This window comes from Streptomyces sp. NPDC002602 (assembly GCF_042889445.1).
Lineage (GTDB): Bacteria > Actinomycetota > Actinomycetes > Streptomycetales > Streptomycetaceae > Streptomyces.
Genome location: NZ_JBIAQX010000001.1, coordinates 1 through 115343, shown reverse-complemented (window position 1 = coordinate 115343; position 115343 = coordinate 1). Strand labels below are relative to the sequence as shown.

The 115343-nt window shown below is 71.5% G+C and carries 88 protein-coding genes, 1 tRNA gene and 1 rRNA gene (1 of these 90 running past the window's edge); 32 read left to right on the top strand and 58 right to left on the bottom strand.

Features of this window, described 5'->3' with window-relative positions:
- A protein-coding gene (locus tag ACFYW3_RS00450) for a restriction endonuclease (protein ID WP_389385106.1) crosses the window boundary here: on the top strand, positions 1–1052 show its 3' portion. Its footprint begins 1168 nt before the window's first position; only the last 1052 of its 2220 coding nucleotides appear in the window; the start codon falls outside the window, past its left edge; its stop codon occupies positions 1050–1052.
- Here the strand turns inward: ACFYW3_RS00450 and ACFYW3_RS00445 are convergent.
- Complete coding sequence (locus ACFYW3_RS00445; RefSeq protein ID WP_389385105.1) at positions 1049–2185, bottom strand: CobW family GTP-binding protein; 1137 nt, start codon at positions 2183–2185, stop codon at positions 1049–1051. The two genes, ACFYW3_RS00450 and ACFYW3_RS00445, sit on opposite strands and share 4 nt — an antisense overlap.
- A 35-nt stretch (positions 2186–2220) precedes the next feature.
- Positions 2221–3372, bottom strand: a complete 1152-nt coding sequence (locus ACFYW3_RS00440) for a citrate synthase (RefSeq protein WP_389385104.1) — start codon at positions 3370–3372, stop codon at positions 2221–2223.
- 70 nt (positions 3373–3442) lie between these two features.
- Here ACFYW3_RS00440 and ACFYW3_RS00435 point away from each other — a divergent pair, with 70 nt between their 5' ends.
- From ACFYW3_RS00435 to ACFYW3_RS00425, 3 genes are all read left to right on the top strand, one after another.
- Complete coding sequence (locus tag ACFYW3_RS00435; protein ID WP_389385103.1) at positions 3443–4720, top strand: citrate synthase family protein; 1278 nt, start codon at positions 3443–3445, stop codon at positions 4718–4720.
- Positions 4721–4803: 83 nt separating this feature from the next.
- A complete protein-coding gene (locus tag ACFYW3_RS00430) occupies positions 4804–6405 on the top strand; it encodes an ATP-binding protein (protein ID WP_389385102.1) in 1602 nt (533 codons plus the stop codon).
- A complete protein-coding gene (locus ACFYW3_RS00425) occupies positions 6402–7109 on the top strand; it encodes a response regulator (protein WP_351750728.1) in 708 nt (235 codons plus the stop codon). The genes ACFYW3_RS00430 and ACFYW3_RS00425 overlap by 4 nt, the downstream gene beginning before the upstream one ends.
- Positions 7110–7140: 31 nt before the next feature.
- On the opposite strand, the gene ACFYW3_RS00420 is transcribed toward ACFYW3_RS00425, so the two are convergent.
- From ACFYW3_RS00420 to ACFYW3_RS00410, 3 genes are all read right to left on the bottom strand, one after another.
- Complete coding sequence (locus ACFYW3_RS00420) at positions 7141–8733, bottom strand: cation acetate symporter (RefSeq protein WP_351750726.1); 1593 nt, start codon at positions 8731–8733, stop codon at positions 7141–7143.
- Positions 8730–9221 (bottom strand): DUF485 domain-containing protein, encoded by a 492-nt coding sequence (locus ACFYW3_RS00415; RefSeq protein ID WP_351750724.1) that lies wholly within the window; start codon positions 9219–9221, stop codon positions 8730–8732. The genes ACFYW3_RS00420 and ACFYW3_RS00415 overlap by 4 nt, the downstream gene beginning before the upstream one ends.
- Before the next feature lie 158 nt (positions 9222–9379).
- On the bottom strand, positions 9380–11500 hold the full coding sequence (locus ACFYW3_RS00410) for a DNA topoisomerase IV subunit B (protein ID WP_351750723.1): 2121 nt from the start codon (positions 11498–11500) through the stop codon (positions 9380–9382).
- 445 nt (positions 11501–11945) lie between these two features.
- Here ACFYW3_RS00410 and ACFYW3_RS00405 point away from each other — a divergent pair, with 445 nt between their 5' ends.
- A complete protein-coding gene (locus tag ACFYW3_RS00405; protein WP_030239625.1) occupies positions 11946–12182 on the top strand; it encodes a hypothetical protein in 237 nt (78 codons plus the stop codon).
- Positions 12183–12381: 199 nt separating this feature from the next.
- Here ACFYW3_RS00405 and ACFYW3_RS00400 read toward each other — a convergent pair whose 3' ends face one another.
- From ACFYW3_RS00400 to ACFYW3_RS00370, 7 genes are all read right to left on the bottom strand, one after another.
- Positions 12382–13248, bottom strand: a complete 867-nt coding sequence (locus tag ACFYW3_RS00400; protein WP_389385101.1) for a serine protease — start codon at positions 13246–13248, stop codon at positions 12382–12384.
- Between the two features lie 106 nt (positions 13249–13354).
- Positions 13355–14929, bottom strand: coding sequence for an RNA polymerase sigma factor (locus ACFYW3_RS00395; RefSeq protein ID WP_389385100.1), 1575 nt, complete (start codon positions 14927–14929; stop codon positions 13355–13357).
- A 364-nt stretch (positions 14930–15293) separates the two neighbouring features.
- A complete protein-coding gene (locus ACFYW3_RS00390; protein ID WP_323178907.1) occupies positions 15294–16235 on the bottom strand; it encodes an FCD domain-containing protein in 942 nt (313 codons plus the stop codon).
- A gap of 150 nt (positions 16236–16385) precedes the next feature.
- Entirely contained in the window at positions 16386–18335 is a 1950-nt protein-coding gene (locus tag ACFYW3_RS00385; RefSeq protein WP_389385099.1) for an ATP-binding cassette domain-containing protein, read from the bottom strand.
- A 185-nt stretch (positions 18336–18520) separates the two neighbouring features.
- Positions 18521–19267, bottom strand: a complete 747-nt coding sequence (locus ACFYW3_RS00380) for an NUDIX domain-containing protein (RefSeq protein WP_351750716.1) — start codon at positions 19265–19267, stop codon at positions 18521–18523.
- Positions 19268–19336: 69 nt separating this feature from the next.
- The gene (locus ACFYW3_RS00375; protein ID WP_389385098.1) at positions 19337–21304 is read right to left on the bottom strand and encodes a glycogen debranching N-terminal domain-containing protein; all 1968 of its coding nucleotides are present in this window, start codon (positions 21302–21304) and stop codon (positions 19337–19339) included.
- 188 nt (positions 21305–21492) lie between these two features.
- A complete protein-coding gene (locus tag ACFYW3_RS00370) occupies positions 21493–22758 on the bottom strand; it encodes a DUF4192 domain-containing protein (protein ID WP_351750713.1) in 1266 nt (421 codons plus the stop codon).
- 142 nt (positions 22759–22900) lie between these two features.
- Here ACFYW3_RS00370 and ACFYW3_RS00365 point away from each other — a divergent pair, with 142 nt between their 5' ends.
- Together ACFYW3_RS00365 and ACFYW3_RS00360 are read left to right on the top strand one after the other, a co-directional pair.
- Positions 22901–25060 (top strand): RecQ family ATP-dependent DNA helicase, encoded by a 2160-nt coding sequence (locus ACFYW3_RS00365; protein WP_351750711.1) that lies wholly within the window; start codon positions 22901–22903, stop codon positions 25058–25060.
- A gap of 214 nt (positions 25061–25274) precedes the next feature.
- Complete coding sequence (locus ACFYW3_RS00360) at positions 25275–25904, top strand: hypothetical protein (RefSeq protein ID WP_351750709.1); 630 nt, start codon at positions 25275–25277, stop codon at positions 25902–25904.
- A 355-nt stretch (positions 25905–26259) separates the two neighbouring features.
- Here ACFYW3_RS00360 and ACFYW3_RS00355 read toward each other — a convergent pair whose 3' ends face one another.
- From ACFYW3_RS00355 to ACFYW3_RS00345, 3 genes are all read right to left on the bottom strand, one after another.
- Positions 26260–26889 carry a hypothetical protein gene (locus ACFYW3_RS00355; RefSeq protein ID WP_389385097.1) on the bottom strand — a complete coding sequence of 210 codons (630 nt, stop codon included), beginning with the start codon at positions 26887–26889 and terminating at the stop codon, positions 26260–26262.
- A 42-nt stretch (positions 26890–26931) separates the two neighbouring features.
- Positions 26932–27642, bottom strand: a complete 711-nt coding sequence (locus ACFYW3_RS00350) for a ribonuclease HII (protein WP_267802482.1) — start codon at positions 27640–27642, stop codon at positions 26932–26934.
- A gap of 82 nt (positions 27643–27724) precedes the next feature.
- The gene (locus tag ACFYW3_RS00345; protein ID WP_389385096.1) at positions 27725–28327 is read right to left on the bottom strand and encodes a TetR/AcrR family transcriptional regulator; all 603 of its coding nucleotides are present in this window, start codon (positions 28325–28327) and stop codon (positions 27725–27727) included.
- A 142-nt stretch (positions 28328–28469) separates the two neighbouring features.
- Between ACFYW3_RS00345 and ACFYW3_RS00340 the strand changes: the two genes are divergently transcribed.
- Positions 28470–30023 (top strand): MFS transporter, encoded by a 1554-nt coding sequence (locus tag ACFYW3_RS00340; protein WP_351750705.1) that lies wholly within the window; start codon positions 28470–28472, stop codon positions 30021–30023.
- A 73-nt stretch (positions 30024–30096) separates the two neighbouring features.
- Here the strand turns inward: ACFYW3_RS00340 and ACFYW3_RS00335 are convergent, their stop codons facing one another.
- The 5 genes from ACFYW3_RS00335 to ACFYW3_RS00315 form a co-directional block, all read right to left on the bottom strand.
- Positions 30097–31956 (bottom strand): DUF4153 domain-containing protein, encoded by a 1860-nt coding sequence (locus tag ACFYW3_RS00335; protein WP_389385095.1) that lies wholly within the window; start codon positions 31954–31956, stop codon positions 30097–30099.
- A gap of 247 nt (positions 31957–32203) precedes the next feature.
- Complete coding sequence (locus tag ACFYW3_RS00330) at positions 32204–33118, bottom strand: ADP-ribosylglycohydrolase family protein (protein ID WP_351750701.1); 915 nt, start codon at positions 33116–33118, stop codon at positions 32204–32206.
- 11 nt (positions 33119–33129) lie between these two features.
- The gene (locus ACFYW3_RS00325) at positions 33130–33789 is read right to left on the bottom strand and encodes a histidine phosphatase family protein (protein ID WP_053676307.1); all 660 of its coding nucleotides are present in this window, start codon (positions 33787–33789) and stop codon (positions 33130–33132) included.
- A gap of 72 nt (positions 33790–33861) precedes the next feature.
- Positions 33862–34467: a YdbC family protein gene (locus ACFYW3_RS00320; RefSeq protein ID WP_053676308.1), complete on the bottom strand. Its 606-nt coding sequence runs from the start codon at positions 34465–34467 to the stop codon at positions 33862–33864.
- A gap of 32 nt (positions 34468–34499) precedes the next feature.
- Positions 34500–35336, bottom strand: a complete 837-nt coding sequence (locus ACFYW3_RS00315; RefSeq protein WP_389385094.1) for an arylamine N-acetyltransferase — start codon at positions 35334–35336, stop codon at positions 34500–34502.
- Positions 35337–35398: 62 nt separating this feature from the next.
- Here ACFYW3_RS00315 and ACFYW3_RS00310 point away from each other — a divergent pair, with 62 nt between their 5' ends.
- Positions 35399–36358, top strand: coding sequence for a DUF1152 domain-containing protein (locus tag ACFYW3_RS00310; RefSeq protein ID WP_389385093.1), 960 nt, complete (start codon positions 35399–35401; stop codon positions 36356–36358).
- A gap of 175 nt (positions 36359–36533) precedes the next feature.
- Here the strand turns inward: ACFYW3_RS00310 and ACFYW3_RS00305 are convergent, their stop codons facing one another.
- Positions 36534–39422, bottom strand: coding sequence for a vitamin B12-dependent ribonucleotide reductase (locus ACFYW3_RS00305; RefSeq protein ID WP_389385092.1), 2889 nt, complete (start codon positions 39420–39422; stop codon positions 36534–36536).
- 155 nt (positions 39423–39577) lie between these two features.
- Positions 39578–40093, bottom strand: a complete 516-nt coding sequence (nrdR, locus tag ACFYW3_RS00300) for a transcriptional regulator NrdR (RefSeq protein ID WP_267803481.1) — start codon at positions 40091–40093, stop codon at positions 39578–39580.
- 470 nt (positions 40094–40563) lie between these two features.
- Between nrdR and lexA the strand changes: the two genes are divergently transcribed.
- A complete protein-coding gene (gene lexA, locus ACFYW3_RS00295) occupies positions 40564–41355 on the top strand; it encodes a transcriptional repressor LexA (RefSeq protein WP_267827719.1) in 792 nt (263 codons plus the stop codon).
- A gap of 108 nt (positions 41356–41463) precedes the next feature.
- Here the strand turns inward: lexA and ACFYW3_RS00290 are convergent, their stop codons facing one another.
- The 5 genes from ACFYW3_RS00290 to ACFYW3_RS00270 all read right to left on the bottom strand — a co-directional run bounded on the left by ACFYW3_RS00290 (position 41464) and on the right by ACFYW3_RS00270 (position 51195).
- Positions 41464–43434, bottom strand: coding sequence for an ATP-dependent DNA helicase (locus ACFYW3_RS00290; RefSeq protein ID WP_351750693.1), 1971 nt, complete (start codon positions 43432–43434; stop codon positions 41464–41466).
- 52 nt (positions 43435–43486) lie between these two features.
- Positions 43487–45343, bottom strand: coding sequence for an IucA/IucC family protein (locus ACFYW3_RS00285; RefSeq protein ID WP_389385091.1), 1857 nt, complete (start codon positions 45341–45343; stop codon positions 43487–43489).
- A 93-nt stretch (positions 45344–45436) separates the two neighbouring features.
- Complete coding sequence (locus ACFYW3_RS00280) at positions 45437–46120, bottom strand: GNAT family N-acetyltransferase (RefSeq protein ID WP_351750690.1); 684 nt, start codon at positions 46118–46120, stop codon at positions 45437–45439.
- A gap of 30 nt (positions 46121–46150) precedes the next feature.
- Entirely contained in the window at positions 46151–47887 is a 1737-nt protein-coding gene (locus ACFYW3_RS00275; RefSeq protein WP_389385090.1) for an IucA/IucC family protein, read from the bottom strand.
- A 1988-nt stretch (positions 47888–49875) separates the two neighbouring features.
- On the bottom strand, positions 49876–51195 hold the full coding sequence (locus tag ACFYW3_RS00270; protein ID WP_389385603.1) for a diaminobutyrate--2-oxoglutarate transaminase family protein: 1320 nt from the start codon (positions 51193–51195) through the stop codon (positions 49876–49878).
- A gap of 460 nt (positions 51196–51655) precedes the next feature.
- Between ACFYW3_RS00270 and ACFYW3_RS00265 the strand changes: the two genes are divergently transcribed.
- Positions 51656–52834, top strand: a complete 1179-nt coding sequence (locus ACFYW3_RS00265; RefSeq protein ID WP_351750687.1) for a hypothetical protein — start codon at positions 51656–51658, stop codon at positions 52832–52834.
- A 312-nt stretch (positions 52835–53146) separates the two neighbouring features.
- Here ACFYW3_RS00265 and hflX read toward each other — a convergent pair whose 3' ends face one another.
- The 6 genes from hflX to miaA form a co-directional block, all read right to left on the bottom strand.
- The gene (gene hflX, locus ACFYW3_RS00260; protein WP_351374064.1) at positions 53147–54652 is read right to left on the bottom strand and encodes a GTPase HflX; all 1506 of its coding nucleotides are present in this window, start codon (positions 54650–54652) and stop codon (positions 53147–53149) included.
- 230 nt (positions 54653–54882) lie between these two features.
- The gene (locus ACFYW3_RS00255) at positions 54883–56331 is read right to left on the bottom strand and encodes a M1 family metallopeptidase (RefSeq protein ID WP_389385089.1); all 1449 of its coding nucleotides are present in this window, start codon (positions 56329–56331) and stop codon (positions 54883–54885) included.
- A 177-nt stretch (positions 56332–56508) separates the two neighbouring features.
- Positions 56509–58587, bottom strand: coding sequence for a RelA/SpoT family protein (locus ACFYW3_RS00250; protein ID WP_389385088.1), 2079 nt, complete (start codon positions 58585–58587; stop codon positions 56509–56511).
- A 140-nt stretch (positions 58588–58727) separates the two neighbouring features.
- Positions 58728–59603, bottom strand: a complete 876-nt coding sequence (gene dapF, locus ACFYW3_RS00245; protein WP_351750683.1) for a diaminopimelate epimerase — start codon at positions 59601–59603, stop codon at positions 58728–58730.
- A 93-nt stretch (positions 59604–59696) separates the two neighbouring features.
- Complete coding sequence (locus tag ACFYW3_RS00240) at positions 59697–60224, bottom strand: hypothetical protein (RefSeq protein ID WP_351750787.1); 528 nt, start codon at positions 60222–60224, stop codon at positions 59697–59699.
- A 111-nt stretch (positions 60225–60335) separates the two neighbouring features.
- A complete protein-coding gene (gene miaA / locus ACFYW3_RS00235) occupies positions 60336–61274 on the bottom strand; it encodes a tRNA (adenosine(37)-N6)-dimethylallyltransferase MiaA (RefSeq protein ID WP_351750681.1) in 939 nt (312 codons plus the stop codon).
- Between the two features lie 164 nt (positions 61275–61438).
- Between miaA and ACFYW3_RS00230 the strand changes: the two genes are divergently transcribed.
- Positions 61439–61645 carry a hypothetical protein gene (locus tag ACFYW3_RS00230; RefSeq protein ID WP_351750680.1) on the top strand — a complete coding sequence of 69 codons (207 nt, stop codon included), beginning with the start codon at positions 61439–61441 and terminating at the stop codon, positions 61643–61645.
- A 23-nt stretch (positions 61646–61668) separates the two neighbouring features.
- Positions 61669–61914, top strand: coding sequence for an antitoxin (locus ACFYW3_RS00225; RefSeq protein WP_351750679.1), 246 nt, complete (start codon positions 61669–61671; stop codon positions 61912–61914).
- A gap of 93 nt (positions 61915–62007) precedes the next feature.
- Here ACFYW3_RS00225 and ACFYW3_RS00220 read toward each other — a convergent pair whose 3' ends face one another.
- Both ACFYW3_RS00220 and miaB read right to left on the bottom strand, forming a co-directional pair.
- Positions 62008–62718, bottom strand: coding sequence for a class III extradiol dioxygenase subunit B-like domain-containing protein (locus ACFYW3_RS00220; RefSeq protein ID WP_389385087.1), 711 nt, complete (start codon positions 62716–62718; stop codon positions 62008–62010).
- Positions 62719–62868: 150 nt separating this feature from the next.
- Positions 62869–64395, bottom strand: a complete 1527-nt coding sequence (gene miaB, locus ACFYW3_RS00215) for a tRNA (N6-isopentenyl adenosine(37)-C2)-methylthiotransferase MiaB (protein ID WP_266950297.1) — start codon at positions 64393–64395, stop codon at positions 62869–62871.
- A 154-nt stretch (positions 64396–64549) separates the two neighbouring features.
- On the opposite strand from miaB, the gene ACFYW3_RS00210 reads away from it, so the two are divergent.
- Positions 64550–65557, top strand: a complete 1008-nt coding sequence (locus ACFYW3_RS00210) for a TAXI family TRAP transporter solute-binding subunit (RefSeq protein WP_351750673.1) — start codon at positions 64550–64552, stop codon at positions 65555–65557.
- Between the two features lie 178 nt (positions 65558–65735).
- On the opposite strand, the gene ACFYW3_RS00205 is transcribed toward ACFYW3_RS00210, so the two are convergent.
- Together ACFYW3_RS00205 and ACFYW3_RS00200 are read right to left on the bottom strand one after the other, a co-directional pair.
- On the bottom strand, positions 65736–66737 hold the full coding sequence (locus ACFYW3_RS00205) for an ROK family protein (protein WP_389385086.1): 1002 nt from the start codon (positions 66735–66737) through the stop codon (positions 65736–65738).
- A gap of 27 nt (positions 66738–66764) precedes the next feature.
- Entirely contained in the window at positions 66765–67979 is a 1215-nt protein-coding gene (locus tag ACFYW3_RS00200; protein ID WP_389385085.1) for a substrate-binding domain-containing protein, read from the bottom strand.
- 439 nt (positions 67980–68418) lie between these two features.
- On the opposite strand from ACFYW3_RS00200, the gene ACFYW3_RS00195 reads away from it, so the two are divergent.
- Together ACFYW3_RS00195 and ACFYW3_RS00190 are read left to right on the top strand one after the other, a co-directional pair.
- Entirely contained in the window at positions 68419–69708 is a 1290-nt protein-coding gene (locus ACFYW3_RS00195; protein ID WP_351750669.1) for a glycosyl hydrolase, read from the top strand.
- Positions 69709–69738: 30 nt separating this feature from the next.
- Positions 69739–71928 (top strand): endo-beta-N-acetylglucosaminidase, encoded by a 2190-nt coding sequence (locus tag ACFYW3_RS00190; protein WP_389385084.1) that lies wholly within the window; start codon positions 69739–69741, stop codon positions 71926–71928.
- A 10-nt stretch (positions 71929–71938) separates the two neighbouring features.
- On the opposite strand, the gene ACFYW3_RS00185 is transcribed toward ACFYW3_RS00190, so the two are convergent.
- Positions 71939–73351, bottom strand: a complete 1413-nt coding sequence (locus tag ACFYW3_RS00185; protein ID WP_389385083.1) for an ATP-binding protein — start codon at positions 73349–73351, stop codon at positions 71939–71941.
- Positions 73352–73363: 12 nt separating this feature from the next.
- A complete protein-coding gene (locus ACFYW3_RS00180) occupies positions 73364–74068 on the bottom strand; it encodes a response regulator transcription factor (RefSeq protein ID WP_389385082.1) in 705 nt (234 codons plus the stop codon).
- 317 nt (positions 74069–74385) lie between these two features.
- Here ACFYW3_RS00180 and ACFYW3_RS00175 point away from each other — a divergent pair, with 317 nt between their 5' ends.
- From ACFYW3_RS00175 to ACFYW3_RS00140, 8 genes are all read left to right on the top strand, one after another.
- A complete protein-coding gene (locus ACFYW3_RS00175) occupies positions 74386–75171 on the top strand; it encodes an amino acid ABC transporter ATP-binding protein (RefSeq protein WP_053682266.1) in 786 nt (261 codons plus the stop codon).
- A 109-nt stretch (positions 75172–75280) separates the two neighbouring features.
- On the top strand, positions 75281–76135 hold the full coding sequence (locus tag ACFYW3_RS00170) for a glutamate ABC transporter substrate-binding protein (protein ID WP_389385081.1): 855 nt from the start codon (positions 75281–75283) through the stop codon (positions 76133–76135).
- 83 nt (positions 76136–76218) lie between these two features.
- Positions 76219–76893, top strand: a complete 675-nt coding sequence (locus ACFYW3_RS00165; protein WP_053682264.1) for an amino acid ABC transporter permease — start codon at positions 76219–76221, stop codon at positions 76891–76893.
- Positions 76890–77774: an amino acid ABC transporter permease gene (locus ACFYW3_RS00160; protein ID WP_389385080.1), complete on the top strand. Its 885-nt coding sequence runs from the start codon at positions 76890–76892 to the stop codon at positions 77772–77774. Before ACFYW3_RS00165 ends, ACFYW3_RS00160 begins: the two co-directional genes overlap by 4 nt.
- A 169-nt stretch (positions 77775–77943) precedes the next feature.
- Positions 77944–79530 (top strand): FAD-dependent monooxygenase, encoded by a 1587-nt coding sequence (locus tag ACFYW3_RS00155; protein WP_351750663.1) that lies wholly within the window; start codon positions 77944–77946, stop codon positions 79528–79530.
- 33 nt (positions 79531–79563) lie between these two features.
- On the top strand, positions 79564–79650 hold the full coding sequence (locus ACFYW3_RS00150; RefSeq protein ID WP_311318651.1) for a putative leader peptide: 87 nt from the start codon (positions 79564–79566) through the stop codon (positions 79648–79650).
- 76 nt (positions 79651–79726) lie between these two features.
- Entirely contained in the window at positions 79727–80245 is a 519-nt protein-coding gene (locus ACFYW3_RS00145; RefSeq protein WP_389385079.1) for a cysteine dioxygenase, read from the top strand.
- Positions 80242–80634 (top strand): rhodanese-like domain-containing protein, encoded by a 393-nt coding sequence (locus ACFYW3_RS00140; RefSeq protein WP_389385078.1) that lies wholly within the window; start codon positions 80242–80244, stop codon positions 80632–80634. Before ACFYW3_RS00145 ends, ACFYW3_RS00140 begins: the two co-directional genes overlap by 4 nt.
- A gap of 142 nt (positions 80635–80776) precedes the next feature.
- On the opposite strand, the gene recX is transcribed toward ACFYW3_RS00140, so the two are convergent.
- Positions 80777–81364: a recombination regulator RecX gene (gene recX, locus ACFYW3_RS00135; protein WP_389385077.1), complete on the bottom strand. Its 588-nt coding sequence runs from the start codon at positions 81362–81364 to the stop codon at positions 80777–80779.
- Between the two features lie 3 nt (positions 81365–81367).
- Complete coding sequence (gene recA / locus ACFYW3_RS00130; protein ID WP_351750659.1) at positions 81368–82480, bottom strand: recombinase RecA; 1113 nt, start codon at positions 82478–82480, stop codon at positions 81368–81370.
- 396 nt (positions 82481–82876) lie between these two features.
- Here recA and ACFYW3_RS00125 point away from each other — a divergent pair, with 396 nt between their 5' ends.
- On the top strand, positions 82877–83386 hold the full coding sequence (locus tag ACFYW3_RS00125) for a DUF2199 domain-containing protein (RefSeq protein WP_389385076.1): 510 nt from the start codon (positions 82877–82879) through the stop codon (positions 83384–83386).
- Between the two features lie 104 nt (positions 83387–83490).
- Here the strand turns inward: ACFYW3_RS00125 and ACFYW3_RS00120 are convergent, their stop codons facing one another.
- Both ACFYW3_RS00120 and ACFYW3_RS00115 read right to left on the bottom strand, forming a co-directional pair.
- Entirely contained in the window at positions 83491–84330 is an 840-nt protein-coding gene (locus tag ACFYW3_RS00120; protein ID WP_351750655.1) for a serine protease, read from the bottom strand.
- 299 nt (positions 84331–84629) lie between these two features.
- Complete coding sequence (locus ACFYW3_RS00115; protein WP_053682257.1) at positions 84630–85082, bottom strand: DUF3052 domain-containing protein; 453 nt, start codon at positions 85080–85082, stop codon at positions 84630–84632.
- Positions 85083–85311: 229 nt separating this feature from the next.
- Here ACFYW3_RS00115 and ACFYW3_RS00110 point away from each other — a divergent pair, with 229 nt between their 5' ends.
- Complete coding sequence (locus tag ACFYW3_RS00110) at positions 85312–86076, top strand: Clp protease N-terminal domain-containing protein (protein ID WP_351750654.1); 765 nt, start codon at positions 85312–85314, stop codon at positions 86074–86076.
- Here ACFYW3_RS00110 and ACFYW3_RS00105 read toward each other — a convergent pair.
- Together ACFYW3_RS00105 and ACFYW3_RS00100 are read right to left on the bottom strand one after the other, a co-directional pair.
- The gene (locus ACFYW3_RS00105; protein ID WP_053682255.1) at positions 86027–87118 is read right to left on the bottom strand and encodes an AI-2E family transporter; all 1092 of its coding nucleotides are present in this window, start codon (positions 87116–87118) and stop codon (positions 86027–86029) included. The two genes, ACFYW3_RS00110 and ACFYW3_RS00105, sit on opposite strands and share 50 nt — an antisense overlap.
- 174 nt (positions 87119–87292) lie before the next feature.
- Positions 87293–87487: a DUF3046 domain-containing protein gene (locus ACFYW3_RS00100; RefSeq protein ID WP_351750652.1), complete on the bottom strand. Its 195-nt coding sequence runs from the start codon at positions 87485–87487 to the stop codon at positions 87293–87295.
- 81 nt (positions 87488–87568) lie between these two features.
- Here ACFYW3_RS00100 and ACFYW3_RS00095 point away from each other — a divergent pair, with 81 nt between their 5' ends.
- Positions 87569–88552, top strand: a complete 984-nt coding sequence (locus ACFYW3_RS00095) for a hypothetical protein (RefSeq protein WP_389385075.1) — start codon at positions 87569–87571, stop codon at positions 88550–88552.
- Here ACFYW3_RS00095 and ACFYW3_RS00090 read toward each other — a convergent pair.
- The 3 genes from ACFYW3_RS00090 to ACFYW3_RS00080 form a co-directional block, all read right to left on the bottom strand.
- A complete protein-coding gene (locus ACFYW3_RS00090; RefSeq protein ID WP_351750648.1) occupies positions 88521–88829 on the bottom strand; it encodes an AzlD domain-containing protein in 309 nt (102 codons plus the stop codon). The genes ACFYW3_RS00095 and ACFYW3_RS00090 overlap by 32 nt on opposite strands.
- Positions 88826–89527, bottom strand: coding sequence for an AzlC family ABC transporter permease (locus ACFYW3_RS00085; protein WP_389385074.1), 702 nt, complete (start codon positions 89525–89527; stop codon positions 88826–88828). Before ACFYW3_RS00085 ends, ACFYW3_RS00090 begins: the two co-directional genes overlap by 4 nt.
- A 108-nt stretch (positions 89528–89635) precedes the next feature.
- Positions 89636–90484, bottom strand: a complete 849-nt coding sequence (locus ACFYW3_RS00080; protein ID WP_351750644.1) for an AraC family transcriptional regulator — start codon at positions 90482–90484, stop codon at positions 89636–89638.
- An 80-nt stretch (positions 90485–90564) separates the two neighbouring features.
- Here ACFYW3_RS00080 and ACFYW3_RS00075 point away from each other — a divergent pair, with 80 nt between their 5' ends.
- The 4 genes from ACFYW3_RS00075 to ACFYW3_RS00060 all read left to right on the top strand — a co-directional run bounded on the left by ACFYW3_RS00075 (position 90565) and on the right by ACFYW3_RS00060 (position 97745).
- Positions 90565–95157, top strand: coding sequence for an ATP-dependent helicase (locus tag ACFYW3_RS00075; RefSeq protein ID WP_389385073.1), 4593 nt, complete (start codon positions 90565–90567; stop codon positions 95155–95157).
- Positions 95158–95331: 174 nt separating this feature from the next.
- Complete coding sequence (locus tag ACFYW3_RS00070) at positions 95332–96012, top strand: hypothetical protein (protein WP_389385072.1); 681 nt, start codon at positions 95332–95334, stop codon at positions 96010–96012.
- A 98-nt stretch (positions 96013–96110) separates the two neighbouring features.
- Positions 96111–96944 (top strand): DNA-formamidopyrimidine glycosylase family protein, encoded by an 834-nt coding sequence (locus ACFYW3_RS00065; protein WP_351750641.1) that lies wholly within the window; start codon positions 96111–96113, stop codon positions 96942–96944.
- Positions 96945–96980: 36 nt separating this feature from the next.
- Positions 96981–97745: an SDR family NAD(P)-dependent oxidoreductase gene (locus tag ACFYW3_RS00060; protein WP_389385071.1), complete on the top strand. Its 765-nt coding sequence runs from the start codon at positions 96981–96983 to the stop codon at positions 97743–97745.
- Positions 97746–98189: 444 nt separating this feature from the next.
- Here the strand turns inward: ACFYW3_RS00060 and ACFYW3_RS00055 are convergent, their stop codons facing one another.
- The 8 genes from ACFYW3_RS00055 to ACFYW3_RS00020 all read right to left on the bottom strand — a co-directional run bounded on the left by ACFYW3_RS00055 (position 98190) and on the right by ACFYW3_RS00020 (position 112123).
- The gene (locus ACFYW3_RS00055) at positions 98190–98570 is read right to left on the bottom strand and encodes a helix-turn-helix domain-containing protein (protein ID WP_053682245.1); all 381 of its coding nucleotides are present in this window, start codon (positions 98568–98570) and stop codon (positions 98190–98192) included.
- A gap of 109 nt (positions 98571–98679) precedes the next feature.
- Positions 98680–99189 (bottom strand): CinA family protein, encoded by a 510-nt coding sequence (locus ACFYW3_RS00050; RefSeq protein WP_351750779.1) that lies wholly within the window; start codon positions 99187–99189, stop codon positions 98680–98682.
- Between the two features lie 56 nt (positions 99190–99245).
- Positions 99246–99914, bottom strand: coding sequence for a CDP-diacylglycerol--glycerol-3-phosphate 3-phosphatidyltransferase (gene pgsA / locus ACFYW3_RS00045; RefSeq protein ID WP_351750637.1), 669 nt, complete (start codon positions 99912–99914; stop codon positions 99246–99248).
- On the bottom strand, positions 99911–101401 hold the full coding sequence (gene rimO, locus ACFYW3_RS00040) for a 30S ribosomal protein S12 methylthiotransferase RimO (RefSeq protein ID WP_389385070.1): 1491 nt from the start codon (positions 101399–101401) through the stop codon (positions 99911–99913). Before rimO ends, pgsA begins: the two co-directional genes overlap by 4 nt.
- Before the next feature lie 114 nt (positions 101402–101515).
- Positions 101516–102409, bottom strand: a complete 894-nt coding sequence (locus ACFYW3_RS00035) for a RodZ domain-containing protein (RefSeq protein WP_351750635.1) — start codon at positions 102407–102409, stop codon at positions 101516–101518.
- Between the two features lie 249 nt (positions 102410–102658).
- On the bottom strand, positions 102659–105487 hold the full coding sequence (locus ACFYW3_RS00030; protein ID WP_389385069.1) for a DNA translocase FtsK: 2829 nt from the start codon (positions 105485–105487) through the stop codon (positions 102659–102661).
- Between the two features lie 149 nt (positions 105488–105636).
- Complete coding sequence (locus ACFYW3_RS00025) at positions 105637–106317, bottom strand: two-component system response regulator (RefSeq protein ID WP_053682241.1); 681 nt, start codon at positions 106315–106317, stop codon at positions 105637–105639.
- A 274-nt stretch (positions 106318–106591) separates the two neighbouring features.
- On the bottom strand, positions 106592–112123 hold the full coding sequence (locus tag ACFYW3_RS00020; protein WP_389385068.1) for a HAMP domain-containing protein: 5532 nt from the start codon (positions 112121–112123) through the stop codon (positions 106592–106594).
- A gap of 188 nt (positions 112124–112311) precedes the next feature.
- Here ACFYW3_RS00020 and ACFYW3_RS00015 point away from each other — a divergent pair, with 188 nt between their 5' ends.
- The gene (locus ACFYW3_RS00015) at positions 112312–114894 is read left to right on the top strand and encodes a SpoIIE family protein phosphatase (RefSeq protein ID WP_351750630.1); all 2583 of its coding nucleotides are present in this window, start codon (positions 112312–112314) and stop codon (positions 114892–114894) included.
- A 124-nt stretch (positions 114895–115018) separates the two neighbouring features.
- On the opposite strand, the gene ACFYW3_RS00010 is transcribed toward ACFYW3_RS00015, so the two are convergent.
- Both ACFYW3_RS00010 and rrf read right to left on the bottom strand, forming a co-directional pair.
- Positions 115019–115091 (bottom strand) — tRNA-Thr (locus ACFYW3_RS00010).
- Between the two features lie 5 nt (positions 115092–115096).
- A 5S ribosomal RNA gene (rrf, locus tag ACFYW3_RS00005) occupies positions 115097–115214 on the bottom strand.
- Between the last annotated feature and the right edge of the window lie 129 nt (positions 115215–115343).

The following is a 115343-nucleotide window of genomic DNA, read 5'->3' as shown; positions in this document are numbered from 1 at the left end:
AGCCCGACCTCTTCGCGATGGATCCCATCGCTTTCGAGAACCTGGTCGCCGAACTGTTCCGGGCGATGGGCATGGAGGCGGTGACCACGCAGCGGTCCGGTGACGGCGGAGTGGACGTGGAGGCGCTGGACCCGGCCCCGATCCGGGGCGGTCGGATCGTGGTGCAGGTCAAGCGCTACCGGAACACGGTCCCGCCGACGGCGGTGCGGGACCTGTACGGCACGGTTCAGGACGCGGGGGCGAACAAGGGGGTGCTGGTCACCACCTCGTCCTTCGGACCCGGGTCGTACACCTTTGCCAACGGCAAGCCGCTGGAGTTGGTTCCCGGGGTGGAGTTGGTGGACCTGCTGCACCGGTACGGGCTCCGGGGGCGCCTCGGCGGAGCGGCGGCCGGCGGGGCGGGGCGTGCGTCGGCGTCCGTCTCTGCTGCTTCTGCTGCTTCTGCTTCTGCTGCCTCGGAGGCGGTCACGGTCGCCGTCGCGATGCCCGCGTCGGCGTCCGCCTCGGTGCCCGCGCAGCGTACGGGCACGGCCTCGGCGGCCTCGGCAGCCTCGGCAGCCTCGGCGGACGAGCACAACATCCTCGGCATGGACTGGTCGGGCGGCGTCGCGTTGGACGTGTGCGCGCTCGTCTGCGAGGGCAACCGGGTGCTGAGCGAGGACCACTTCGTGTTCTTCAACAACCCCCGCACGCCGGACGGTTCGGTCCGCTCCCGCGAGCGGGCCGCCCCCGACAAGGCCGCGATCGAGGTCGACTTCGACGGCCTGCCGCGGCACGCCGACCGCCTGGTACTCGCCGCCGCCATCGACCCGGAGATCAACCCGGACGCCGACCTGGCGGGCTTCACCGATGCCCGGATCCGTCTCCTCACCCCGGATGGCCGGGAGATCGACCAGTTGGAGGTCTCCGACGGCCGGGCGGGCGAGACCGCCCTGGTGCTCGGATCGTTCCGGCGCCGGCCGAACGGCGACTGGAAGTTCGTGATCGGCGGCAAGGGCTACCGGGGCGGCCTGGAGGACCTCCTGCGCGAGTACGGCATCGAGGTCGCCTAACCGGGCTGTACCCCGGGCACGGTGTCCGGGTCCGGCTCCGGGTCGGCCGCGGGGTCCGGCCGTTCCTCCTGCGGGGGCCGGGCCACGTACCGCAGGACGCCCCACATGGTCTCCGGGCCCGCGAGGTGCGGTCGGGGCTCGCGGCAGGCCTCCAGTTCGCGGAGCAGGGCGGGGCCGTCCATGCCCGAGCCGATCAGGACGAGTCGGGTCACCCGTGGTTCGCCCCTCCCCCAGGGGCCGGGGGCGAAGCGGAGGAAACGGCCGACCGCGTGGACCTCGTAGCGCTCGTCGTGGCCGGGGACGCCGAAGTGGACGAAGCCCTTGATCCGGTAGAGCCCGGCCGGACGACGGTCGAGGAAGTCGATGAACCGGCGCGGGCTCAGGGCCTGCTCGGAGACGAACTCCACGCTCTCGTAGGCGGCGTGCGCATGCCCCGTGTGGTCGTCGTGTTCCCGTTCGCCGTCGGCCGCCTCCGCCAGCAGGTCCTCGAAGGAGAGCTGGCCGCGCGTCCGCGTCCAGGGGCGCGCGTCGAAGAGCAGCTCCGGGTCGATCCGCCCGTGGTCCGCCCCGATCACGGGGGTACCGGGTGCGCAGAGGCCGGCCAGTTCGGCTTCGATGCGGGCGCGCTCGGCCGGGTCCACCCGGTCGGTCTTGTTGAGCACCACCAGGTCGGCGACGCCGAGGTGGCGGTCGGTTTCCGGGTGCCGGGCCCGGGTGGCGTCGAACTCCGCCGCGTCGACGACCTCCACCATCCCGCCGTAGCGGATGGCCGGGTTCTCGCTCGCCATCAGCATGCGGATCAGTTCCTGCGGCTCGGCCAGCCCGCTCGCCTCGATGACGATGACGTCGATCCGGTGGACGGGGGCCGAGAGCTTCTCCAGGTACGCGTCCAACTCGCTGCCGTCGACCGCGCAGCACAGGCAGCCACCGCCGAGCGAGACCATGGAGTCGCCGAGTTGCCCGGCCACCGACATGGCGTCGATCTCGATCGAGCCGAAGTCGTTGACCACCACCCCGATCCGGGTGCCGCCCCGGTTGGCCAGGAGGTGGTTGAGCAGGGTGGTCTTGCCGGATCCGAGGAATCCGGCGAGGACCACGACGGGGATGGTGGGGTGGGACTGCCTGCTGTTCACCCGGTCGATGGTAGCCGGCGTGGCACCGTGACGGCTCAGCCGAGCGCCGGTACCGGTTGCGGCGGTGTCGGCCCGGTGTAGCGGGCGGCCGGGCGGATGATCTTCGAGTCGGCTGCCTGTTCGAGGATGTTGGCGCTCCAGCCGACCACACGTGCGGCGCAGAAGGTGGGGGTGAACATCTCGCGCGGCAGCCCGCACAGTTCCATGACCACGCCCGCGTAGAACTCCACGTTGGTGTGCAGTTCCCGACCCGGCTTGAGCTCGGCCAGGATCGCCTCCACCTGCTGTTCGACCTCGACGGCGAAGTCGACGAGGGGGCCGCCGAACCGGCGGGCGATGCCGCGCAGCATCCGCGAGCGCGGGTCCTCGGTGCGGTAGACCGGGTGCCCGAAGCCCATGATCCGTTCGCCGGCGAGGACCCGTTCGCGGATCCACGGCTGGATCCGGTCAGCCGTGCCGATGGCGTCGAGGGTGTCCAGGGCCCGACTGGGGGCGCCGCCGTGCAGCGGCCCGGACAGGGCCCCGACGGCCCCGGTCAGGCAGGCCGCGACGTCGGCGCCGGTGGAGGTGATCACGCGGGCGGTGAAGGTCGAGGCGTTGAATCCGTGGTCGATGGTGGAGATCAGGTACTGCTCCACCGCTCGGGCCTCGACCGGGTCGGGTTCGCGCCTGGTCAGCATGTGGAGGTAGTTGGCCGCGTACGGGAGGTCGTCGCGCGGTTCCACCGGCTCCAGCCCCTGCCCCAGCCGGTGCAGGGCGGTCAGCAGGGTGGGCACCGCGGCGCAGGCGGCGAGTGCGTCGGCGGCCCGGCGGGCGGGGTCGAGATCGTAGACCGGGCGGAAGCCGGCGGACGCGCCCAGCAGTGAGAGCGCGGTACGGAGCCCGGCGAGCGGCCCGGACAGGGCGGTGGCGCGGGCGAGGGCGGGCAGGGCCTCGCGCACCTCGACGGGGAGTCGGCGCAGGGGGGCGATCTCGGCGGCGAAGGCGTCCCGCTCGGCGAGGTCGACGGGCAGTGCCCCGCGGAACATCAGGTGCCACACGTCCTCGAAGGTCCGGCTCTCCGCGAGTTCGACGGCCGAGTACTGGCGGTAGTGGTAGAAGCCTTCTCGGCCTCGGACGTCACCGAGTGCGGTTTCGGTGACCACGACTCCCGCGAGACCGCGGGGTACTTCGACGGTGGTGTTCATGGATCGACCATCGATGATGGATTGAATCCTTGTCAATATTGATTGAATCAATCTATGTAGGGTGTGCGTCATGAAGGCCGAGACCGACGAGACCAATGAGACCGGCGAGACGGACGGCCCGCGCCGGATCAACACGCGGGAAGCGGCGCGACTGCTCGGCGTGAAGCCCGCGACCGTGTACGCGTACGTCAGCCGCGGCCAGCTCGGGAGCCGCCGCGATCCCGTCGGGCGCGGCAGCAGCTTCGACGCGGCCGAGGTGGAGGCGCTGGCCCGGCGGAGCCGTCGCGAGGCGGCCGGCCCCACCGGGAGCCATGCCGGCGAGCTGTCCGTTCGCACCTCGCTCACGCTCATCGAGCCCGACCGCTACTACTTCCGGGGCGTGGACGCCGTCGAGCTGGCCTCGCGGTACCGCTACGAGGAGGTGGCGGAGTGGCTGTGGACGGGGTCGCTGAAACACGGCGCCCGGTTCGTCGCTCCCCCGGAGCCACTGGCCGCCGCCCGACGGGCGGTGGCCGCCCTGCCCGAGCACGGCGGACCGCTGGACCGGCTGCGGGTGGCCGTCGCCGCCGCCGCGGTGGCGGATCCCCTGCGGTTCGACCTGTCCGAGGGGGCCGTACTGGACTCCGCGCGCTGCCTGATCCCGACGCTGGTCGGCGCCCTGCCCGAGCAGGGCCCCGCCCGGTGGGCCGGCGACACCCGGCTGGTCCGCGTGCTGTGGTCGCGGCTGACGGCGCTGGACCCCGACCCGGACGCGCTGGCCGTGCTGGACCTGGCCCTCGGCCTGCTGGTGGACCACGACCTGGCGGCCTCGACGCTGGCCGTACGGGTCGCCGCGTCGGCGCGGGCCCATCCGTACGCGGCGGTCTCGGCCGGACTCGGCGCGCTCGAAGGCCCGCTGCACGGCGCCGCCGGCCGGCTCGCGCACCGGATGCTGGTCGAGGTCCTGGAGCGGGGCGGGGCGGCTCCGGTGGTGTCGGAGTACCTGCGCGCGGGGCGTCGGGTGCCGGGTCTGGGGCACCGGCTGTACCGCGGCGAGGATCCTCGTGCCACGGCCCTGTTCTCCCGGCTGGAGGCCCTGGAACAGGCCGGCCCGGCGCTGGGCGCGGCCCGCGACGTGGCCTCGGTGATGGCCCGGCACGGCGGCGGACTGCACGCCAACGTGGACCTGGCCCTGGCGGTGCTGACGGTGTCCTGCGGGATGCGGGCCGAGGCCGGGGAGACGGTGTTCGCGGTGGCCCGGACGGCGGGGTGGATCGCGCACGCGCTGGAGGAGTACCAGGAACGGCCGCTGAGGATGCGACCGAGCGGGCACTACGACGGCCCGCGCCCGCCGCGGTCGATGCCGTGACGGGCGAGGGGGATTTACGTGCCCAGGAGAATTCCGCTTACGCCGAAGCCGACCTACGGTTGCTGGTCATGCGGTTCCCCCACATGAGCGCTCGGCGCCTCGGGCTGCCCAGAAGGGCCGTCTCCCAGATCCTGCTGACCCAGCTCGCCATCGCGGCGGGCGTGGCGGTCCTGGCCACCGGTCTCTTCCTGGCGCCGCTCGGTGCGCAACTGGACGACCAGGCCATGCGGCGCGCCCTCGCCATCGCCCAGAGCGCCGCCGCCGACCCCACGCTGGCCGCCGACCTCCTCGACTCGGGGCCGGATGACGACAGCCCCGTGCAGTCCGCCGCCGAACGGATCCGCAGCGCCACCGGCGCCGAGTACGTGGTCGTCGTCGACCTCCGGGGCATCCGACGCTCCCACCCCGACCCGAGGCGGATCGGCCTGCCCGTCTCCACGGACCCCGGCGACGCCCTGGCGGGCCGCGAGGTCATGGAGATCGACGACGGCACCCTGGGCCGCTCCGCCCGCGGCAAGGTCCCGCTCCTGGCCGCCGACGGGGAGATCGTCGGCGCGGTCTCCGTGGGCATCGCCTACGACAGCGTCCGCGACCGGCTGCTGGGAGCCATCCCCGGCCTCCTCGCCTACGCCGGCGGCGCCCTGGCGGCAGGCGCCCTCGCCGCCTACCTGCTCTCCCGCCGGATCCATCGGCAGACCCGTGACCTGGCCTTCTCCGACATCGCCGGCCTCCTCGCGGAGCGCGAGGCGATGCTGCACTCCATCCGCGAAGGCGTGATCGCCCTCGACCGGCACGGGCGGATCCGGCTGGTCAACGACGAGGCGGCCCGGCTGCTGGGCCTCGACCCCGCCGCTCCGGCCACCGTCGCGGGACGCGCGCTGGACGAGGTGCTCGGCGCGGGTCGTACCACCGACGTCCTCACGGGCCGGGTCGACGGCCGGGACCTGCTCACCGTCCAGGGGCCGCGCGTCCTGGTCGCCAACCGGATGCCCACCGAGGACGGCGGAGCCGTCGCCACGCTGCGCGACCGCACCGAACTGGAACACCTCGGACGCGAGCTGGACTCCACCCGCGGCCTGATCGACGCCCTTCGCGCCCAGGACCACGAACACGCCAACCGGCTCCACACCCTGCTCGGTCTCCTGGAGCTCGACCTGTACGAGGAGGCCGTGGAATTCGTGACCGAGGTCGTCGGGGTCCACCGCAGCACCGCGGAGCAGGTCACCGAGAAGGTCCGGGATCCCCTGCTGGCGGCCCTCCTGGTCGGCAAGGCGACCGTGGCCGCAGAGCGTGGCGTCCCGCTCCGCCTGGCCCCCTCCACGCTGCTGCCCGACCGGGTGGTGGACCCCGGCGGCCTCGTCACCATCACGGGCAACCTGGTGGACAACGCCCTCGACGCGGCCGCGGGCTCGACCGCCCCGCTGGTCGAGGTCGAACTGCGCGCCGAGGAGCGTACGGCGATCCTCGTCGTCCGGGACAGTGGACCCGGCGTACCCGCCGAGCGCCGCGAGCAGATCTTCACCGAGGGCTGGTCGACGAAACAGCCCACGGCCCACCGCGAACGCGGACTGGGCCTCGCACTCGTCCGTCGCCTCGCGGAGCGGCAGGGCGGTACCGTCCGGGCCGGCGAGAGCGCGGACGGAGGGGCGGAGTTCTCCGTCGTGCTCCCGGAGGCCCTGCGATGAACGAGTCCCCGATTCACGTATTGGTCGTCGACGACGACATGCGTGTTGCCCGGATCAACGCGGCGTACGTGGCGAAGGTTCCCGGATTCCGGGTGATCGCCCAAGCCCATTCGGCGGCGGAGGCGTTGGCGTTCCTGGACACCCACGACGTGGACCTGATCCTCCTGGACCACTACCTCCCCGACGAGAACGGCCTGGACCTGGTCCGGCGGCTACGCCAGCGGGGCCACCACACCGACGTCATCATGGTGACGGCCGCCCGCGATCTGGCCACCGTGCAGGCCGCCATGCGGCTCGGCGCCCTTCAGTACATGGTGAAGCCGTTCGCCTTCGCCGGGTTGCGGGCCCGCCTGGAGGCCTACGGCGCCCTGCGGCGCACCCTGGAGACCGGAGGGGAGGCGGAACAGGCCGAAGTGGACCGCATCTTCGGCGCCCTGGCCTCGGCCGGCACCCCGAACGACCTGCCCAAGGGCCACTCACCGCCGACCGCCGACCTGGTCCGCCAGGTGCTGCGCACCGCCGAGGGCCCGCTCTCCACCCAGCAGATCGCCGATCGCGCCGGCATCAGCCGTCAGACGGCCCAGCGCTACCTCAAGCTCCTCGACCGCGCGGGACGCGTCACCCTGGCCCTGCGCTACGGAGAGACGGGCCGCCCTGAACACCGCTACGCCTGGCGCCACTCCGATCCCGGCGCCGCGCACTGAACCGGGCGACCGCCACGACCGACCGGGTGGGTCACACCGCCCCGGCGCCCGTCAGCGACCGCACCTCCGTCTCCGCGTGCCTGCGGACGTCCGGCTCCTCCGTCGACGTGACCGTGCCGAGCCATCCCGCCAGGAAGCCCAGCGGGATCGACACGATCCCCGGGTTCTGCAACGGGAAGTACTGGAAGTCCACTCCCGGGAAGAGCGACTCGGGACTGCCGGACACCACGGGCGACAGCACCACCAGCAGCACCGCCGGCACCAGTCCCCCGTACACGGACCAGACGGCCCCTCGGGTGGTGAACTCCCGCCAGAACAGCGAGTACAACAGCACCGGCAGGTTCGCCGAGGCGGCCACCGCGAAGGCCAAGCCCACGAGGAAGGCCACGTTCAGGTTCTGCGCGACCAATCCGAGCGCGATCGCCGCCGCGCCGATCCCGACCGCGGCGACCCGCGCCACCGCAACCTCGCTGCGCTGCTTGGCGTGCCGACGCTTGAGCGAGGCGTACAGGTCGTGCGCCACGGAAGCCGAGGACGCCAGGGTGATTCCGGCGACCACCGCGAGGATCGTCGCGAAGGCGATGGCAGCCACGAAGGCGAACAGGACCGCGCCCCCGGTGCTCTCGGCGCCGCCTCCCAGGAACGCCGCCAACAGCGGAACCGCCGTGTTCCCCGAGGCGTTGGAGGCGCGCACCTGCTCGGGACCCAGCAGGGCGGCGGCCCCGAAACCGAGCACGATGGTCATCAGGTAGAAGCCGCCGATCAGGCCGATCGCCCAGACCACCGACCGCCGGGCCGCACGCGCCGTCGGCACCGTGTAGAAGCGCGACAGGATGTGCGGCAGCCCGGCCGTGCCCAGGACCAGGGCGAGACCGAGGCTCATGAAGTCGAAGCGGGCGGCCCAGTCTCCCCCGTACTTGAGGCCGGGGTTCAGGAACTTGGCCCCGTGGCCGCTGCGTTCGGCGGCGGTGGCCAGCAACTGGTCGAAGTTCCCGTGGAAGCGCAGCAGTACCAGGACGGTCAGCGTCACGGCGCCGCCCATGAGCAGCACGGCCTTCACGATCTGGATCCAGGTGGTGGCCCGCATCCCCCCGAAGGACACGTAGACCACCATCAACGCGCCGACGCCGACCACGGTCAACGTCCGTGCGCCGGCGCTCGAATCGCCGAGCAGCAGGCCCACCAGGCTGCCCGCGCCGACCATTTGCGCCACGAGGTACAGCACGGACACCACCACCGAGGAAGCCCCGGCCGCGATCCGGACGGGCCGCTCGCTCATCCGGGCGGCGACCACGTCGGCGAGGGTGAACCGGCCGCAGTTGCGGACCAGTTCGGCGACCAGGAAGAGCACGACCAGCCACGCCACGAGGAAGCCGACCGAGTACAGCAGGCCGTCGTAGCCGAAGAGGGCGATCAGGCCGGAGATGCCGAGGAAGGAGGCCGCGGACATGTAGTCGCCGGCGATGGCGAAACCGTTCTCCATCGGGGAGAACAATCGCCCACCCGCGTAGAACTCTTCGGCCGAACCGTGTCGGTTGCGACTGACCCAGGTGGTGATGCCCAGCGTGACCGCGATGAAGACGCTGAACAGGATCAGCGCGAGGGTCTGGTGTTCGGTGGTCACCGGCCCGCCTCCCAGGTCCGGATGCGCTGCTGGTCCCGCTCCTGCTCGAAGACGGTCCAGCGCAGGTCGAGCGCGGCCCGGTCGCGGCGGAGCCGTGCGTGCCGCGCGTACGCCCAGGTGAGGAGGAACGTGCTCAGGAACTGACCCAGCCCCGCCAGCAGGGCCACGTTGATCGATCCCATCACCGGCCGGGCCATGATCCCCGGCGCCGCGGTCGCCGCGACCACGTAGGCGACGTACCAGAGGAAGAAGCCGGCGGTCGCGGGCACGACGAACCTCCGGTAGCGGCTGCGTACCTCCTGGAAGGCGGCGCTTCGCTGCACTTCCAGGTAGATGTCCGAGGCCCCGGTTGCGGGCCGGTCGCCGGCGATCGGGCGCGAAGTGACCGTTTCCGCTTCCTCGCCCTCCCCCCAGCCGACCGCCAACGCGTCGTACCAGGGGTCGTCGAGCCGGATCGTTCCGGCATCACGACCATCGTGCTTCTCCACCGAACTCTCCTTGTCCGCCGCCGCATTGGCCGCGTGGTGACAAGGATGGGTGGAATCGATGTTTTCCGGACTGATGTACCGGTGCTCTTCACTCCATCAGGTGATGAAGTGAAGAGCATTGGTGTGTAAGGGCGTTCAGCGAGTGGACGCCGGCAGGATCAGGCGTCGATGCGCGAGCGGTCCAGGGTCGCCGCCGAGCTGGTGATGAACTCCTTGCGCGGGGCCACCTCGTTGCCCATGAGCAGATCGAAGACCGACTCGGCCGAGTCGAGGTCCCCGATGTTGATCCGGCGCAGGGTGCGGAAGCGGGGGTCCATGGTGGTCTCCGCGAGCTGGTCGGCGTCCATCTCGCCGAGGCCCTTGTAGCGCTGGATGGAGTCCTTGTAGCGGATGTTCTTGCGCTGGTACTCCAGCAGCGTCTGGCGCAGCTCGTTGTCGGAGTAGGTGTAGACGTACTTGTCCTGGCCCTTCTTCGGCTGGACGAGCTCGATCCGGTGCAGTGGCGGCACGGCCGCGAAGACCCGGCCCGCCTCGACCATCGGGCGCATGTACCGCTGGAAGAGGGTGAGCAGCAGACAGCGGATGTGCGCGCCGTCCACATCGGCGTCGACGAGCAGGACGATCTTGCCGTAGCGGGCCGCGTCGATGTCGAAGGTGCGGCCCGAACCGGCTCCTATGACCTGGATGATCGCGCCGCACTCGGCGTTCTTGAGCATGTCCGAGACGGAGGACTTCTGGACGTTGAGGATCTTGCCCCGGATCGGCAGCAGCGCCTGGAATTCGGAGTTCCGGGCGAGTTTGGCGGTGCCGAGCGCCGAGTCGCCCTCGACGATGAAGAGCTCGCTGCGGTCCACGTCGTCACTGCGGCAGTCGGCCAGCTTCGCCGGCAGCGAGGAGGACTCCAGCGCCGTCTTGCGACGCTGCGCCTCCTTGTGCTGGCGGGCGGCGATGCGGGTCCGGGCGGCCGCGACGATCTTCTCCATCACGGAACGCGCCTGCTGCTTGTCGTCCCGCTTGGTGGAGGTCAGGAACGCCTTGAGCTCCTTGGCGACCACGGCGGCGACGATCCGGGTGGCCGCGGAGGTGCCGAGCACCTCCTTGGTCTGGCCCTCGAACTGCGGCTCGGCGAGGCGGACGGTGACGACGGCCGTCATGCCCTCCATCGCGTCGTCCTTGACCACGTCGTCCTCGGCCACGCGCAGCAGCTTCGCCGAGCGCAGCACCTCGTTCACCGTCTTGGCGACCGAGCGTTCGAAGCCGGACACGTGGGTGCCGCCCTTGGGGGTGGCGATGATGTTCACGAACGACTTGACGTTGGTCTCGTAGCCCGTGCCCCAGCGCAGGGCGATGTCCACGCCCAGTTCGCGGGTGACCTCGGTGGGGGTCATGTGGCCGCGGTCGTCCAGGACCGGCACGGTCTCCTTGAAGGTGCCCGTGCCGGTCAGGCGCAGCACGTCGCAGACGCCCTTGTCCTGGGCCAGGTACTCGCAGAACTCGCTGATGCCCCCGTCGAAGCGGAAGGTCTCCTCGGTCTTGCCCGCGCCGTCGATGCCGCGCTCGTCGCGGACGACGAGGGTCAGGCCGGGCACGAGGAAGGCGGTCTGGCGGGCACGCTGGTAGAGCGTCTCCAGGTTGAGCTTGGCGTCCTTGAGGAAGATCTGGCGGTCGGCCCAGTAGCGGACCCGGGTGCCGGTCTTCCCCTTGGCGACCCGCTTGACCTTGCGCAGGCCGTTGGCGGGGTCGAAGGGGCTGTCGGGCCCCTGCTCCGTGAACATCCCGGGGACGCCGCGGCGGAAGCTGATGCCGTGCGTCGAGCTGTTGCGGTCGACCTCGACGTCGAGGCGGGCCGAGAGGGCGTTGACCACGGAGGCGCCGACGCCGTGCAGACCGCCGGAGGCCGCGTACGACCCGCCGCCGAACTTGCCGCCGGCGTGCAGCTTGGTCATGACGACCTCGATGCCGGACAGGCCCGTCTTGGGCTCGACGTCCACGGGGATGCCGCGGCCGTTGTCCCGAACCTCGACGGACGAGTCCTCGTGGAGGATCACCTCGATGTGGTCGCAGTACCCGCCCAGGGCCTCATCGACGGAATTGTCGATGATCTCCCAGAGGCAGTGCATCAGTCCACGACTGTCGGTGGACCCGATATACATGCCGGGGCGCTTGCGGACGGCCTCGAGGCCCTCGAGGACGAGCAGGTGCCGCGCGGTGTAGTTGGAGCCGTCCCGGTCTGCTCCGGACAGCAGCGCGCTGGAAGGCACGGACGTGTCGGCGGTCACGCAGTTCGCTCCTCGCTGAATTTCTTTTCTGGCCCGGTCGGGCTCAGGGGTGCATCGGTTGCCGGTCAGAGGGTACCGAGGCCTGGTAGAGCCGATGCAACGCCACCCTCGTGGCTTCCACAGCCTAGTGCAGGCCCGCACGGGTGTTCGATCCCCCGTGGGGGTGAAGCAAACATCACGTTCCCTTCCAGGCATGAACCATTTAGTGTTCGGGCACGTCCTCATCAACAACCGGCACTCACGCCGGGGGGACTGAACTGCTACAAGCGAACGACTGACAACGCGAAACCGTAAAGCAACGCAATACGGCTCCTTCGCCGCCAACCGGCAACAGCCGGCCAGCTTCGGAAGGAAGTTTCGAAAGAAAGCCGCGAGCGGGAACGTTTTCGGCCTGGTTGGATGTTGACCCTGGTACGACAGCTCGTCGAGCTAGAGAAGAGGCGACGTGACTACTGTTCTGACACCCGCGACCCCGCTGACGGCCGCTGACCGATGCGACCGTTGCGGCGCCCAGGCATATCTGCGCGTCGTCCTGCTGAGCGGCGGTGAACTGCTCTTCTGCGCCCACCACGGGCGTAAGTTCGAGCCGGAACTCAAGAAGATCGCCGCGGAAATACAGGATGAGACCGAGCGGCTCACGTCCGCTCCGGCTGCGAATGCCGCCGACACCGAGGACCGCTGACACAGGCCTAGACCTCGCATCCGACGAGCAAGGACCGGCCAGGCCGGTCGACGGGCGACACCTCTGTGACCCAGGGGTGCCGCCCGTCCTCATGTCCGCCCCACGTTCAAGTTCATCCTCGGCCGCCCTGGCGATCCGGCGACCGACCCCCTACCCCCATGCCGGGCCTCACGGGGCCCGAGGAGCCCCTGGGGGCTCCCTACGGGGCCTCCCGCCCCCCGACCGGCCGCGTGCCCCTCTCGGGGCCGCTCACGAAGCCGACCAGCGGGGAGATCCGGGTGTACACGCCCGGGCTGTCGGCCCGGCCGCAGCCTCGCCCCCAGGACACGACCCCGATGAGCCGCCCCCGCGCCACGAGCGGTCCACCGCTGTCCCCCTGGCAGGCGTCCTTGCCGCCGCCCCTGTCCCCCGCGCACACCATGGAGCCGGCCCGGTACTGCCCGTCCGCGTCCCCCGGGTACGCGTCCTCGCAGACCCGGTCCGCGAGGATCTCCACGCGCGCCGCCCGCAGGCCGTACGCGTAGTCGCCGAAACCGCTGGTGTCCCCCCAGCCGTACACCGACGCCTCGGTGCCGGCCTCGTAGGCGGGATGACCCTTCTCCGCCATGGGGAGCACCTGGGCCGCCGGCACCGCCTCCGCGAGCTCCAGGACGGCGAGGTCGCCGGCGTTGGTCGCGGAGTCGTACGCCGGGTTCACCCGCGCCGCGCGCACCGCGATCTCCCGACCGTCCGTCGCACGGAGCTCCGTACGGCCCGCGATCACACGGAGGTCCGGCACGGATTCGACCGGGCCACCCAACACCTGGCGACCCAGGCAGTGGGCCGCCGTCACCACGGTCGTCGGGGCGACGATCACGCCCCCACAGAACTGACCGCCCCGGGTACCCCCGAACCGGTCACGGCTGGCCAGGGCCACGACCCAGGGGCTGTCCGCCACCTTCACCGGCTGCCCGCCGATCACCACGCTGTCCGCGGCCGCCTGCGGCATCCGGGCCAGCGGCGCCGCGGCCGCTCCCGCCACCAGGGTCAGCGCGCCCGCCAGGGCACGGGCAAAGGGACGACGCATGAGGCCTCCTGACTCCGAGTGTTCATGACTCCACCCAGAGTGGGATGCCCGGTGGTCGTGCGCACCCGCGCGGCCACCGGGCGTACGCCCCTCGGCGTCGGTCCCCTCAGTCGAGGTAGTCGCGCAGCACCTGCGAACGCGACGGGTGACGCAGCTTCGACATCGTCTTCGACTCGATCTGGCGGATGCGCTCGCGGGTGACCCCGTAGACCTTGCCGATCTCGTCGAGGGTCTTGGGCTGCCCGTCCGTCAGGCCGAAGCGCATCGAGACCACGCCCGCCTCGCGCTCGCTCAGGGTGTCGAGCACCGAGTGCAGCTGTTCCTGCAGGAGCGTGAAGCTCACCGCGTCGGCCGGGACGACGGCCTCGGAGTCCTCGATGAGGTCACCGAACTCGCTGTCACCGTCCTCGCCGAGCGGGGTGTGCAGGGAGATCGGCTCGCGGCCGTACTTCTGGACCTCGATGACCTTCTCGGGGGTCATGTCGAGTTCCTTGGCCAGCTCCTCCGGGGTGGGCTCGCGCCCCAGGTCCTGGAGCATCTGCCGCTGGACACGGGCCAGCTTGTTGATCACTTCGACCATGTGCACCGGGATGCGGATGGTGCGGGCCTGGTCGGCCATGGCGCGGGTGATGGCCTGCCGGATCCACCAGGTGGCGTACGTGGAGAACTTGTAGCCCTTGGTGTAGTCGAACTTCTCGACCGCGCGGATCAGACCGAGGTTGCCTTCCTGGATCAGGTCCAGGAAGAGCATGCCGCGGCCCGTGTAGCGCTTGGCGAGGGAGACCACGAGGCGGAGGTTGGCCTCCAGCAGGTGGTTCTTGGCCCGGCGGCCGTCCTCCGCGATGATCTCCAGCTCGCGCTTGAGCTTGGGCGCCAGCTTGTCGGAGTTCGCCAGCTTGTCCTCGGCGAACAGGCCCGCCTCGATGCGCTTGGCGAGCTCGACCTCCTGTTCGGCGTTGAGGAGCGGGACCTTGCCGATCTGCTTGAGGTAGTCCTTGACCGGGTCCGCGGTGGCCCCCGCCACGGCGACCTGCTGGGCCGGTGCGTCGTCCTCGTCGTCCGAGATGACGAAGCCCTTGCTCTCGCCGCCGTCCTCCTCCTCGGATTCGGACTCGGCCTTGACCGCGCCGGGGGCTTCCTCGGTCGACTCCTCGTCGGCCTCGTCGGAGCCCTTCTTGGCCGCGGTCTTCTTCGCGGCCGTCTTCTTCGCGGCGGTCTTCTTGGCAGGGGCGGCCTTCTTGGCCGCCGTCTTCTTCGCCGCGGTCTTCTTGGCGGCGGACTCGGTCCCGGGCTCCTCCGCGAGGGCGTCCACGGTGTCCGGTTCGGCCGGCACCGCCTCAGGGGCGGCGTCGGTGACGGTCCGGGCGACGGTCGTCTTGGTAGCGACGGTCTTGGTGGCCGTCCGCTTCGCCGGGCTCTTCGCTGCGACGCTCTTTCGGGTGGTGCGCTTGGGCGACTCCGCGGCACTGACCATCAGCGTCACACCCTCTTCCTCGAGGATCTGGTTGAGGCTGCGCAGAACATTCTTCCACTGGGTCGCAGGAATCTGGTCAGCCTCGAAGGCCCGACGCACGTCATCGCCGGCGATCTGCCCCTCGGCCTTGCCCCGCTCGATGAGCGCCATCACAGACTCGGAATCGGCGATCTCCGGCGGGAGCGTACGGGATGTGCTGGCCGACACGAACAACCTCTCGGAACGATGGGAACGGCTTCCGACCCCGGGCCTGGTGGTGCTGGACCGGAGCCGACGACCACCGACTGGGGATGGGCCGGGGGCGCGGGCAGGGGCCGGGGAGCTGTACAGCACCCGCAGGGGCTGCTGTCTTCCCTCCGTCGGCCATCACCACCTAAGTCATCGCGTGACGTCGCGGAGCGTTACGCCCAATCTTCGTGGCCCGAGTCACACCACTTTTCCGCCAATGCCGCACATACATCCATACACGCTGATCCAAGGGCTTCGAACACCCCCGCACACGGCTGTCGCCGGGCCCGAACCGGACCCGGCGACATGTGGTGCACCCCCGCTCCCGTGCGCGTCGAGCCCGTCAGTGCTCGCGCGGGGCCGGAACCACACGCTCGACCTCCGGATGCACCGTCAGGAGCTGACGCATGGCGTTCTCGGCGCCCAGGGCATCGCCGGCGGCGAGGGCCTCGACCATCCGCGCGTGGTGCGCGACGCAGGTTTCGCTGGGGCGGTCGCACGCGGTGACGGGGCTGCCGGAGACCTGGAGGGCGGAGGAGACGATGCCCGACAGGTGCTCCAGCATGCGGTTGCCCGCGACCTGGATCAGCAGCGCGTGGAACTCGTTGTCGGCGCGCGCGAAGGTGATCGAGTCACCCTGCCCGAGGGCGTGACCCATGATCTCGACCATGTCGGCGAGGCGCTGCTGGATGTCGGGGCGACCGTGTCCGGCGGCGAGCCGGGCGGCCAGCGGTTCGATGGTCCAGCGGAGCTCGTTGAGCTCGCGGCGCTGGTCGTCGCGCTGGGGACCGAAGGCCCGCCATTCGATGATGTCGGGGTCGAGCAGGTTCCAGTCGGCGACCGGACGGACCCGGGTGCCGACATTGGGTCGGGCGCTGACGAGGCCCTTGGCCTCCAGAACGCGCAGGGATTCGCGGACGACCGTGCGGGAGACCTCGAAGCGCTGCCCGATCTCCTCGGGGACCAGCGGGCGGTCCGCGCCGAGGTCGCCGGAAACGATCATCTGGCCGAGCTGCTGGACGAGTTGGCCGTGCAGTCCGCGGCCGCGGCTTCCGGTGGCGCGACGGCCCACGCGGCTCAACTCGATGTCGGCGCCGTCCCAGTGAGGCGGTCCGACCCGGTCGGCCCCCTGGGTCTCCGCGTAGGGGTAGCGGTCGAGGTCGCCCGAGCCGGCGAGGCCGGAGTCGGCGTGGCGGGCGGCGGTCATCATGGTGTGCGCAAGGGTACTCACGAATCCTTTGTCGGTCGTGCTCCCGTCACCCTTGAGGTCTTTGGTGAAAAGCACACGAAAGGGTGATCGGTGCCACCCACGCAATTGACGACTTATCGTAAAGAACCGGGCCTTTTGCGGGGAGTTGCGATCCTCTCGGGTTGGCGTGGACCAGATCGGTCACTTTGATGATCGACTCGATCCGAAACGATCACTCACGGTCGTTCACCAGCGGACTCGGCTGCGCAGTCCTGTGAACCCATAGGCGCACAACAGGACCATCAACGACAACACCAGTGCCGTGCCGACGGGTTGGGCCATCACCCGCAAGACGCCCAGCACCAGGCGATCGACCTCCGGTGGCCACTGGGCCCAGGACAACTCGCGCAGCCGGGAGGCGAGCCCGTCCGTCGGGTGGGCGGACGGCCCGTGCAGCGACTTGCGCACCAGCGGTACGACCATCACCGGCACGACGAGCACCGCCGCCAGGCCGGCCGCCGCGGATCGGAAGACACCGGAGGCCAACACCCCGGCCCAGGCGCATCCGATGAGCAGTCCGGCCCAACTCGCCGCCGGTGCGACCCACTCCGCCGGCCGGTCGAGCGGGCCGGAGTCGAAGACCAGCCTGAGGGCCGCGGCGTCCGCGGTGACGGCCAGGCCCCCGAGCGACAGGGCGAGTGCGGCGCAGACTCCGAGCTTGGCGGCGAGCAGGCCCACGCGGCGCGGAACCGTGCCGCGGTCCGCCGACAGGGAGGGATAGCGGTACTCCTCGCCGAAGGCCAGGGCGCCGAGCAGCCCGGCGCCGAGTGCGGCGGGCGGCAGCGGCAACGACAGCGGCCAGGCGGCGAGCAGCCGGTTCTGCGGAGTGTGTCCCATGCGGGCGAGGACGAGCGTGATCGCGACGGAGACGACGACGACCACGGCCGAGGTCAGCAGCGGGGTCGCCGTGCCGAAGGTTCGCAGCAGTTCGTAGCGCAGGGGCCGCAACGGGCCGCTGACCCGACGCACCGCCCGAGCCGATCGTCCGGAGCCGATCCGCGGGGACCGACCCGGCTCAGCCCTGCCCCCGGCGGTGGGAACCGAGGTGCCCCCCGACCCCGCTCCCGGCCCGATCTCCGACGGGCCCGAACCGGCCCCGAATCCCGGCGCCGGCCCGACCTCCGGTCCGGGTTCGACCCCGGGGCCGGTGGTGGAGCCCGATTCGGCCGTGGCGCCCGCCTCGGCGTGGGCGGCCGCCACGGTCGAGGCGTGGGCGGCCGTACGAGCCTCCGAGCGAGCCTGCGGAACGGGCGGGACCGGCGTTCCGGTGTCTCCGGTCTCGTCCGCGAGTTGGTGGACCAGCACCCCGTGTCGGAAGGCCGCCTCCCCCACCTCCGCGCAGTTGCTGCCGTAGACCGACAGGCGGCTGCCGCTCTCCGCGACGATCTCCACCGCGCGCCGGGCCGCCCGGGCCTCCCGGCCCAGGACGTCCGCGAGTCGGGCCGCGTGCGGGGTGCGCACGGCGACGCGGGGACGCAGTCGGGTTCGCGCGAATTCCGCCGCGTCCTGGTCCGCGACCAGCCGGCCGGCCTTGATGGAGACGACCCGGTCGGCGTTGCGGGCGGCTTCCTTCGCATCGTCGGTGGTGAAGAGGACCGCGCCGCCGAGGGCGGCGTGCCGGCGCAACAGCTCGTACATCCAACCGCGTTCACGTGGCGAGAGCCCGGCGGCGGGCTCGTCCAGGAGCAGGGTGCAGGGGTCCGCCAGCAGCGCCGCGGCGAGTGCGACGCGACGCTCCATTCCGAGCGAGAGCGAGCCGAGCCGTTGGTCGCGCAGGCCGCCGATGCCGACGACCTCCAGCATGGCGTCGGCTCGCGACGCCGGGACCCCGTAGGCGGCGCACAACATCCGCAGCTGGTTGAGCACCGTTCGCGCCGGATTACCGGGGACGTCGCCGAGCAGCACGCCGACCTCACGGCCGGGATGCCCGATCCGGTGCAACGGACGGCCCCGGAAGTAGGTGATGCCGCGGCCCGGTTCGAGTTCGAGCATGAGCCGTAGCGCGGTGGTCTTGCCCGAGCCCGGATCGCCGAGCAGGGCGGTCACGCACCCGGGGCGGGCCTCGAAGGTGAGGTCGTCCACCAGGGGCGGGAGTTCTCGACGCGGTGTACTGGTGAGTCCGATGGCCTGGAGCATCGCTTCTCTCGCGGGGTGTGAGACCGCTCTGCGGCAGCATGATTACCGCAAGCAAGATAACGCGATATGTCCGATTTTCAACGCATGAGGATCTCAGGCGCGTCGGTGTCGGCGGCCTGGCCGGCGACAACGCCCCCACCCGGGCCCCGGCCCGGGTGGGGGCCGCTCGCCGGGGCCGTGGGACGTCAGACCTCCGGGCGCAGCATCGGCGGGTTGAGCAGGGTCGCTCCGCCCGCTCGGAACAGTTGGGCGGGCCGGCCTCCCTGACGGGTCGTGGTTCCTCCGGCCGGCACCAGGAACCCGGGGGTCCCGGTGACCTTGCGGTGGAAGTTGCGCGGGTCGAGCGCCACGCCCCACACGGCCTCGTACACCCTTCGCAGCTCGCCCACGGTGAACTCGGGAGGGCAGAAGGCGGTGGCCAGGGAGGAGTATTCGATCTTGGATCTCGCCCGCTCGACTCCGTCGGCGAGGATGCGCTCGTGGTCGAAGGCGAGTCCGGCGGGAGCCTCCCCGCCCGCGGCGAGGAGTTCGTCGACGGGGGCCCAACGGGCGCTGTTCGCGTCGCCGCCCGCGCGAGGCGCGGGGAGATCCGGAGCCAGCACCAGGTGAGCCACGCTGACCACCCGCATCCGGGGATCGCGCTTGGGGTCTCCGTACGTGGCGAGCTGTTCGAGGTGTGCCCCGTTGCCCACGTCCGGCACGGCCGGGTCGTGTGCGCAGAGGCCGGTTTCCTCGGCGAGTTCCCTGGCGGCCGCGCCGGCGAGGTCCTCGTCATCACGTACGAAGCCTCCGGGCAGCGCCCAGCGTCCTTGGAACGGCGGCTCACCCCGTCGGACGACCAGCGCGCAGAGCGCGTGACGCTGCACGGTGAGCACGACCAGGTCGACGGTGACGGCAAAGGGCGGGAAGGCCGACGGGTCGTAGGGCGACATGCCGCGATCATAGTCGTCTGCCTGACGATAAACAGAGCTTTGGTGATCCCGCCGGCAGTGATCCGAAACTCAGCCTCCCAGTTGGAGCGCATCGGCGGCCTCCTCCACCATCCCGAGACCGAGGCGACTGACCCGGACGCCGAACGGTCGCTCGGACACCCGCAGCCCCGAGAGCCTCAGGGAGCCCAGCGGGGCGCCGGGGAGCGGGTGCAGGGCGACCGTGCCGGCGGGGGCGTTCGGGAGGATCCCGGCGAGGGCGACCAGGGCGTGGACGCCGCCGGCGGCGGCCACCGCGGCCGGCCGGCAGGCCGCGGGGTGCGGGAGCGGTGCGCTGCCCGTGGTGCGCTGCCCGGCGGCGTACATCTCCGGCAACCTGTACCCGAAGGTCTCGGCCGCGTCGAGGAGTCCCCGCAGCAGGCCGGCGGCCTCCTTCGCGAAGCCCGCCCGGGCCAGGCCGGAGAGCGCGATGACGCTCTCGTGGACCCGTACCGCCCCCGAGCGGTGCCCGAACGGATTGTGGTCGGGCTCCCGGCTCGACATGCTCCTCAGCCCCCACCCCGAGTCCATGGCGGGTGCTCCGAGCAGCCGGGCCAGTTGCTCGGTGCGTGTCCGGTCCAGCAGGCCCGGGGCCGTCCGGCCGCCGCTCAGCAGTCCGGTGTCCAGCAGGTGCGCGGCGGCGCCCGTCAGCCGGAGCAGGGGGCGGCCGTCGGGATGCAGGGCCGCCGCGGGACGTCCGCCGTCCGGGCCGTCGATCCAGAACTCCGCCCGGAACCGCTCCCGCAGGCGGGCCGCCCGATCCCGCCATTCCTCGGCGCCGGGCCGTCCGCACCCGTCGAGGAGGTCGGCGCCGAGGAGCGCGGCCCGGTGCACGTGGGCCTGGGTCTCGCAGCGTCGTGGCCCCGGGTCGGGGTCGGCCAGGAACCCGTCCTCCCCCAGCGCTCCGCGGAGCCATCCCAGGCAGCGTTCCGCCGCGGGCAGCAGCCGGGCCATCTCCTCCTCGGGCAGACCCCAGAGCCGAGCCTCGGCGAGGACCACGGGGAAGGCGAGCGTGGCCTCGGTCCCGGTACATCCGGGCGGTAGCTGTGGTCCGGCCCCGCGCAGTGGTCCCGGGATCATCCCGGCTCCGGGCCCGCGCCCCTCGGCCTGGGCGCGGGCGAGGACGCGCAGGGTGGCCGCGGCGAGCCCGGTGCCGAGCGGCAACGCCATCCGGGCGGCCCACAGCGACTCCGCCTGGGCCAGGCCGAGCCGCCAGGGCGCTCCCGCCGCCGCGAACGCGTCGCCCGGCTGCTCGGGATCCCTCAGCAGCAGCGCACCGAGGTCTTCCACGCTTGTCCGGAACCATGCCTCGACCCTCGGGTCGTCCCCCTCGGCCCGGGCGTCGGCCAAGGGGTTCGCCACCTGGCCGGCCGACGCCCGCGTGGTGCGGTCCCGGCCGGTCCGCAGCTCGATGGTGCGGGCCTCGCCGGGGCCAAGTTCGAGTTGCCAGCGCAGCAGCCCGGTCGAGGCGAGCGCGTCGTCGGGGGCGGGGTCGGCGGTGACGACTGCCTGGATGCCGCCCGTGCTCCAGCGCAGGCCGGCCGCGTGCACGGCGGCGGGGAGCTCGGGCCCGGCGCGGCCCGCGGCGATCGCTGCCAGTTCGGCCAGGTCGGTACCGAGCGCCAGTTCCACGGGGACGCGCACGGAACGGGTGGCGTAGCTGCGCAGGGTGATCCGTTCGGTGCCGTCGGCGTGCCGGACGCGTTCGACGCCGATGTCGGGGTCGGGGCCCGCCTCGGCTCCGGTGCGGACCGTTGCGGTGAATGCGGCCCGGTCGGCGCCGAGGCTGCGCCCCTGCACGGCTACCGGGTCCCGGCCGCCGACGCGCAGCACGCAGCGGGAGAGGAGCCGCAATCCTGCGCGGTAGACGCCTTCGATTCCCCGCCCGGTCAGTTGGCCGTGCTCGGGCGAGATGGCCAGGCACGGCGCGGCGAGACAGATGACGGCTCCGTGCACGGGCGGCAGCTCGGGCCTGCGGGCGGGTGGTACGGGGTGGGCCATGCGTCGCCTTGTCTGCGCTCCGGTCGGTTTCGCTGGGCGGCGGCGCGGCCGGGCCCCCACCACCCCACAGCTGAACGTCCTCACCCCCGCCCGGGTCACGGGCCCCGGCGGCGGCTGTCCCCGGCGGGGGTCCGGTGGGGGGCCGAGGGCGTCACGAAGTCGTCGCAGGAGAGGACCCCGAGCCCGGATCACTGTTCGCTCCTCGTGGTGCGGCGGGCGTCCCCGCGCTCGGCCTTGGTGCGCCGACCGGGCGGGCGGCCGGCGCCCACCGGTCGCTTGCGGCGGGGCTCCCTGCGTTGCCGTTCCTCGCGCAGACACTGCCGCAGGCCCTCCGGGTCGATGCCCTCGTTGCAGGCGTGGTGGAGCAGTTGGGCGAAGCGGTAGTCGGCGTCGGCGCGCAGCGCCAGGTCGAGCGCGATGCGGGCGGTCGGTTCGTCGCCGGTGGACCAGGAGACCCATCCGGCGAGGGTGAGCGGAGCCGCGGCGTGCTCCGCGTAGATCCCGACGCAGCGCCGGGCCAGGGCGCGCCACAGGCGCAGCGCGGGCCCGGCCTCCTCGCCCTCCATCCATTCGGCGGCGATGTCGCGGATCTCGCGGTCCTGCAGGCCGATGATCACGGCAGCCGCCTCGTCGTGTCCCAGCAGCGCGTCGTCCCAGGCGTCCCCACCAGGGCCTGTCTCGGCCGGTGGCGGGGGCGACGTCATGCGCCGCATGAGGGTCCGGGCCAGGGCGATGGTCTCGGCGCCGATCTCCTCCCGCGTGGCTCCGTCGAGGATCTTCGGCACCAAGGCGACGGCGGCCCGTTCCAGGGCCGCCTCCTGTTCCCTGGCCGCTGCTCCGCGCGGCGGGGTCAGCCTTCCCTCGATCTCCCTCAGGGACCCCCTGACCTGGAGCCCGGCGAAGGTGGCCGCGGCGGCCATCACGGAGGTGCCGGGCATGACCAGCGGGTTGCCCTCGGCCGGGCAGCAGCGCGCGTCGGGGCAGACGTAGGACCAGTAGCGGCCTTCGGAGAGACACAGGGCTTCCAGGACGGGCACGTCCAGCGCCCCGCAGGCAACGCGGAGCCGTTGGGCGAGGGGCCGCAACCGGGTCATCACGCGTTGTCCGCTCTCTCCGTCGCGCGGATCCTGGCAGAGGAAGACGACGATGCCGTCGGGCTTGCCGCCCCGTCGTTCGCTGCCTCGGACCAGGGTTTCGGCGACCTGTCGGGCGGTTCCCTCCCACTCCGCTGGAACGGTGGGAATCCCGACGCGCAGCCGACCGCCGAAGCGCCCGCCCTCGCCGTGAACGGCGACCATGACGAGAGAATCGGTCGGGTGGAAGCCGAGCATGTAGGGCAGCGCGTCGGCGAGTTCCGCCGGGCTGCGCAGGGTGATCTGGGATTCGGTGGGCGTTCCGGACGTGCCGATGGGCGGCTGGTCGGACGGGCTCGGTGATGCGTGGTTCTTCGTCATGCGTCGACGGTCCCGTGTGGGGGAGAATCGCGAAACCCCTGTGGATAACTCCCCGAATCAGACCTAACTGGTCCAATCTTCAATATCCACAGGTTCAGGGCGGCATTGGCGCGATGTCGGCGCCATCAGGTTGCATGGGGGCATGAACCCAGACCTGAGGTCCTCAGCCGATTCCGTACTCGCCCGCCTGGTGGGCGATCCGACGGGCACCGCTCGGCTGCGCGAGGACCAGTGGCGGGCGATCGAGGCCCTCGTCGCGCACAAGCGACGGGCGCTGGTGGTGCAACGCACGGGGTGGGGCAAGTCGGCGGTGTACTTCGTCGCCACTTCCCTCCTGCGGGCGAGCGGCGCCGGCCCCACCGTGATCGTCTCGCCGCTGCTCGCGCTGATGCGCAATCAGGTCGAGGCCGCCGCCCGGGCCGGAATTCGCGCCCGCACGATCAACTCGGCCAACCCGGAGGAATGGGAGGGCATCCAGGCCGAGGTCGCCGCCGGCGAGGTCGATGTCCTGCTGGTGAGCCCCGAGCGACTCAACAACCCGGACTTCCGCGACCAGGTCCTCCCCAAGCTCTCGGCCGCCACGGGCCTGCTCGTGGTCGACGAGGCCCACTGCATCTCCGACTGGGGCCACGACTTCCGCCCCGACTACCGCAGGCTGCGGACGATGCTGGCCGATCTCCCGCCGGGGGTTCCGGTGCTGGCCACGACCGCCACCGCCAATGCCCGGGTGACCGCCGACGTCGCGGAGCAACTGGGCACCGGCGCCGGCACGGACGCGCTCGTGCTGCGGGGCGCGCTGGACCGGGAGAGCCTGAGCCTCTCGGTGCTCGCCCTGCCCGACGCCGCGCACCGGCTGGCGTGGCTCGCCGACCACCTCACCGACCTGCCGGGTTCCGGGATCATCTACACCCTGACGGTGGCCGCGGCCGAGGAGGTCACCGCCTACTTGCGCCACCGCGGCCACACCGTCTCCTCGTACACCGGCAAGACCGAGAACGCCGACCGCGAGCAGGCGGAGAACGATCTCCAGGCCAACCGGGTCAAGGCGCTGGTGGCCACCTCGGCCCTGGGCATGGGCTTCGACAAACCCGACCTCGGTTTCGTGGTGCACCTGGGGTCGCCCTCCTCCCCCATCGCGTACTACCAGCAGGTGGGCCGCGCCGGCCGCGGTGTGGAGCACGCGGAGGTCCTGTTGCTGCCGGGCCGGGAGGACGAGGCCATCTGGCAGTACTTCGCCTCAGTCGCCTTCCCCCCGGAGGAGCAGGTCCGCCGCACCCTCGACGTGCTGGCCCAGGCGGGCCGCCCGCTGTCGCTGCCCGCCCTGGAACCGCTGGTCGATCTACGCCGCACCCGCCTGGAGACGATGCTCAAGGTGCTCGACGTGGACGGCGCGGTGCACCGGGTCAAGGGCGGCTGGACCTCGACGGGCGAACCGTGGGCGTACGACGCCGAGCGCTACGCGTGGGTGGCCCGTCAGCGTTCCGCCGAGCAACAGGCCATGCGCGACTACGCGGCGACCGACGGCTGCCGCATGGAGTTCTTGCGCCGCCAGCTCGACGACGAGGAGGCGACACCCTGCGGGCGCTGCGACAACTGCGCCGGGGCCCGGTTCACCGCCGAGGTCTCCGGCACGGCCCTGGACACCGCCCGAGGCGAGCTGGGGCGTCCGGGCGTGGAACTGGAGCCGCGCAAGATGTGGCCGACCGGGCTCGTGGCGGTGGGCGTGGATCTCAAGGGGCGGATCCCCGCCGGGGAGCAGTCCGCCACCGGCCGGGCCCTGGGCCGCCTCTCCGACATCGGCTGGGGCAACCGGCTCCGCCCGATGCTCGCCCCGCAGGCGCCCGACCAGCCCGTCCCGGACGACGTCGCGCAGGCGGTGGTGGCCGTCCTGGCCGACTGGGCGCGGGGGTCGGGCGGCTGGGCCTCCGGGGCCGCGGACGCCCCCGCCCGTCCGGCGGGTGTGGTCTGCCTGCCGTCGCGCTCGCGTCCCCAGTTGGTCGGCTCGCTCGCCGCGCGGATCGCGGAGATCGGACGGATGCCGTTGTTGGGCTCGCTCGCCTACACCGACCAGGCACCGGAGTTCGGCCTGCCTTCGTCCAACAGTGCCCAACGCGTCCGGGGACTCCACCAAGCCTTGACGGTGCCTCCGGCCCTCGCGGCGACGCTGGCCGAGACTCCGGGTCCGGTTCTTCTCGTGGACGACCGCGCGGAGAGCGGTTGGACGCTCGCGGTGGCTGCCAGGCTGCTGCGCCGGGCCGGTGCGAAGGGGGTGTTTCCGCTGGTACTCGCGCTTCAGCCGTAACGGATGCGTCATCTTCGGCGTGGCGGGGCAAGGATATGAGCGGCATACCGGCGAATTCCGGTCGGCGGCCCCAAATGCTCATTGCCCCATCCTCGCGGGCCACGCGAGAATCGGAGTGCTCCCGCTCGGCTCGCCGGCACTCTCCAGGGCCGTGCTGCGGCGCGCCCGCATCCCAGCCGTGCCCGTACGCGGGCGTGTACCCGAAGGGAGGACCGTGACCTTCGGTTTCGCCCCGACCTCCACCACGTCCCTGACAACGGCCACCGGTGGCGCCATCCGGCACGGAAGACTTCTCGAACCGGCCGAGTGGACGTCGGCGGGGGTGCCCCTGCTGACCAATCCCCGCGAGATCGTCACCGGTCTGCACGCCCGGCACGGTCCGGTGCCGACCACCGCGGTGATCGCCGTCCTCGGCCCCGACGAACGCCTGGTCGCCAGTGCCTCGTTCGTCCACCGGTCGGCCTCGGCCGACGGGTGGGAGTACCGCAACGCCCTGCTGTCGCGGTTGCGCCGGGTGCTCCCGCACGACCTGCGTCGACGGACGCCGGTGCGGACGGCGGTGCTGATGTACTGCCGTGACGGCGACGAGCGGTGGACCGAGGAGGACGGGGCCTGGATGTGGGGGCTGCGGGACGCCTGCACCCTGCACGGGCTGCGGTGTGGCGCCTACATCACTCTGACCCCGGGCGGGTGGCAGGTCCTGGGGGAGGATCGTGGCGGGCGGCGGCCCGGATCGGACTCCCGGCCGGAGCCGCTGGGCTCGACCGCGGCGGAGTTCGCTCCGGTGAGCCTGCGTACCGGCGGCGGCGCGGCCGAGGCCCTGCGGCGTACCGCCGCGCGCTGATCGGCGTACCGTGCCCCGCCCGCCGGGGCGCGGAACCCGTACGGGCACGGAATCCGTGGGGCCACGGCATCCGTACGGTCGCCACCGGGTCCGCGTACGCCGCGTGCGCGGATCCCACCGGCCACAGACCAGTGGCCTGCGGCCCGGTGGGGTGCGCGCACGCACGCGGACGGGCGCACGAACGCGGCACCACCCGGCACCACAAGCCTGTCCCGGGGCGCGTGCGGAACACGACACCCACGGGCAGCCCTCACGGCCGCGCCCGAGGATCCGGGCGCACGGCGGGTCGGGCCTCGGACTTCAGCGGGGCCGCCTCACGGCCTGCCCCGCCCCCGTCCGCACCAATGGGCGGGCGTCAGACGCCCGCGCCCAGCACGGAGTTGATCCGCTGCGCGTCGCCGCACACGATCAGCAGCGTGCCGGCCCGGGCGAGTGCGACCGGCAGCGTACGGGCCGCGTCCTCGACCGATCCGCCGTTGACCGCGAAGACCACGACGGGACGGCCCGCGGCGCGCTGGACCTGCGCCGCGTCCGCGTAGAAGACGTCGTCCCCGGCGTCGTGCTGAGCCCAGTACGCGGCCTCGCCGAAGGACAGTTCGTGCGCGGCCCACGGGTGTGGGTCGCCGGTGGTGAGCACCAGGATGTCGCCGGGCGCGCGCCCGGTGTCGAGCAGCAGGTCCACGGCTTCCTCGGCCGCGTCCAGCGCGCCCTCGGCGGATGCCGGGATCAGCTGGACCTGTGGGACCGCCGCGGAGACGGACGGGACGGTGGCCTCAGGGATGGGTCCGGGGGTGGCCTGCGCCGCGGGCGGGGCGGGTCGGACGGGACCGGGGCGGCCGGGCCGGGGTACGGCGGCGGGACGCGGACCAGGTACGGGGCGGGGGGTCTGCGCGGTGCGGCTCGCGGCCGGCGTGACGCGGGGACCCTGGGCACTCTCGTGAATCTGAGACTCCTCGGTTGAGAGGCTTGAGTTGACATCTTTCAAACACCGGTACGAAACGTACCGGCGGGTGGCACGTGGACGCGATCAGAAATCGAACCCGAGTTGGCCTCCGTTTTCCAGCTCCACGCTCTCCTCGCTGCGACGCACCTTCTTGAGGTGCCGCCAACGGGGCAGCGCGTCGAGGTACGACCACGAGAGCCGGTGGTACGGGGTGGGCCCCAGCTCCTCCAGCGCCGCCCGGTGCACGGGCGAGGGGTAGCCGGCGTTCGCGGCGAAGGCGAAGTCCTCGATTCCACCGCCCTGTTCGGCCAGGTCGGCCATCATCCTGTCGCGCCGGACCTTGGCGATCACGGATGCGGCCGCGACGGCGACGCAGGACTGGTCCCCCTTGATCACCGTCCGGACCCGCCAGGGCGAACCGAGGTAGTCGTGCTTGCCGTCAAGGATCACCGCGTCGGGCCGCACCGGCAGGGACTCCAAGGCGCGCACCGCGGCGAGCCGCAGGGCCGCCGTCATCCCGAGCGCGTCGATCTCCTCGGGGGAGGCGTGCCCGAGCGCGTGCGCGGTGACCCAGTCCTCCAGGACGTCGAGGAGCGCGTCGCGTCGCTTGGGGGTGAGCAGTTTGGAGTCGGTGAGTCCCGCGGGCGGCCGGCGCAGGCCGGTGATCGCCGCGCACACGGTGACGGGTCCGGCCCAGGCCCCTCGTCCGACTTCGTCGACCCCGGCTATGACCTTGGCGCCGGTGGTTGCACGGAGGGAGCGTTCGACGGCGTGGGTGGGTGCTTCGTACGGCATGGCGCCAGCAAGGGTACGCCGCCCCGCGCCGCCTGCACACCCCGCCCCGGGCCGGGGCGTGGGGCGAGACCGGCCGGCCGGTTCACGGTCTGAGCATCGGCACCATGACGCGGTCGATCAGTTCCGCGATGTCCGGGTCCTCCCATTCACTTCCGTACACCTTTGCGCGATACATGAACATGGCCGGGATCACGTCGGTGACGAATGGAGCCGCTGCGTCCACACGGACGTCACCCCGCTTGATTCCGCGTTCCACCAGATCCCTGATCAGGTCTTGAGCGGGTTCGTGCAGCCCTTTCCAGATCACCCCCCGAAAGCGATCGGCGTGAATGTGATCGCATTCGTGAAGCACCGCACGCAAGGCCTCGCCGGCTCGCGACCTCATCACGTCACGCATCCGCGCACACAGCCGGTGGAGGTCCTCGCGAATCGATCCGTGATCCTCGATCTCACCCAGTGACGGCAATCCGGCCCGCAGCACCTCCACGACCAGTTCCGCCTTCGACGGCCAGCGGCGATAGACGGCCGCCTTGCCGGTGCGCGCGCCGGCCGCGACGGCCTCCATCGTGAACGCGTTCCAGCCGACGGTGCTCAGCTGTTCCAGGGCCGCGTCGAGAATCGCCCTTTCGAGCTCCGGTCCCCGTCTGCGCCCCGGCGCGGCCTCCGACCAGCCTGAACCCGTCATGCCCCCACCCCCCACCGTCCCGTGCGTGCCCGTCGCACGAATTTTCAGCCTTAGTGAACGCTTGTGTTCACTAAGCGCCGGCTCCTACCGTGGACCCGCAGTGAACGGATGCGTTCACTATTTCACTTTGGGGGGATCCTCAGTGACAAGCACTCAACTGGCCACGCCACGAATACCCGGCGCCGCCCGACATCCCGGGCGCCCGGGAGTGGCACTCACGGTCATCGCCGCCTGCCAGCTCATGGTGGTTCTCGACGCGACGATCGTGAACATCGCGCTCCCCCACATCCAGACCGCGCTCTCCTTCTCCACCACCGACCTGTCATGGGTGATCAGCGCGTACACCCTGGCTTTCGGCGGCCTGCTGCTGCTCGGCGGCCGGGCCGGCGACATCCTGGGACGGCGTCGCGTCTTCATCACCGGCATCCTGCTCTTCACCCTCGCCTCGCTCCTCGGCGGCTTCGCCCAGGAGCCCTGGCAACTGCTGGCGGCCCGCGCCCTCCAGGGAGTCGGAGGGGCGATCGCCTCCCCGACCTCGCTCGCCCTGATCACCACGAGCTTCGCCGAGGGCCCCGAACGCAATCGCGCCTTCGGCGTGTTCGCCGCCGTCTCGGCGGGTGGTGGCGCGATCGGCCTGTTGACGGGCGGCATGCTCACCGAGTGGCTCAACTGGCGTTGGGTCCTCTTCGTCAACGTGCCGATCGGCATCCTGATCGCCGTCCTCGCGCCGCTCTACATCAGCGAGTCCGAACGCCATCCCGGTCGCTTCGACATCGCCGGGGCCCTCACGTCCACCGGTGGCATGGCCTCGCTCGTGTACGGCTTCATCCGCGCGTCGGAGGACGGTTGGCGCGACGAGCTCACCCTCGGCTCCTTCGCCGCCGCCGTCGTACTCCTCGGGTTGTTCGTGCTCGTCGAATCGCGGGCACGCGAACCGATCATCCCGCTGCGGATGTTCGCCGACCGCAACCGCGCCGGCACCTACGTGATCATGCTCGGCCTGGCCGCCGCGATGTTCGGCATGTTCTTCTTCATCGTCCAGTTCGTCCAGAACGTGCTCGGTTTCTCGCCGATCCGTTCCGGGCTCGGCTTCCTGCCCGTCACCGTCGCCATCGTGACGGCCGCCGGACTCTCCCAGCGTTTCCTGCCGCGATTCGGGCCCAAGCCGTTCATGGTCCTCGGGTCCGCGCTCACCGGGGCGGGCCTGACCTGGCTGACGTTCATCCGCACGGACAGTTCCTATGTGTCCGGGGTGTTGGGTCCGATGCTCCTCTTCGGCTTCGGCATGGGGCTCAACTTCGTGACCCTCACCCTCACCGCCGTCTCCGGGGTGGCGCCGAGGGAGGCCGGCGCGGCCTCCGGTCTGCTCAACGCCGCCCAGCAGGTCGGCGGCTCGCTCGGTCTGTCCATCCTGGTCACCGTCTTCGGCACGGCCGGTCGCGACGAGGCGGAGAAGCAGGTCCCCGCGTTCCTCGCGCAGGCGGAACCGGAGCAAGTGGCGGCCTTCAAGGCGACCGGCCGGCTGCCCGACCCGTGGGGCGACATCGTCCTCACCCAGGGCATCTCCACCGCTTTCATCGCCGCCGTGGCGATGGCCGGACTCGCCTTGGCGACAGCGCTGTTGGTGATCCGGGTACGCAAGAGCGACCTGGAGGCCCTCAACGGAACCGCCGAGAAGGCCGGCCCCGTGGGCTGAGCACGGCCCGATGGAGGGCCGCCGGGCGCATGCGGCACGGCGGCCCTCCCCCGGCGCCCCCTGCGTGCGGACCTCAGTACTCGCTGCGGCCGCCGTACAGGCCGAGCCGTACGCAGTCGCGGGCGGTGGCCGTGACCGGGCGGGCGTCGAGAATCCGGCGCGCGCGGGACTGCGCCAGGCTCGTCGCGTACCAGGGTGCGCCCTCGGACTCCGCCAGGTCGTCGCGGACGCCGATCAGGGCGCAGGAGCGCTGGGGCTCGGGCAGGCGGTCCAGCGCGGGGGCGGCATCGGCCGACAGATGGCGGAAGTACTCCACGTCGATCTTCTCGTCCGACGTGTACCGGGCGACGTTCGTCTCGGCGATGATCCCGTCCGGGGACATCAGCCCGAAGACCAGGACGGTCGCGGCGGCGCTGCCGGCCACCGCACGGGCCAGCCAACGCCCGCCGAACACGCCGGCCGCCATGAGCAGCACGATCACGAGCCCGAGCCACAGTTCCACGGTGACCACCGACAGTCGTAGGCGGGTCAGCCCGTACGCGTCCACGTACAGGTCCATCCGGCGCACCGCGGAGGCGACCACGACCAGTGTCAGCAGACACAGGGTGCCCAGGACCACCCGGACGAAGCGGCGGTCGCCCGCACCGCCGCGGGGCGCCCAGCGCAGCGCGAGGGCGATGACGGCCAGGACGAACACGGTGGCCCAGAGCAACTGCCAGAAGCCCTGGCGGGCGTACTCGGCGTAGGGCAGGTCCGTGCGGTCCAGGACCTTGTCGTACCCGCCGAACAGGACGGCCAGTTGCACGGCGATGAACCCCGCGAACAGCAGATTGAGCACGACGAGAGGAAGTGCCCACTCAAGGCGGGAGCGCGGCTTGCCGGGGGTCGTCGCGACGCGATCCCAGCGCGGCGGAGCCGCGGCGGTCCGGGCGACGGACAGGGCGCAGAGCGCGCCCACCAGGAACAGGGCGACACGGAGCGGGCTCTCCCCGACGGAGACATCCGGGGTCAGGCCGCCCAGCAGGTCCGCGAACGCCGCGTCGGCGGAGGCGAACAGCGCCCCGAACACGAGCAGGAGGACGACGGCCACGACCATCGCCTTGGCAATGGGCAGCCAGCGCGTACGGTCCACCCCGCCCCCGCGCGAACGCACCCCCGCCCACGCCCAGCCGACCCCGGTGACCGCCGCGTCGACCAACCCGAGCGGGCTGAGCAGCACACCCGGCCAGCGGCGCGTTCCGTGCAGGGCCAGCGCGGCCAGGAGGACTGCGGCGAGGACCGCGAGCGTGGACGGCCAGGCGGAGTCGCGCAGGGCAGGGACGGCGAGCAGGGCCACGCAGCCGAGGGACCAGACCACGGTCCAGGGCCGGACCGTGCGACCGGCCGCACGGGCGGCGACGTACGCGGCGACCATGGCGGGCAGCGCGGCGAGCACCAGCCCGGGGCCGACGCCGTCGCCGAGGAAGACCGCGGTGGCGAGACCGGCGACGAGCACGGCGACCAGAGTGGCGGTGCGGATCGGAGCGGGCGGCGCGGACCGGACCCGCCCGGCCAACGACGCCCGCGCCCGCGCCGCGGCGTCGGCCTGGGCCTGCTGCCACCGCGGACCCTTCTGCTGGGCCACCCAGACGTGCCAGGCCACGGAGTCGAAGCCGGGCGAACCGGGAGGTGCCGGCGGCGCCGCGGCCGCGGGACCGGGGCTCGCGGCGTCGACCGGCGTGATTGCCTCGGCCGGAGTGGCTACCGGAGTGGCTACCCGAGGCGTGGCTCCCGGGGCCCCCGCCCCCGAGGCCCCCACCCCGGGAGCCCCGGCGCCGGACGCACCGACTCCGGACGTCCCGGTCCCGGTCCCGGTCCCGGGTTCCGCGGACCCCTCGGCGGCGGACTCGCCTCCGGTCGCATCGCGTTCGGCCTTGTCAGCGTTCTCAGACATCAGGTCCCTCCCCTGACAGCCGCTCCCGGAGTGCGTGAGACGAGAGCGGCGAAGCGGACAGGGTAGGCCGGGGCCAGACAGTTTTGAACATATTCAAGAAGCCCTTGTGTCAGGACCGTGACATTCGGATCGACTCGCCCCCGCCACGTCCACGCACCGGGCCGCCCCACGGCAGGACAACGCGAAGGGCGCCCGGGTACCAGAGGTACCCGGGCGCCCTCGGCCCGTAGGGTTCGAACCGGACGAACTAGCGCGCCGCGTCCGGCAACCACGCGGGAAGGGCCTCGGTGCGCGCGCGCCACGCCGCAGGCAGCACCGCGTCCCCCCGCGCGCCCAGCACCCCGCCGACGATCGCGCACGTCGTGTCCACATCCCCGCCCACCTGCGCGGTGGTCCAGAACGCCCGCTCGTAGTCGTCCAGTGCCCGAGCCGCCGACCACAGCGCGAACGGCACGGTGTCGTGGGCGCTCGTGCGCCGGCCGCAACCCAGGACCGCCGCGACCGTGGTCGCGTCGTCGTAGTCGAGCATTCCGCGCGCCCGTCGCAGTCCGGCGCCGACCGCGCTGCGCGGCACCAGCGCGATCACCGCGTCCAACAGGTCGGCGGCCTTCGGCGGGCCGGCCGAAGCCGCCGCCAGCGAGGCGGCCGCGGCGACGGCCATCGCCCCGCAGACCGCCTCGCGGTGCTGGTGGGTGGTGTACGCCGAGATCTCGGCCTGGTGGGTGGCCTGCTCGGGGTCGTCCGCGTACCAGGCTCCCAAGGGCGCGATCCGCATGGCGGCCCCGTTGCCCCACGAGCCCTGGCCGTTGAACAGTTCGGCCGCCTGCGTGCGCCAGTCCGCGCCTTCTCGGATCAGCCGCAGCATCCGGTTCACGGCGGGCCCGTAGCCGCGGTCGAAGTCGTGGTGGTGGGCGAAGGACAGCGCGAGCGCGTCCTGGTCGATGCGCCCGTGCTCGGCGAGCACGGCCACCACGGAGCAGGCCATCTCGGTGTCGTCGGTCCATTGCCAGGGCTCGGTGCCGGCGGGGACCTCACGCCGCTTGAGCCGTGGATAGTTCACGGGAACGAAGTACTGGGAGCCCAGGGCGTCACCCAGCGCCAGCCCTCGGAGGCTGGACATGGCGCGTGCGTAGCGCCTTTCGGAGGAGGAATCAGCGGTCATCGCGCGCCACTCTAGCCGTCCAGGTCATAAGGCTCGGGTGTGGTCCACCGCTCAAATGGGCGGTCCATCCGGTACCGGCCGTCCGAGCCGAGCAGCAGCGCGCGGAATTCCCCGTTCCCGGGGTTGGACAGGCACTCGAACTCGGCCACCGACCAGTGGAACCAGCGCATGCAGAACAGCCGCATCGTCAGCCCGTGGGTCACCACCAGAACGTTCTCCGGGTGGTCCTCGGCCTCGAAGCTCCGGTAGAGGCTCTCCAGAAAGGAACCGACGCGGTCATAGACGTCCGCGCCCGATTCCCCCTGGGCGAATCGGTAGAAGAAGTGCCCGTAGGCGTCCCGGTACGCCTTCTGCAAGCGCACGTCGTCACGGTCCTGCCAGTTGCCCCAGTCCTGTTCACGCAGTCGGGGTTCCTCGCGCATCCGGACCCGGGTCGGGTCCAACCGCAGCTCGCGGAAGGTCTGCAGGGTCCTGCGGTACGGGGAGACGTAGGCGCTGATCGACTCGTCGCCGAAGAGTTCGCGCAGCCGTACGCCGGCCTCGGCGGCCTGTTCCCGGCCGGTCCGGGTCAGGCGCAGGGCATGGTCGGGCTCCCGCTCGTACACCGTGTCGTCGGCGTTCCCCTCCGACTCCCCGTGTCGAACAAGGACGATGCGCCGTGGTCGAACCATCCCACGACCCTATTCGGACATCTCGTCCCCCGCGCACCGGGCTCGCCGCTCACGCCCGCGTTCGTCGTACGGTCATACCGTCCAGGAGGGTTCGAGGTCGACCACGTCTCCCGTGAGCGCCTCCACGTCGGCCTCGGTCTGGGCCCGCAGCGACAGTCGCTCCACCCGCTCCTGTCTGTACTTGCCGTGTTCGGCGGCCGCGCGCCACATCGACAACACCAGGAACTCGCGGCCCGGGGCCTCCCCGAAGAGACCCCGGATCATGCCGGGCGAACCGGCCATGGCCGGGTTCCACACCTTCTCCTGCATGAGCGCGAAGTGGTCCACGCGACCCTCACGCACCCGGGTGTGGGCGACCCGGACGACATCGGCGTCCGAGAAGCGTGGCTCGAAACCGGTCTTCACGTCGAAGCGGTGATCGAAGAGCGTGACCCGCGCGTCGGTGAAGGTGCCGTTCTGGGACGCGGCCAGCCGGTCGTGCGAGCGGGCCATGAAGGAGTCGTAGAAGGAGCGGCTCTCCCAGAACGCGAAGACGTGCGCGACGCCTTGCCGGCCCCGGCTCCATCCGCCGCCCTGTCCCCGGAAACCCGGCTCCCCCGGAAGCCCCGCCCATTTGCGCTGCCCACGCTCGAACCCGCGTCGGTCCGTCACCGTGCAGCGAATCCACTTGACCAGCACCGCGCCATCGTACGGGCCAGGCGCGGTCCGGGTCAGTCCCCGGCGCGGTGGATCCGCACCAGTTCGGCGGCGTCCCGCTCGGGCAGTCGAAGCCCGAACTCGCGGTCGAGCACGGTGATCAGCTCGTCCGGTTCCACGCTCTCCCGAGCGAGGCGTCCGTCCGGATACAACCGGGTGAGTTCCCTCCCCACGAGGGCCACGCGCACGGAGTCCCCCGGGTACTGGACGATGACCTTGCCGACGAACGCGGAGCGCGGGTGCGAGGAGCTGTAGTGGTTCAGCACCACGTAGTCGACGGGGTGGTAGGCCTGTGGCGAGAACGCGTAGAGGTCACGCCACTCCTCCCCGCGCGGTGAGCGGAGCACCAGGACACCGTCCTCCTCCGCTCGGACGGCATACGTCCACTGCCCTTGCCGCACCTCGACTCCGGTACGCGCGAGCGGTACGGGCTCGCGCGGTCCGGGGTGCCCGAACCCGGCGTCGCACAGCCATGGTTCGCCCTCGACGGTGACGACGAGGACGGCGTGCGTCACCGCGAGCAGCGTGTCACCCCGGGTGCGGTTGCGGGCCCCGCGTCCGGCGACCTCGAAGCCGATCCGCTCCAGGGCGGCGGCCAGCAGCGAGTTCTGTTCGTAGCAGTAGCCGCCTCTGCGGCCGTGCACGATCTTGTCCTGCAGTGCCTTGACGTCCAGCGCGACGGGACGGCCGAGCGTGACGTCCAGGCTCTCGAAGGGAATGGCGGCGATGTGCGCCCGGGTCACTGCGTACAACGTCTCCAGGTCGGGCCGGAGTTCCCGGCCGCCCGCCCCGGTCTCCAGGCCGATCCTCGCCAGATAGGCGTCCAGATCCAACTCGTCAGAACTCCACACGTCTTCCCGCTCCCCCGCGAACCCCATGGCACCCGATCGGCGCGCCCCACACAATGATCGGCATGACGGCACTCCACACCAACCCACTCTTCGACCGTCTCGCCGATGCCGAGCGGATCCTGGTGGCCGGGGCGGGAGGCGGCTTCGACGTCTACGCGGGCCTGCCGATCGCGCTCTCCCTCCTCCACCAGGGCAAGGAGGTCCACCTGGCGAGCCTGTCCTTCAGCGCGCTCGCGGGCCTGCCCACCGAGGACTGGATCGTCCCCGACGTCGCCGTGATCACCCCGGACACCGCCCCTCATCAGGCGTACTTCCCGGAACGCGCCCTGGCCCGATGGCTGAAGCTGCACGGCTATCCGGCCGTCGTCCACGCCTTCCCCCTCATCGGGGTACAGCCGCTCCGGGCCGCCTATCGGGCACTCATCGACCTCCACGACATCGACGCGGTGGTTCTCGTCGACGGCGGCACGGACATCCTCATGCGGGGCGACGAAGCCGGTCTCGGCACCCCGGAGGAGGACCTGACCAGCGTCGCGGCGCTGGCGGCACTGGACGACGTACCGCAACGCCTCGTGGTCTCGGTCGGCTTCGGTGTGGACGCCTACCACGGGGTGAGCCACGCCCTCGTGCTGGAGAACATCGCGGCGCTGGAACGCGAGGGCGCCTACCTCGGGGCGTTCTCGATATCCCGCGCCACCCGTGAGGGCGCGCTCTTCGTGGACGCCGTGGCCCACGCCCAGGACCAGACCCCGGATCGCCCCAGCATCGTGAACGGCTCGATCGCGGCGGCCGTGCGGGGCGAGTTCGGGAACGTCCAGTTCACCCGGCGCACACGTTTCAGCGAGCTCTTCGTGAATCCGCTGATGTCCCTGTGTTTCGCGTTCGAGCTGTCCGGTCTGGCCGCCCGGTGCCTCTACCTGGACCGCATCGAGAACACCCACCTGATGCGACAGGTCCATTCCGAGATCTCGGCCTTCCGGGACGAGACGATCACCCGCCCGTCGCGCACCATCCCGCACTGACGCCCTGAGCCCTGAGCCCTGACGCTCTGCGCCGAGGCCTCGTCCCCGGATCGGCCGGCCCTTGACGCGTACGGCGAAGGGGACCGACCACCAGGTCGATCCCCTTCGTGAGCCATCGCTCAGCCGGCCGTGCGTGATCGCGCGGGACGACCGTCCCGCGCGATCACGCCCGGAGTCAGCTGCAGCCGCTGGTGGAGCCGCAGCCCTCGCAGATGTAGCAGGAGCCGGCGCGCTGCATCTTCGTACCGCAGGAGAAGCACAGCGGGGCGTCGGCGGAGACACCCAGCTGCATCTCGACGAGTTCGGCGCTGGAGTGCGCCGTCTTCGGGGCCGCGGCCGTGCCGGCCGTGACCGGCTTCGGAGCGGGAACCGCGGCGAGCGGGGCCGACTGGGCCAGCGTCTCGGTGTCGATCTGCTCGCCGTCCAGCGGCTCGTAGGAACCGGTGTCGAGGTGACGCTGACGCTCCTCGGCGGAGTGGATGCCGAGGGCGGAGCGGGTCTCGAAGGGCAGGAAGTCGAGCGCCACGCGACGGAAGATGTAGTCGACGATCGACTGCGCCATCCGCACGTCCGGGTCGTCCGTCATACCGGCCGGCTCGAAGCGCATGTTCGTGAACTTGGAGACGTACGTCTCCAGCGGGACGCCGTACTGCAGACCGACAGAGACGGCGATGGAGAAGGCGTCCATCATGCCCGCGAGGGTCGAGCCCTGCTTGGACATCTTCAGGAAGACCTCGCCCAGACCGTCGTCCGGGTAGGAGTTCGCCGTCATGTAACCCTCGGCGCCACCGACCGTGAAGGAGGTGGTGATCCCCGGGCGGCCCTTGGGGAGGCGCTTGCGGACCGGGCGGTACTCGATGACCTTCTCGACCGCCGCGCGGATGGTCTCCTCGGCCTTCTCGGTGACCTCGGCCTTCTCCGCTTCCTTCTTCTTCGCGGAGAGGGGCTGACCGACCTTGCAGTTGTCGCGGTAGATCGCCAGCGCCTTGACGCCCAGCTTCCACGCCTCGAAGTAGATCTCCTCGATCTCCTCCACGGTCGCCGTCTCCGGCATGTTGACCGTCTTGGAGATCGCACCGGAGATCCAGGGCTGGATCGCGGCCATCATGCGGACGTGGCCCATCGCGGAGATGGAACGCTCGCCCATGGCGCAGTCGAAGACCGAGTAGTGCTCCGCCTTCAGACCCGGGGCGTCGACGACCACACCGTGCTCGGCGATGTGGGTGACGATCGCCTCGATCTGCTCCTCCTGGTAACCCAGGCGGCGCAGGGCCTGCGGGACGGTGCCGTTGACGATCTGCATCGAGCCGCCGCCGACGAGCTTCTTGAACTTGACCAGCGCCAGGTCCGGCTCGACACCGGTGGTGTCGCAGGACATCGCGAGGCCGATGGTGCCGGTCGGCGCGAGGACGGAGGCCTGGGAGTTGCGGAAGCCGTTCTTCTCGCCGAGGCGCAGGACGTCCTGCCATGCCTCGGTGGCCGCGGCCCAGATGGAGTTGTCCAGGTCCTGGGTGCGCGGTGCGACGGCGTTGGCGTCGGCGTGCTGCTTCATGACGCGCTTGTGCGAGTCCGCGTTGCGGGCGTAGCCGTCGTACGGACCGACGATCGCGGCCAGCTCGGCGGAGCGCTTGTACGCCGTGCCCGTCATCAGCGAGGTGATCGAGGCGGCGAGGGTGCGGCCGCCGTCCGAGTCGTACGCGTGACCCGTGGCCATGAGCAGGGCGCCGAGGTTGGCGTAGCCGATGCCCAGCTGACGGAAGGCGCGGGTGTTCTCGCCGATCTTCTGGGTCGGGAAGTCCGCGAAGCAGATGGAGATGTCCATCGCGGTGATGACGAGCTCGACGACCTTGGCGAAGCGCTCGGCGTCGAAGGCCTGGTTGCCCTTGCCGTCGTCGTCGAGGAACTTCATCAGGTTCAGCGAGGCGAGGTTGCAGGACGTGTTGTCCAGGTGCATGTACTCGCTGCAGGGGTTGGACGCGGTGATGCGGCCCGACTCGGGGCAGGTGTGCCAGTTGTTGATCACACCGTCGTACTGGATGCCCGGGTCGGCGCAGGCCCACGCGGCCTCGGCGAGCTTGCGGAAGAGCGCCTTGGCGTCGACCTTCTCGATGACCTCGCCGGTCATGCGCGCCCGCAGGCCGAACTCGGTGCCGTTCTCGACGGCCGTCATGAACTCGTCGTTCACGCGGACGGAGTTGTTGGCGTTCTGGTACTGGACGGACGTGATGTCGTCGCCGCCCAGGTCCATGTCGAAGCCCGCGTCGCGCAGGGCGCGGATCTTCTCCTCTTCCTTCACCTTGGTGGCGATGAAGTCCTCGACGTCCGGGTGGTCCACGTCCAGGACGACCATCTTGGCGGCGCGACGGGTGGCACCACCCGACTTGATCGTTCCAGCGGACGCGTCCGCGCCCCGCATGAAGGAGACCGGGCCGGAGGCGTTGCCGCCGGAGGAGAGGAGCTCCTTGGAGGAGCGGATGCGGGAGAGGTTCAGGCCGGCGCCGGAGCCGCCCTTGAAGATCATGCCCTCTTCCTTGTACCAGTCGAGGATCGACTCCATGGAGTCGTCGACGGCCAGGATGAAGCAGGCGGAGACCTGCTGCGGCTGGGGCGTGCCGACGTTGAACCACACCGGCGAGTTGAAGCTGAAGATCTGGTGCAGGAGGGCGTAGGTCAGCTCGTGCTCGAAGATCTCCGCGTCCGCGGGCGAGGAGAAGTAGTCGAAGTCCTCGCCGGCCTTCGTGTACGTCTTCACGATCCGGTCGATGAGCTGCTTCAGGCCGGTCTCGCGCTGCGGGCTGCCGACCGCGCCGCGGAAGTACTTGCTGGTGACGATGTTGACCGCGTTCACCGACCAGAAGTCGGGGAACTCGACGCCACGCTGCTCGAAGTTGACCGAACCGTCGCGCCAGTTGGTCATGACGACGTCACGACGCTCCCAGCTCACCTCGTCGTACGGGTGCACGCCCGGGGTGGTGTGGATGCGCTCGATCCGCAGGCCGCTCTTGGTGGCCTTGATTCCCTTGGCTCGGGAACCTCGCGCCGAGCTGCTCGCCGTCTCTGTCATGGCCGCCTCCCATATGCGGGCAAAAACGCCCTAAAGTGCCAGCGCTATTCCGCGGCACGGTGCTGTGTGTCTTGTATCTACGAATCTGCTCCCGGCTACCGCCGGGAGGCGCCTCGAACCGACCGGGCAGACCGGGTGCTGAGCGGCCCGTCAGGTCAGTCGGAGGCGGAGGCGGGCACGGGGACGACCGAAGGGGTCCCACCGGGCTCGACCTCAGGGGGATGAGGCCGCCGCTCGCGCAATTCCACGATGGCGGTCTCGAAGTCTTCAAGGGTGTCGAACGCTTTGTAAACGGATGCGAACCGCAGGTAGGCGACGAGGTCGAGTTCCTGCAACGGGCCGAGTATGGCCAGACCCACGTCATGGGTGGTCAGTTCGGCACTCCCGGTGGCGCGCACCGCCTCCTCGACCCGCTGGCCGAGCTTGGCGAGGGCGTCCTCGGTGACCGGTCGCCCCTGGCACGCCTTGCGGACGCCAGAGATGACCTTGGAGCGACTGAAGGGTTCGGTCACCCCACTGCGCTTGATCACCATCAGCGAGGCCGTCTCCACCGTCGTGAAGCGACGGGAGCAGTCGGGGCACTGACGGCGCCGCCGGATCGACGTCCCGTCGTCCGTGGTGCGGCTGTCGACCACGCGGCTGTCGGGGTGCCTGCAGAAGGGGCAGTGCATGGTTCCCTCACCCTCCTTCTCGGCACGACTGAATCACCCCACGGAGCCCCTGAACGGCGGAGAAAACGCCCCGCCGGGGGCTCGTGAAGCAGCCACCAGCATATGCGATGTCGGGGGCTCCGGCGGACCGAGGACCACAACTTCTGGGCGGCAGCGCTCATCCAACCACTAGATCTTGGGTTGCGGTGGATTTACATCGCTCAGCGTGTCGCGTCGTGAGCCGACCGCGTTCGGGTGCCCTCCGGTGCCACACTGGACGCCGGCCCGGACCCCGGCGATCCAACCCGGAAGGGTACCGTAAGCAGCGAGCGCGGGACCGAATCCGCGTTCGACGGACGGCCTGCCTATACACCTCCCACGGCATCTCAAGTGAACGATCCTTGCTTTTTCACTCGAACGTGTGTTTGGCGCAACCTTTCGAAAGCTACTACCGTTGTCCAGCTAGGGAGAACATTTCGAGAGGGGCCGACGTGACCACGACCGCAGACAGTGCCACCATCACTGCCCAGAACCGCTCCCAGAGCCGACTTGAGCCGGTGCATGCCATGAATGACGCAAGTCAGAATCCGGAGACGGAGCCCGCACGCCCCGCTCGCTCGCTGCCAGGGCGACCTCCAGGCATCCGCGCCGACAGTTCCGGACTCACGGATCGGCAGCGGAGGGTCATCGAGGTCATCCGCGACTCCGTGCAGCGCAGGGGCTACCCGCCGTCGATGCGGGAGATCGGCCAGGCGGTGGGGCTGTCCAGCACCTCGTCGGTCGCGCACCAGCTGATGGCCCTGGAGCGCAAGGGCTTCCTGCGCCGCGACCCGCACCGCCCCCGGGCGTACGAGGTGCGCGGCTCGGACCAGCCCAGCTCGCAGCCCACGGACACGACCGGCAAGCCCGCCGCGTCGTACGTTCCCCTGGTGGGCCGGATCGCGGCCGGCGGCCCGATCCTCGCCGAGGAGTCCGTCGAGGACGTCTTCCCCCTCCCCCGCCAGCTGGTGGGTGACGGCGAGCTCTTCGTCCTCAAGGTCGTCGGCGACTCGATGATCGAGGCCGCGATCTGTGACGGTGACTGGGTCACCGTCCGGCGCCAGCCCGTCGCGGAGAACGGCGACATCGTCGCCGCGATGCTGGACGGCGAGGCCACGGTCAAGCGGTTCAAGCGCGAGGACGGCCATGTCTGGCTGCTCCCGCACAACGCCGCCTACCAGCCCATCCCGGGTGACGAGGCGACCATCCTCGGCAAGGTCGTCGCCGTACTGCGCAGGGTCTGACCCTCGCGCCCTCAGCCAGCTCCGGGACCTACTGCGCCGGTCCCGGAGCTGCTTCGTGTCCGCCTCCGTTCGGTGCCCCTGCCGGCTCCGCCGCTTTCTCGGGTACGGCTACTTGCCGTCCGCCTGGGCGGTCGCGTCGATGGCGGCCAGCGAGCGACGGACCTGGTTCCGGTCGGTGGTGTACCAGAAGTCCGGGAGCGTGGCCCGCAGGAAGCTGCCGTAGCGAGCCGTCGCCAGTCGGGGGTCCAGGACCGCGACCACGCCCTTGTCGCCCGTTGCCCGGACGAGTCGGCCCGCGCCCTGTGCCATCAGCAGCGCCGCGTGTGTGGCGGCCACCGCCATGAAGCCGTTGCCGCCCCGTTCCTCGACCGACTTCTGTCGCGCGCTCATCAAGGGGTCGTCGGGACGTGGGAACGGGATCCGGTCCATGATCACGAGCTGACAGCTGGGACCCGGCACGTCGACGCCCTGCCACAGCGAGAGCGTCCCGAACAGGCAGGTCTTCGGGTCCGAGGCGAAGGCCTTGATCAACTCGCCGAGCGTCTCCTCGCCTTGGAGCAGGATCGGGTGGTCGAGTCGCTCGCGCAGTTCCTCGGCTGCCGCCTTGGCGCCCCGCATGGAAGAGAAGAGGCCGAGGGTGCGACCACCGGCCGCCTCGATCAGCTCGGCGAGCTCGTCCATCATGTCGCCGCGGGTGCCCTCCCGGCCTGGTGTGGCCAGGTGCTTGGCGACGTACAGGATTCCCTGCTTGGGGTAGTCGAACGGGGAACCCACGTCCAGTCCCCGCCAGACGGGAGCATCGTCGCCCTCCACCCCTTCCGGGGACAGGCCCATCGACGCGGCCACCCCGTTGAAGTCCCCGCCCAGCTTGAGCGTGGCGGAGGTGAGGACCACCGAGCGGTCCTCGAACAGCTTCTCCCGCAGCAGCCCGGACACCGACAGCGGTGCGACGCGCAGGGTGGCACCGAAGCGGTCGTGCCGCTCGTACCAGACGACGTCGTATTCGGAGCCGAGGACGATCCGCTCCGCCACGCCGTGAATGCTCTCCACGGCGGCGAGGGCCTGCTTGCGCACGGCGTCCTCGTCCTGAACGGACTTGTCACGGGTGTTGCCGATCGCCGAGATCACGTTGCGCGCGGAGTCGCGGAGGGACATCAGGGCGTAGCCGAGGTCTTCGGGGACCGTCTCCAGCCGGCCCGGGAGCGCCAGTTCCATGACGCGCTCGAACGACTCGGAGGCGGTCTGCAGGGCGTCGGCGGTCTTCTCGTCCACGAGCTTCGCGGCGCGCTTCACGGCCCGGTTGACCTGCCCCGGGGTGAGCTCGCCGGTAGCGACGCCCGTCACCCGGGAGACCAGCTCGTGGGCCTCGTCCACGATCAGTACCTCGTGCTGCGGCAGCACCGGGGCGCCTTGGATGGCGTCGATGGCGAGCAGCGCGTGATTGGTGACGACCACGTCGGCGAGTTTGGCCCGTTCACGGGCGGCCTCGGCGAAGCACTCGGCGCCGTAGGCGCACTTCGTCGCACCCAGGCACTCGCTGGACGAGACGGAGATCTGTTGCCACGCCTTGTCGGAGACGCCCGGCGTCAGGTCGTCACGGTCGCCGGTCTCGGTCTCGTCCGCCCAGTCACGCAGGCGCAGGAGATCCTTCCCGAGCTTGCTGCTGGGGGTGGCCGCCTCGAACTGGTTGAAGAGGCCCTCCTCCTCGTCCTGCGGTGCGCCCTCGTGCAGACGGTGCAGGCACAGGTAGTTGGAACGGCCCTTGAGCATGGCGAACTGCGGGCGGCGCCGGAGCTGCGGATGCAGTGCCTCCACCGTCCGGGGCAGGTCGCGCTCGACGAGCTGGCGCTGGAGGGCCAGGGTCGCGGTGGCGACGACCACGCGCTCGCCGTGTGCGAGGGCGGGCACCAGGTAGCCGAGGGACTTGCCGGTACCGGTGCCTGCCTGGATCAGCCGGTGGGAGTTCTCGTCGATCGCTTCGGCAACGGCTTCGGCCATGGCCACCTGGCCGGGCCGCTCCGTGCCGCCGACGGCGGAGACGGCGGCATGCAGCAGGTCGGGGAGGGAGGGCTTCGTCATAGCGCTGCCAAGCCTACGGGGCGCCACTGACAGTGCCCGCACCGACGAGTGATCACGATCGGTGAAGGGGGTTGGGGACGGTGCCGTGCGTGACGGCGTGCGGGCGGTCCGGACGGTCGCGGTAGCCGTCCTCGTGGAGTCGGTTCCGGTTGAGGCAGAGCCGGTCGATCCTCTCGCTGAGCAGGTCGAAGAGCTCGAAGCGCTCCTTGAGATCCGGGAACCGGGACTGGTGGTGGAGGATTTCCGCCCGGACGAGGGACCAGAAGTCGTCCTCGGGGACGCCGAGCCGGTCATCACAGATGGCGGACAGGTAGCGGAAGACGCCGATGAACAGTCCGGAGTGGATGAACTGGGTGAGGAAGGCCGGCGGCTCGGTGAGGAGGGCGGCGCGGACCTCCGCGGGCATCGACTCGTGTTCGGGCAGCGGCTCGCGGCTGATGTTGATGTCGTCCACGAAGTCCTTGACGGCCAGCCGGACGGGGACGTCGTTCTCGTCGAAGACCACGATGGCGTTCTCCCCATGCGGCGAGAAGACGGTTCCGTAGCGGTAGAGGAAGTGGAGCAGCGGCGGCAACAGGGCGGCGAAGAGTCGCTGGAGCCACACGGCGGGGGTGAGCCCGGAGCGGGCGACCAGCTCCGCGGTGAAGGAGCGACCGCGTGGGTCCGTGTGCAGGAGCGAGGCGAGGGTGCGGGCCCGCTCGCCGGGGGCGAGACGGCCGGTCAGCGGCTCGCGCCAGATCGCCCCGAGGAGTTCCTTGTACTGGTACGGGACCTCGGGGAGCCGGTCGTAGACGGGGTGGCGGACGGTGACGGACGCGACCTCGCCCAGCAGGATGACCCCGCATTCGTCACGCAGGAAGGGATCGGAGTCGCGAAGGGAGTGGATCCATCCGGTCACGGCGGGGGCGGCGAGCGCGAGATCCGAGGGCAGGCCCCGCCAGACCATGGTGTTGAAGACGGAGAGCGGCAGTTTGACACTGTGCCGGTCGGGTCGGGTGAGGTTGAGGAAGGTGCGGATCGACTGTTGCGGAAGGCGCATGTCGAGGTCCGCGGGCAACGGCACCAGGGCGCCCGACGCGAGGGCCGGTGCGAACAGGGGCAGCACGATCTCGTCCCACTGCCAGGGGTGCACGGGAAGGTAGAGGTAGCCGCGCGGGTCGAGGCCGCGGACGCGCAGGACCTGGTCGAAGCCGGCCCGGGTGACGGGGTCGAGTTCGGCGGAGTAGAGCCGGGCGGGGTCTTCCAGACCTGCCACGCCGCGGTACTCCGCGAGGGAGGTGTGCGCGGCGAGCCAGGGCAACCGCTGTCGGGTGCGGGCCTCGGGGGCCCAGGCGGCGGTGTCGGAGGCGGACAGTCCGATGCGGCCTTTGTTGAGGACGAGCCAGGGGTGGCCCGTCTGGTGTCCTTCCAGCGCGGCGTAGTCGAGGTCGGCGAGTACGTCGGCGGTCAGGGCGTGGTGATCGAGGCGGGCGTCGGCGGCGAGGGTCGCGCTCAGCTCGCGGACCAGATGGCCGAGGGTCTCTCCGTCGAGTCGGAGGAGGGTGCGGGCTCGGACGAGGAACTCGTACGGATCACCGAACGCGGTCGAGCTCTCCGAGGAGGAAGGCGGCGGAGTGAGCGTGATGGTGTCGGGGGCGACCTGCCAGCTCCCGTACGAACGCCGGCGCGCGCGGAACCCGAGACGACCGCCGTCGTCGAGGGTCAGGGTCCAGGCATCGCCCGCGGCGGACGGAGTCGGGACGGGGCTGACGATCTCCTCGTACGCGAATTCGCCGAGCATCTTGGCGAGCAGCGTGCGGGCCGCGAAGTCCCAGGTCGAAGCGTTGATCTCGGGCGGAGTGACCGGGTGCTGAGGCGACGGGGGCAGGGCGGGCTCCGGGGAGTCGGGGGCTTCGGGAAAATTCGGCACGGGACTCCTCGGAGATCGGGAACTTTGCTGCGTGACGCAGAGTTTTCGAAGGGAGAGGCGTGAGGCGGATGCTTCGGAGCGGTGGGGCGGCGATCAGATGAGGTTGCGCAGCGCCCGCTCCCGCATCATCAATGCCGCGCGCTTCTCGGGAAGGTCGATTTCGGCGGAATAGCGAAAGCCGGAGTTCAAGAAGGCTGATACGGAGGGGGTGTTGCGGATGTCCGGTTCGGCGATGACGCGTGTGCAGCGTGGACGGTTGTCGAGCAACAGGTCGGCGACGGCGCGCAGCAGGGTGGCGCCCAGACCTCGGCCGCGGTTCGTGCCGTCTCCGATGAGCAGGTGGATACCGGTGTCGTGGGGGCGTGCCGGGTAGTACCGGGCGAGCGGGTCGAGGTCGGCCCGGTAGATCTCCCAGTAGCTCATCGGCGTGCCGTCGAGGAGGCCGAGGCAGGGAATGTTGTGGCCGTCGCCGTCGAGCTGGGCCCGCAGGTGATCGGCGGTGGTCGAGGCCGGTCCGGCGAGTTCCCAATAGGCGGCCACCTCCGGGTCGTTCATCCAACCCACGAGGAGGTCCAGGTCTCGACGTGGGCGTACGGGTTCGAGGCGGAAGGCTCCGGCAGCGGTGGCGACGGCGCCCCATGTGGCCGGGGAGTCGAGCAGGTCGGCCTCGGCGAGCAGGGGCCAGCGCTGCGGGAGGCGGCGCATGGCGCCGAGGTAGTAGCCGGTTGTGGTGAGGGCTGAACCGACGGGACCGGACGAGGTGTCGGTGGAGGGCATGGGGCTCTTCTCCGTGTCGGTGCGGACGCTTCAGTCGTGGAGGGGGTTGGTGATGGTGACGTAGACGGACTGGGTGTCGACGGGGCCGACGAGTTCGTCGAGGCCGCCCAGGCGGGTGAGGAGGTTGGCTTTGCAGCGGAGGGTGGGTGAGTCGAGGAGTTGGGCGGGGAGCGGCCCGAGGCCCGCGTTCTTCCCGAGGAAGCGGCGGAAGGCGGCGAGGAGTACGCGTTCGTCGGCGAGGTGTTGGGATCCGAAGGCGCCGATGAGGCCGAGCACGTTGTTGATGCCGAGGTAGTAGGCGAAGCGTTCGTCGGTGACGGCGTCGGAGACGAAGGTGTCGCTGGCGCTGCCGATGCCGGGGAGCCGGTGGTGCAGTTCCGCCCGGTGGGAGTCGCGGAAGTAGTAGCCCTGGTTGTCGCGGTAGCGGCCGCCGATCGGCCAGCCGGCCGGGTCGAGGAGCACCAGGGTGTTCTGTTGGTGCGCTTCGAGGGCGACTCCGGCGAGCGCGTCGAGGGCGAGGATCGGCAGGACCACGTGGTCGAGGTAGCGCAGGAACCACTCGGCGGCGACGGCGGGGACGGCGCGCCCGGTGGAGGTGGCGAGCCGGGTGACTGTCTCGGCGAGCGGGGAGCGCATCGTGGTTCCACCGGGCCACGGGCGCGGAGTGGTCAGCGCGGCGATGCAGAGGGCGTCGTTGCCGGAGCGGAAGGGGTTGTGGCGCAGCAGGGCGTCGAGTCCCGGGACGGGTGTGCCGTCGAGGGAGTCGACGGCGACCCAGGCGGGGTCGCGGACGATGTCGAAACCGGGGTGGGACGACTGCCACTGCTCGGCGAGTCCGGTGCGCAGGAGGCGGTGGACCTCGACGCCGCGGTGGAGTTCCTTGCGGAGGTTCTCCCTGCGGGAGTTGGTGATGCGCAGGCCCAGGGACAGCTTGAGCATCGCGGGGGAACCGGGGCGGTGGACGGTGCGAATGGAGGAGGTGGGGTACCAGGGGTCGCCGTACGGGCCCAGATCGGTCAGTAGTCCGGCATCGCACAGGGCGGCCACGGCCGGGCGTTGGAGGAGGTCGCGGGCCTGCCAGGGATGCAGCGGAAGAAGGGTGGTGCCGGTGGGCGGTTGGAGGCCGGGCGCGAGGCGGACGAACAGTTGGGCGGCGGAAACCGGGCGGCCTCGTTCGGTCCAGGCGGAATCGGTGGCGAGGACGGCGGGCGCGACCGCGAACCAGTGCAGGGGGAAGGAGCCGTGGAGTTCGGGTGAGTAGCGGCGCACCTCGGCTTCGGAGAGGCCTTCGCGGCTCTTCGGGGTCGGGTGCAGGGGATGACCGAGAAGGAGGGACTGTTCGGCGGTGAGGAATCGGTCCTCGGCGACGGGCGCGGGGGCGGCGGGGCGGGCTCGCCGGTCGGCGATGAACTCCGCCGTGCGCTGGACCGAGTCGGCGACCCGGCCGACCAGATCGGCGCCGCCCCGGCCGGTGCCCTCACGTGCGATGAGCGCGGCGAGGGTCACGGCGTCCAGGGCGGGGGCTTCGGCCGGGGCGCCTTCGATCCGGGCGGGAGCGAAGCGGTGCCAGCCGGCCTTGGACCAGTGCCGGACGGCGACGAGCACCGCCGTGCCGGATGCGGGGAGGGGGATGCGGAGCGGTGTTCCGGCGGGCCCGTCGGGGCAGCCGAGGCCACTTTCGCGGACCCAGCACCGCAGCAGGTTCTCCACCGCGGCGGCTTCGGCGGCGACGGCCGGGTCGGGGTGGTCGAGGAGATCGGGGAGCATCGCCGATTCCGGTCCGACAGGACCGGCTCCTGCTGCTCCGGATCTACGGTTCCCGCCCAACTGCCGTGGCACGCCAACACCCGGGGACACCGCCGTGTGGTGTGGTTCGGCCGCCACCTCGTCCCGGACCACCGCCTCGGCCGGGGACGCTGGATCGACTGTGGATGTCGGGGCGGCTTGGGAGCGGTCGGCTTCCGGGGCGGCCGGGGCGCGGTGGTGTCCCGGCAGGTCCGGTACGCGGTCGGGCTCCGGACCTGCCGGCGGAGCGGCCTCGGGCGCCGGAGCGATGGCAGGACTGGAACCGGAACTAGGGCTGAGGCTGGGGCTGGGGCTGGGGCTGGGCACAGCCTCGTAAGTGGGCGGGGTGTCGAAGCCAGGTGCGGTGTCGGAACCGGGCGGGTCCTGGCGGGTGTCCGCTGTCGGTGTCGACTCCGGCCGGGCGCCCGGGGTCGGCGGGTTGGGTGCCGAGGTGGGGGCGGTATCTCGTACCGGATCCGGTACGAGAGGGAGTGAAGGGGTGTCCTCCCGGAACGACGCCTGGCTCGGGGACGACGCATGGGCCTGGCCGGGTCCGCCCTCTCCCGGGTCGAGGGACCGGGCCTCGGCCGGAACAGGTCCCGAGCCGAGCGAAGTGGGGGCGAGCCAGAGAAGCGGGGTGAGGTCCTGGCCCGTGACCCCCTGCGCGGGCGTGCCGTGTGGGGGCTGGGCGGCGGACAGGGGACCGTTGTTCGGGGCCGGCCGGGCCTGGCTCGCCGCCGGGGCGGGATCCGGGGCCGGCCAGGAGGCCATGGTGGCCAACGCCGGGATCCGGTGACGTGTCGCCAAGTCCGGGACGGGCGTCCGTGTACCCAGGGGCGCGTGGGTTGAGGCCCGGATGCCAAGGGGCTCGGACCTGACCGGGACGTCCGGGTCGGTGTGGTCGGGGGCCTGTGCGGGGCGAGCCACCGCCCAGTCCAGGGCCGCCGTCGGCGCCAGAACCGGTACTGACCACGCCTCCGCCGCCGGGGTCTCCCGAGCCGGCGTCCCGCCCGAAACCGAGGCTAGGCCGGGGGCGAACGCCCTCGGCGTCGAAGTCGCAGTCGCAGTCGTATCCAGCGTCGAGACCGAGTCGACCGGGTTCGCGACCTCCGGGGCGCTGGCCGTGCCCGTGGTCGGGACGGCCGGACCGGCGCCCCGTGGCGAAGTCGAGGGAGCCGACACCTCGGCAGCCGAGGTGGCCGAGGTGGCCGAAGCCGGGCTCGGGGTCCTGACCAGTGCGGCCGCAGCCGAGGCGGGCGGACCCGCGGTGGCCGGGGCTGAGGCCATAGGGGCGCCGACCGGGTCGGGGGTACGGACGGCCGGGGCCGCGCGGTCGAGAGGAAGGACCGGGTCGGGAGCTTCAGGCGCGGCAGCGAACGGGGCGGGGTGGGCCGTGCCGGAAAGCGGGGAGGGCCCCGGGCTCGGATCGCAACCACCGCCCGGGCTGAACTCCGGGCCTGGCACCTCCACAGGGCCCGAGACCTGCGCTCGGCCCGGAACCTGCGCCGGGCCCGAGACCTGCACTGGGCCCGGAACTTGCGCCGGGCCTGGCACCTGCGCCGGGCCCGAGACCTGCGCTCGGCCCGGAACCTGCGCCGAGCCCGGGCCTGGCACCTCCACCGGGCTGAGGCCCAAGCCTGGATCGCCGCCCGCTCTCCCGCCAAACTCCAAGGCCGGGCTCTCCCCCGGCCGGAGGGCCCGGCCCGACCGGCGGCCCTCGGCCGGACTGGCTTCGGGGCTCGGAGTCGGCCTCGGGCTGAATTCCGCCCTCCGGCCCGGCTCCGGGCTCCGGCCCGACTCCGGGCTTGGGCCCGGCCCAGGGCTCGGGCTGAACCCCGGGCTCGTGCCGGGCGCCGGCGTGAGGTTTGGCGTGGGCGTGAGGTTCGGCGTCGGGCTGCCGGCCCTCGGGGACGGGGTGGGGTGGGGGGTGGAGGAGTCCGGCATCGGGGGTCCTTGGGGTGCGGGTGAGATCAGTGGGTCCGTCGGGCGGTGGCGGCGATGGCGTCGGCCAGCCGCTCCAGGACGGCTGCGGCCTGCTCGTCGGTCAGGGTCAGCGGGGGTAGCAGGCGGACCACACAGGAGTGACGGCCCCCGAGTTCGACGATCAGCCCGCGGTCCAGGCACTCCTGGCGGACGGTGCTGGCGAGGTCCGGGGCGGCGTCCCCGGTGTCGGGGTCCACGAGTTCGATGCCCAGCATCAGGCCGCGTCCTCGTACGTCGCCGATGCACGGATGGTCGGCGGCCAGTGCGCGCAGGGCGGTCAGCATGCGTTCGCCCAGTACCCCGGCGCGTTCCGCGAGGTTGTTGCGGCGGACGTAGGAGAGGGTGGCGGTGCCTGCGGCCATGGCCAGTTGGTTGCCGCGGAACGTGCCGGCGTGGGCCCCTGGCGCCCAGACGTCGAGTTCGGACCGGTAGACGATCACCGCGAGCGGCAGGCTGCCGCCGATGGCCTTGGACAGCACCATCACGTCGGGCACCACTCCCGCGTGGTCCACGCCCCAGAAGGCCCCGGTGCGCCCCACACCCGTCTGGACCTCGTCCGCGATCAGGGGGATCCCCCGGGCCTGGGTGATCTCACGCATCCGCCGGAGCCAGTCGTCCGGGGCGGGGTGGACGCCGCCCTCTCCCTGTACGGGTTCGACGATGAGCCCGGCAGGGGTGGGTACTCCGCCCTTCGGATCGTCGAGCAGGCTCTCGGTCCAACGGGCTCCGAGTCGGGCGCCCTCGGCTCCGCCGACGCCGAACGGGCAGCGGTGGTCTTGTGGGTACGGAAGCCGGGTGACCCGTACGTCGGGGGCTCCACCGGAGGCGTCCAGTGCTCCCGCCGTCATGCCGTGGTACGCGCCCGTGAAGGCCATCAGCCCGGAACGCCCGGTGGCGGTGCGGACCAGTTTGAGCGCGGCTTCGACGGCGTCCGTCCCGGCCGGCCCGCAGAACTGGATCCGGGCGTCGGCCGCGAGCGCTGCCGGAAGGTTCGCGAACAGCTCGGTGGTGAAGGCGTCCTTGACCGGGGTCGCCAGGTCGAGGACGTGTAGCGGTGCCCCGGAGTCGAGGACGCCGCGGATGGCTTCGAGCACCACGGGGTGGTTGTGCCCGAGGGCGAGGGTGCCCGCACCGGACAGGCAGTCGAGGTAGCGGCGTCCGTCCGCGCCCTCGATCGTGAGGCCCCGGGCGCGCACCGGAACGATGGGCAGCGAGCGCGCGTATGTCCGGGCGGCGGACTCTCGTTGTGCCTGCCTGCGCAGGATGGTTTCGGCGGCGACGGGTCCTCTGGTTCCTTGCGGCGGGATCTGCTCCGCGGCCGCGGCCGACTCGGTGAAAGCCTCGCTCAAAGCCACGAGTGTCGGTCCTCCCGCACGGATTCTCTTCCGGATTGCGTTTCGAACATGAACGCTGCTCCCCCGTCCCCCGTACGTACCAACGACGGCGGCGGCCACGGATCACGGGTGGACCGAAGATCCTTGTCCGTCGCGAAGTCCGTTCCGAAGTCCGTCGCGCACCCGTCGCAAACCCGTTGCGAAGTTCGCCCCGATATCCGCCGCGACATCCGCCGTAAAGCCCGCCGCGATGTCCTCCGAGATGTCCGAATCGAACAAGTTCCGAGGATGGTTCGAAGGGCAGGAACCACGGCCCCGGGCTCTGCCGTCCTTGGAGGCAGCGGCATAGTGGGGTGCTGCGCTTGCCGTACATCCGTGCGGCAACCGCACTCCACCCCGTTCAACGCCTCGAAACACCAGGGGGATTTACGACATGCGACCGATCCGACCGGTCACCGCGATCCTGTGCGCGGCCGCGCTCGCGCTGACCGCCGCAGCCTGCGGCCCCGGCGACGGGGAGGCCGGCGGGGACGCCAAGCCGACCGTGGCCGCGAGCCTTCCGTCCGGTGCCACGGACGGGATCACGATCCCGGACGAGCTCAAGGACAAGCTCAAGGAGCACGGCGTCGACCTGGAGAAGTGGCGGGGCGGTGCGTGGAAGAACTGGAAGCAGGAGGACTGGCTCCGCGAGGCGGGCGACTACATCAACCCGGTCATCGAGGGTCTGTGGGACCCGGACCGCATGCGTGACGCCGACAAGACTCCGCAGCCTCCGGCCGTGGACCAGGACGCGGGCAAGGACCAGGGTGTCACGGACCCGACCCCGGCGCCGGTGCGGGCAAGGGGTGCGGCGGCGCCGTACCACTCCAGCATTCCGGTGTCGGGCAAGGTCTTCTTCGACGGCCCCGAGGGTTCGATGGTCTGCTCGGCGACCGTGGTGAAGGACCCGGCCCACCCGGGCAAGTCCAACATGGTCTGGACTGCGGGTCACTGCGTCCACGCGGGCAAGGCGGGCGGCTGGTACCGCAACATCGCGTTCGTGCCGTCCTACAACAACGCGGGCAGGGCGTCGGCCCAACTGAAGGGCGCGCCGCGCGAGCAGGTCGCCCCGTACGGCGTGTGGTGGAGCGACTGGGCGCAGACCTCGGACCAGTGGATCGCTTCGGGTGGTCCGACCGGCGGCGCGGGCGCGCCGTACGACTTCGCGGTGCTGCACGTCGCTCCGGAGAAGGGCAGCGGCAAGTCGCTGGAGGAGACGGTCGGTTCGGCGCTCCCGGTGGAGTTCAACGCGCCGGCGGTGGGCAAGGTCGCGGGCATCACGGCGACGGGCTACCCGGCGGCGGCTCCGTTCGACGGCCAGAGGGCGTTCCAGTGCACGGACAAGCCCGGTCGTCTGTCGTTGAAGGCGGCCGACCCGGTGATGTACCGCATAGGTTGCACCATGACCGGCGGTTCCTCGGGTGGCGGTTGGGTCGCGGCGGGTGCCGACGGCAGGCCTGCGCTGGTGTCGAACACCTCGATCGGCCCGGCCAAGGCCGGTTGGCTGGCCGGTCCGCGTCTGGGCCCGGAGGCCAAGGGCATCTACTCCGCGGTGAGCGCCAAGTTCAAGTAGCGGGTGGGCCGGGCGCGCGGCGCCCGGCCCGACGCGGAGCATGCGCCGCGCCCGGAACGGGACCGCGAGATGAGTCCGGTTCCGCGACGAGCCCCCTACGAAGAGCATCGGGCCCGGTACGAGAAAGCATCACGTGACGGAGGGCCCCCGCGGTCGCGGGGGCCCTCCGTCACGTGATGTCGCGCCGTGTCGCGCGTGTCAGCGCTTCACCGACGCCCTTCTCAACGCTTCACCGACTCGCGCCTCAGCGCTCACCGACGCACGTCTCAGCGCTTCACCGTCGTATGTCTCAGCGCTTCAGCGACACACCGGTCAATGCTTCGCCGGCACGTACGGCGCCAGGTCCGCGGCCAGTTCTTGGTGGACCCTCGCCTTGAGCAGGGTGCCCTCCGGGGTGTGCTCCTCGGAGATCACCTCGCCCTCGGCGTGTGCCCGGGCGATCAGCGAGCCGCGGGTGTACGGCACCAGTGCCTCCACCTCGACCTCGGGCCGCGGCAGCTCGGTGTCGATGAGCGTCAGCAGTTCCTCGATGCCCATGCCGGTGCGGGCCGAGACGGCGATGGAGTGCCGCTCGATGCGCAGCAGCCGCTGGAGAACGAGCGGGTCCGCGGCGTCCGCCTTGTTGATCACGACGATCTCGGGCACGTTGACCGCGCCGACCTCGCGGATGACCTCGCGTACGGCCGCGAGCTGCTCCTCCGGGGCCGGGTGGGAGCCGTCCACGATGTGCAGGATGAGGTCGGAGTCGCCGACCTCCTCCATCGTGGAGCGGAACGCCTCGACCAGGTGGTGGGGCAGGTGCCGGACGAAACCGACGGTGTCGGCCAGGGTGTAGATCCGGCCGGACGGCGTCTCGGCCCGGCGCACGGTCGGGTCGAGGGTGGCGAACAGCGAGTTCTCCACCAGCACGCCGGCGCCCGTGAGGCGGTTGAGCAGCGAGGACTTGCCGGCGTTGGTGTAGCCGGCGATGGCGACCGAGGGAACCTTGTTGCGGCGACGTTCCTGCCGCTTGATGTCGCGGCCGGTCTTCATGTCCGCGATCTCCCGGCGCATCTTCGCCATCTTCTCGCGGATCCGACGCCGGTCGGTCTCGATCTTGGTTTCACCGGGGCCTCGGGTGGCCATGCCGCCACCGCCGCCGCCACCCATCTGACGGGACAGCGAGGCACCCCAGCCACGCAGGCGCGGCAGCATGTACTGCATCTGCGCGAGCGCGACCTGGGCCTTGCCCTCTCGGGACTTCGCGTGCTGGGCGAAGATGTCGAGGATGAGCGCGGTGCGGTCGACGACCTTGACCTTGACGACGTCTTCGAGGGCGATGAGCTGGCCGGGGCTCAGCTCTCCGTCGCAGACGACGGTGTCGGCGCCGCTCTCCATGACGATGTCGCGCAGCTCGCGGGCCTTGCCGGAACCGATGAAGGTGGCCGGGTCGGGCTTGTCGCGACGCTGGATCACGCCGTCGAGAACGAGGGCGCCCGCCGTCTCGGCGAGGGCGGCGAGCTCCGCGAGGGAGTTCTCGGCGTCCGTCACCGTGCCGGAGGTCCAGACACCGACGAGTACGACGCGCTCCAGTCGGAGCTGTCGGTACTCGACCTCGGTGACGTCTTCGAGTTCGGTGGAGAGGCCGACCACGCGCCGCAGGGCCGCGCGCTCGGAGCGCTCGAACTGCTCGCCGTCCCGGTCTCCGTCGATCTCGTGGCTCCAGGCGACGTCCTCTTCCATCAGGGCATCGGCCCGAAGGCTCTCGGTGAAGCTCTGCGGGTCACGCACGTCCTGTGCGTCCCGCGCGTCCTGGGAAGGGGAAGAAGAGGAGGTCATTGGATCCTTACGTCGATTCGAATGCGTCGCGCCCGGCGATGGCCAACGCTACCGCCGAACGTCACATAACACTGTCACGTCCAACGCGTCACGCCGCCCGGTGATTCCCGGAACCCGAGCCCTGGCCCGATCAGGCCCGACCAGGCCCGATCACGCCCGATCGGTCGCCCCATGGGCTCGATCGGTCGCCGAACGGCCTCGTTGATGGTGACATGCCCGTTCCGGGCGCGTCACACGCTTTTCGGGCCGCCCCATTCCGGGTGCCCCGGCATCGCCGGGGTGGTCGTCCCGTACAGCCACGGCTTGAGGAAGGCCGTCAGGTCGCGCCCCGCCTCCTGTGACGCCAGGCGTACGAAGTCGTCCGTGCCGGCCGTGGAATCCGCGTGTTCGGCCACCCAGCGGCGCTCGATCCGGTCGAAGGTCGCGACGCCGACCTCCTGGCGCAGGGCGTACAGGATCAGCGCGGCCCCGTCGTAGACCACGGGCCGGAACAGGCCGATCTTCTCCCCGGGGGCCGCGGCCTTCGGGGCGGCCGGGGGGCCGCCGGCGGCCCGCCACTGGTCGGAGCGCTGGTACGCCTCGCGCATGCGCCGCTCCAGGGAGTACTTGCCGAGCCCGTCGGCGTACAGGGCCTCGTACCAGGTCGCGTGTCCTTCGTTGAGCCACAGGTCGGACCAGGTGCGGGGGCTGACGCTGTCCCCGAACCACTGGTGTGCGAGCTCGTGGACCATCACGGACTCGACGTACCACTCCGGGTAGCCGGCGTTCCCGGAGAACAGGCCGTGCTCGAAGAGCGAGAGGGTCTGGGTCTCCAGCTCGAAGCCGGTCGTGGCCCGCGCGATCAGCACCCCGTAGTTCTCGAAGGGGTAGCGCCCGACCCGCTCCTCCATCCACCGGACGTGACCGTCGGTCTTCTTCAGCCAGGGTTCCAGGCGCACCCGGTCGGCGGCGGGCACCACGTCGCGCAGCGGCAGTCCGTGCGGGCCCGTGTGGTGGACGACCTCCGAGGTCCCGACGGAGACCTGGGCCAGCTCGGTGGCCATGGGGTGCAGGGTGCGGTACGTCCAGGTGGTCGGGCCGCCCGCGCTCCGGGTCGGGAGGGCGCCCGGCAGTCCGTTGGCCACGGCCGTGAGTCCGGCCGGTGCGGTGATCCGGAAGGTGAAGTACGCCTTGTCGGCGGGGTGGTCGTTGCACGGGAAGACGCGGTGGGCGGCGTCGGCCTGGTTGGCCATGGCCAGTCCGTCCTCGGTGGGCACCCAGCCGCCGTCGCCGCGGCCGCGCGGGTCGCTGGTGTGGCGCACGGTGATGCTCAGCACGGATCCCTGTGTGACCGGGCGGGCGGGGGTCAGCACGAGGTCCTCGCCCGCGCTCTCGAACCGGGCCGGTTCCCCGTTGACCTCGGCGGACGCCACCTGGCCGTGGGTGAAGTCGAGGTTGATGCGGTCCAGCGCGTGCAGGGTGCGGGCGCTGATGACGGTGACGGCGTCGAGCGGGGTCCGGTTGTCCTTGTACGTGAAGGACAGGTCGTACGAGAGGACGTCGTACCCGGGGTTGCCGAGCTCGGGGAAGAGCCGGTCGCCGATGCCCAGCGACTGGGGCGGGGGCAGCACGGCGGCGACGAGGGTGAGCGAGGCGGCGGCGAGCAGGGCGGCACGCAGGCGGGGGGAGGTGAGCTGCATCCCCCATCGCTTACCAGCGCCCGGTATCGGGCCGCGAACGGCGCGCGCCGGGTGCACCCGAACGAGGGCGTCCGACGCCATGGCCGGGCCGACGTGCGTTCCGCCCCCGGATTCCCGTTCCCCCGAACCCCCGGGCCCCCCGGCCCCCTGTCTTCCCCGCTTCGCCCGGCTGTGCCGCTACGCCCGGCTGACGTCGTACACGCCCGGTACGTCCCTCATCGCCCGCATCAGGGCCGGCAGCCCCGTCGCGTCGGGCAGTTGGAGGGTGTAGGAGTGCCGGACCCGCTGTTCGACGGGCGGTTCCACGGTCGCGGAGACCACCTCGACCCCTTCGCGGGCGATCGCCTCGGTCAGATCGGCCAGGAGGTGCGGGCGGCCGAACGATTCGGCGAGGAGGGTCACGCGGCAGTCCGCGGTGGCCCGCCAGTGCACGGCGACGGACGTACGGCCGACGTCGCGCATCTGGGCCACCGCCGGGCAGTGGACGCGGTGCACGGTGACGGCCCCGCCGCGGACGACGAACCCGGCGACGGCGTCCGGCGGTACGGGGGTGCAACAGCCGGCCAGGCGTACGGGCGCGTCCGGCAGGTCTGCGACGGCGTTCGCCCCGCCGCCCCGCGCGCCCACGACGGAGAGCGGGGCCCGGGCGGCGGTGGTGGTGGCGGCCGCGGAGTCGGGGTGGGTCTGGAGCCAGCCGCTGATGGCGATGCGGGCGGCCGGGGTCTTGGCGTGGTCGAGCCAGTCGGCGGCGGGCCCGGAGGAGGCGTCGTGCGAGAGCAGGAGTTGAACGGTGTCCCCGTCGGACAGCCGGGACGAGAGCGAGGTGAGGCGCCCGTTGACCCGGGCGCCGATACATCCGTGCGCCGCCTCCCCGTACTGGGCGTAGGCGGCGTCGATACAACTCGCCCCGCCCGGCAGGCCCAGCGTCCCGCCGTCGGCCCGGAAGACGGTGATCTCGCGGTCCTGGGCCAGTTCGGCGCGCAGCACCGTCCAGAAGGTGTCGGGGTCGGGTGCGGACTGTTGCCAGTCGAGCAGTCGGGACAACCAGCCGGGTCTCGTCGGGTCGACCCGCTCCTCGTCGCCCTCGGCGGCGTCGACCGGCGGGGTGGTGTAGGGATTGCCGAGCGCGACCACACCGGCCTCGGCGACGCGGTGCATCTGCCGGGTGCGGACGATGACCTCGGCAACGTGCCCCTCGGAGGTGGCGACGGCGGTGTGCAGCGACTGGTAGAGGTTGAACTTCGGGGAGGCGATGAAGTCCTTGAACTCCGAGACCACCGGGGTGAAACAGGTGTGGAGTTCCCCGAGGACCGCGTAGCAGTCGGCGTTCTCGCCGACGAGGATGAGGACCCGGCCGAGGTCGGAGCCGCGCAGTTCGCCGCGCTTGCGGGAGATGCGGTGCACGGAGACGAAGTGGCGGGGGCGGACCACGACCTCGGCGGCGATGCCGGCGTCGCGCAGGACGCCCCGCACGGAGTCCGCGATGCCGGGCAGTGGGTCGCGTTCTCCGGCGTGGGCGGCGATGAGCGCGCGGGTCTCCTCGTACCCCTCGGGGTGCAGGATCGCGAAGACGAGGTCTTCCAACTCGGTCTTGAGGGCCTGTACGCCGAGCCGTTCGGCGAGCGGGATAAGGACGTCGCGGGTGACCTTGGCGATGCGCGCCTGTTTCTCGGGGCGCATCACGCCGAGGGTGCGCATGTTGTGCAGCCGGTCGGCGAGTTTGATGGACATCACGCGGACGTCGTTGCCGGTGGCGACGAGCATCTTGCGGAAGGTCTCGGGTTCGGCGGCGGCGCCGTAGTCGATCTTCTCGACCTTGGTGACGCCGTCCACGATGAAGCAGACCTCGTCGCCGAACTCCTCGCGTACCTGATCGAGGGTCACGTCCGTGTCCTCGACGGTGTCGTGGAGGAGGGACGCCGTCAACGTCGTTGTCTCCGCGCCGAGTTCCGCGAGGATCAGGGTGACGGCGAGCGGATGTGTGATGTACGGCTCACCACTTTTTCGCATTTGGCCGCGGTGAGAGGTCTCCGCGAGCAGATATGCGCGTCGCAGAATGGACAGATCGGCGTCCGGATGGTGGGCGCGATGCGCTTCCGCCACGTGTCCGATGGCGTCGGGAAGCCGGTCTCGGGACGTGGGCCCGAGCAGCGCCGCACGCCCGAGCCGGCGCAGATCAAGCCTGCTCCGGCCCCGTCTACGCAGCTCAGGGCGCGCTTCGGGGTGTGCTTCGGGGTTCGTGGCCTCTGCACTCATGGGCACCTCCGGCGGCTTCGACCGGCGGTGGTGGGCATGGGGTGAGCCCTCAGGGCCGGTGCCTGATGTTACCGACCCCACCACGTGGCGCAGTCCACCTCTCGCTCAGCGTGAAACGGATCACCCATTGGAGGGAACCTTCACGCGAAAGCCGTTTCGGTGAGCCAGGTCGGATCGAACTCGCCCTCGGCCACGATGACGGCCGGTCCGGTCATGTCGATCTGCCCGTCGGGGTGCTCGGTGATGACGAGTCGTCCGCCGGGGAGGTCGACGGTGTACGTGACCGGTTCGCCGGTCACGGCCGGGTCGACGCCGTCGCGTCGGATGGCGGCCACGGCGACGGCGCAGGCGCCGGTGCCACAGGAGCGGGTCTCGCCGGAGCCGCGTTCGTGGACGCGCATCGCGACGTGCCGGGGGCCCCGGTCGACGACGAACTCGACGTTGACTCCGGTCGGGTACGCGGACGCGGGGCTGAACGGCGGGGCGGTGTAGAGGTTTCCGGCGTCGTCGAGGCTGTCGACGAAGGCCACCGCGTGTGGGTTGCCCATGTTCACGTTCCGCGCGGGCCACGAGCGTTCGCCGACGGAGACGGTGACGTCGCCGACGGGCAGTTCGGCGCGGCCCATGGAGACCGTGACGTCGCCGCTCTTGTCGAGGTGGACGCGCTTGACGCCGCCCCGGGTGGCGACGGCGAGGTCGCCGGGCTCGACGTGGCCGGCGTGCAGGAGGTAGCGGGCGAAGACCCTGACGCCGTTGCCGCACATCTCGGCGATGGACCCGTCGCTGTTGCGGTAGTCCATGAACCACTCGGCCTCGTCGGCCAGGTGCGCCGTGTCGGGGTGGGCGGCGGATCGCACGACGTGCAGCACCCCGTCGGCCCCGATGCCTGCACGCCGGTCGCACAGGGCGGCGACGGCGGTCGCGGGCAGGTCGACGGCGTTGTCCGGGTCCGGGACGATCACGAAGTCGTTCTCGGTCCCGTGGCCCTTGAGGAAGGAAAGAGTGCGGTGCGTCACCAGGTCATCGTACCTTCGGGGCCCCTTCCGCCTCCGGGCGGACGCCCGGTGTCCGCGGCGTGCGGGCACGGCGGGGAGGGCGAGCGGACCCGCTCAGCGCAGGCGCGCGACCCGGTACACGGCCAGGGACACAAGGGCGATGGCCATCACCGCGTACAGCGCGGCCATGCGCCAATCGGGGCGGCGGCCGCTGCCGCGGGGCGGCAGTCCGGGCCAGGAGTGGCCGACGCGGCGCGCGGCCATCATGGCCCACCCGCCGGCGCAGCAGCTGATGAGGAAACCCAGCATGGCGACCACGGCTCCGCCGTCGCCGAACTCGAAGGCGAGCGGGAAGGCGAACATCAGGGATCCGGCGGCGGCGAGCATCACGATGGGGGCGATCTGCCAGATCCGCAGGCGGCGCTGCGGCCGCAGTTCGACCTCGAACTCGGGGCCCGAGGCGTCCAGGGCGACGATGTCCGGGGCGTCGGGGCCGTCGGGGGTCAGCCGCGCCGGGTCGGCGGGCAGGCCGAGGGCGTCCGGGCGGTCCGACCCGACCGGTTCGGCGATCCCGCTGTGAAGCATCGGGTCCGCTTCCCGTCTGGTGTCGTCCCGCCCGGTGTCACGGGGGCCGGCCTCCATAGCCACGCGCCCTCCCCACTCGGACTTCGTACGCCGCTGTTCAGAAGTTTGATGATGGCACGCCCCCGGCCCCGGTACGGGCGCACGGGGCGTCCCGATGCCATCACGTGATCAGGCTGTGACCGCTCGTTCGACCAACGTCTGCGCTAGTCCGACGAGTTCCCCGCGGTCCGCGAGGGCGCCGCTCAGCCAGTGCACGCGCGGGTCGCGCCGGAACCACGAGTCCTGTCGGCGGGCGAACCGCTTGGTGGCGCGGACGGTCTCGGCCCGCGCCTCGTCCTCGGTGCACGCGCCCGCGAGGGCGGACAACACCTGCTGGTAGCCGAGTGCGCGGGAGGCGGTGATCCCGTCGCGCAGGCCCCGGGCCTCCAGGTCGCGGACCTCGTCCACGAGCCCGGCCTCCCACATCCGGTCGACCCGCAGCGCGATCCGTTCGTCGAGTTCCGGCCGGCCCACGTCGACGCCGATCTGGACGGTTTCGTAGACGGACTCGTGGCCGGGCAGGTTCGCGGTGTACGGGCGCCCGGTGATCTCGATGACCTCCAGGGCGCGGACGATCCGGCGGCCGTTGCTGGGGAGGATCGCCTGGGCGGCGATCGGATCGGCGACGGCGAGCCGGGCGTGCAGGGCTCCGGGGCCGCGCAGGGTGGCCTCCTCCTCCAGCCGGGCCCGTACCTCCGGGTCGGTGCCGGGGAACTCCATCGCGTCGAGCGCGCCGCGGACGTACAGCCCGGAGCCGCCGACGAGGACGGGCGTACGGCCCTGCGCGAGGAGTCGGTCGATCTCGGCGCGGGCGAGGCGCTGGTACTCGGCGACGCTCGCGGTCTCGGTGACGTCCCAGACGTCGAGGAGGTGGTGCGGGACCCCGCCGCGCTCCTCCCGCGTCAGCTTCGCGGTGCCGATGTCCATCCCCCGGTACAGCTGCATGGAGTCGGCGTTGACGACCTCGCCGTCGAAATGGCGGGCCAGGGCGACGCCCAAGTCGGACTTTCCGGCCGCGGTGGGACCGACGACGGCGATGACCCGCGGGGCGGGGGCTGGATTCCTCACCGACACAGTCTCGCAAACCCGGCGGCCGGTACCCGATCGAGCTACGTGACGGGGCGTGGTCGGAGTCGTTGCCCTGGCGAGGTTCCGGCCCGGCGTGTACCCGGCGGAGGCCGTTTCGGCCACGGCGGAACTTCATTCGCACGAGTAACGTTACGGGAGTAGACATGGGCGTTTTCAGCCGGTTTTTTGGCCGTAAGGAGCAGGGCTCGACCGATGGGGTCGCGTCCGAGGACCTGACGGTCCCGTCCGAGGAAGCGACGGTCGAGGCGACTGGGGCGGAGGCTCCGGCGGCGACGGCCGCGGAGATTCCGCAGCAGAAGTCCGCGGAGGCTTCCCTGGACAACGAGGCCGGCGAGGGCGCCCGTACGTAGCCATCGCCACTGAAGGGTGACCCATGGGCCTGCTGGACAATCTGAAGGCCAAGCTCGCTCCGGCCAAGGACAAGGTCGGCGACCTCGCGCAGCAGCACGAGGGCAGGATCTCCGAGGGTCTGGAGAAGGTCGCCAAGACCGTGGACTCCAAGACCAAGGGCAAGTACAGCGGTCAGATCACGAGCGGGACGGGCAAGGCGAAGGACGCCCTGGGCAAGATCGCGCACAAGGACGCCCCCGGCGGGCCGACGCCGCCGGCGACTTCCTGACGTGGTCGCCGGAGAGGGGCGCGAGGGTTCGACGAACCCCGCGCCCCTCTCTCGTGCCCGGACGCGGGGGCCCGGGTGCCCGCCGGGCCGGCGTCAGGACCAGGCGGCGACGAAGTAGCCGACCCCGTACGGGGCGTCCTCGTACAGCAGCCGGCCGTCGAGGCCCGCGCCTTCGGCGGCGCCCGCGAGGACCTGCCAGGGAGCCCGCCCGGCGGCCTTGAGTTCGTGCGCGAGGTCCGCGTCGAGGGCGGCCAGCGCGGCGGTGTCGGCGGATCCGAGGGCGCGGGCGGCGGCCGCGTCGAAGCCTGCGGCCCGCTCGTCGAGGTAACCGGGGGCCTTGAGCGTGCGACAGGCGCTGCCGTCGCCCATCACGAGCAGGGCGACGCGTGCCTCCTCGCGGGCGGCGAGATCCCGACCCGCGCGCAGGCACTGTTCGGCTTCGAGCGATTCCCCGACCCCGAACCCTTCCACGGGGGTGGCGCCCCAGCGGGCGCGGCGCAACAGCCAGGCTCCGACGGCCAGCGGGGTCGGCAGCAGGCGCGGCCCCTCGTCGCCGTCGCCGAGTTGCACGTCGAGCTCCACGCCGTGGCCGCGGAAGGTGCCCCGGGAGCCCTGGGGGTAGGGCCCGCGGTGGTCCTGGTCGGCGGCGCCGACGACGACCAGCAGGTCGGGTCGGGAGGCGGCGAGCACGGCGAGCGCGTCGGAGCAGGCGGTACGGGCGTCGCCCAGTTCGGCGGCGGCTCCCGCGGCGACCTCCGGCACGAGGAGCGGCGGGGCGGGACAGACGGCGGCGGCTACGAGCATGATCCGCAGCCTAGCCGTCGCCGGCCGGGGCCGTGCGGCTCCACCGGGGCACGGGCTTTATCAGGGCACGGGGTCCTCGGTGCAGGGGGTCCTCGGTGCGCGGGTCCGCGGTCCGGCCCGTCGGGGCCGGACCGCGGGAGCGACCGCGCGTCAGGCGGACGCCGGGGCCGCGCAGCCCGAGGTGGCGGCCGGGAGGGGGGCCGGGACGCCGAGGGTGGGGATGCCGAGCATGACGCCCGCCGGCTGCGCCGGGGCCGCGTTGCGCTTCTCCCAGGCATCGCCCGCGCGGGTCCTGCGCACGGCCGACGTCGGGCCTTCGGCCAGCAGGTGGTGCGGGGCCGCGTACGTGATGTCCACGGTCACCACGTCGCCCGGGCGCACGTCCTCGTCCGGCTTCGTGAAGTGGACGAGACGGTTGTCGGGCGCGCGGCCGGACAGGCGGTGCGTGGCGCCGTCCTTGCGGCCCTCGCCCTCCGCGACCATGACCTCCAGGGTGCGGCCCACCTGCTTCTTGTTCTCCTCCCAGGAGATCTCCTCCTGGAGGGCGACCAGGCGCATGTAGCGCTCCTGGACGACTTCCTTGGGGATCTGCCCGTCCATGTCGGCGGCCGGGGTGCCGGGGCGCTTGGAGTACTGGAAGGTGAACGCGTTCGCGAAGCGGGCCTCGCGCACGGCGTGCATCGTCTGTTGGAAGTCCTCCTCGGTCTCGCCGGGGAAGCCCACGATGATGTCGGTGGAGATCGCCGCGTGCGGGATGGCGGCGCGGACCTTCTCGATGATGCCGAGGAAGCGCTCCTGGCGGTACGAGCGGCGCATCGCCTTGAGGATGGTGTCCGATCCGGACTGCATCGGCATGTGGAGCTGCGGCATCACGTTCGGGGTCTCGGCCATGGCCGCGATCACGTCGTCGGTGAAGTCGCGCGGGTGCGGCGAGGTGAAGCGGACCCGCTCCAGGCCCTCGATCTGCCCGCAGGCGCGCAGCAGCTTGCTGAAGGCCTCGCGGTCCCCCAGGTCGGAGCCGTAGGCGTTGACGTTCTGACCGAGCAGGGTGATCTCGGAGACGCCCTCGGCGACCAGGGCCTCGACCTCGGCGAGGATGTCGCCGGGACGACGGTCCTCCTCCTTGCCGCGCAGCGCCGGGACGATGCAGAAGGTGCAGGTGTTGTTGCAGCCGACGGAGATGGACACCCAGGCGGCGTACGCGGACTCCCGGCGGGTCGGCAGCGTCGAGGGGAAGGCCTCCAGCGACTCGGCGATCTCGACCTGTGCCTCCTCCTGGACGCGGGCGCGCTCCAGGAGGACGGGGAGCTTGCCGATGTTGTGCGTGCCGAAGACGACGTCGACCCAGGGGGCGCGCTTGACGATCGTGTCGCGGTCCTTCTGGGCCAGGCAGCCGCCGACGGCGATCTGCATGCCGGGGCGCTTGGTCTTCATCGGGGCGAGCCGGCCGAGGTTGCCGTACAGCTTGTTGTCGGCGTTCTCACGGACGGCGCAGGTGTTGAACACGACCACGTCGGCGTCACCGTCGGAGCCCTCGGGCGCACGCGTGTAGCCCGCGCCCTCCAGCAGACCGGAAAGCCGCTCGGAGTCGTGCACGTTCATCTGGCACCCGTAGGTGCGCACCTCGTAAGTTCCCTTGACGTCCACTGCCGTGCTCCGGTCGCTGCTGCTGGTCATGCGACAAGGGTAGGCGGTACCGGGGAGCCCTCCGCGCCCCCGTGCAGTCGCCCGGCGGGCAGCCGGCGGCCGAAGAGGACGAGCAGCCCCGGCGGCTGAGGGCCGCGCCGCTCCCGCCCGGGGGCGGGACGGGGCCGAAGGTAGGATCGCGAGCATGCCGCTCCTGCCGTCCCGAGTGCCCCGGATCAGCCGGCGCCGCGCCCTGTGGGGCCTGGCGGCCGTACTGACGGTGTTCGGCGTGCTGGCCTGGTGGCTGAGGCCTTTCGGGGAGCCGGAGCTCAAGGGCGACCTCGTGTTCAGCACGGGTGTCCCCACCGGCGGCGTCTACCACCGCTACGGGCAACTCCTGAAGGAGGACCTCGCCGAGGACATCCCCGGCGTGAAGGTGCGGCTGGACCCCAGTGAGGGATCGCAGCAGAACCTCCAGCGGGTGGCCGCCGGGCAGGCCGACTTCACGGTGGCGACGGCGGACGCGGTGTCCAAGTACCGGCTCGACGGGAAGCCGGGCGCCGACCGGCTGCGCGGGGTGGCACGGCTGTACGACGACTACGTACAGCTGGTGGTGCCCGCCGGGTCCTCGGTGCAGTCGACGCGGGACCTGCGGGGCAAGCGGGTCGCGGTCGGCCAGAACGGCTCCGGCGTGCGACTGATCTCGGAGCGGCTGCTGTCGGCGGCCAAACTGGACCCGAAGAAGGACATCACCCCCCTGTCCATAGGCATCGACACCATGCCGGCCGAGCTGGAGGCGGGGCGGATCGACGCCTTCTTCTGGTCCGGCGGTCTCCCGACGAACGCGGTGCACGCGCTGTCGGAGCGCTTCGAGATCCGGCTGGTGCCGCTGGGCGACCTGGTGGAGAAGCTCCAGGGCAGTGGCAGCCCCGCCCGCTACTACCGGGCGGCGGTGATGCCGCAGGACGCGTACGCGCGGGCCCGCAACACCGCGGCGGTGGCCACGCTCGCCGTGCCGAACCTGCTCGTGACCCGCGAGGACACGAGCGAGGAGCTGACGGAACAGTTCACCCGGACCGTGATCAAAAGCCGCGACCGGATCGGGCACGCGGTGCACGCCGCGCAGTTGGTGGATCTGCGGACGGCGATCTACACGGATCCGTTGGACCTGCACGAAGGCGCCCGGCGGTACTACCGCTCGGTCAAGCCGTAGCTCCCGGTCGAGCCGGGAGCGCCGGGTCTCGGGCGGAGCGCGGGCTCCCTGGTGCTGTGGCCGGAAGGGTTCACCGTGTCACGGCGCCCGGCAAACCCTTCCGGCCACGGCACCAGGCCGTCTCTTCCGGATCTTGCCTGACCCGCGCCGCCGCCCGGCAAGATCCGAAGGAGACGGCCTAGGCGGAAGCGCCCTCGGGCAGCAGCATCGCCGCGGCGGCCGCCCCGATGAGCCCCGCGTCGGTACCCAGGCTCGCCGGGACGACCTCGATGTCCCGGACGAACGACAGGGTGGCGTACGAGGCCAGGTGCCGCCGGATCGGTGCGAAGAGGGTGTCGCCCGAGGCGGCGACGCCGCCGCCGATGACCGCGATGCGGGTCTCGACGAGGGTGGCGGTGGCGGCGATGGCGGCGGCCAGGGCGCGGCCCGCCCGGTCGAAGGCGGCCTCGGCGACGGGGTCGCCCGACTTGGCGGCGGCCGCGACACCGGCGGCGGTGGCCTCCTGGCCGTCGGCCGGCGTCCAGCCCTGGGCGAGGGCCCAGGCGGCGATGGCGGTGCCGGAGGCGAGGGACTCCAGGCAGCCGCGGCCGCCGCAGACGCAGGGTTCCCCGTCGAAGGCCACGCTGATGTGTCCGATGTGGCCCGCGTTGCCGGTGGGACCGGGGTGGAGCCGGTTGTTCAGGACGAGGCCGCCTCCGACACCGGTGGAGACGACCATGCACAGGGCGTTGGCGTACCCCTTGGCGGCGCCCAGCCAGTGTTCGGCGGCCGTCATCGCGACCCCGTCGCCCGCCAGAACGGTTGGGATCCGGGCCCCGTGGGCGGCCAGTTCCGCCGCGACCCGGGCCTGTACGGGGAACTCCCGCCAGGCGCCGATGTTGACCGGGCTGACCGTGCCCCGGGAGGTGTCGACGGGGCCCGCACTGCCGACTCCGCAGCGGACCACCGAGGGCCACAGAGGGTCGCGTGCCAGGTCCGCGACGACCTCGGCGACCGCCGCCATCACCGCGTCGGCACTCGCCGCGCGCGGCGTGGGGCGGCGGGTGCCGGCCGTCATCGTTCCGTCCGGGTGCACCAGAGCTCCGGCGATCTTCGTCCCGCCGATGTCGATCGCCACGGTCGGGCCGCTGCCCGGGGCGGCGGCTCGAGCGGTGGGGAGGGCGGGGGTGGAACTGGTCACGATGGCGCTCCAGGGAGGGGTCGGAACTCAGTATGCGGCCGGGGGCGGCGCCGTACTCTCGCGGGGCTCCAGTCGCGGCAGCTCGCTCTGCCGGGTCCGGGGCACGCCGCCGGCGAGCACGGCCAGCAGTTCCTCGGCGGCGAGCCGCCCGAACGCGGCCGTGTCACGGACCAGGGCGGTGAGCCGGGGGTGGGTGACCCGGCACAGCGCGGAGTCGTCCCAGGCGACGATCGAGAGCCGGCCGGGGACCGGAACGCCCAGCTCGGTGGCGACGGCGAGGCCGGCCAGCGCCATCACGTCGTTGTCGTAGACCAGGGCGGTGGGGGGATCCGGCTCGGCGAGGACCCGGCGGGTCGCGGCGGCGCCCTCGGCGTCGGAGTAGTCCGTCACCACCGAGCGCACCCGGTCGGGGCCGAGCCCGCGCCCCTCGGACCAGGTGCGCAGCGCGGCCGTCCGCCGGGCGGTGTGGGCGAGGCCGGGAAGGCCGGCGAGGTGGGTGATCCGGCGGTGGCCGAGTCCGTGGAGGTGCTCCAGCACCTGGATCATCGCGCCGGCGTCGTCGGCCCGGATGGTGGACGGACGACGGGTCGACGGGACGGCAGGAGGAAGGGCCCGAGGAAGGGCCCGAGGAGCGGCCCGAGCGGCGGTCGACTCCATGGGATCCGAGTCCGTGATGTCCGGCTCCATGGGATCCGGGTCCGTGGGATCCGGCTCCGTGGTGTTCGGGTCCATGGGGTCCGGCTCCGTGGTGTCCGGGTCGTCCGCCCCGGGGACGTCCGGTCCGCCCACCATCACGGCCGGCAGACCCAACCCGGCGAGGAGCTCCGGTCGCGGGTCGTCGATCCGGGGATCGACGACGATGACCCCGTCCACCCGTCGTTCGGCCCACCACCGGCGGTACACGGCACACTCCGCGTCCACGTCCTCCACCACCTGGAAGAGCAGCGCGATCCGCCCCGCCGACAGCACCTCCTGGACACCGGAGACGAGTCGGAGGAAGAACGATTCCACCCCGAGGGTGTGCGCGGGTCGGGCGAGGACCAGCCCGACGGCGCCGGAGCGCTCCCCGGACAGCGCGCGGGCGGCGCTGTTGGGCTGCCAACCGAGCTCCTCGGCGATCAGACGGACCCGGGCACGCGTGTCCTCGGACACCCCCGGGCGGTCGTTGAGCGCGAAGGAGACGGCGCTCTCCGACACCCCCGACCGGCGGGCGATGTCCTTGATGGTGGGTCTGCGCGCCATGCCTGCCTCATCCTTCGCCGCCGCGGACTCCGATGGCGGGACCGTACGCGATCCGACCCCCGGCAGGCGGCCACCACCGGCGGCGGGCGCCGGCCGAACGGCCTTGCCAGGGGCTTCGATTCGGTCCGCCCCGGCGCCTTACCGGATTCCGCGCACGCCCGTCAACACCCCTGTTATCGACATTGGCCATTTCGCTGCCCTTTCCCCGTGGCCACCGGCATTCGGTTCACGGCTAAACCGCATTAGCGCGGAAGTCTCGATCGTCAACTCCCCTACTGCGGCTTGCGTTGAGGCGCATGAGTGGTCAACTGCCCTGCGGAAGCAGCCTATTCAGTCTCAGGGTGTCGAGATCGCCCGCACCCGACCTGTTGACTTTCCCTCGGAACGGGCGGCAGGTTGTGGGGCGTCCGGTGAATTCCCCTGAACTCCAGGATCATTCATGCACGACGGCAGCGCCCCTCCCCTCCCCCGCCGGCTCCGGTTCGGCGCCAACTACACGCCGACGCGTGGGTGGTTCCACCACTGGCTCGACTTCGATCTCGACGAGGTCCGGGCCGACCTCGACTCGATCGCCGCGCTCGGGCTGGACCACGTACGGGTCTTCCCGCTGTGGCCGTTGTTCCAGCCGAACCGCACGCTGATCCGCCCGCGCGCCGTCGAACAGCTCGTCGCGCTCACCGACGCCGCCGCCGAACGCGGTCTCGACGTCAACGTCGACGGGTTGCAGGGGCACCTGTCGAGCTTCGACTTCCTGCCCGCCTGGACCGGGACCTGGCACCGGCGCAACATCTTCAGCGACCACCATGTGGTGGAGGCGCAGGAGGAGTACCTGCGCACGCTGGCCGCCGCACTCGCCGACCGGCCGAACTTCCTCGGGATGACCGTGGGCAACGAGATCAACCAGTTCTCCGACTCACCGCACCCCGACCCCGACCGGATCACCCAGGCGCAGGCGCGGCGGTGGCTGGAGCGGATGCTGGCCGCCTGCGAGAAGGGGGCCCCGGGGCGGTTCCACGTGCACGCCGAGTACGACGCGGCATGGTACCGGGACGGGCACCCCTTCACCGCGGCCCAGGCGGCCCGGCTGGGCGCGTCCACGGCCGTGCATTCCTGGGTGTTCAACGGGACCGCCCAGCGTCACGGGCGCACCGGGACGGCCACTGAGCATCACGCCGCCTACCTGGTCGAGCTGTCCAAGGCGTGGGCCGCGGACCCGCACCGCCCGGTGTGGCTCCAGGAGGTCGGGGCCCCCGCGCCGCTGATCCAGCCGGAGCACGCGGCGGAGTTCACCGAGGCGACCGTGGCCAACGTGCTGGACTGCCCGGACGTGTGGGGCGTGACCTGGTGGTGTTCGCACGACGTGTCCCGGGACCTCGCGGACTTCCCGGAGCTGGAGTACGGCCTGGGGTTGCTCACCAACGACCGCCGGATCAAGCCCCAGGGGGCGGCCATCGCCCGGATCGCCGAGTGGTGGCGGGGCCGGGAGCACCGCCCGCCCGTCCGGTCCACCGCGCTCGTCGTGGACGTCGGCGGCGCGCGCACCGCGCCCGAGCGGTCGGTGTGCGCCCCGGGCGGGGCCTTCTTCGAGGCGTGGGCCGCGCTCACGGCTCAGGGGGTGCGCCCCGCGGTGGTCCTGGCGGAACACGCCGAGGACCGGGCGCACCTGTCCGCGCGCGGCATCACCGAGGTGCTGCGCGTGACCGAGGTGACCGAGGTGACCGGGGTCTGACCGAGCGTCCCTTCCGCAGAGGAGCCCCGCATGTCAGAGCCCGATCGCGGTGTCGACCCGCACACCGCTCCGCTCCCTCGCAGGTACCCCGCCCGGCCGACCCGGCGAGCGGTGCTCACAGCCGGGGCGGGGATCGCCGCCGCGCAGGCATGGCCCGCGCGAGCCATGGCCGCCGGGGAGGGGACGGCCGCCGGGGAGCGGATGGCCGGCGGCACGGCCGTGCCGGCGACCGGCGGCCCGACGCCCCCGGCGGATCTCGCCCCGTACGCCTCGTACTGGTTCCCGGACTCGCTCCCGGAGGGAACCCCCGGCCCCGGGATCACCTGGCGTTCCCTCAGCGCCTGGAGTCCCGCCTCGGATCCCGACCTGGCCCACAACACCGCCACGGTGCCCCTCGCGCGCCGCTTCACTCCCGTGCCGCCGCATCCCGGCGCCCGGCTCGGGCAGGCCCGGATCTCCTCGCTGGTGTCCTTCGGGCCGACCGCGGGGAACCCGTCGCAGGGTTCCGCGACCGCCGACCACTACGCGCTCACGCACTGGGCGTACATCGACGAACTGGTCTTCTGGGGAGGGTCGTCCGGGGAGGGGATCGTGCTGGCCCCGAACGCGCCCGTGGTCGACGCGGCCCATCGCAACGGGGTCCGGGTGCTGGGCAACGTGTTCCTGCCGCCCGTCGCGTACGGCGGTGACCTGCGGTGGACCCGCGACCTGGTGCGGCGGGACGCCTCGGGCCGGTTCCCGATCGCGGAGAAACTCGTCCGGGTGGCGCGGACGTACGGGTTCGACGGCTGGTTCGTCAACGCCGAGACGGACGGCGGGGACAGCGCGCTCGCGAGCCGGACGCGGGGGTTCCTGCGCGCCCTGCGGGCGGCGGGCGCAGCGCACGGGCTGCGTGTCACCTGGTACGACGCGATGAACACCACCGGTCGGGTCGGGTGGCAGGGGGCGTTGAACGAGCTGAACCGGGACTTCTTCGAGGACCGGTTCGGGACGGTCGCGGACAGCATGTTCGTGGACTTCCGCTGGACGGCCCGGACCCTGGCGGAGTCCGGCGCCCTCGCCGAACGACTGGGCCGCAGCCGTCACGAACTGTGGGCGGCGGTGGACACCGAGTCCCGCGGCTGGAACGCCGAGGTCGACTGGGACGCCATCGTCCCGCGCGGGCGGGACCATGTCGTCGGCATCGGGTTCTACCGGCCCGAGTGGACGCGCAACCACCTCACCGACCGGTCCCCGGGCGCCTTCCACCGGGCCGACGACCGGTTCTGGACGGGCGATTCCCTGGACCCGGCCCGCCCGGCGCCGGAGAGCGGCTGGCGCGCGCCCGCGACCGTCGTCGCCGACCGCTCCACCGTCACCGCGCTCCCCTTCGGCTGCTCGTTCAACACGGGGCACGGGGAGCGCTGGTACGAGGCCGGCGAGGTCACCTCGTCGGCGCCCTGGAACCGGCTCGGCCTCCAGGACGTGCTGCCCGGGCGGCGCTGGGTGGTCGACACCGACGGCCCGCGGCCCTCGGTCACCCTGGACTTCGACGAGGCGTGGCGCGGCGGCTCCAGCCTCCTGGTCGACGGCGTCCTCACCGCGCCCGTCGCCGTCGGGCTGCACGCCACCCGGCTGCCCCTGACCGGTACGACGGTCCTGGACCTGGTCCACGCCCGCGCCCCGGGCGGCGTCCCGGTCACCGTGGAGGTGGGCGTCGCCGTGCGCGAGCCCGCCGGCCCGGGCGAGCCGGTCCCGTACACCTGGTTCGGGATCGACGGCCCCGGCTCCGGTCCGGGCTGGCGCACCGACCGGGTCGCTCTCGGGGCGCGGGCCGGGAGAACCGCGTACGCCCTGGCCGTACGGATCACGGCTCGCGGGACGGGACCGGTGCGCTGGCGGCTCGGGGCCCTGTCGGTCCACGACACCGCCGTGCGGCGCGGGCCCGCCGCCCCGAGCGCGCTGCGGGTGGACGCGTCGGCCCAGCGGGACGGCGAGGCCTCGGTCCGCCTGTCGTGGCGCCGCGCGCCCGGGCCGATCCGCCACCACGAGGTGTACCGCCTGCTGCCGGACGGGGCCCGCCGCTTCCAAGGCGGCACCTGCGGCGCGGCCCTGCACCTGCCGGCCGTCATCCGCGCCGGACGGGAACGCGCGGCAACCTTCGAGGTACGGGCCGTGGACGAGCTGTACGCGCTGTCCGACCCGGCCCGCACCGCCCTGGCCTGGGACGATGCCGAGTGAACCGGCCTGACTAGTCCGCGTGGGGGTCGGTGTGCGGAACGGCCACCGTCACCCGCAGTCCGTGCGGCGGGTTCGTCTCGTACGCGAGGGACCCGCCGCCCGAGGCGAGCAGGGCACGGGAGATGGACAGGCCCAGCCCGGAGCCCTTGATGTTCTGGTGGCGTCCGCTGCGCCAGAAGCGGTCGCCGACGCGCAGCAGTTCCTCGGGGGTGAGGCCGGGGCCCCGGTCGGCGACGGTGACGAGCGCGGAGCGCCCCTCGGTGGAGACCTCGACCTCGACGCGTTCTCCGCGGGGGGTGAACTTGAGGGCGTTGTCGATGACGGCGTCGAGGGCGCTGGACAGGGCGATGGGGTCGGCCCAGCCGGTGACGGCCTCCGGGCCGGGCTCGGTGAGCTCCACGCCCTTCTCCTCGGCGAAGGGGCGCCACGCGGTGACCCGCTCGGCGGCCAGCCCGCCGATGTCGATCAGGCAGATCTCGGCGGCGGCGTGCTCGGCCAGCGCCAGGTCGAGCAGGTCGTCGAGGACCTGGGTCAGGCGTTTACCCTCGGTGCGCACCGAGGCGATCTCCTCGTTCCCCTCGGGAAGTTCGAGGGCGAGGAGTTCGATGCGCAGGAGCAGCGCGGCGAGCGGGTTGCGCAGTTGGTGGGAGGCGTCCGCGACGAACGCCCGCTGCTGCTCCAGCACCTCTTCGACGTTGTCCGCCATCTCGTTGAACGAGTGGGCCAGTCGTCGTAGTTCCGGCGGTCCGCTGTCGGCCGCGACCCGGGAGTTCATCTTGCCGGTGGAGATGCCGTGGGCGGCGGCGTCCAGGGTCTGGACGGGCTTGAGCACCCAACTGGTGAGCCGCAGCGCGGCTCCGAAGGCGACCAGCATGGCGGCGGCGAGGCCGCCCGCGATGAGGAGCCATCCCTGCAGGATCCGGCCCCGCATCTGGTCGGTGGGCGATTCGGTGGCGACGACGGCGACGACATCGCCGTCGAGGACGACCGGGGAGACGACGAGGAGCCTGCCGTCGGTCTGCCAGGGCCACACCTGGCCCGGGTCGTGGCTGCGCCGCCCGGCGAGGGCGTCCTCGAAGGCGCGGCGCCCCTCCCTGGAATCGGGGAGCTGCCACCAGCCGGGCGCGCGGGCCATGGCGTTGTCGTCGCGGTAGAAGATGCCGACGCGGATGCCGTACAGCTCCTGGTAGCGGGCGAGTTCCAGTTGGAGGGTGTCGCGGCGTTCGTCGGCGCCGGTGGAGCCGGAGCCCTCGGCGTCGATGACGAACTGGGCGAGGGCGGCGAAGCGGGCGCTGTCGTCGATCCGGTCGACCACGACCCGCTGCTGTTGTCCGGCGGCGAGGCTGACGGCGAGCGGGAAGCCGAGCGCGAGCAGGACGCCCGCCATGAGGACGACGAGGAGCGGAAGCAGTCGGGCGCGCACGACGGGACCCCGCTAGGGGGCGGCCGGGGTGACGAGCCGGTAGCCCACCCCGCGGACGGTCTCGATGAGTGCGGGCATGCTCAGCTTGGAGCGCAGCGAGGCGACGTGGACCTCCAGGGTCCGGCCGGTGCCTTCCCAGCTGGTGCGCCACACCTCGCTGATGATCTGTTCGCGGCGGAAGACGACGCCGGGCCGCTGTGCGAGCAGGGCCAGCAGGTCGAATTCCTTGCGGGTGAGCGGTACGTCGGTGCCGTCGACGGTGACCCGGCGGGTGGGCAGCTCGATGCTGACCGGGCCGAGCCGGACGATGGCGGGGGCTCCGGTGCCGGTGGCGGCGGCCTCCTCGGAGGCGCCGGTGCGGCGGGCGACGGCGTGGATCCGGGCGAGGAGTTCGCCGGTGTCGTAGGGCTTGACCACGTAGTCGTCGGCGCCCATGTTCAGGCCGTGGATGCGTGAGCGCACGTCGCCACGCGCGGTCACCATGATCACGGGGGTGGCGGTGCGCTTGCGGATCTTGCCGCACACCTCGTAGCCGTCCTGGTCGGGCAGGCCCAGGTCGAGCAGGACCACGCCGAAGGGCGGGGCGTCGGCCGGCAGGAGCGCCTGCAGCGCCTCCTCGCCGTTGCGGGCGTGGGTCACCCGGAAGCCGTGCCGGGCGAGGATCGCGGACAGCGCGGCGGCGACGTGGTCGTCGTCCTCGACGAGCAGCAGTCTCACTGCGTCACCCTTCCCTCGTCCGTCCCGTCCGGTCGGCGGGTGGCGCCGTTGTGGCGGTTTCATTGCGGCGTCATGTCGGTTTCATGGCCACCATGCATCCACGCTGATGCAGAGTCCCACGTCAAGGGAGTTCCGCGCCCGCGAGTCTTCCGTTATGCACCCGGTACGAGTACAGGGGCGCCGTCGTGGGTATCGCGCACGGAGCGTATCCGGGCGAGGCCGGATCGTTATGCTCAATTCTCCCTCAGATGTGATGACGGTGTGCGTGCCTCGTCACTACTGTCCTCCCAACCGACGGAGGACGGAGCAAGAAGCCGATGAGCGGAGTATCAGTGACCAAGGACGTACAGGACGCGGCCGCTGCCGCGGACAGCCTGGTCGTACTGAGCAACGTCAACAAGCACTTCGGCGCGCTGCACGTGCTTCAGGACATCGATCTGAGCATTGCCCGCGGTGAGGTCGTCGTGGTGATCGGTCCCTCGGGATCGGGCAAGTCCACGTTGTGTCGGACGATCAACAGGCTGGAGACCATCGACTCGGGAACCATCACGGTCGACGGCAAGGAACTGCCCTCCGAGGGCAAGGAATTGGCGCGACTGCGAGCCGATGTCGGCATGGTCTTCCAGTCGTTCAACCTGTTCGCGCACAAGACGGTCCTGCAGAACGTCATGTTGGGCCAGTTGAAGGTCCGCAAGACGAACGCGGCGGAGGCGACGGAGAAGGCGAAGGCGCTGCTCGACCGCGTCGGCGTCGGTTCCCAGGCGGACAAGTACCCGGCGCAGCTCTCCGGTGGTCAGCAGCAGCGCGTGGCCATCGCCCGCGCACTGGCGATGGACCCGAAGGTGATGCTGTTCGACGAGCCGACGTCGGCTCTCGACCCGGAGATGATCAACGAGGTGCTGGAGGTCATGCAGCAGCTCGCCCGGGAGGGGATGACCATGGTGGTCGTCACGCACGAGATGGGCTTCGCCCGCTCCGCCGCCAACCGGGTCGTCTTCATGGCCGACGGAAAGATCGTCGAAGAGGCGGTGCCCGAGCAGTTCTTCAGCAACCCCCGCAGCGACCGCGCCAAGGACTTCCTGTCGAAGATCCTGCATCACTGACGGTCTCGTCTGGTAGTGATCCGGTGTCAGAACCCTGACACGACCGGGCCCGCCGACGCGACACGTCTCGCTCGGCGTTCAACCACGTCTCATCCGAGGGAAGTTCACCATGAAGCTTTACAAGGCCGGAGCGGCCGTCGCCGCGGCCGTGGCTCTCGCACTGACCGCGACCGCCTGTGGCGGCAGCGGCGACAAGGCGTCCGGCGAAGCCGGTTCGAGCGGTGGCGCCAAGAAGGACAAGGTCGTCATCGGCATCAAGTTCGACCAGCCCGGCATCGGTCTGAAGACCCCGGACGGCAAGTTCACCGGGTTCGACGTCGACGTGGCGACCTACGTGGCCAAGGAACTCGGCTACCAGCCCGACCAGATCGAGTTCAAGCAGGCCATCAGCGCCGAGCGCGAGAACCTGATCTCCAACGGTGACGTGAAGTTCGTCGTCGCGAGCTACTCGATCAACGAGAAGCGCAAGGCGAAGGTCGACTTCGCCGGCCCGTACCTCATCGCGCACCAGGACCTGCTGGTCCGCGCCGACGACACGTCGATCACCAAGGCCGAGGACCTGAACAAGAAGAAGCTCTGCTCGGTCACCGGCTCCACCTCGGCGCAGAACGTCAAGGAGAAGCTGGCCCCCGAGGCCGACCTCAAGCAGAACGCCGGCTACTCCGAGTGCCTGACCGCCCTGGAGAGCAAGGCCGTCGACGCCCTGACCACGGACAACTCCATCCTGGCCGGCTTCGCCGCGCAGGAGAAGAACAAGGGCAAGTTCAAGCTGGCCGGGCTGAGCCTGAGCAACGAGAACTACGGCATCGGTCTGAAGAAGGGCGACAAGGAGCTCCAGACCAAGATCAACGCCGCGCTCAAGAAGATGGTCTCGGACGGCGCCTGGGAGGCGGCCGTGAAGACGAACTTCGGCCCCGCCGGCTACAAGAACGAGCCTGCCCCGCAGATCACCGAAGGCAGCTGATTCCTCGGTGAGGAGCGTCGCCGCCCGCCTGCCGCGGGCGGCGGCGCCCCTCACCGGCCATCCTGGGGAGAGCGCAGGGCAACGTGTTCGACTTTCTTGATTCCGGGCAGTACGACGTGCTCGGAGCCTTCTGGGTGACGGTTCAGCTCACCCTCTACTCGGCGATCGGGTCCCTCATATGGGGCACCGCCCTGGCGGGAATGCGGGTCAGCCCGGTCCCGCTGATGCGCGGCTTCGGCACCACGTACGTCAACGTGGTGCGCAACACCCCGCTGACCTTGGTGATCATCGGCTGCTCGCTGGGTCTCAGCGAGACCCTCGGCATCACCTTGGGCGGCACCACGTTCAAGGAGACCGGTTTCCGACTGGCGGTCCTGGGACTGACGGCCTACACCGGAACCTTCGTCTGTGAGGCACTGCGCTCGGGCATCAACACGGTGCCCGTGGGCCAGGCCGAGGCGGCGCGCGCGCTGGGCCTGAGCTTCTTCCAGGTGCTCCGGCTGATCGTGCTCCCCCAGGCCTTCCGGGCGGTCATCGCGCCGCTCACCAACGTACTGATCGCGCTCACCAAGAACACCACGGTGGCCGCGGCCATCGGCGTGGCCGAAGCGGCCCTGCTGATGAAGGAAATGATCGAGAACGAGGCCGACGCGCTGTTCGCCGTCTTCGGGGTCTTCGCCCTGGGCTTCGTCCTGCTGACCCTGCCCACCGGCCTGCTGCTGGGCTGGGTGGCCAAGCGAGCGGCGGTGAAGCGATGACGTCCGTGCTGTACGACGCACCGGGTCCGAAGGCGAAGGCCCGGAACTGGATCTACTCCGGCGTCTTCCTCGTGCTCCTCGGCCTCGCCGTGTGGTGGGCGCTGGGGCTCATGGCCGAGAAGAACCAGCTCGAAGCCGACAAGTGGAGCCCCTTCGTCACCGACAGCCAGATCTGGACGACGTTCCTGATCCCCGGCCTGTTGGAGACCCTCAAGGCCGGCGTGATCGCCATGGTGATCGCCCTGCCGCTGGGCGCCCTGCTGGGCATCGGCCGGCTGTCCGACCACGCCTGGGTCCGGGTCCCCGTCGGCGCGTTCGTCGAGTTCTTCCGCGCCATCCCGGTGCTCATGCTGATGCTGTTCGGCTACGCCCTGTACGTCCAGTACAGCGGTGTGTCCTCCGACGTCCGCCCGCTGTACGCGGTGGTCACGGGCCTGGTGCTGTACAACGCCTCGGTGATCGCCGAGATCGTCCGGGCGGGCGTGCTGTCCCTCCCGAACGGGCAGACCGACGCCGCCAAGGCGATCGGCATGCGCAAGGGCCAGACCATGGTCCACGTGCTGATCCCGCAGGCCGTCACCGTGATGCTGCCGGCCCTGGTCAGCCAGTTGGTCGTGATCCTCAAGGACACCGCGCTCGGCGGCACGCTGCTCGGCCTCGGCGAGCTGATGTCGATGTCCCGGCAGATCTCGGCGAACTACAGCAACACGATCGCGACCTTCGTGGTGATCGCGCTGATCTACGTCGCGGTCAACTTCGCCCTCACCAGCTTCGCGTCCTGGATGGAGAGCAGGCAGCGCAGGTCGAAGCGGGGCACCGGCGCCGTGGTCCCGGTGCGGGTCGACGACATGGCCACCGGCGCCAACAGTGGTGGTGCCTGACCGACGGGTCGGCTGACACCAAGTCAGTCATGGTGCGTAGCCTGTGTGGTGCGGCGGAGACCTTCCGTCGCACCACACCGCGTTGCGCCGACGAGTGTCACTTGACGCAGGCACTTCCAGTCGGTTGCATACGTTGTGTGATCACATACCGGACATCGGGAGCCGCGTCATGGACCCGGTGATCGTCGTCGGCGCGGGCCCCGTCGGGCTCGCGCTGTCCCTCGCCCTGGCCGGCGCGGGCGTACCCACCGTCGTACTCGACGAGGGCCCGGGCAAGGACGACCCCCGCCCCGCCCGCTCCGTCGTCCTGCACGCCGACACCGCCGCGATGGCACACCGACTCGGCTGTACGACACTGCGCGACGAGGGCGCCTACTTCGCCGCGTGGCGCACCATGCGGCGCGGCCGGGACTCTCACCGGATCACCTTCGAGGACCACCCGGCCCCGCTGCACCTGCCCCAGCACGCCCTGACGCGCGGACTGCGCGACGCCGCCGGCGCGCATCCGCTGGTCCGGCTGGTGACCGACTGTCGGCTGGACGCCCTCGAACAGGACGAGCGCGGCATCACCGCGCACACCCGGGGCGGCGAGACGACCTGGTGGCGCGGCAGCCACCTCGTGGGCTGCGACGGGGCCCGTTCCACCGTCCGCAAGCTGCTCGGGATCCGCTTCCCCGGCCGGACCGCCGTGGAACGGCACGCGGTGGCCGCGCTGCGTACCGAACTCCCTTGGCCCGGTGAGGCGTTGCTGCACCGCGGCGCGGACCACGAGGTCACCGCCCGCCCGCTGCCTGACGGGGTGTGGCGGCTGGACTGGCTGCTCCCCTCGCGCGGCGAACTCGTCACCCCCGACGCCCTGGTGACCCTCATCCGGGACACCCTCGCGGCGTGGTGCGGGGGCACGACTCCCCCGTACGACCTGATCGACACCGGGGTGCACACCCTGCACCACCGGCTCGCCCGGCGCTGGCGCGACGGCCGGGCCTACCTCGCCGGGGACGCGGCGCACCTGTTGGGCGCGCTGGGCACCCAGGGCGTCGAGGAGGGACTGCGGGACGCCGAGAACCTGGCCTGGAGGCTGGCGGTGGCCTGGCACCAGGGGGCTTCCGAGGCGCTGCTCGACGGGTACGAGGACGAGCGCCGCAGGGCGGTCGCCGCCCGGCTGCGCGCCGCCGACCAGGCCATGCCCGCGCTGCGCGGCGGGGGCGGCCTGCGCACCTACCTCCCCGGCGCGGCGCGCTCCGCCGAGGGTCTGCTCACCGACGGCCACCTCGGCCGGGGACCGCTGGGCGCGGAGCCCGCGTACGCCCCACCGGTGGCGGTACGGGAGGTCCCGACGGCCACGGAACCGGGCGGCCCGGTGGCCGACGTCCCGGTGACCGCTCCCGACGGCACCACCGTGCCGTTGCGCGACCTGCTCGGCCGGGGCCGGCTGCTGGTGCTCCTCGTCGCCCCGGGCACCGGGGTCTGGGACCGCCGCCACTGGCTCGGCGCCGGTCTGATGCCCCGGCTCGCGGCGGCGGTCAGCGCGCTCCCGACCCGCGCGGACCTGCTGGTCGCGGACAGCTATCCGGGGGCTCCGGCCCACACCGTGCTGCTGGTACGGCCCGACGGCCACCTGGCGGCGACCTTCGCGGGGGTCCGCCCGGCGGAGTTGTACGAGGCGGCGGACGCCGTCCGCGGCGGGGCGCCCGAACCGGCGCGCGCGCCCTCGATCACCCCGGCCGTGACCACGCCCACCTCCGTGATCGATTGACCGGTCTCCCGCTCACGTGCTTGACTCGCGGACATGACCGGCAACGACGTACGCCTGTGGCGGAGGGTTCACATGGACCTGCTCCGCTACGCGGGCTGCGTGTGTCGCCCTTCCTGTTGATTCGCCCTTTCCCCCGCGCGCCCCGTGCCCTTCCGGGATCGCGCGCATCTTCGCGAACCTCCAGGACGGTCATTCCATGTCTTCCCCCACCCTGATCTCGGCCGGTCCGACGACCGCCGAGCTTCTCGACTTCGCGCTGCGCACTGCGGCGGACCCCGAGATCGTGGGCTCGCTCCCGCTCGACCCCGAGGGCCGTACGTGGGTACGGCTGAACGGGCCCGGCGGCAGCGAGGCCTGGCTGATCGGTTGGCCTCCGGGCACCGGCACCGGCTGGCACGACCACGCCGAGTCGCGGGGCGCGTTCGCCACCGCGCGCGGCCGGCTCACCGAACACTCCCTGGCCGTCCGCCTTCCCTCGGAAGGCTGGAAGTCCCTCGAACTGGCCCCCGACGTGGACCGCTGGCGCGATCTGACCGAGGGCACGGGCCGCAGCTTCGGCCTGCACCACGTGCACGAGGTGCTCAACGAGTCCCCGGCCGAGCACGCCGTCTCCGTCCACGCGTACTACCCACCGCTCCCGTTGATCCGCCGCTACAGCCGCAGCGGGCAGGTCCTGCGGCTGGAGCACGTCGAGCGTCCGACGGACTGGCAGTGAGCGCCGCGCCGGAGGGCATCGACGCCCTCGTCGACCGTCTCAGGACCACCTACACCCGGGTCTCGCCGGAGCAGGCGTACGCCGCTTCCGGCGAGGGCTCGCTCCTCGTGGACATCCGGTACCAGGCGCTACGCGACCGTGACGGCCTGATCCCGGGCGCACTGGTCGTCGAGCGCAACGAACTGGAGTGGCGCCTCGACCCCCAGGGGTCGCACCGGCTCCCCGAGGCGACGGGACATGACATCGAGGTCGTCGTCATCTGCAACGAGGGCTACGCCTCCACCCTGGCCGCGGTCTCCCTCCACGCCCTGGGACTCCACCGGGCGACGGACCTGACGGGCGGCTTCCAGGCCTGGAGATCGGCCGGTCTCCCCACCACCGCCGTCTGACGCACCTCGTACGCGCAAGCCCGGGCACACCAGCCCGGGCCTGCCTGCCCGCCCGGCCTGCCCATTGCCGGCCCACCTGCCCGCTCTCGGCCGCCGCACCGGCCCGCCGCCCGTCCCCCCGCGGGCCGGGCAGGAGACCGGTTCAGCCGCCGGAGTACTCGGGGGCGTCGACATCGTCGGCGTCCTCCGTCTCCAACGCGCGGCGGACCACCCGCAGGGCCATGCCCTCCGGGTACCCCTTGCGGGCCAGCATCCCGGCGAGGCGCCGGATCCGCTTGTCCCGCTCCAGGCCCCTGGTCGAGCGGAGCTTGCGCTCCACGAGCTCCCGGGCCGTCTCTTCCTCCTGCTCGGAGTCCAGCTGTTCCAACGCCTCCTGTACGAGGGTGGCGTGTACTCCCTTGGTCCGCAGCTCCTGCGCGAGCGCCCGTCGCGCCAGGCCCCGGCCCCGGTGGCGGGACTCCACCCAGGCACCGGCGAAGGCGGCGTCGTCGATCAGGCCCACCTCCTCGTACCGGGAGAGGACCTCCTGTGACACCTCCTCGGGGATGCCTCGCTTCTCCAAGGCGTCCGCGAGTTGCCGCCGGGTTCGCGGCATCCCGGTGAGCAGGCGCAGACAGATCGCCCGCGCCTGCTCCTCGGGACTCTGGGGCGGCAGCGCGCCGCGGGCTTCACGACCGCCCTCCCGGCGGCCCTCCCGACCGGCTCCGCCGCCCCTTTCCTGCTCCCGCACGGGTCAGCTCTTGGCTACGGCGGCCTTGGCCGTCGTCTTCGCCTTCGATGCCGGGGCGGGCACGGCCGCGGCATCGGCGGGGGCGTCCGCGCCGGTCTCGGCGGGGGCCTCGGCGTCCTTGCGCACGCCCACGCCCAGCTTCTCCTTGATCTTCCGCTCGATCTCGTCGGCCAGGGCCGGGTTGTCCTTCAGGAAGTTGCGAGCGTTCTCCTTGCCCTGGCCGAGCTGGTCGCCCTCGTACGTGTACCAGGCGCCGGCCTTGCGCACGAAGCCGTGCTCCACGCCCATGTCGATCAGGCCGCCCTCGCGGCTGATGCCCTGGCCGTAGAGGATGTCGAACTCGGCCTGCTTGAACGGCGGCGCGACCTTGTTCTTGACGACCTTGACGCGGGTGCGGTTGCCGACCGCGTCCGTGCCGTCCTTCAGGGTCTCGATACGGCGGATGTCGAGACGCACCGAGGCGTAGAACTTCAGCGCGCGACCACCGGTGGTGGTCTCCGGCGAGCCGAACATGACGCCGATCTTCTCGCGGAGCTGGTTGATGAAGATGGCGGTGGTCTTGGACTGGTTGAGGGCACCGGTGATCTTCCGGAGCGCCTGGCTCATCAGTCGAGCCTGGAGACCCACGTGGGAGTCACCCATCTCGCCCTCGATCTCGGCGCGCGGCACGAGCGCCGCGACGGAGTCGATGACGATCAGGTCGAGGGCACCGGAGCGGACCAGCATGTCCACGATCTCCAGCGCCTGCTCGCCGGTGTCCGGCTGGGACAGGATGAGGTTGTCGGTGTCGACGCCGAGGGCCTTGGCGTACTCGGGGTCCAGCGCGTGCTCGGCGTCCACGAAGGCGACGGTGCCGCCGGCCTTCTGGGCATTGGCCACGGCGTGCAGGGTCAGGGTGGTCTTACCGGAGGACTCCGGTCCGTACACCTCGATCACACGGCCGCGGGGGAGCCCGCCGACGCCCAGGGCGATGTCCAGCGCGGTCGACCCGGTGGGGATGACCTCGATGGGGTCGTTCGGCTTGTCGCCGAGGCGCATGACCGCACCCTTGCCGAATTGCCGTTCAATCTGTGCGAGAGCGGCGTCAAGAGCCTTCTCGCGGTCGGTGCCTGCCATGGGTTCCACCCGATTTGCTTGAGTCGATCGCTTCACGCCATTGACGCTAACGCCTGCCACTGACAATGCGCTCCCACGCACTGCTCAGCTGTGGATAACTCATGAGAATGGATGTTCGATTTCCCTGTCAAGCGCACCACACCCACCCCACCCCGCCCGCCTCCGACCTGCCGTGACGGCCGGCGCGGCCGTGAGGAGGGCACGCCGGCCCACCCGAGGGTGGGCCGGCGAACAAGGATCCGGAAGCATCCGCTCCGTCACGCCCGGCACCTCCGGCACGCGCGGCGGGCGGGGCGACGGGCGGGCGGCCCGGCGGACGGGCGGAGAGCGGCCGACCACCGGGCGGGCGAGCGGCCCGCGAGCCTTCCGCCGCGATCGGTTCATTAGGCTCGCGGCATGGCCAACGATCTCGGATTCACGTGTACACGCTGCGGCGAGCACCACGCGGAGCTCCCCCTGAGCTACTCGACGCTCGCGCCCGAGGCCTGGAATCCAGCCTTCGAGGCCGACCCGGACAGCACGCTGTCGTCCGAGCAGTGCGTCATCCAGGGTCGGCACTTCTTCATCAGGGGCCTGATCGAGATACCCGTGGTCGACAGCGGCGACGTCTTCTCGTGGGGCGTCTGGATCTCGCTCAGCAAGGAGAGCTTCGGCCGCGCCCTCGACCTGTGGCACGCGGAGGGCCGCGAGGCCGAGAAGCCTTGCTTCGGGTGGCTCAGCACGGAACTCGCGCTCTACTCCCCCGGCACCGTCAACCTGAGGACGACCTGCCACACGCGCCCGGTGGGGCGGCGCCCGTTCATCGAGCTGGAGCCCACCGCGCACCCCCTCGCCGTCGAGCAGCGCACCGGGATCACCCTCGACCGGGTCCGTGAGATCGCCGCGGCCGTGCTGCACCCGGCCTGACCGGCCCGGCGGCGACGCGGCGACGGCCGGGTGGCGACGCACGACCGCCCGCCCCCGCGCGCACCGGCAGACGGCGGACGCGACGACGGGCGGTCACGGGAGTGCTACGGCTTGGGCAGCGCGCAGCCGGGGCGGTTCAGGTCGATCACGTTGCCGGCGCCTATGCAGGGGACGATCGTGTACGTCTCCTGGGCGTAATTGATGCCCCGACGGACCGTCACGTTGCCGTTCTGGTCCACCTCACACGGGTTGTTGTCGGTGCACCGGCCGCCGTCCTCGTTGCCGGTGTTGTTGACGGCGACGACCTTGCCCGTCGTCGTGTCGATCACCGGTGAGCCCGAGGTGCCGCCGATGGTGTTGCAGGCCGAGGTGTAGCGGACCGAGTCCTTCCAGGTCCACTCGCCCTCCTTGAGCCGGTAGGCGAACCCGTCGACGTTGCAGCTGTAGGTGCGCTTCCAGTACCCCGACACCACCTTGATCGCCGAGCCCTGCACCGGGCGGACGTCGTTGAGGGTGAGCGCGCCGATGCCGTACTGGCTCTGTATCTGCGCGTACGTCTTGGTGAGTTGGTAGATCGACACGTCCGTGTCGGTCATCGTGCCGTACGCGATCTTGCTTGCCCGGAGGGTCGCCACCTTGGAACCCGAGGCGTTGAGGAGCGAGAAGGAGCGGCTGGACGCCCGGTCCTTGACGACCTCGCCGGCCGCCGGGAAGCCGGTCTCCAGGCAGTGTCCGTTGGAGAGGACCAGGGCGGGGTCGTTCGGCTGGGAGGCGGGGGCGCGGACCACGGAGCCGGAACAGTTGCTGAGCGCGACCGTTCCCGCGAAGGTGACGGCGACGGCCGGGGCCGCCTTCTCCTCCAGGGGTACGGAGGCCACGGCCGGGGCCGCCGACGCTCCCATCAGGAGCGCGGAGAGCAGGGCGCCGGCGAGAGGCTTGTTCACGTGGGGGGTTCCCCTCTCGAATCGAGGGCTGGGTTCGCCCGTGACAATGCGACCGAAGATCCTTCGGTTGTCATGCGCATTGTTAAGAGCCGGCGACCAACCCACAAGAGGGCATGGCGAGTCGAGGAAAGCCGTTATCACCGAAGGCGTGGCCGGATCCGAACCCCCGCACCCCCATGCGATTCCCCGCGCCCGACGCGACGCGAAAGACCGGTCGATACGACGCGACGCGAAAGACCGGTCGATCCACCCCTCGGGCGGATCGACCGGTCACCGGGCGGACGTCGCCGCCGCCCGCCCTACCTCCGGGACTTGGGGGTGGTGAGCCTGGCTCCGGCCCAGCGCTTGGTCACACTGACCGGCCGGGCCTGCGAGAGGCCGGCCGTCGTCACGGCCTCGGCGATGTCGCTGGGCTCGACGTGTCCGTCCAGCCCGACCTTCGGGGTGAGGAGCCAGATCACGCCACCGTCCTCCAGCAGCGCGATGCAGTCGACGAGTCCGTCGGTGAGGTCGCCGTCCTCCTCCCGGAACCACAGGAGGACGACGTCCACGACGTCGTCGTAGTCCTCGCCGACCAGTTCCTGACCGATGACCCGCGCGATGCCCGCGCGCAGCTCCTCGTCGACGTCGTCGCCCAGGCCGATCTCCTGGACGACCTGACCGGGCTCGAATCCGAGCCGGGCCTCGGGGCCGCCCGTCCGCTCGTCTTCCGATGTCGTCACTGCGGTCTCCTCCACTCCGGGCGCGCCCATCGCGCACGTGCGTAACGTAGCCGATCCGATACGGAACGTGGCGCGCCGAGCGCGGCAGTCGGCCCTGCGGACACGCCGGCCCCCTTCCCGCGACCCGGCCGCGCCGACCACGGAGCCGGAGCCGGAGCCGCGAACGACAAGACGAAGAAACGGCGCGAACGACGGAACGGCGGATCGACTGACAACTCAGGGTTGACAGTCGATCGACCGTCAACCTACGGTTGCCTACATGACGAACCCACCCGTGGAACCCGTTCGCATGACCAATCCGGTACGCCTCGACGACCTCATCGAGGCCATCAAGAAGGTCCACTCCGACACCCTGGAGCAGCTCAGCGGCGCGGTCGTCGCCGCCGAGGCGCTCGGGGACGTCGCCGATCACCTCATCGGCCACTTCGTCGACCAGGCCCGCCGCTCCGGCGCCTCCTGGACCGACATCGGCCGCAGCATGGGCGTCACCCGCCAGGCCGCCCAGAAGCGCTTCGTCCCCAAGAGCGACAAGGGCGACGGTGCCGAGGGCGACCTCGACTCCGCGCAGGGCTTCGCCCGTTTCACCCCCCGTGCCCGCAACGTCGTGATGACCGCGCAGAACGAGGCCCGCGCCGCCGGCAACACCGAGATCCGCACCGAGCACCTGGTCCTCGGCCTGCTCGCCGACCCCGAGTCGCTCGCCGGTCAGGCCCTGCGGGCCCAGCGGGTCGCGGCGGACGACGTCCGCGCCGCCGCCGGCGCCGCGCTGCCGGAGGCCGTCGCGGAGGTGCCCGACCTCGTCCCCTTCGACGTCGGCGCCAAGAAGGCCCTGGAGCTCACCTTCCGCGAGGCCCTGCGGCTGGGCCACAACTTCGTCGGCACCGAGCACCTCCTGCTCGCCCTGTTGGAGTTGGAGAACGGCGAGGGCGTGCTGAGCGGCCTGGGCGTGGACAAGGCCGCCGTCGAGGCGACCGTCACCGAAGCCCTGGCAGCCGTACTCGCCGACGCGGACGCGAAGAAGTAGAGGCGTCCGCGCCCTCCGTCAGCTCGTACCTCTTCACGTACGCGCCGAGGAAGGCCTGGAGCGTGGCGACGGCGGGGATCGCGATGAGCGCCCCGACCGCACCGAGCAGGGCGGTGCCCGCGATGACCGAGCCGAAGGCGACCGCCGGATGGATGTCCACGGTCCGCGACGTCAGCTTGGGCTGGAGCACGTAGTTCTCGAACTGCTGGTAGACCACCACGAATCCGAGGACGTACAGCGCGTACCAGGGGTCGATCGTGAAGGCGATCAGCATCGGCAGCGCGCCCGCCAGGTAGGTGCCGATGGTGGGGATGAACTGGGACACCAGCCCCACCCACACCGCGAGGGCGGGCGCGTAGGGCACACCGAGGACCGCGAACAGGATGTAGTGCGCGATCCCGGAGATCAGCGCCATCAGCCCGCGCGAGTAGAGGTACCCGCCCGTCTTGGCGACGGCGATCTCCCAGGCGCGCAGCACCTCCGACTGCTTGCCGGGCGGCAGCACGGAGCACAGCGCGCGGCGCAGTCGCGGGCCGTCGGCGGCGAAGTAGAAGGAGAACAGCCCGATCGTCAGCAGCCTGAAGAGCCCGCCGAGGACGGTGGCGGACACGTCGAGCACGCCGGTCGCGCTGTTCTGCACGTACTTCTGCAGCCAGTCCGAGTGCAGCAGGCTGTCCTGGATCGACAGCCGGGACAGTTCGGTGTGGAAGGTGTCGTTGATCGATCCGATCACCGAGTCCAGGTACTTCGGGAAGCCCTCCACCATGTCCACGATCTGCCCGGCGAGCATCGAGCCGAGCAGCGCGACGAATCCGGCGGTCGCGACGAGAACGCCCAGGTAGACCAGGAAGGTGGCGAACCCGCGGCGCATGCCGCGGGCCGCCATCCGCGCCACCGCGGGCTCTATCGCGAGGGCGAGGAAGAAGGCGATCAGGATGTTGACGAGCAGCCCGATCAGCTGGTGGAAGGCCCAGCTTCCGAGTTGGAAGCAGGCGACCAGGGCCAGTACGAGGATCACCGCGCGCGGCAGCCACCGCGGCATCCGCGCCTCGGCCGTGGGGCCCGCGGGCGACGGCACCCGGTCCGGGCCGCCGTCACGCGGCCGCTCTCCGGGATCGGCGGGGCCCGGCGCGGGCTGTTCGGTCGTCTCTTCTGTCGCTGCCACGCCGCCCAGTGTGTCCCACCTGCGGCGCTCGCGAGGAAACGGGCCCTCGGCTCAGCGCAGCGAGGCCGGCACGTCCATCGCCGCGCACACCGCGCGCCACACGTCCTTGGCCTCCCAGCCGGCGTCGAGGGCCTGGTGGACGGTGCGTCCGCCGAGTTCCGTCATGACGTGGTCCCGCGCGAAGGAGTCCGCGTAGCCCGCGCCGAAGTGCTCGGCCATCCGTTCCCAGAAATTCGTCAACCGCATGCCACCAGTATCGCGCCCCGGAGAGTGCACCCACCGCGTTCGGGCCCCGCCGCCGCATCCGTGCGTCCTACGGTTTCACGCATGCCTGGAGACGAAGCGTCCTCGCCGGCCCCGGCGGCCTCACCGGCCCCGATCGCCCCGCTGGCCCGTGCCGAGCAGTTCATCTGGCTCACCGCCCGGGTCCTGGAGCAGCGCCGGTTCGCGTTCCACTTCCTCGGCGGGGACGCCGACGCGGTGGACGCCGCCCTCGGCGCGTACCTGGGCGCGGACGGGGGCTACGGTCACGCGCTGGACCCGGACCTGCGCGGCCCGCTGAGCCAGCCCCTGCACACCGCGCACGCCCTGCGCGTCCTCGACGCCCTGGGCCGCTGCACGGGCCGGCGCATCGAGCGGCTCTGCCGCCACCTGACCCTGGTCTCCACCCCGGAGGGCGCGCTCCCCCTGGTCTTCCCGGCCCCGCGCGACTACCCGGCGGCCCCCTACCACCCGATGCGCGACGATCCCCCGAGCGAGCTGCTGACGACGGGGCCGATCGTCGGCCTGCTCCACCGCAACCGGGTCTGGCACGCGTGGCTGTTCCGGGCCACGGACTTCTGCTGGGACCGGGTCGAGACCCTGCGCCACTCGCATCCGTACGAGATCCAGAGCGCGGTCGCCTTCCTCGACGGGGTGCCCGACCGGGGTCGTGCGGCGGCGGCCGCGGACCGGCTCGGGCGGCTGGTGCGGGAGCGGGGGCTCGTGGTGCTGGATCCGGAGCGCCGCGAGGAGCAGCCTCCGGCCGCGGGCTACGCGCCGGACGAGCGGCTGTTCCCGTACGACTTCGCGCGCCGCCCGGAGTCGCTGGCCCGGGGATGGTTCACCGACGCGGAGATGGAGGGCGCCCTGGACTTCCTCGCCGCCGAGCAGCAGCAGGACGGCGGCTGGCCGGTGCGTCGCAGGGCCTGGGCGCCGGGCAGCTCCCTGGAGCGGCGGCCGATCGTCACGGTCGAGGCGTTGCTGACCCTGCGGGCGTACGGTCGCCCGCTCGACCCGGTCACCCGGTCAGGGCCCGCAGCCCCGCGGTGACGGCGACCGCGGCCCCGACCACCACCAGGAACGGGGCGCGCAGCAGCAGGGCGATCCCGGCGGCGGCCAGCCCGGCGGCCCGGGCGTCCAGCACCAGTTCCTGCCCGGTGCTGAAGGTCTGCTGGGCGGTGAGCGCGGCGAGCAGGGCGACGGGCAGCAGCGCGGCGAGTCGGCGCACCACGGGCCGTTCCAGGGCCTCGGCGGGGACGAGGAGACCGGCGAGTTTGACCGCGTAGCAGCCGACGACGGTCACCGCGATGGCGATCCAGACGTTCACGAGCGGCGCCCCTTCATCCACAGCACGATCGGCGCGGCCAGCGCCGCGATCAGCACGGGCACCCCGGAGGGCAGCACGGGCAGCAGGCCCAGCCCGAGCACCAGGGCGAGGGCGGCCACCGCCCGCTCGGTGGAGGTCTTCAGCATCGGCGCGAGCAGGGCCAGGAACACGGCGGGCCCGGCGGCGTCCAGCCCCCACACGCGGGTGTCCCCGATGGCCTCGGCGCCGAGGGCGCCCAGCAGCGTGGTCAGGTTCCACAGGACGTAGAGGGTCAACCCGGTCACGGTGAAGCCGAGCCGGGCCGACTTCCGGTCGCGCTGGGCCAGGGCCACGGCGGTGGTCTCGTCGATCACCCAGTGCGCGGCGAAGGGCCGTACCGCCCTGGGGAGGGACAGCAACTGCGAAAGCCGCAACCCGTAGAAGGCGTTGCGGGTGCCGAGGAAGAACGCCCCGGCAGCGGCGGTGAACGGGTTCCCGCCCGCCGCCAGCGCCCCGACCAGCGCGAACTGCGAGGCCCCGGTGAACACCAGCAGGCTCAGCACACAGGCCTGGAGCACGCTCACGCCCGCCCCGGCCGCGGTCACCCCGAACGCGAACCCGGACAGCCCGACGGCCACGCCGACACCGAGCGCGTCCCGGATGACGGCGGCCCGCGGCTTGTCGGCGACCCCTTCGTCGGGGGCCTCTCGTATCACCATCTGATGTTCTCCCACCCCGTGAACCTAGGCGGGGTGGGGTGATCCGGTCTTGTACGTTCTTGCGGCCCGGGTCCCCGCTCGTCTCGGACTTCGGGCGCGGACCGGCGCCTAGGCGGCGGAGCCCCCGGCGGCCCGCTCCCTCCGGTACGCGCCCGGGGGCACGCCCACGATCCGGGTGAAGTGGCGGTTCAGGTGCGGCTGGTCGGTGAAGCCGACGGCGACCGCCGCCTCGGCCGGCGGGGTGCCCGCGTCCAGGAGCCGGCGCGCCCGCCGGACCCGGGCATCGGTGAGCCAGGTGTGCGGGGGCATCCCGTAGCGCTCCCGGAAGGCCCGCAGCAGGGCGAACGGGCTCGTGCCCAGTTCCGTCGCGAGCCGCTCCAGCGAGGGCGGCTCGACCATCCGGTCCTCCAGCACGATCCGGGCCCGCTCGGCGTCCGCTGCGCCCGCCCGGCGGGACTCGCGGGCCGGCAGCGGTCCGGCGTGCCGGGTCAGCATCCGCGCGACCGCGCTCCGCAGCAGGGTGTCGGCGGCCAGCGCGTTGCCGGCCTCGGCGGCCCGGTGCACCTCGGTGATCACCCGGGAGGTGTGCGGATCGGTGACCATGTCGACCGTGAAGCCCGGCGTTCCCCGCAGGGTGCCGATCTCGGCGGCGACCTCGGTGATCAGCTCCCGGGACGGGTAGAGGGTGGCGTACGCCCAGCCCTCGGGGACGCCGGCGCGGGCGGTGTGCGGGACCTCGGGGTTGATCAGGACCACGCTTCCCGGGCCGGCGCGCAGGGTGGTGCCGGGCAGGCCGATCTCCTCGATGCCGCCGGTGACGGCCGCGATGACGTACCCGTCGTGGGCGTGGCGCGGAAAGGTGTGCCGTACGTAGTGGGCGCGCAGCAGGTCCAGGCCCGGCAGCTCCGCGTGCTGCCAGTGCCGTGCCCATTCCCGGCGGCCCTCGTCCGTGCCCATCCCCCCATTCTGCGCCCCGGGAGCGCGGCGCGTTTGCGCAGGTCCGGCCGGTTGTCAGTGGCCGGGTGCACGATGGGGGCATGTCCGGTAGCGCGCTCGACTCGTTCTCCCCCGCGACCCGCTCGTGGTTCACGGGGGCCTTCGACACGCCCACGGCCGCGCAGGAGGGTGCCTGGCGGGCCATCGGGGCCGGGTCGGACGTGCTCGTCGTGGCGCCCACCGGCTCCGGGAAGACCCTGGCGGCCTTCCTGGCCGCCCTCGACCGGCTGGCGTCCGTCCCGCCGCCCGCCGAGCCGAAGAAGCGCTGCCGGGTGTTGTACGTGTCGCCGCTGAAGGCATTGGCCGTCGACGTGGAGCGCAATCTCCGCAGCCCGCTGACCGGCATCCGGCAGGAGTCCGTCCGGTTGGGGTCGCCGGAGCCGGACATCCGGGTCGGCATCCGGTCCGGGGACACCCCGCCCGCCGAGCGCCGGTCCCTGGTGGCCCGACCGCCGGACATCCTGATCACCACCCCCGAGTCCCTGTTCCTGATGCTGACCTCGGCCGCCCGGGACGCCCTGGCGGGCGTCGAGACGGTGATCCTGGACGAGGTGCACGCGGTCGCGGGGACCAAGCGCGGTGCCCATCTCGCCCTGTCGCTGGAGCGGTTGGACGAGCTGCTGCCGCGTCCGGCCCGTCGGATCGGCCTGTCGGCGACGGTCCGTCCGGTGGACGAGGTGGCCCGGTACCTCGCGCCGCGCGGCAAGGTGGAGATCGTCCAGCCGCCCTCGACGAAGGAGTTCGACCTGTCGGTGGTCGTCCCCGTCCAGGACATGGGCGAGTTGGGGGGCTCCCCCGCGTCCGAGGGCAAGGACGGCGGTGACAAGCCGTCCATCTGGCCGCATGTGGAGGAGCGGATCGCGGACCTCGTCCAGGCGCACCGCTCGACGATCGTGTTCGCCAACTCCCGCCGGCTCGCCGAGCGACTCTGCAACCGGCTCAACGAGATCGCGTACGAGCGCGCCACGGGCGAGAAGCTGCCCGAGGACGCCCCGCCCGCCGAGATCATGGCCCAGTCCGGGGCCGCGCGGGGCGCCCCGCCGGTGCTGGCCCGCGCGCACCACGGCTCGGTGTCGAAGGAACAGCGGGCGCTGGTCGAGGAGGACCTCAAGGCGGGCCGGCTGCCGGCCGTGGTCGCCACCTCCAGCCTGGAACTGGGCATCGACATGGGCGCGGTGGACCTGGTGGTGCAGGTCGAGTCCCCGCCCTCGGTGGCCTCCGGGCTCCAGCGCGTGGGCCGCGCCGGACACCAGGTGGGCGCGGTCTCCACCGGTGTGGTCTTCCCCAAGTACCGGGGGGACCTGGTGCAGGCGGCGGTGGTCACCGAGCGGATGCGCACCGGCGCGATCGAGGCGCTGCGCGTCCCGTCCAATCCGCTCGACGTCCTGGCCCAGCAACTGGTCGCGATGACGGCCATGGACACCTGGCAACTGGACGACCTGCTGGCCTTGGTGCGGCGGGCCGCGCCGTTCGCGGCGCTGCCCGACTCGGCGTTCACCTCGGTCCTGGACATGCTGGCGGGCCGCTACCCGTCGGACGCGTTCGCCGAACTGCGACCGCGCGTGGTGTGGGACCGGGTCGCGGGGACGATCACCGGCCGGCCGGGCGCCCAGCGGCTGGCGGTCACCTCCGGCGGCACGATCCCGGACCGGGGGCTCTTCGGCGTCTTCCTCGCGGGCGCGGACCCGAAGAAGGGGGGTGGTCGGGTCGGTGAGCTCGACGAGGAGATGGTCTACGAGTCCCGCGTCGGGGACGTCTTCACCCTGGGCACCAGTTCCTGGCGGATCGAGGACATCACCCGGGACCGGGTCCTGGTGTCGCCCGCCCCGGGGGTTCCCGGGCGGCTGCCCTTCTGGAAGGGCGACCAGCTGGGCCGCCCCCTCGAACTGGGCCGGGCCGTGGGCGCGTTCCTGCGCGAGCTGGGGGCCCTGAGCGACGAGGACGCCCGACTGCGCCTCCTGGCGGCCGGCCTGGACGCCTGGGCCTCGGACAACGTCCTCGCGTACCTCTCCGAGCAGCGCGAGGCCTGTGGCCACGTCCCCGACGACCGCACCATCGTGGTGGAGCGGTTCCGCGACGAGCTGGGTGACTGGCGGGTGGTGGTCCACTCCCCTTTCGGTGCGCAGGTGCACGCCCCGTGGGCGCTCGCCCTCGGCGCCCGCCTCGCCGAGCGGTACGGAATGGACGCGCAGGTCATGCACGCCGACGACGGCATCGTGCTGCGCCTTCCGGACGCCGACCTGCTGAGCATGGACCTGCTGGACCACGACCCCGCGCAGCCCGACCGGCCCTTCGAGTTCGACGACGAGAAGGCCCCGTTGGGCGCCGCCGACGTCGCCTTCGACCACGGCGAGATCAACCGGATCGTCACCGACCAGGTGGGCGGCTCGGCCCTGTTCGCCTCCCGGTTCCGCGAGTGCGCGGCCCGCGCCCTGCTGCTGCCGCGCCGCAATCCGGGCAAGCGGACCCCGTTGTGGCAGCAGCGTCAGCGCGCCTCGCAACTCCTCCAGGTGGCCTCTGAGTTCGGATCCTTCCCGATCGTGCTGGAAGCCGTGCGGGAATGCCTCCAGGACGTCTTCGACGTGCCCGGTCTGACCGAGCTGATGGGGGACATCGAGGCGCGCCGGGTCCGCCTGGTCGAGGTCACCACGCCCGAGCCCTCCCCGTTCGCCCGTTCCCTCCTCTTCGGCTACGTCGCCCAGTTCCTCTACGAGGGCGACTCCCCGCTGGCCGAGCGCAGGGCCGCCGCGCTCTCGCTGGACTCCCGCCTGCTCGCCGAACTCCTCGGCCAGGCGGAGCTGCGCGAGCTGCTCGACGCCTCGGTGCTGGAGGAGTTGGAGCGGGAGCTCCAGTGGCTCACCGAGGACCGTCGGGCCAAGGACGCCGAGTCGGTGGCCGACCTGCTGCGCATGCTGGGCCCGCTGACCGACGCCGAACTGGCCGAGCGCGGGGCCGATTCCTCCTGGGCCGGTGAACTCGCCGCCGCCCGCCGGGCCATCCGGGTACGGATCGGCGGAGCCGAGCACTGGGCCGCGATCGAGGACGCCGGCCGGCTCCGCGACGCCCTGGGCACCGCACTCCCGGTCGGGGTCCCCGAGGCGTTCACCGAACCGGTCAAGGACCCGCTCGGCGATCTCCTGGCGCGGTACGCCCGCACCCACGGACCGTTCACCACGGCCGCGGCCGCCGCCCGCCTCGGCCTGGGCGGGGCCGTCACCGACGGCGCCCTGCACCGGCTCGCCGCGTCGGGCCGGGTGGTCCAGGGCGAGTTCCATCCGGCCGGCATCGGTCAGGAGTGGTGCGACGCGGCCGTGCTGCGCCGGCTGCGCCGCCGCTCGCTGGCCGCGCTCCGGCAGGAACTGGAACCCGTGCCGCCGACGGCGCTGGCCACGTTCCTGCCCCAGTGGCAGCACCTGGGCGGGACCCTGCGCGGGATCGACGGCCTGGCCCGGGCGGTGGAGCAGCTCCAGGGTGCCCCGGTGCCGGCCTCCGCGCTGGAGCGCCTGATCCTGCCCTCCCGGGTCGCGGGCTACTCCCCGACCCTGCTGGACGAACTGACCACCACCGGCGAGGTGATCTGGGCCGGCGCGGGGGCGCTGCCCGGCAAGGACGGCTGGGTCTCCCTCTACCTCGCGGAGACGGCGCCCCTGCTCCTGCCGCCGGCGCATCCGCTGGAGACGACCCCGATCCACCAGGCCGTCCTGGACGCCCTCTCGGGCGGGTACGGCCTGTTCTTCCGCCAGCTCACCGAGGCCGTGCGGGCCGGGCACCCCGCGGTCTCCGACGCCGAACTCTCCTCAGCCGTCTGGGACCTGGCCTGGTCGGGCCGGCTGACCAACGACACCCTGGCCCCGCTGCGGTCCCTGTTGGGTTCGGGCCGCACGGCGGGCGCCACCGCCCATCGGGCGCGGCGCACCGTCCCGCGCGGCCGCTACGGCACCCTGGGCGCCACCGTGTCCCGTACGGGCCCGCCCACGGTCTCGGGGCGCTGGTCCCTTCTGCCGACGCACGCCCCGGACCCCACCCATCGGGCCCACGCCCTGGCCCGCACCCTGCTGGACCGGCACGGTGTGGTCACCCGGGGCGCGGTCGCGGCGGAGGGGGTGCAGGGCGGCTTCAGCGCGGTCTACCGGGTCCTGTCGGCCTTCGAGGACAGCGGTCAGGCCCGCCGGGGCTATGTGGTCGAGGGGCTGGGCGCGGCCCAGTTCGCGATGGACGGCGCGGTGGACCGGCTGCGGGCGGCCGAGCGCACCCCGCCTCCGCTGGCGGCGGTGGTCCTGGCCGCGGCCGACCCGGCGAACGCGTACGGCGCGGCCCTGCCCTGGCCCGAGCCCCCGGCCGACGCCACCCACAAGCCGGGACGCAAGGCGGGCTCCCTCGTGGTGCTGGTCGACGGCGAACTCACCCTGTACCTGGAGCGTGGTGGCAAGACCCTGCTGTCCTGGCCGCCGGCGGACGATCCGCGCCTCGCGGCGGCGACGGCCGCGCTCGTCGCGGCCTCGCGCGCGGGCACCGTCCCCGACCTGACGGTGGAGCGGATCAACGCCGCCCCGGCGCTGACCTCGCCCCTGGGTCCGGCCCTGGAGGCGGCCGGCTTCCACGCGACCCCGCGGGGCCTGCGGCTGCGCAACTGATCTCCACGAAACGGACCCAAGTGTGCCGGTCTTGTATTGAACACGTCACGAGCCCCCGACCACCTGGCAATCGCGGCCTTTTGTGCGTTATCAAGATCGCATAAGGCGTCGCGTTCGACGCGATGCCCTCCGCACATCCAGATGCCCGTCGCACATTCATGGGGGACGAGAACAGTGAGCACCATAGGCACGCGCGGTACCGCCGTCGGCTTCATCGGCCTGGCGGTCGTCGGCCTGGCCCTGACCGGCTGCAAGAGCGGCAACGAGGAGAAGGACCCGGCGCCGGCGGGCTCCTCGGCCGCCGCCCAGCCCTCCAAGTCCACGGAGCCCGACACGAGCGCCTCCCCGTCGGCCGGAGGCGGCGACGCACCGGCCCCCGGGACCGCGGGTACCGCCAAGCCCGGCCAGAGCTTCAAGATCGGCGAGGCGGCCACCGTCCCGTTCAAGTACGGCACGGACAAGGGCGGCACCATCGCCCTCACCGTGACCGGCATCGAGCGGGGCCAGGCCTCCGACCTCGCCCCGCTCAAGCTCGGTGACAAGGCCAAGGGGATGGTTCCGTACTACATCCGCTACTCGGTCAAGAACGTCGGCACCACCGACCTGTCGCACACCTCCGTGAGCCACATCAGGGGCCTCCTCCCGGACGGCAGCGAGGCCCAGGGCATCTCGATCATCGGCACGTTCGAGAAGTGCGGCGAGGACTCGCTGCCGCGTGACTTCACCAACGGCAAGTCGCAGACCAACTGCGCCGTCGCCCTGGCCCCCTCGGCCGAGACCAAGGTGGTCGGCGCCGAGTACTGGGGCGAGCCCTACAGCTCCCTGAACGACAAGAAGGGCCTCACCTGGAAGTAGGCCCCACCCCACTCGGGCCCCGCGGCGAACGGCCGCGGGGGCTCGCCGTACGCCGGGGTTCGGCAGAGAATCCCCGCCCGGACGCCGACAATGGGCCCATGCCCGAAGGAGACAGCGTCTGGCGCGCGGCGGCCCGCCTCCACGAGGCCCTGGCCGGGAAGCGGCTCACCCGCTCCGACCTGCGCGTCCCCCGCTTCGCCACCGCCGACCTCACGGGCCGCACCACCCTCGACGTCACCCCCCGCGGCAAGCACCTCCTGGCCCGCTTCGAGGCGGGGGACGGGGACGACGGCCTCACCCTCCACACCCACCTGCGCATGGACGGCGCCTGGCACGTCTTCCCCGCGGCCGCGAAGTGGCACGGGGGCCCCGTCCACGAGATCCGCGTCGTCCTCGGCACCACCGACTCCACCGCCGTCGGCTACCGCCTCCCCGTCGTGGAACTGATCCGCACCGCCGACGAGGAGCGCGTCGTCGGCCACCTCGGCCCCGACCTCCTCGGCCCGGACTGGGACGCCGCCCGGGCCGCCGCGAACCTCCTCGCCGACCCCGACCGCCCGCTCGGCGAGGCCCTCCTCGACCAACGCAACCTGGCCGGCATCGGCAACATCTACAAGTCCGAGCTCTGCTTCCTGGCCCAGGTCACCCCCTGGACCCCGGTGGGCGCCCTCCCCGACCCCGAGGTCACGACCGTCCGGCTCGCCGGCGCCGCCCACCGACTCCTGCGCGCCAACGTCGGCGAGCGCGGCGGCCGCGGCGGGCGTGACGGCCACCGCAACACCACCGGCAGCCACCGCCCCGGCCAGGACCTGTTCGTCTACGGCCGCCTGCGCCGCCCCTGCCTGCGCTGCGGCACCCCGGTCCGCGAGGCACGGCAGGACGACCGGCCCACTTACTGGTGCCCGAGCTGCCAATCCGGCCCGACCCCGTAGTTGACGGTCCGTCAGGTTCGGTCGTACGGTCCCGACATGCCCACAGCCTCGTACGACCTCACCGGCCGCACCGCGCTGATCACCGGCGCCGCGAGCGGCATCGGCCGTGCCACCGCCGTGCTCCTCGCCGAGGCCGGCGCGTCCGTGCACTGCGCCGACCGCGACGCGCACGGCCTTCGGGAAACCGCCGACCTGGTCGCCAAGGCCGGTGGACGGGCCACAGTCCACGCCCTCGACGTCACGGACCGCGCCGCGCTCCGGGCAGCCGTCGCGGCGGCGGGTCCCCTCGACATCACGGCCGCCATCGCCGGGATCATGCACACCAGCAGCGTCCTGGAGACCACCGACGAGGACCTCGACCGGGTCCTGGACATCAACTTCAAGGGGATCCTGCGCACCTGCCAGGAATCCGCCCGCGCCATGATCGCCGCCGGCCGCCCCGGCTCGATCGTCACCATGGCCTCCGGCGCCGTGGACGCCGCCCAGCCCGGTCTGCTCTGCTACAGCGCCGCCAAGGCCGCCGTCGTCCAGTTGACCAAGACCCTGGCCACCGAGACGGGCCCGCACGGCATCCGCGTCAACGCCGTCGCGCCGGGGTGGATCCGCACCCCCATGACCGGCCGCCACGGCGCGCTGGCGCAGGAGCGGACCGAGGCGACGATGGTACGAATGTCCCCGCTCGGCCGGGTCGGCGAGCCCGAGGACATCGCGCAGGCCGTGCTCTACCTCGCCTCGGACGCCTCGTCCTTCATGACGGGCCAGATTCTTCGCCCGAACGGTGGAGTGTCGATGCCCTGGTAGACGCCGGACCGGCGGGCACGGCCGTGGTCGTGACGGCCAGCGCGACGGTTCCCCCGTCCCCCGACCCCCGCTTGCGGCGCGCCCGCTCGGGCCTGGGGGCACAGTGCACCGGCAGGAGCCCCAGCCCCCAGCCGCCGACCGCCACCGCGCCCTCGACGGGTCCGGACTCCGCGGGTGCCAGGGCCAGCCGCAGCACGGCCCACCACCACAACAGGCCCACGGTCAGCGCAAGGGGTATCAGTAGCCGCCGCACGGCTGCCTCCCGGGAGGCGGGGATCCGGACGCGCCCATCCTCCCGCACCCCCCTGCCCACCGCACCCAGAACGGTCCGCGGGACACCCTTGCGGCACGGTGCACGAGACACGGGGACGGGCACACGGCAAGGAACCCCACCCGATGCGTCTCGCACCGACCGGGGCTCCAGCCACACTCACACGCTTGGACTCACGCGGCTACGACGTTCACCGCTTCCACGGGGGCCTTGATGGTCACCCGTTCCGTGGTTCCCGCGACCGAGGTCACGGAGACCGAATTGAGCATCGGGCGCACCGGTGCCGGCACCGGTTCGCTTGCCGCGGCCGACTGCGCAAGCTCTGCCAACGACAGTTCGTCGCTGACTTCCCGCATCAGCTCGGACATCCGTACGTCAAGCGCGTCGCAGATCGCGGAGAGCAGCTCGGAGGATGCCTCCTTCTGCCCCCGCTCCACCTCGGAGAGATAGCCGAGCGAAACTCGGGCGGATGAGGAGACCTCGCGCAGAGTACGGCCCTGGCGCTGGCGCTGCCGACGCAGCACGTCACCCAGCAGGCGACGGAGCAGAATCATCGGTGGCTCCCTCCTCTGACCGTGTAGCCGTAACCTTCACGCCCCACCGTACCGCCTCGCGCCGCGGCCGTGCGGGGAGCTATGTCGTGTTCACTCAGGGCTGCAAACATCAAATCCCCCCGTTCTGTTCCGTATCCTGCCCCCGCAGATTCTCGCGGAGTTCGCTCGAGAGAAGTTCGAGCACTGTCCGTGCACTCTCCCTACGGATTTCCGTACGGGAGCCGTTCAACCACAGCCGGGCCGTTTTCCTGCCCCCGGGACCCGCCACGGCGATGAAAACCGTTCCCACCGGCTGCCCGTCCTGCGGGTCCGGGCCGGCCACTCCGGTCGTCGCGATCCCCCACGACGCCCCCATGATCCGTCGGACGCCGGTGGCCATCTCCAGCGCCACCTGGGCGTTCACCGCGCCCTCGGCCGCCAGCAGATCGGTGTCCACTCCGAGGACCCGGTGCTTGAGCTCCGTCGCGTACGCCGTGACCGAGCCGCGAAAGGACTTCGAGGCTCCGGGCACGGAGGTGATCGCCGCGGCGACCATGCCGCCGGTGAGCGACTCGGCGACGGCGACGCTCTGGTCACTCTCCGCGAGCAGTCGCAGTACGTCTCCGGCCACCTCGACGATCCCGGCGCCGGCTTCCGCCGCACCACCGGCCACCGAGAAATCACCCGCGCCGTCCGTCACCTCGCGGCCCGCTCCACGGCCAGCTCCGCGGCGAGGCCCTTGCGACGCAGTACGACGGCCTGCCGGATGTAGTCCAGACCGGTGACGACCGTCAGCACGACGGCGACGGCCATGACCCAGAACCGCAGCGTGGCCAGCGGTCCGGTCAGCGCGAGGACGTACATGCCCACGGCCGTCCCCTGCGCGAGGGTCTTCATCTTGCCGCCCCGGCTCGCCGGGATGACCCCATAGCGGATCACCCAGAAGCGCAGCAGCGTGATCCCGAGTTCCCGTCCGAGGATGACCCCGGTGACCCACCAGGGCAGGTCACCGAGCCAGGAGAGACAGATCAGCGCCGACCCCATGATCGCCTTGTCGGCGATGGGGTCGGCGATCTTCCCGAAATCCGTGACCAGGTTGTACGTCCGGGCGAGGTGCCCGTCGAAGATGTCCGTGATCATGGCCACGGCGAACGCCGCCCACGCCCATGCCCGCCAGACGGGGTCGTAGCCCCCGTCGGCGAGCAGCAGCAGGACGAATCCCGGCACGAGTACGAGCCGGAGCATCGTCAGGAGGTTGGCGATGTTCCACAGGCCGGCCTGATTGACGGCCGCAGCCCCGACCGTCGCGCCGGGTGCCGGCCGGCGGCCGGTCCCGCCCGCCGCAGACGCCGGGACTCCGGTCATCCGGCCGCCTCCTCAAGATCCAGGCCCAAGGGCTCCGCGACCAGGTCGACACCGAGGGTGCCGACCACCTTTGCCGTGACGATACGCCCGGGGACCAGACCCGCGCCGTCCGTGAAGACGACCTGGCCGTCCGTTTCGGGAGCCTGGTGGGCGGCGCGCCCGTAGGCGCCCTCGCCGTCCTCGTCCACGGACTCGACGGACTCCACGAGGACCTCCAGGGTCTCGCCGATCCGCTCCTCCGCGCGCTGCGAGGTGAGCTCCTCGGCCAGCCGCTGCATGTGCGCGAGCCGCTCGGCGATGGTGTCCTCGTCCAGCTTGCCGTCGTAGGTGACGGCTTCGGTGCCGTCCTCGTCCGAGTAGCCGAAGACGCCGATGGCGTCGAGCCTCGCGTGGGTGAGGAAGCGCTCCAGCTCCTTGAAGTCCGACTCCTTCTCCCCGGGGAACCCGACGATGAAGTTGGACCGGACGCCGGCCTGCGGGGCCTTGGAGCGGATGGTGTCGAGCAGTTCCAGGAAGCGGTCGGTGTCACCGAAGCGGCGCATGGAGCGCAGCACGTCGGGCGCCGAGTGCTGGAAGGACAGGTCGAAGTACGGGACGACCTTGGGGGTCGAGGTGAGCACGTCGATCAGACCGGGCCGCATCTCGGCGGGCTGGAGGTAGCTGACGCGGACGCGCTCGATGCCGTCCACCTCGGCCAGCTCCGGCAGCAGGGTCTCCAGCAGGCGGATGTCGCCCAGGTCCTTGCCGTACGAGGTGTTGTTCTCGGAGACCAGCATGATCTCCTTGACGCCCTGTTCCGCGAGCCAGCGGGTCTCGCCCAGCACGTCGCTGGGACGGCGCGAGATGAAGGAGCCGCGGAAGGACGGGATGGCGCAGAAGGAGCAGCGCCGGTCGCAGCCGGAGGCCAGCTTGACCGAGGCGACGGGGCTCTTGTCCAGGCGGCGGCGCAGGGGCGCGCGCGGCCCGGAGGCGGGCGCGAGCCCGTCGGGCAGGTCGGCCGGCGCCTCGGCGATCGGCTCCTGCGCGTGGCCGGGCAGGGCCACCTCCGCGTCCTGGCGGGCCGCGGGGCTGATCGGCAGCAGCTTGCGCCGGTCGCGGGGGGTGTGGGAGGCGTGGATGCCGCCGTTGAGGATGGTCTGGAGGCGGTCGGAGATGTCGGCGTAGTCGTCGAATCCGAGCACGCCGTCGGCCTCGGGGAGCGCTTCGGCGAGTTCCTTGCCGTAGCGCTCGGCCATACAGCCGACGGCGACCACGGCCTGGGTCTTGCCGTGATCCTTGAGATCGTTGGCTTCCAGCAGGGCGTCTACGGAATCCTTCTTGGCGGCTTCGACGAAGCCGCAGGTGTTGACGACGGCGACGTCCGCTTCGGCGGCGTCCTCGACGAGCTCCCAGCCATCCGCCGCCAAGCGGCCTGCGAGCTCCTCCGAGTCCACCTCGTTACGGGCGCAGCCAAGAGTGACAAGGGCGACGGTACGGCGTTCGGGCATGGACTCAAGACTACTTCGTCCCGAAGGCGGCCCCCGCCCCACGTCCCACCACGGCAAGATCCCCGGGACGCGGCGCGGCGTCCCGGGGATCCGGAATTGCTTGCTCCGTACAGGTCAGCCCGCCTGGGCCTGGCCCTGGCGGGGGTCGTCCTTGGTGTAGGTGAGACGTTCCACTTGACCCGCCTGGAAGGTGTCCTTGATCTCCTTGCCGTTCACGAAGAGGTGCACGGCCCCGGCGTCGCCGAGTACGAGGTCGATGGACTCCTTGTCGGTGAAGGTCTTCGACTCACCCTGCGCGAGGGTGCCGTCGAACAGGAGTCGCCCGTTGTGGTCCTTCGCGGAGATCCAGCTCTCGCCGGTGTCGGCCGTCAGGACCACCGTGACGAGGTCCTTGGGCGCGGCCGCGATGGCGCTGTCCGAGGGCTCGGGCTTGGGGGCCTTGGGGCTCTGCGACGGCGAGGCGGCCGGCTTCCCGGCCTGCTTGGGGGCGGGCTTCGGGGAGGCGGTTCCCTCCGCGACGGGTCGCTTGCCGTTCTCGTCGCCACCGCTGAAGGCGGTGAAGCCCACGAAGCCGATCACGGCGACGATGGCGGCGACCATGGCGGCGGTCCAGTTGGGCCGCTGCCGTTCCGGACGGATCCGCTCCGCTTCGAACATCGGCGCGGCGGGGGTGGGTGCCGGCCGGCCGCCGTGAGCCGCGTCGTAGGCGTCGACCAGAGGTTCCGGATCGAGGCCCACGGCGCGGGCGAGGGTACGGATGTGACCGCGGGCGTAGACGTCGCCGCCGCACCGCGTGAAATCGTCTTCTTCGATCGCGTGCACGATCGGGATGCGCACGCGGGTGGTGGAACTGACCTCGTCGACAGTGAGCCCGGCGACGATCCGGGCCTTCTTGAGGGCCGTCCCGATGGACGGTCCTTCGACGGAACGTTCGACGATGCGGTCCTCGGACCGGTCGTCGGTCGAAGGCCGCTCTTCTTCGGGGGAGTTGGCGTTGCCGATGGACACGAGGGCGCCTTTCGAGCGTGTAGCCACCTGCTGGCTTACCAGTCTAGGGGGGTGACGAAAGGGTGGAGCAACCGGAGGGTGGACTCCCTACGCCATCCGAATGGTGATCCGAATGACGCGGGGAATCCGCAGCGGTGCGTGACGAGTGGAACAGGTGAAACGGGTGGGACGACCTCGTGCCGAGGGCGCGGGGCCTGCGTCTCCCTCAACTTGACGCGCGCCGAGGGGAAACGGTTGCCCGCCCATTTGTTACGGGTGGGACTCGCCTCGGATGACGGCCAGGACCTCGTCCAGCTCGTCCGGCTTCACCATCACGTCGCGAGCCTTCGACCCCTCGCTGGGGCCGACGATCCCGCGCGATTCCATCAGGTCCATGAGCCGCCCGGCCTTGGCGAAACCGACCCGCAGCTTGCGCTGGAGCATCGAGGTGGAGCCGAACTGGGTGGAGACGACCAGCTCCGCCGCCTGGCACAGCAGGTCCAGGTCGTCGCCGATCTCCTCGTCGATCTCCTTCTTCTGCTTCTGCCCGACCGTGACGTCGTCGCGGAAGACGGGGGTCATCTGCTCCTTGCAGTGTTGGACCACCCCGGAGATCTCCTCCTCGGTGACGAAGGCCCCCTGGAGACGGACCGGCTTGTTCGCGCCCATCGGCAGGAACAGCCCGTCACCCTTGCCGATCAGCTTCTCGGCACCGGGCTGGTCCAGGATGACCCGGCTGTCTGCGAGCGAGGAGGTGGCGAAGGCGAGCCGCGACGGCACGTTCGCCTTGATCAGGCCGGTGACCACGTCCACCGAGGGCCGCTGGGTGGCGAGCACCAGATGGATGCCGGCCGCTCGGGCCAACTGGGTGATGCGGACGATCGAGTCCTCGACGTCGCGCGGCGCGACCATCATCAGGTCGGCGAGCTCGTCCACGATCACCAGCAGGTACGGATACGGGGTGAGCTCCCGCTCGCTGCCCGGCGGCAGTTTGATCTTGCCGTCCCGGATGGCCTGGTTGAAGTCGTCGATGTGCCGGTACCCGAAGGCCGCGAGGTCGTCGTAGCGCAGGTCCATCTCGCGCACGACCCACTGCAGGGCCTCGGCGGCTCGCTTGGGATTGGTGATGATCGGCGTGATCAGGTGCGGAATGCCCTCGTACGCGGTCAGCTCCACCCGCTTGGGGTCGACCAGCACCATCTTCACCTCCTCCGGGGTGGCCCGGATCATCACCGAGGTGATCAGGCAGTTGATGCAGGAGGACTTGCCGGAGCCGGTGGCGCCGGCGACCAGCACGTGCGGCATCTTGGCGAGGTTGGCCATGACGTAGCCGCCCTCGACGTCCTTGCCGAGCGCCACCAGCATCGGGTGGTCGTCCTCGGCGGCGTCCGCGAGGCGCAGCACGTCGCCCAGGTTGACCATCTCGCGGTCGGTGTTCGGGATCTCGATGCCGACCGCCGACTTGCCCGGGATGGGGCTGATGATCCGTACGTCCGGCGAGGCGACGGCGTAGGCGATGTTCTTGGCGAGCGCCGTGATCCGCTCGACCTTCACGGCCGCGCCCAGCGTCACCTCGTAGCGGGTGACCGTCGGACCCCGGGTGAAACCGGTGACGGACGCGTCGACCTTGAACTCCATGAAGACGTTGGTCAGCGAGGCGACGACCGCGTCGTTGGCGGCGCTGCGGGTCTTGCCGGGACCGCCGCGCTCCAGCAGGTCCAGCCGGGGTTTGACGTACGTGATGTCCCCGCGCAACTGGAGCTGCTCGGAACGCGGCGCCAACGACCGGGGTTCCGGCGACGCCTTCGTCAGGTCCGGCACCGACAGGGTCCCGGAGGCCGCGGCGGTGGTGTCGTGCGGGCGCTCGGCGGACGCGGGTACGGCTGCCGGCGCGGACGCGCCCGCCGCGGCGGGTTCGGGGGCCGCGCGCTTGGGGACGGGTGCGGGGTCGGGGAGGGCGGCGGGCCGTTCACCGCGCGCGGGCGGCACGGGAGTGGTGAGCTCCGCGCCCTCGGGGTCCGGGGAGATCCCCTGGGTGAGGTCCGCGACCAGCGGCGAGGGAGGCATCCCGCCGTAGACCACCCCGTCCAGCGCGGCGGCCGCCGCGGCCGCCACGTCGACGGCGTCCATGCCGTTCCTGGGCGCGGAGCGCCTCGGCCGGCGGCGCCGGGCCAGCGCCGCCTCCTCGGCGGCGTCGGTGGGATCCAACGGCCCGACGGGCTCGTCGGCCCCGGACCGGGCCCGCCAACGCTCGGCGTCGTGCCGGTCGGCGGGCTGCTCCGCGTCCCCGTATCCCTCGTCGTACTCGTTGGGCGCGATGATCCCCAGCCGGATCCCGAGCCGCCGCAGCCGCTGCGGGATCGCGTTGACCGGCGTGGCCGTGACCACGAGCAGGCCGAAGACGGTGAGCAGCACCAGCATGGGCACGGCCAGCGGCGCGCCCATGGTGAAGATCAGCGGTTTGGATGCGGCCCATCCGATGAGGCCGCCCGCGTCCTGCATCGCGGTGGTGCCCTCGTCGCGACCGGGTGCCCCGCAGGCGATGTGGACCAGGCCCAGGACGCCGATCACGAGCGCGGACAGGCCGATGCCGATCCGGCCGTTGGCGTCGGTCTGCTCGGGGTGGCGGATGAACCGCACGGCCATCACGCCGAGCAGGATCGGTACGAGCAGATCCAGTCGCCCGAAGGCACCGGTGACCAGCATCGTGACCAGATCGCCGACGGGGCCGCTCAGGTTCGACCAGGTTCCGGCGGCGACGATCAGCGCGAGGGCGAGGAGGAGCAGCGCGAGGCCGTCCTTGCGGTGCGCGGGGTCGAGGTTCCTGGCGCCCTGGCCGACACCGCGGAAGACGGCGCCCACCCCGTGGGCGAGGCCGAGCCAACAGGCGCGCACCAGCCGCACCACGCCCCCGGTAGGGGACGGCGCGGGCTTGGCCGGCACCTGCTTGACCGGGGCGCGCCGGGCCGCCGCCACCTTCTTCGCGGGCGGCTTGCGCGCGGGAGCGGTCTTCTTCGCCGGGGCCGCCGTACGGCCGGTGCGGCCCTTCGCGGTGCCCGCGGCGCGCTGGGAACCCTTGCCGGACGTACTTGAGGCCATGGGGCGAGGTTACCGGTGCGCACGCCGGTGGACGCGCGTGCCCACCCCTTCACCCGTTCGTGTCGCCGCGGTCGTCGGTGCTTTGACGCACCGCCAGACCTGACGCACACCCAGGCGGCCCCGCACCGGGGCCGGCGGGGTCGACGGCATCAGCCCTGGGCGGGCAGTACCGCCGCTCCCCCGCCGGTGCCCGGTTCGAGCGCGTCCAGCGCTCTGCGCAGTCCGGTCAGCTTGCGTTCCAGGTGCGCCGCGGTCGCCACCACGGCGGCGTCGGCGGATTCCTCGCCGAGTTGCTTCGTCAGCGCCTCGGCCTGCTCCTCGACCGCCGCGAGCCGCGCGGAGAGTTCGGCCAGCAGTCCGGCCGTCTCCTTGCTGCCGTCGCCGTTGGTCCCGCCACCCTCCAGCTGGAGTCGCAGCAGCGCCGCCTGTTCCCGCAACTGGCAGTTCTTCGTGTACAGCTCCACGAAGACCGACACCTTGGCGCGCAGCACCCACGGGTCGAACGGTTTCGAGATGTAGTCGACCGCGCCCGCCGCGTAACCGCGGAAGGTGTGGTGTGGACCGTGATTGATCGCGGTGAGGAAGATGATCGGGATGTCCCGGGTCCGTTCCCGCCGCTTGATGTGCGCGGCCGTCTCGAAACCGTCCATGCCCGGCATCTGCACATCCAGCAGGATGACCGCGAAATCGTCCGTCAACAGCGCCTTGAGCGCTTCCTCCCCGGACGACGCCCGGACCAGTGTCTGATCGAGCGCGGAGAGGATGGCCTCCAGCGCCAGCAGATTCTCCGGCCGGTCGTCGACCAGGAGGATCTTGGCCTTCTGCACCATGCCCTGTCCTCCTCGCCCCGGCATGGGGCCTCCCCGGCTCCGGGCACCGGCCTGTGCGCCGGGCCCCGCCCCAGAGGACGGCATCCTTGCGCCGTCCGTCCTTGTGCCGGTCATCGTAGCCCCAGTCCCGAGATCGCCACACCCTGTCACCAGGATGTCACTGTGCACGAAGCAGAAACGGTGTGGGAGAGCAGAAGGTTCCCCGCATACCGTCCTCCCACACCGTTACGGCCACACTGAGTCAACAATTGATACCAGTGTTGCCGCCCGACGATCACTTCCCACGCATCCACTGCTCCATCACCGACAGCAGATAATCGGGTTCAACCGGCTTGGTGACGTAGTCGGAAGCGCCGGAATCGATCGCCTTCTCCCGATCGCCCTGCATCGCCTTCGCCGTCAGCGCGATGATCGGCAGACCCGCGAACTGCGGCATCCGCCGGATCGCCGAGGTCGTGGCGTACCCGTCCATCTCCGGCATCATGATGTCCATCAGCACGACCGTCACATCATCGTGCTGCTCCAGGACCTCGATGCCCTCCCGACCGTTCTCCGCGTACAGCACCGACAATCCGTGCTGTTCCAGGACGCTGGTCAACGCGAAGACGTTGCGCACGTCGTCGTCGACGATGAGCACCTTCTCGCCATGGAAGTCGTACTTGCGCGGGACCACCGGGAGTTCGTCCTCGGTGCCGCCCCAGCCGTCCCCGGCCCCCCGCGTGTCCGGCTGCCCGGGAAGCGCCGTACGCGGCTCCAGGTCGCTCAGCGACTTGCGGCGCCTGCGGAACAGCGAGGCCGGGCCGCTCTGCTGGCCGCCCCCGCCCACCTCGGCCGCCGGCAGCGCGGGCCGCGCCGACCGGTCCTGGGCCTGCGGCCCGGGTACGGGCGCCGCCGGCAGCGCCGGCGCGGGCCGCGCCTCCTCGACCGGCCTGCGGTACTCCCCGCGCGCGCCACCGGGCGCCGGCGGCGCGTATCCCTGCGGCGGCAGCTCGCTCGGGTGCAGCGGCAGGTACAGCGTGAAGGTCGAGCCCCGACCGGGCTCGCTGGCCGCGTGGATCTCACCGCCCAGCAGGCGGGCGATCTCCCGACTGATGGACAGTCCGAGCCCCGTTCCTCCGTACTTCCTGCTGGTGGTGCCGTCCGCCTGCTTGAACGCCTCGAAGATCACCAGCATCTTGCTCGCCGCGATCCCGATCCCGGTGTCGGTCACCGAGAACGCGATCAGGTCCGCGTCCGCCTCGCGCAGCGAACCCGCCTCCAGCAACTGCTCCCGGATCGCCGTCGGCACATCCGCGCCGGCGGGCCGGATCACCAGTTCCACCGCGCCGCCGTCGGTGAACTTCACCGCGTTGGACAGCAGGTTGCGCAGTACCTGGAGCAGCCGCTGCTCGTCGGTGTGCAGGGTCGCCGGGAGCTCCGGGGAGACCCGTACCGAGAAGTCCAGGCCCTTCTCCGCGGTCAGCGGCCGGAAGGTGGCCTCCACGTAGTCCACGAGCTGGACCAACGCGATCCGGGTCGGCGAGACGTCCATCTTCCCGGCCTCGACCTTCGACAGGTCGAGGATGTCGTTGATCAGCTGCAGCAGGTCGGAACCCGCGCCGTGGATGGTCTCCGCGAACTCCACCTGCTTCGGCGAGAGGTTCTCGTCCGCGTTGTCGGCCAGCAGCTTCGCCAGGATCAACAGCGAGTTGAGCGGGGTCCGCAGCTCGTGCGACATGTTCGCCAGGAACTCGGACTTGTACCGCATCGACACCGCGAGCTGCTCGGCGCGCTCCTCCAGGACCTGCCGGGCCTCCTCGATCTCGGTGTTCTTCACCTCGATGTCGCGGTTCTGCTGGGCCAGCAGCTCCGCCTTCTCCTCCAACTCGGCGTTCGCCGCCTGGAGCGCCTTCTGCCGGTTCTCCAACTCATCGGAGCGCTCTCGCAGTTGCTCGGTCATCTCCTGCGACTGCTTGAGCAGCATCTCCGTCTTGGAGTTGACGCTGATGGTGTTGACGCTCGTGCCGATCATCTCGGCGATCTGACTCAGGAAGTCCTTCTGGATCTGCGTGAACGGGGTGAAGGAGGCCAGCTCGATCACACCGAGCACCTTCCCCTCGAACAGCACCGGCAGCACGATCACATGGGCCGGCGGCGCCTCGCCCAGGCCCGAGGAGATCCTCAGATAGCCGGGCGGGGTGTTCTCGACGAGGATCGTCCGCTTCTCCTCCGCGACCGTCCCGATCAACCCCTCCCCCGGCCGGAACGAGATCGGCATCTGGCCGCCCGCGTACGCGTAACTCCCGCGCATCCGCAGCTCGTACGAGCCGTCCGCGCCGCCCTCCGTCCCGATCTCGGTGGTCCCCCCGGCCGGCAGCGCCAGGAAGAAGGCGCCGTGCTGCGCGGAGACCACGGGGGTCAGTTCGCTCATGATCAGCGAAGCCACGTCGTCCAGCTCCCGGCGTCCCTGCATCAGGGCGGAGATCCGGGCGAGGTTGCCCTTGAGCCAGTCCTGCTCCTTGTTGGCCAAGGTGGTGTCGCGCAGGTTCACGATCATCGTGTTGATGTTGTCCTGGAGGACCTGGATCTCACCGGCCGCGTCCACGTCGACCTTCAGGCTCAGGTCGCCGCGGGTCACCGCGGTGGCCACGGCCGCGATGGCGCGCACCTGCCGGGTCAGGTTCCCGGCCATCTCGTTCACGGACTCGGTCAGGTCCCGCCAGGTGCCGTCCACGTCGCGCACGCGCGCCTGTCCGCCGAGGATGCCCTCCGTGCCCACCTCACGGGCCACCCGGGTCACCTGGTCGGCGAAGGAGGACAGCTGGTCGACCATCGTGTTGATGGTGGTCTTGAGCTCCAGGATCTCGCCGCGGGCGTCGATGTCGATCTTCTTGGTCATGTCGCCCTTGGCGATGGCGGTCGTGACCATGGCGATCTGCCGCACCTGACCGGTGAGGTTGGAGGCCATGAAGTTCACCGAGTCGGTGAGGTCCTTCCACGTCCCCGACACACCGGGCACGTGCGCCTGACCGCCCAGCCGCCCCTCGGTGCCCACCTCGCGGGCCACCCGGGTCACCTCGTCGGCGAACGAGGACAGGGTCTTCACCATCGTGTTCACGGTGTCGGCGAGCTGCGCGACCTCGCCGCGCGCCTCGACGGTGACCTTCTTCGTCAGATCGCCGTTGGCGACCGCCGCCGAGACCTGCGCGATCCCGCGCACCTGCGCCGTCAGGTTCCCGGCCATGGTGTTGACGTTGTCGCTGAGGTCCTTCCAGATGCCCGTCACGCCCCGCACCCGGGCCTGGCCGCCGAGAATGCCCTCGGTGCCCACCTCGCGCGCCACCCGCGTCACCTGCTCCGCGAAGGACGACAACTGGTCCACCATCGTGTTCACGGTGGTGACGAGCTCGAGGATCTCGCCCTTGGCGTCGACCGTGATCTTCTTCGACAGGTCACCCATGGCGACCGCAGTGGTCACCTCGGCGATGTTGCGGACCTGCGAGGTCAGGTTGTTCGCCATGAAGTTGACGGACTGCGTGAGGTCCTTCCAGGTCCCCGAGACACCCTTCACCTCCGCCTGGCCGCCGAGGATGCCCTCCGTGCCCACCTCGCGGGCGACGCGGGTCACCTGCTCCGCGAAGTTGGAGAGCTGGTCGACCATCGTGTTGAGGGTGTTCTTCAGCTCCAGGATCTCGCCCCGGGCATCCACGTCGATCTTCTGCGACAGATCACCGCGCGCGACCGCCGTCGCCACCTGCGCGATGTTGCGCACCTGCGAGGTCAGGTTCCCGGCCATGCCGTTCACCGAGTCGGTCAGGTCGCGCCACACCCCGGCCACGCCGGGCACCTGCGCCTGACCCCCGAGCCTGCCCTCCGTACCCACGTCCCGGGCCACCCGGGTCACCTGCTCCGCGAAGGCCGAGAGCTGGTCCACCATCGTGTTGATGGTGTTCTTCAGCTCCAGGATCTCGCCCCGGGCATCCACGTCGATCTTCTGCGACAGGTCACCGCGCGCGACCGCCGTGGTCACCTGGGCGATCTGCCGCACCTGGGACGTGAGGTTGCCGGCCATGAAGTTGACGGAGTCGGTGAGTTCCTTCCAGGTGCCGGACACCCCCTCGACCCGCGCCTGACCGCCGAGCCGGCCCTCGGTGCCCACGTCCCGCGCCATCCGCGTGACCTGGTCCGCGAACGAGGACAGCTGGTCCACCATCGTGTTCACGGTGTTCTTCAACTGGAGCATCTCGCCGGAGACGTCCACCGTGACCTTCTGCGACAGATCGCCGTTCGCCACCGCCGTCGTCACCTGGGCGATGTTGCGGACCTGTCCGGTGAGGTTGCGGAAGGCGGTGTTCACCGAGTCGGTGAGGTCCTTCCACGTACCCGCGGCCCCCGGCACCTGCGCCTGACCGCCCAGCTCGCCCTCCACGCCGACCTCACGGGCCACACGCGTCACTTCCGCGCCGAAGGACTGGAGCTGGTCCACCATCGTGTTGACGGTGTTCTTCAATTCCAGCATCTCGCCGGCCACGTCGACCGTGACCTTCTGCGACAGATCGCCGTTGGCCACCGCCGTCGTCACCGTCGCGATGTCGCGCACCTGCGTGGTGAGGTTGCGGAAGACCGTGTTCACCGAGTCGGTGAGGTCCTTCCACGTACCCGCGGCCCCCGGCACCTGCGCCTGGCCACCGAGCGTTCCCTTGGCCCCGACCTCGCTGGCCACGCGCGTGACCTCGTCGGCGAAGGTCCGCAGCGTCTCGGTCATCTGATTGATCGTTTCGGCCAACTGCGCCACCTCGCCGCGCGCGCTGACCCGCACCTTCTGCGACAGGTCGCCGTTCGCGACGGCCGTCGTCACCTGCGCGATCCCCCGCACCTGGGCGGTCAGGTTCCCCGCCATCGTGTTGACGGAGTCGGTCAGGTCCTTCCACACGCCCGCGACCCCGGGCACCTTCGCCTGGCCACCGAGCTCGCCTTCCGTGCCCACTTCCCGGGCGACGCGGGTCACCTCGGAGGAGAACGACGACAGCTGGTCCACCATCGTGTTCACGGTGTTCTTCAACTGGAGCATCTCGCCGGCCACGTGCACCGTGACCTTGCGCGACAGATCGCCCTTCGCGACCGCCGTCGTGACGAGAGCAATGTCACGCACCTGGGCGGTGAGCCGGTACGCCATCGTGTTGACGGAATCGGTCAGGTCCTTCCAGGACCCGGACATCCCGCGCACCTGGGCCTGACCACCGAGCTTGCCCTCGGTGCCCACCTCCAGCGCCACACGCGTCACCTCGTCGGTGAACGCGGACAACTGGTCGACCAGGTTGTTGACCGTACGCCCGACCTTGAGGAACTCCCCGCGCAGCGGATGCCCGGGCCCGTCGGCCGTCTGCGTCCGCAACTCCATCCGCTGGTCCAGATCGCCCTCGGCCACCGCCGACAGCACCCGACCCACCTCGGACACCGGCCGTGCCAGGTCGTCGACCAACTGGTTCGAGGCGTCGATCGCGGACGCCCAGGAGCCCTCGCAAGCGCCTGTTTCCAGCCGTTCGCCGAGCTTCCCCTCGCGGCCCACCATCCGCCGGACCCGGGACAGCTCCCCGGTCAGGTGCAGATTCCGGTCGGCGACCTCGTTGTAGACGGCGGCGATCTCCGCCATCACGCCCTCGCCGGACACCGTCAGCCGCTTGCGGAAGTTCCCGTCCCGCATCGACACCAGGGCCGTGAGCAGCCTGTTCAGAGCGGCGGTATCGACTTCCGTCGTACCGCTGCGTCGAGAGCGTCCCCCCTTGGGGCGCGTTCCCGTACGCCGCACCGCTGCGCCAGACTCCACCGTGTCCCTCCCGAAAGGGTCGACCACTGTTCCACCGGATTTCCGAACAACCACAACCCGGCTCTTCTATCCACAACCCGGCTGTTCAAGCCTGCCCAGTGTTTCACCCTGTCCGAACCAGGCCATAACACTTCGGCACCATCGCACACCGGCCGTACCCTGCGAGTGGAATCCAGGACGACGGCACCATGCGAACCGCGAAGGTAAGTAACCTGGCACCCGATGTCCAACCGCGTCGAAGGAGTCCTGTGATCACGGCACGGGCGGCTGCCAGTTTCGATCCTCTAGGGCGTTCGGTCGCCGCTGCCCGCGGGTTCGTCCGCGACACCCTCCACGGCTGGGGCTTCGCGGACATCGTCGACGACGCGGTGGTGCTCACCAGCGAACTCGTGACCAACGCCGTGGTCCACGCCGGGACCCGGGCCGAGGTCCTGTGCCTGCGTGCCGAGGACGGCGTGCGCGTCGAGGTCGCCGACAGGTACCCGGAGCGTGAACTTCCGCTCCAGCACCCCGGAGAGCGCCCGTACGCCGATCCCGACCGCGAGAACGGCCGGGGCCTCATGTTGTGCGCCGCCCTCGCCACCCGCTGGGGAGTGGAGTACACGGCCACCCACAAGCACGTGTGGTTCCGGCTGGACCTCCCGGACCGTCCGGTCGGTACCCGATCCGCCGGGCCCGTCGTTCCCGACCAGCTTCTTCCCCTCGCCGACAGCCGGGTCCGTGTCGCCGTCCTCCAGATCGACGCCGCCGACGCCGTCTCCGCCTGGAACGAGGACGCCGAGCACATCTTCGGTCATCCCTCCGAGAAGGCCGTCGGACGCCCGCTCGCCGAGCTCGCGGCCTGGCCGCAGACCCCCGGCACCGGTACCGGCATCGCCGAGGCCCTGAGGCTGTCCCGCTGGGAGGGCAGTTACGGCATTCGCGGCGCCGACGGTCGCGTCATCCCCGTCTACGCCTCGCACTTGCGGGTCCGTGACGCCCACGGCGAACCGTCCATCGTCTGTCTGCTCGTGCACGACGACGAACGCGCCCTGCTCCAGAGCCCCTTGCGCGTGCCTTCCGACGGCGCCCAGCTCAACGAGGCGCGACTGCCGGACCCGTTCGAGGTGTTCATCGGGTCGCCGGCCCCCGACGACCTCGACGGACTGCTCCAGCGCACCGTCGAACGCGCCCGCGACATGCTCGACGCGGACTCCGCGTTCCTGCTGCTCGCGACCGACGACGAGACGGAGTTGGAGGTCCGTGCCACCACCGGACTCCCCTCGACCCGTCAGCGGTTCGCCCGTGTTCCGGTCGAGGCCGGCACCAACCGGTACGGCTCGGCGCGCATGCCCGCCGTCCACGACGACCTTTCCGCGGTCCCGGGCGCCGTCCCGCTCCTGGAGGCCACCGGCATGCGGTCGGTGGTCACCGTTCCGCTCAAGGTCGAAGGCCGGCTGACCGGTTCGCTGGGCGTGGCCACCGAGTACCCGGGCCGCTACTCCAACGAGGACGCTCTGCGGCTGCAGTTCGCCGCGGACCGGATCGCCCTCGCCGTGGAATCGGCTCGCCTGGGCGAACTGGAACGTCTGCGTCGTGGCTCCCTCTCGTTCCTCGTCGAGGCCTCCGACCTGCTGGCCGGCACCCTCGACCGGGACCAGACCCTGGCCCTCATGGCCCAGATGACCGTTCCGACCCTGGCGACCTGGTGTGCCGTCTACACGATCGCCGACCCGACCTCCGATCCGTACCTCTCGTACGTGCTCCACGAGGACGAGGAACGCATCGACGGGCTCAAGGACCTGCTCTCGCAAGTCAGTCCGCCCGAGCCGGTCCGTGAGGCGGGCGCCCGGCCGTGGCCCGAGGCGTCCTTGACGGTGGGCGGCGAAACGGTCGTCCTGCCGTTGCTGGCCCGCAACCGTGTCATCGGGATGCTCACGCTCGGCCGGCCGAGCGAGGAACACTTCCGTCAGGAGATCCTCGAACTCGCCGACGACCTGTCCCGCAGGGCGGCTCTCGCCCTCGACAACGCGCGCCTGTACTCCGAGCGCACCGCCATCAGCCGCTCCCTCCAGCGCAGTCTCCTGCCGCCCGGCTCCCCCGCCATCCCCGGGATGGAGGTCGAGGTCATCTACCGTGCGGCGGGCGAGGGCAACGAGGTCGGTGGTGACTTCTACGACGTCTTCCCGATCCGCCCCGGTGTGTACGGCTTCGCCATCGGCGACGTCTGCGGTACCGGACCGGAGGCCGCCGCGGTCACGGGTCTCGCCCGGCACGCCCTGCGCCTCCTGGCCCGCGAGGGCCTGGGCGGCCCGGCGGTCCTGGAGCGCCTGAACGCGGCCATCCTCGACGAGGGCGCCCGCAGCCGCTTCCTCACCCTTCTGTACGGGGAACTCCATCCCCAGCCCAACGGCGGCGCCTTGATGAAGGTGGTCTGCGCGGGTCATCCGCTGCCGCTGCGTCTGCGCCCGAACGGCGAGGTCACCCCGGCGGCGGATCCGCAGCCCCTGCTCGGCGTCATGGAGGACCTGGAGCTCTACGAGCAGACCCTCACGCTGGATCCGGGCGATGTCCTCCTCTGCGTCACGGACGGCATCACCGAACGCCGCGAGGGAACGCGCATGCTCGGCGACGACGGCCTCACCGAGGTTCTCACCACGTGTACCGGCCTCACGGCCGGCGCGGTGGCCTCACGTGTCCTGCGCGCGGTCGAACGCTTCGCCGCCGAGCCCGCCTCGGACGACATGGCCATCCTCACCTTCCGGGTGCCGCAGCAGCGCGAAGGCGAGTAACGCTCTTCCCCGTCAGGGCCGGCCCGTTCCACGGTGCCGGCCCTGACGCGCGTCCGACACATCCCCCGGAAAAGCCCAGGAACGCAGAAAGGCCCCCGCCATGAGGCGGGGGCCTTTCTGATTGAGCCCTTTAACGGAATCGAACCGTTGACCTTCTCCTTACCATGGAGACGCTCTACCGACTGAGCTAAAAGGGCGGGTTGTTCGGCGGCGTCCTACTCTCCCACAGGGTCCCCCCTGCAGTACCATCGGCGCTGAAAGGCTTAGCTTCCGGGTTCGGAATGTAAACCGGGCGTTTCCCTAACGCTATGACCACCGAAACACTATGAAGTTAACCAACCGGATATGAACACAGTTCGTTACTTCAGAACTAACACAGTGGACGCGAGCAACTGAGGACAAGCCCTCGGCCTATTAGTACCAGTCAGCTCCACCCGTTACCGGGCTTC

Coding starts and splice junctions, on each gene's coding strand:
- ACFYW3_RS00015 (WP_351750630.1), top strand. CDS start 112,312: ATGCGAACCGCGAAGGTAAGTAACCTGGCACCCGATGTCCAACCGCGT.
- pgsA (WP_351750637.1), bottom strand. CDS start 99,914: ATGACCGGAGTCCCGGCGTCTGCGGCGGGCGGGACCGGCCGCCGGCCG.
- ACFYW3_RS00220 (WP_389385087.1), bottom strand. CDS start 62,718: ATGCTCGTAGCCGCCGCCGTCTGTCCCGCCCCGCCGCTCCTCGTGCCG.
- ACFYW3_RS00435 (WP_389385103.1), top strand. CDS start 3,443: ATGAAGGCCGAGACCGACGAGACCAATGAGACCGGCGAGACGGACGGC.
- ACFYW3_RS00440 (WP_389385104.1), bottom strand. CDS start 3,372: ATGAACACCACCGTCGAAGTACCCCGCGGTCTCGCGGGAGTCGTGGTC.
- ACFYW3_RS00365 (WP_351750711.1), top strand. CDS start 22,901: ATGAACCCAGACCTGAGGTCCTCAGCCGATTCCGTACTCGCCCGCCTG.
- ACFYW3_RS00095 (WP_389385075.1), top strand. CDS start 87,569: ATGCCTGGAGACGAAGCGTCCTCGCCGGCCCCGGCGGCCTCACCGGCC.
- ACFYW3_RS00380 (WP_351750716.1), bottom strand. CDS start 19,267: ATGTCGCCCTACGACCCGTCGGCCTTCCCGCCCTTTGCCGTCACCGTC.
- ACFYW3_RS00030 (WP_389385069.1), bottom strand. CDS start 105,487: ATGGCCTCAAGTACGTCCGGCAAGGGTTCCCAGCGCGCCGCGGGCACC.
- ACFYW3_RS00430 (WP_389385102.1), top strand. CDS start 4,804: ATGAGCGCTCGGCGCCTCGGGCTGCCCAGAAGGGCCGTCTCCCAGATC.
- ACFYW3_RS00345 (WP_389385096.1), bottom strand. CDS start 28,327: ATGACGGGTTCAGGCTGGTCGGAGGCCGCGCCGGGGCGCAGACGGGGA.
- ACFYW3_RS00265 (WP_351750687.1), top strand. CDS start 51,656: ATGCGACCGATCCGACCGGTCACCGCGATCCTGTGCGCGGCCGCGCTC.
- ACFYW3_RS00025 (WP_053682241.1), bottom strand. CDS start 106,317: ATGGTGCAGAAGGCCAAGATCCTCCTGGTCGACGACCGGCCGGAGAAT.
- ACFYW3_RS00145 (WP_389385079.1), top strand. CDS start 79,727: ATGTCTTCCCCCACCCTGATCTCGGCCGGTCCGACGACCGCCGAGCTT.
- ACFYW3_RS00335 (WP_389385095.1), bottom strand. CDS start 31,956: ATGTCTGAGAACGCTGACAAGGCCGAACGCGATGCGACCGGAGGCGAG.
- ACFYW3_RS00330 (WP_351750701.1), bottom strand. CDS start 33,118: ATGACCGCTGATTCCTCCTCCGAAAGGCGCTACGCACGCGCCATGTCC.
- ACFYW3_RS00150 (WP_311318651.1), top strand. CDS start 79,564: ATGACCGGCAACGACGTACGCCTGTGGCGGAGGGTTCACATGGACCTG.
- nrdR (WP_267803481.1), bottom strand. CDS start 40,093: ATGCACTGCCCCTTCTGCAGGCACCCCGACAGCCGCGTGGTCGACAGC.
- ACFYW3_RS00240 (WP_351750787.1), bottom strand. CDS start 60,224: ATGGAGGCCGGCCCCCGTGACACCGGGCGGGACGACACCAGACGGGAA.
- ACFYW3_RS00225 (WP_351750679.1), top strand. CDS start 61,669: ATGGGCCTGCTGGACAATCTGAAGGCCAAGCTCGCTCCGGCCAAGGAC.
- ACFYW3_RS00200 (WP_389385085.1), bottom strand. CDS start 67,979: ATGGCGCGCAGACCCACCATCAAGGACATCGCCCGCCGGTCGGGGGTG.
- ACFYW3_RS00100 (WP_351750652.1), bottom strand. CDS start 87,487: ATGCGGTTGACGAATTTCTGGGAACGGATGGCCGAGCACTTCGGCGCG.
- ACFYW3_RS00255 (WP_389385089.1), bottom strand. CDS start 56,331: ATGCAGCTCACCTCCCCCCGCCTGCGTGCCGCCCTGCTCGCCGCCGCC.
- ACFYW3_RS00305 (WP_389385092.1), bottom strand. CDS start 39,422: ATGACAGAGACGGCGAGCAGCTCGGCGCGAGGTTCCCGAGCCAAGGGA.
- ACFYW3_RS00230 (WP_351750680.1), top strand. CDS start 61,439: ATGGGCGTTTTCAGCCGGTTTTTTGGCCGTAAGGAGCAGGGCTCGACC.
- ACFYW3_RS00210 (WP_351750673.1), top strand. CDS start 64,550: ATGCCGCTCCTGCCGTCCCGAGTGCCCCGGATCAGCCGGCGCCGCGCC.
- ACFYW3_RS00115 (WP_053682257.1), bottom strand. CDS start 85,082: ATGGGCGCGCCCGGAGTGGAGGAGACCGCAGTGACGACATCGGAAGAC.
- ACFYW3_RS00195 (WP_351750669.1), top strand. CDS start 68,419: ATGCACGACGGCAGCGCCCCTCCCCTCCCCCGCCGGCTCCGGTTCGGC.
- ACFYW3_RS00080 (WP_351750644.1), bottom strand. CDS start 90,484: ATGGGCACGGACGAGGGCCGCCGGGAATGGGCACGGCACTGGCAGCAC.
- ACFYW3_RS00105 (WP_053682255.1), bottom strand. CDS start 87,118: ATGCCGCGGTGGCTGCCGCGCGCGGTGATCCTCGTACTGGCCCTGGTC.
- ACFYW3_RS00280 (WP_351750690.1), bottom strand. CDS start 46,120: ATGCCCTCCACCGACACCTCGTCCGGTCCCGTCGGTTCAGCCCTCACC.
- ACFYW3_RS00065 (WP_351750641.1), top strand. CDS start 96,111: ATGCCCGAAGGAGACAGCGTCTGGCGCGCGGCGGCCCGCCTCCACGAG.
- ACFYW3_RS00290 (WP_351750693.1), bottom strand. CDS start 43,434: ATGACGAAGCCCTCCCTCCCCGACCTGCTGCATGCCGCCGTCTCCGCC.
- ACFYW3_RS00085 (WP_389385074.1), bottom strand. CDS start 89,527: ATGGTGATACGAGAGGCCCCCGACGAAGGGGTCGCCGACAAGCCGCGG.
- ACFYW3_RS00250 (WP_389385088.1), bottom strand. CDS start 58,587: ATGAGTGCAGAGGCCACGAACCCCGAAGCACACCCCGAAGCGCGCCCT.
- ACFYW3_RS00400 (WP_389385101.1), bottom strand. CDS start 13,248: ATGCGTCGTCCCTTTGCCCGTGCCCTGGCGGGCGCGCTGACCCTGGTG.
- ACFYW3_RS00385 (WP_389385099.1), bottom strand. CDS start 18,335: ATGCTCCAGGCCATCGGACTCACCAGTACACCGCGTCGAGAACTCCCG.
- ACFYW3_RS00075 (WP_389385073.1), top strand. CDS start 90,565: ATGTCCGGTAGCGCGCTCGACTCGTTCTCCCCCGCGACCCGCTCGTGG.
- ACFYW3_RS00375 (WP_389385098.1), bottom strand. CDS start 21,304: ATGGCCCACCCCGTACCACCCGCCCGCAGGCCCGAGCTGCCGCCCGTG.
- ACFYW3_RS00170 (WP_389385081.1), top strand. CDS start 75,281: ATGAAGCTTTACAAGGCCGGAGCGGCCGTCGCCGCGGCCGTGGCTCTC.
- ACFYW3_RS00125 (WP_389385076.1), top strand. CDS start 82,877: ATGGCCAACGATCTCGGATTCACGTGTACACGCTGCGGCGAGCACCAC.
- rimO (WP_389385070.1), bottom strand. CDS start 101,401: ATGCCCGAACGCCGTACCGTCGCCCTTGTCACTCTTGGCTGCGCCCGT.
- miaB (WP_266950297.1), bottom strand. CDS start 64,395: ATGACCAGCAGCAGCGACCGGAGCACGGCAGTGGACGTCAAGGGAACT.
- hflX (WP_351374064.1), bottom strand. CDS start 54,652: ATGACCTCCTCTTCTTCCCCTTCCCAGGACGCGCGGGACGCACAGGAC.
- ACFYW3_RS00310 (WP_389385093.1), top strand. CDS start 35,399: ATGACGGCACTCCACACCAACCCACTCTTCGACCGTCTCGCCGATGCC.
- ACFYW3_RS00350 (WP_267802482.1), bottom strand. CDS start 27,642: ATGCCGTACGAAGCACCCACCCACGCCGTCGAACGCTCCCTCCGTGCA.
- ACFYW3_RS00155 (WP_351750663.1), top strand. CDS start 77,944: ATGGACCCGGTGATCGTCGTCGGCGCGGGCCCCGTCGGGCTCGCGCTG.
- ACFYW3_RS00425 (WP_351750728.1), top strand. CDS start 6,402: ATGAACGAGTCCCCGATTCACGTATTGGTCGTCGACGACGACATGCGT.
- ACFYW3_RS00275 (WP_389385090.1), bottom strand. CDS start 47,887: ATGCTCCCCGATCTCCTCGACCACCCCGACCCGGCCGTCGCCGCCGAA.
- ACFYW3_RS00110 (WP_351750654.1), top strand. CDS start 85,312: ATGACGAACCCACCCGTGGAACCCGTTCGCATGACCAATCCGGTACGC.
- ACFYW3_RS00370 (WP_351750713.1), bottom strand. CDS start 22,758: ATGACGAAGAACCACGCATCACCGAGCCCGTCCGACCAGCCGCCCATC.
- ACFYW3_RS00060 (WP_389385071.1), top strand. CDS start 96,981: ATGCCCACAGCCTCGTACGACCTCACCGGCCGCACCGCGCTGATCACC.
- recA (WP_351750659.1), bottom strand. CDS start 82,480: ATGGCAGGCACCGACCGCGAGAAGGCTCTTGACGCCGCTCTCGCACAG.
- ACFYW3_RS00055 (WP_053682245.1), bottom strand. CDS start 98,570: ATGATTCTGCTCCGTCGCCTGCTGGGTGACGTGCTGCGTCGGCAGCGC.
- ACFYW3_RS00175 (WP_053682266.1), top strand. CDS start 74,386: ATGAGCGGAGTATCAGTGACCAAGGACGTACAGGACGCGGCCGCTGCC.
- ACFYW3_RS00190 (WP_389385084.1), top strand. CDS start 69,739: ATGTCAGAGCCCGATCGCGGTGTCGACCCGCACACCGCTCCGCTCCCT.
- ACFYW3_RS00160 (WP_389385080.1), top strand. CDS start 76,890: ATGACGTCCGTGCTGTACGACGCACCGGGTCCGAAGGCGAAGGCCCGG.
- ACFYW3_RS00325 (WP_053676307.1), bottom strand. CDS start 33,789: ATGGTTCGACCACGGCGCATCGTCCTTGTTCGACACGGGGAGTCGGAG.